Consider the following 112,460-nt stretch of genomic DNA (forward strand, 5'->3'; position numbering starts at 1 on the left):
CCAGCAGCGGGAAGCCGGCGCCGACGAACAGCTCGCGGGCCTCGGCCACCAGCGGGGTGTCGGTGAAGCCGGGGCAGACGGCGGAGATCCGGATCCGCTCCTTGGCCAGCGGCGGGGCGAGGGCGCGGACCAGGCCGACGACGGCGTGCTTGGTCATCGTGTAGATCGGGTCGCCGTCGTAGCCGACCAGGCCGGCCAGCGACGCGGTGACGACGATCGCGCCGCCGCCGGAGCGGCGCAGCAGCGGCAGGGCCGCGGCGACGCCGAAGACCACGCCGTCCACGTTCACCCCGACGGCCCTGCGGTACCGCGCCAGGTCGAAGGCGTTCATATCGACCCCGCCGGTGACGCCGGCGTTGAGGTGGACGAGGTCGAGCCGGCCGTACGTGCGCTCGGCCAGTTCGACGGCCCGCCTGGACGTCTCCTCGGCGCTCACGTCCCCGGCCAGGGCGACGCCGCCGACCTCCTCGGCCACTCGCCCGGCGCCGTCGCCGTCCAGGTCGAGCAGGACGCACTTGGCGCCGCCCGCCGACAGCCGGCGGGCCACCGCGGCGCCGATGCCGCTCGCCGCTCCGGTGATGAGTGCAACAGTGCTCATGACGCTCCCGGGGAGTGGTGGTGGGTGCGGATCTCGTACGCGGTCACGGTCGGTGATCGCGGGTCTCGTACGGCGGGACGGTGATCAGGGGTCGAGCATGCGGTGGGCGCGGGCGATCAGGACGGGGACGGCGTCGCCGATCCGGTCGAACCCCTCCCCCACGGTCTTACCCTGGCGGAAGCGGGCGTGGATGCCCTCCACGATGACCGCGAGCTTGAAGTGGCCGAGCGCGACGTAGAAGCCCAGCTCGCCGGTGTCGCGGCCGGAGACCTCGGCGTAGCGGGCGGCGAACCCGGCGGCGGTCAGGAACCCGGGCGCGGCCGTCACGTCCCCGGCCACCGGGATCCCGGCGCGCTCCTCGTCGCCCGCGTCCTGCCAGTACGTGAGCGTGAGCCCGAGGTCGGCGAGCGGGTCGCCGAGCGTGGACATCTCCCAGTCCACCACCGCGCGGATCTCCGGGTCGGGGCCGAGCCGGACCAGGGTGTTGTCCAGCCGGTAGTCGCCGTGCACGAGCGTGCCGGCCGAGCGTGCGGGCAGCCGTTCGCGCAGCCGCGCGGCGAGCCGGTCGAAGTCGGGCCGGTCGGCGGTCTTGGACCGCTCCCACTGCTTGCACCAGCGTTCGATCTGCCGCGTCAGATAGCCGTCGGGGCGGCCGAAGCCGTCGAGCCCGGCCTCGCGGTGGTCGACGGCGTGGATGGCGGCCAGCACCTCGGCCAGCCGCTCGCTGAGCCGTCTGGTCGGCTCCGGGCCCAGGTCTCCGAGGTCGCTCCGGCTGCGGACCGCGGCGCCCGCCACGTACTCCATGAGATAGAACGGCGCGCCGATGACGTCCTCGTCGGAGCAGAACGCGACCGGCCCGGGCACCGGGACGGGCGTCGGCGCGAGCGCGGAGATGACCCGCCACTCGCGTCCCATGTCGTGCGCGGTGGGCAGCACGTGGCCGAGCGGGGGGCGGCGCAGCACGACGCGGCGCTCGCGGGTCTCGACGAGGTAGGTCAGGTTCGACTTGCCGCCGGAGATGAGGGAGACGGACAGGGGTTCACCGGCGTCGGGCGCGTGGCGGCCCATCCAGGAGAAGAGCCGGGGCCGGTCGATCCCAGGTACGGTCATGGTCAGATAGTAGAACCACATTCGGTCCACGTCGCCACCCAACCGGTATCGTTCCACCCCTGCGGGGAACATTGACCGCACAGATCCATTAGGCTGGTCGTTCACATGTCTGCCCCCTAGAAGGCATGTCACCAGTAGGAGCCCCGTGCAGGTCAGCCTTGCTCATCCACGCGAACTAGGCGATGTCGAAGTCAGCCGCTGGCGAGCTCTGCAGGAGAGCGACACGGCGTTCGACAACCCGTTCCTGTCCCCCGAGTTCACTCTCGTCGTGGGAGCGCTCCGGGACCATGTGAGGGTCGCGGTGATCCACGACGGGCCGGAGGTCGTCGGGTTCTTCCCGTTCGAGCGCCACCCGCTGGGCATCGGCAAACCGGTGGCCGCCGGGCTCACCGACGCGCAGGGCATGGTCTTCGCCAAGGACCTCGAGATCGACCCGTCCTGGCTGCTGCGCAAGTGCGGGCTGAGCGTCTACGAGTTCGACCACCTGGTGGCGGGGCAGCCCCTGCTCGGCGGCCGTTACGAGACCTACCCGTCGCCGGTCATCGACCTGAGCGACGGCTACGAGCCCTACACCGAGTTCCTGCGGGCCAACTCCGGCAAGACCTACAAGTCGACGCTGGCCAAGGAGCGCAAGCTGGGGCGCGAGGCGGGCGAGGTGCGCCACGAGTTCGCGATCACCGACCTGACGCCGCTCCACACCCTGCTGGCCTGGAAGACCGACCAGTACCGCCGCACCGGCCGCACCGACCGCTTCTCCTACCGGTGGATCGTCGAGCTGGTGGAGCGGCTGCAGACGACCCGGGGCGAGAGCTTCGCCGGCGTCCTCGACATGGTGTACGTCGGAGACCGGCCGGTCGCCGGCCACTTCGGCCTGCGCACCCGCACCACCCTGGTCGGCTGGTTCCCCGCCTACGACACGGCCTTCGCCAAGTACTCCCCCGGCCTGATCCAGCACCTGTCGATGGCCGAGAAGGCCGCCGCCGCGGGCATCAAGCTGATCGACATGGGCCGCGGCGACAAGGAGTACAAGGAGAAGCTGAAGACCGGCGAGCTCTCCGTCGCCGAGGGCCGCCTCGCCAGGCCGGGCCCGTCGGCGGGCGTCCACTGGATGCTGCGGGTGCCGGCGCGCAAGGCCAGGGCCAAGGTGCTGGCCAACCCGGTGCTCCTCAAGACGGCCGACAAGGCGCTCAAGACCTACGGCAGGCTGCGGGCCGGCCGCGCCGGAGGATGAGACTCATCGAGGAGCGGACCGGCCGCCGCTGCCTGCTCCTCCCGTCCAACCGGCTCGGCCTCTACCTGGCGCTGCGCCACTGGTGCTCGCCCGGCCAGCGGCTGCTCATGTCGCCGATCTCCGCCGACGAGATCCTGTTCCTGGTGCTCGCCGCCGGTCTGCGCCCGGTGATCGCGCCGCTGTCGCCGCGCGACGGCAACATCGACGCCGCCCGCGCCGACCTGTCCGGCGTCGACGCGGTCCTGACGACCAACCTGTACGGGCTGCCCGACGACGTGACGGCGTTCTCCGGGAAGGTCGTCGTCGAGGACGTGGCCCACGCGATGGAGACCACGGTCGGCGGCCGGCCTCTCGGCACGTTCGGCCTGGCCGGGGTGTTCAGCCTGGGCAAGCACCCCGGCGCCGGCTCGGGCGGGGTGCTGGCCGTGGCCGAGGAGTCCGACCTGAAGGAGCTGGAACGGGCCCGCGACCTCCTGCTGCAGCCCGGCTCGCTCCGCGCCGACCTGGTCGCGGTGGCCACCTCGATGGCCCGGCAGGCGGCGCTCCGGCTCGACCTGGTGCGCCCGGCGCTCTGGCTGATGCGGGCGCTGGGCATGCAGGAGGAGCGCGAGGGCTACCGCATCGCGCTGATGGCGCGCGAGCTGGCCGAGGTGCTGCCACAGGCGCCGTCGCTGCCGCCGTTCGACCCGTGGGTCCGGGCCGACCTGCATGATTACCGCGCGGAGCGGGGCCGGGTGGCGCGGTGGTACCAGTCCAGGCGAGTGGCCAAGGTGCCCCGCGAACGCGAACGCCGGCTGGCCGGGATGGCGCTGCTGGCGGAGCTGCCGACCGTCGCGCCCGCCGTGCGCGACCACCTCGGCCAGCCGCTGTTCCGGGTGCCGCTGCTGGTGCGCGACCGCGACGCCGCCATCGCCGAGCTCGAACGGCGCGGCGTGGCCACCGGCTATCTCTACGATCCCCCGTACGACGACTACGCGCCGGGCTTCACCGAGCCCTCGCCCGACCCGGCGGCGGCCCGCTGGTGGGCCCGCCACGTGCTGCCGGTCGACCCGGTGTACGCCCGCCGGGCGCTGCCCCTGCTGCGCGACCTGGAGCCCGCCCCGGCGCTCAGCTGACCGCCTCGCCGATCAGCTCCGCCAGGATGCGGCAGCCCCGGCGCACCTGCGCGAGCGAGGCCGAACCGTACCCGATGACCAGCCCGTGCACCCGCTCGCGCCCGTGATGGTGGCGCTCGGCGGTGTCCAGCAGCACCCCCCGCTCGGCGGCGCGCTCCATGACGCGGGGGGCCAGCCCGGGCGGCAGCTCCGCCAGCACGTGCAGCCCCGCCGTGTCGCCGCGCAGGCGGCAGACCGGGCTCAGCACCTCCACCACCACGGCCCGCCGGCGCGCGTATTCCAGCCGCATCCGGCGCAGATGCCGGTCGAGGTCGCCGCCCTCCAGCAGGGTGGCCACCGCCTGCTGCACCGGCCCGCTGGTGCGGTCGGAGACGGCGCGGCGAATGGCGGCGATCCGGTCGAGCAGGTCGGGCGTGCCGACCAGCCAGCCGACGCCGACGTCCGGCGCGAGCGACTTCGACAGCGTGCCCAGCAGCACCACCCGCGCCGGATCCAGGCCGTAGAGCGCGGGCAGCGGGGCTACGTCGTAGCGGAACTCCGCGTCGTAGTCGTCCTCCACGATCATCGCGCCGGTGCGCCTGGCCCACGCCAGCAGCCGCTCGCGGCGCGGTATCGGCAGCCGCCCGCCCAGCGGGTACTGGTGGGCGGGCGTGGTGTAGAGCACGCTCAGCCCGTCCGGCAGCGCGTCGACGACCACCCCGTCCTCATCCACCGGGCACGGCACCACCTCCGCGCCCCGGCCGGCGAACACCGTGCGGGCCACGTGATAGCCGGGGTCCTCCACACCCGCGCGGGTGCCCGCGCCGAGCAGCGCCTGCGCGCACAGGTCGAGCCCGTTGCCGGTGCCGCGGGTGACCAGGATGTTCTCCGGGCCGACCGCCACCGCCCTGGCCCGGCGCAGATGCTCGGCGAGCAGCTCCCTGAGCCGCGGCAGCCCATAGGGGTCGGGATAGTCGCCGGGCGGCAGATCGGCGGCCCGGCGCCAGGCCCGCTTCCAGGCGGCCACGTCGTAGTCGCGCACCCAGGGATGACCGGGCGTGAGGTTGATCACGTCACTGCCGGGCACATCCCTGCGCGCCATCCTGGGCGCGGGCGCCCCGGCCGCAGCGGCGGCGCCGGGAGGCTCGTCCATCCGGGCCACGAACGTGCCGGACCCGTGCCGCCCCTCCAGCCACCCCTCGGCGTAGAGCTGCTGATAGGCCTCGGTCACCACCGTACGGCTGACCCCGAGCTGGGCGGCCAGCCCGCGCGAGGACGGCAGCCGCTCCCCGGTCGCCAGCGCCCCCGACAGCATCGCGTCACGCAGCCTGCCCGCGAGCTGCACGGTCAGCGGCACCGCCGACTCCCTGGACAACGAGATCGGCAGATCGACGAGGGCACGCAAGTGGTCTCCGGAAAGGGGGTGATAGTGGACCTCCAGAATAGGTCCACTTTCCGCCTACGGTCGACGCATGCTCTCCACCACCGCTCGCACCCGGCTGGGCCGTTCCAAGGAACGCGGCAGCGACGACAGGGAAGATCTGTACGAGGTGCTCGACACCGGGCTGATCTGCCATCTGGGTGTGGTGACCGACGGTTACCCGATGGTGGTGCCGACCGCGTATGGGCGGGTCGGCGACACCCTTTATCTGCACGGCTCGACGGGGGCGCGGTCGCTGCGGGCGGCGGCGGGGGCCGAGGTCTGCGTGACCGTGACCCATCTGGACGGGATCGTGCTGGCGCGGTCGGTCTTCCATCACTCGGCGAACTACCGGTCCGCCATCGTCTACGGGCGGGCCAGGCTGGTCACGGACGAGGAGGAGCGGATGGCCGCGCTGCGGGCGCTGACCGAGCAGCTGGCGCCGGGCCAGTGGGAGTACGCCCGGCCGCCGGACCGCAAGGAGCTGGCCGCCACCGCCGTGCTCGCGCTGCCGCTGGACGAGGCGTCCGTGAAGATCCGCCGGGGTGCGCCCAGTGACGAGGAGGACGACTACGCGCTGCCGCTGTGGGCGGGGGTGCTTCCTCTTGTCACCACCTGGGGGGAACCGGTGCCCGATCCGGCGCTTTCCGATGGAATCGGCATACCTGTTCACATTCGTAACAGAAAGTAGTTTCATGAACCGGGACGGAACTGGCAAACTCCTGGGCTAGATCACGCGTCTCAACTGGTGGGCCGACCCAGGTTAAAGAGGCGAACAGATGGAGTGGAGCGCACCCGGCTACACGGAGGTCAGGCAGCTCGGCGCGGGCGCCGGCGGCCGTGTCGTGCTGGCCGTGCATGACGAGACCGGCGTCAAGGTCGCGATCAAGTACCTCTCGGAGAGGTGGCTGAGCGACCCGGTCGCACTGGACAGGTTCCGCGCCGAGGCGCGGCTGCTGACCACGCTGCGCGATCCGAACGTGGCCACCCTGTGGGAGTACATCCAGGATCCCATGGGCGCCGCCATCGTCATGGAGCTGGTCAACGGCGTCCCGCTCCGGGCGCTGCTGCGCGAGAGCGGCCCCACCGGGCCCGAGGCGGCGCTGGTGGTGCTCAAGGGCTCGCTGCTCGGGCTGGCCAAGGCGCACGCGCTCGGGCTGGTCCACCGCGACTACAAGCCGGAGAACGTGATCGTCCGCGAGGACGGCCACAGCAAGCTGGTCGACTTCGGCATCGCCGTCCGGCACGGGGAGACGACCCGGGCCGAGGGCACGCCGCCGTACATGGCGCCCGAGCTGTGGTCCGGCGAGCCCGCCACCCCGGCGACCGACGTGTACGCGGCCACCGCGGTGTTCTTCGAGTGCCTGACGGGACACCGGCCCTACCGCTCGTCCGAGCCGACCGTGCTCGGCTACCAGCACCTGCACGCCCCGATCCCGGACGGCGACGCGCCCGAGCCGGTGCGCGGGCTCGTCCTGCGGGGGCTGGCCAAGGACCCCGCCGACCGGCCCGCGAGCGCGGACGCGTTCGTCGCCGAGCTGGAGGAGGTCGCCAGGGCGGCGTACGGCGAGGACTGGGAGGAGCGCGGCCGGCGGCGGCTGGCCGGGCTGGTGCTGCTGCTCGCGCTGCTGCTGCCCGAGCCCGCCGAGCCCGCCCCGCAGGTGACCACCACCCTGGCCCGGACGGTGTTCAGGAGCGGGCGCGGCAAGGCGATCCGGGTCGCGATGGCGGGCGGGCTGGCCGCCGTGGTGGCCGCCGGTGTGGTGGTCGTGGCCGTCAACAGGGAGACGCCGACGCGGCTGGAACCGGTGGCCGCCGCGCCCTCGGAGCCGCCGCCGTCGTCGGCGCCGTCGCCGTCGCCTGAGCCGACGCTGCCCGTGGCGGAGACGCCCTCGCCCGCCGACCCCACGGACGGTCCGGCGGTGGGCAGCGACACGGCGCTCGGCCGCCTGCCGCTCATCGGCGACCCGGGCCGGGACCCCTCCGGCACCACCCCGGGCCCGGTGGATCCGGCTGTCACCGGCGGCCCCGACTCGGTCAGCGCGACGGTCGCTCCCGGCCCCGAGAGCGACGGCACCTCCGCCCCGCCGACCTCGAATCCGCCGGAGACGAGTACGCCGACCGCGACACCCACGCCCACCCCCACACCGACCCCGACCCCGACGCCCACCCCCACTCCGACGCCGACGCCAACGCCAACACCGACGCCCACTCCGACGCCGACGCCGACACCCACTCCGACTCCAACGCCGACGCCCAGCGATACGCCGCCCGTGACCGCCGTGTCCTCCCTCACCGTGAGCGGGTTCGCGGTCAAGGGCACCGTCGCCACCGGCGCGTTCACCGTGGACGCCACCGGCACCGGCCGCATCAACGCCCGCGCCACCTGGCGCGTCGCCGGTAAGAACGTGCACACCGAGCGGATCCGGCTCAGCGACGCCCGCTCCTACACCCGTACCGTCTCGCACGACCTGGGCGAGCGCCCCTGCGGCGAGGACGTCACGCTCACCGTCGTCTCCGACCCGCCCGCGCGCGGCGGGAACGGGACGGCCACGGTGCGCGTGCCGCCCTGCCCGACCGAGGTGACCGGGCTGCGGGTGAGGCTGGCCATGGCGGGCGCGACCGCCAGAGCCACCGTGTCGATGCGTACGAGCGGCACCGGCGAGGTGCCGGTGGCGGCCGCCTTCGCGGTCAACGGGGATCAGGTCGCGGCCCGGTCGGCCACCGTGTCCGGGCGCACCTCGTACACCAGGACGTTCCAGCACGCGTTCCGGAGCCGCCCGTGCGGTTCGACCGTCACGGTGCGGGTGGCCGCGCTGGGCCGGACCGCCACGGGCCGCGCCGCCGTGGTCTGCCCCGTCGAGGTGAAGAGCGTGTCCGTCGTGCGGGCCGTCGCCGACCAGGGCGGGATGACCGCGACGGTGGCGGTGCGGACCGGTGACGAGCGGCCGGTCAGCCTGCTCGTGAGCTTCTCCCGGGGCGGCAAGCCCGCCGGGACGAGGCAGCTCACGCTGTCGGGCGCGACCTCGTACACCAGGACGGTCAGGTACGCGGTCGAGACGCCCTGCGGGTCGTCCTGGCTGGTACGGGCGAGCACCCGGCCAGGCGCTGGGAACGGCGCCGCCCAGCGGGGTGGGAAGCTGCCCGCGTGCGAGCCGGAGGTGAAGGAGACTCCGCAGCCGCAGATCGACTGAATCCGTCTTTTCGCTCTTTAGGTAGGAGACGCCCGTTAAGCTACGGTCCGTCTGTTGAGGGTGGGGGCCCGGAGAACCGTAGAAGGAGACCCCTTATGTTCGGCGATGAGCGTTGGGTGGTCCCCGGTTACACCGAGGTCCGCGAGCTGGGCAGCGGCGCCTCCGGCCGGGTGGTCCTGGCCACCGGCGATCACGACGGGACCGGGGTCGCCATCAAGTACCTGTCCGAGCGGCTCAGGGACGACGTGGGCTTCGTCGCCCGGTTCCGCCAGGAGGCCAGGCTGCTGAGCGCGATGCGCAGCCGCCACCACGCCCGGCTGATCGACTACATCGAGAGCGGGCGCGGCTCGGCCATCGTCATGGAGCTGGTCAACGGCGTCCCGCTGCGCGAGCTGCTCCGTTCGGAGGGCCCGACGGGGCCCGAGGCCGCGCTGACCGTGCTCAAGGGGTCGCTGCAGGGGCTCGCCGACGCGCACGCGATGGGGATCGTGCACCGCGACTACAAGCCGGAGAACGTCATCGTCGAGGGCGACGGCGCGACCAAGCTGGTCGACTTCGGCATCGCGGTGACGGCCGGCGCGGGGGCCGAGGCGGCGGGCACGCCCCCGTACATGGCACCGGAGCAGTGGTCGGACGAGCCCGCCACCCCGGCGACCGACGTGTACGCCGCCACCGTCGTCTTCTTCGAGTGCCTGACCGGCGCCCGGCCCTACCAGGCGACCAACCTGGCCGCGCTCGCCCGGCAGCACCTGGCCGCCCCGCCGCCCGTCGATCAGGTGCCGGAGGGGCTGCAGGGCCTGGTGGAGCGGGGCCTGGCCAAGAACCCCGCCGACCGGCCCGAGTCGGCCCAGGAGTTCCTGATCGAGCTGGAGACCGCCGCCCGCGACGCGTACGGGGCGGACTGGGAGGAGCGCGGCAGGCGGCGGCTCGCCGCGCTGGCCGCTCTGCTCCTGACGCTCTGGCCGGTGCCGCCGGAGAACCCGCCGGCGGAGGCGCACACCACGCTGGCCGAGACCCGTTTCGACGGTCCGGCGCGGCTGCTGGGCAAGGTGCCCGCCAAGGCCGTGATCACCACGGCCTGCGTCGGCGTGGCGATCACGCTGGCGGTCGTGGTGGTGAACCCGTGGAAGGGCGACCCCGAGCTGCGCGCCCAGGCCACCACCGGCAGCCCCACTCCGTCGCTCTCCATCCCGGAGCCGACGGAGATCGACGAGCTGGACCCGGTCGAGGCCGAGCCCTCCGAGGAGCCGGAGCCCACCCCGGAGGAGACGACGCCGCAGCCGTCCCAGACGGCCGCGCCGGTCACGCCGCCGACGACCGGCGCCCCCACGACCCCGTCCACGGCCCGCCCCTCCGCCCGTCCCACGGTCACCCCCACCAGGACCAGGAAGCCCACGCCCCGGCCGACCAGGACCAGCGTGCGGACCCCGACGCGCACGCCCGCCGAGACGCCGCCGACCCGGCTGTCCGGCAAGGCCGGCACCGGGGACCGGGCCACCACCAGTGCCACCCCGCGGCAGCCCTCCGCCACACCCACGCGGGAGGCCCCGACGCGGCGGCCGACGGCGCAGCCCACCCGGCCGCCGTCCACGCCGCCGTCCACCCCTTCGTCCACTCCGACCGAGACCCCGACCGACGACGAGACACCGCCCAGGCCTCCGACGACGCCGACGGTGATCATCGACTAGTGACGTCCGGCGCGGTTCCCGTCACACTGTCCGTGAGGCGACGCGTGTCGGGACGTCACCGCAGAGAGATCTGACGCTCCGGGGGGCAGGATGAACAGTCCGAGACACGGCATCGCCGGGTTCACGCTGACCGAGCACACCTGGATCACCGAGCTGGGCAACTGGATCGACGCGATCTCGCCCGACGGCCGCAGGGCCGGGGCACTGCTGTTCGACTCCACGGTCATCGGGCGGCCCGGGGTGCGCGACCGGGTGGTGGAGGCGGCGCTGACCGACCGGCGGCTCGTCATGGGCGGGCTGACCGGGCTCATCCCGGTCGCCGACGTGGTGGCCGCGGGCGACCAGGTGTGGCTGCTCACCGCGCAGGCGGTCACGCCCACCCTGTCGAGCCTGCTGGCGGCCGGCACGATCGAGGCGTCCGGCGCGGCGGCGGTTCTGGCCGACACCGCCCAGACCCTGCTGGCGCTGCACGCCGCGGGGGTGACGCACGGCTCGGTCCACCCGGGCACCGTGGTCGTCACCGCCGAGGGCGCCGCGCTGCTGTCGGAGCGGGGGCTGGGCGACGCCATCCGGGGCGAGAACGCGCAGCCCGTCCGCGACGTGTCCGGCTGGGCGGCGCTGGCGCGCGGGCTCGCCGCCGCCTGCCGCCGCGACACCCCGCAGGCCGCCGCGCTGTTCGAGCGGGCCGCCGCGGTGGCCACCACCCAGGGGCCGGCGGCGGCCAGGAGCGTCCTGCTCGCCGAGCCGCACGCGCTGCCGGGCGGGGCGATCACCCGGGACCGGCTGGCCCAGGCCGCCCGGGGTCAGTCGGCGTTCGCGCAGGCTCCCTCGTACCGACAGGAAGAGGAGCGCGACGAGGGGGACATCGTCACGCTGCTCCACGTCCCGCGGCGCGAGGGCGGCACCGCGCCGCGCGGCCAGGCGACCACCCACCCCAGCCCCGGCGGCGCGGAGGCGGTGCGCTTCGGCCCGGGGGTCGGCGCGGCCGAGCCGCAGTCGGCGGCCGAGCGGATCTGGCGCGAGGGCGTCCCCTCGGCCAAGGCGGCGCGGGCGCGGCGGCGCCGGGCGATCGGGTCGGCGCTGGTGTTCGCCGTCGTCATGGCCGGGGCCGCGGTGGCCTGGTTCCGGCTGACTGGTGACGATCCGCCCGTGGCGGTGGAGCAGGTGAGCGTGAGCGCGGCGGAGAAGACGCTGGGCTGCGACAGCGACGCGTTCATCAGCGGCACGATCGACACCAACGGCGGGGCCGGCGAGATCCGCTACGAGTGGCGGATGAACCTCGCCAAGGACGTCGAGAAGGGCACGCTGCGCGCCGTCGCCGGCACCACCTCCTACGACGTGGACCTGACGTGGCGGCTCCAGGGCAAGCGCACCACCAAGGCCACCGCCACGCTGCGGGTGACGTCGCCCGGCCCGGCACGCACCGCGAAGGCGACCTTTACCTACAAGTGCTGAATGCGCACCAAACCGGTTGTTTACTACGCTGACGTGCATGACCTCGCAGACCCCCGCGGGCTGGTACCCCGACCCGTACGGCTCTCCGCAACTGCGGTGGTGGGACGGCAACCAGTGGACCGACGCCACCCACCCGATGGAGCAGGGCCCCACCGATCAGGGGCCGGCGCCCCAGCAACCCTCCGGGCCCCAGCAGCAGTTCGGTAACCAGCAACCCGGCTGGCCACCGGCGGGGGCCAACCCGACGCTCGCCTACGGCCAGCCGCCCGTCCAGACCCCGCCGCCCCCGGCCGGGCCGTCCGGTCCTTATGGGGCGTACGGGGCGTACGGTCAGAGCGGCCCGCAGGACCAGCCGGGCGGGTACGGGCACGACCAGCCGGGCGGGTACGGGCAGCCCGGGCCCTACGGTCAGCCGCAGTGGGGCGGCCCCGGCTACGGCGAGCCGCGGAAGCGGACCAACCCGGTGCCGTGGATCATCGGCGGTGCGGCGGCGGTGGTCGTAGTGGCGGTGCTCGTGATCGCCGCCGTCGTCTTCGTCAACAACACCGCCGACCGGACCGCCATGCCGACACCGCCGCAGAGCACCACCGAGGCGCCCCCGGAGACCAGGACACCGGACCCGGCCCCGTCGACCGCCCCGCCGCCGCAGAGCACCGGCGAGTTCCCCCAGCCGGTGGACGGGCGCATCACCGACACCCAGCTCGGGATCTCGTACGAGGTGCCGGAGGGCTGGGAGGTGTCGCGGGCGTCGGAGGTGAACAACCCCGAGCCGGGCGCGCAGGTGTGGACCAGCGGGGTGCAGAAGCTCTCGCAGGCGGAGTTCGACGGCCGGGGCAACTGGATCGGCAACGTCTTCACCGGGCCGCTCGGCGAGGGCTACCCGTACGCGGGGCCCACCGGGCTCGGGCTGACGGCGAAGGTCGTGTACGCGGACTTCAACAGCAGGTTCTACTCCCTCCAGCACACCAGCAGGGTCGTCAAGGACGAGGCCTTCAAGATCGGTGACCGGGACGCGTGGCTGGTCCAGTACGAGCTGGACTTCACCCGGGTCTCCGAGGCGAACGGCTACGCGTGGAAGAAGGAGAACGGCGCGGTCGTGCTCATGGACATGGGCGAGAACCAGCGGCCCGCGCTCCTCTTCGCCTCGGTGCCCGACAACCTCGGCACCGACGTGCTGGACGCGGTGCTGAAGTCGCTCAGGCCCGCGTGACGCGGGGCACTAGGCTGGTGACATGGTAAGCGGGCGGATCAACTTCCGAGCCGCTGCGGCGAGGAGAACGCATGAGTGATTCGCTGGTCTGGATCGACTGCGAGATGACGGGTCTCGACCTCGGGCGCGACGCGCTCGTGGAGGTGGCGTGCATCGTCACCGACAGCGAGCTGAACCAGCTCGACGACGGCGTCGACGTGATCATCAAACCGCCGCCGGAGTCGCTGGAGCAGATGTCCGAGGTGGTCCGCGAGATGCACACCGCGTCGGGCCTGCTGCCGGAGCTGGCGACCGGGGTCACGCTGGCCGAGGCCGAGTCCCTGGTGCTCGACTACATCCGCCGCCACGTACCCGAGCCGAAGAAGGCGCCGCTCTGCGGCAACTCGATCGGCACCGACCGCACGTTCCTGGCGAGGGACATGCCCGGGGTCGACGCGTACCTCCACTACCGGATGGTCGACGTGTCCTCGATCAAGGAGCTGGCCCGGCGGTGGTATCCGCGGGTCTACTTCGCCGCGCCCGAGAAGCAGGGCGGACACCGGGCCCTGGCCGACATCCTGGAGAGCATCCGCGAGCTGCGTTACTATCGAGCAGCGGTGTTCGTCAGCCATCCCGGCCCGGACTCCGCGACGGCGCGCGCCCTCGCGGAACGCGTCAGCGGTTAACGGATGGCGTGACGACTCCAGAACACCGCTACAATTCTCATGTGCCGCCTGATCGGGCGGCGCGATGGTGGGTGTAGCTCAGTTGGCAGAGCGCCAGGTTGTGGTCCTGGATGTCGAGGGTTCAAGTCCCTTCACTCACCCCAGGTGCGATGGCCGGTCCTTCGGGGCCGGCCATCGGCGTTTTCTTCCGACAAGTCCCCAAAAACCTGTCAATGCGAGTTATGCTCGCTGTCTACCGCCAACGCCGGTTGCTCGGGGGGACTCGGCGATCTGACCGTCTGCCGCCCGGAGGCCGGATGAGAGTCGACGACGCAGCGTTCAACGGCGCTTTCACGTCTCTGAGCAAGCGTGAAGCCGAGGTCATGGATCTGATCGCGACAGGACAGTCCAACAGCCAGATCGCCCAGCGGCTGTTCCTCAGCGAGAAAACCGTCAAGAACCATGTGAACCGCATCTACGCCAAGCTGGGCGTGGACTCCCGCGTCCGCGCCATCGGCCTCTGGCGTTCCCGCTCAACCGAGTGACCTGCGCGCGCCCCCGCACTCAGGGGGCGCTCTCCAGGAGGCCGGAGAGAGCCGTGAGGCCGTGGTCGACGTCCGCCTCGGGGATGTTGAGCGCCGGGCGCAGCCGGACCGACCGGGGCCCGCAGGGCAGCACCAGCACGCCGGCCTCCTCCCGCAGGCGGGCGATCAGGGCGTCCCGGTCCGAGGGCGACGGCAGGTCGAAGGCGCACATGAGCCCGCGGCCCCGGACGCCCGACACGGTCCCGGGATGCTCGGCCTCCAGCTTGGCCAGCCGCTCCAGGATGGTCGCGCCGAGCGCGGCGGCCCGCGGAATGAGCCCGTCGCGCTCGATGATCTCCAGCATGGCGCGGCTGCGGACCATGTCGACCAGCCCGCCGCCCCAGGTGGAGTTGATGCGCCCGCTCTGCTGGAAGACGTTCCCGGGCACCTCGTCCACCCGCCGCCCGGCCATGATGCCGCCGACCTGCACCTTCTTGGCGAAGGCCACGATGTCCGGGGCGAGCCCGAGCTGCTGGTAGGCCCAGGGGGTGCCGGTGGTGCCGCCGCCCGTCTGCACCTCGTCGAGGACGAACAGCGCGTCGTACTCGTGGCACAGGGCCTGCATGGCCTGGAGGAACTCCGGCCGCATGTGGTTGTCGCCGCCCTCGCCCTGGATGGGTTCGGCGATGAAGCAGGCGATGTCGTGCGGGTGGCGCTCGAAGGCGGCGCGGGCCTGGGCCAGCGCGCGTTCCTCGGCCGCCTCGACGTCGCCGAAGTGGATGGCGGGCACGTCGACGCGCGGCCAGTCGAAGACGGGGAACCGGTCGGTCTTGACGGGGTCGGTGTTGGTGAGGCTCAGGGTGTAGCCGCTGCGGCCGTGGAAGGCCTTGGTGAGGTGGAGGACCCGGGTGCCGAGCTCGCGGGGGCGGCCGGCCTCCTCGTTGCGCCGGCTCTTCCAGTCGAACGCGGTCTTGAGGGCGTTCTCCACGGCCAGCGCGCCGCCCTCGACGAAGAACAGGCGGGGAAGCGCGGGGTCGCCGAGCACCCGGGTGAAGGTGTCGACGAAGTCGGCCAGGTGCTCGGTGTACATGTCGGGGTTGGCCGGTTTGTTACGGGCGACCTCGCCGAGCAGCCGCGTGACCTCGGGGTCGAAGGGCGGGTTCACGCCCAGCGGGGCGGAGGCGAAGAACGTGTAGAAGTCGAGGTAGCGGCGCCCGTCGCGGGCGTCGACCAGCCATGAGCCCTGGCTGCGTTCGAGATCGAGTACGAGTCGGTATCCGTCGACGAGCAGATGGCGGGCAAGGCGGGCGTGAACGTCCATGTCTCCTCCGCGATAGCCGGACACGCCATATATTCCCCACCATAGCCGCGATGTATCCACAATATTTACGGACAGACGCCGCTATGTCGTGACTTTTTTCAACCTGATCGACAGAGCGACCAGCGCGATCCCGTACAGAACAGCGAAGATCCCCAGCAGCCAGACGATGCTGAGCAGCCCCGCGGCGGGCCAGATCAGGAGCAGCACGCCGAAGACGACGGACAGGGCGCCGCCCAGGATGAGCGTCCACTCGTTCTCGATGACCTTGCGGAGCTGGATCCCGTCCACGATCTCCGCGAGGCCGGTGAGGATCGCCCAGAAGGCGACGACGTACAGCAGCGCCAGCGAGGTGATCCCCGGCCAGGTGAGCGCGGCGAAGCCGGCCAGGATCCCGATGACGCCGACCACCACGGCCCAGACCCGCGAGCGCGCCCCGTGCCGGAACGCGGAGAAGATCGAGAAGATGCCGTCCACGAGCACCCACGCGCCGAAGAACGTCACCAGGACCAGCAGGGTGATGGCCGGCCAGATCAGCGCCAGGATGCCGAAGAGGATGGCCACGATGCCCCGGACGAGCGGCAGCCACCAGGTGCGTGCGAGATGCTCCATTCCTCCCTGATGTCCGCGCGGCTCGCCGGGGCACCCCTCGGCACGGTCAAGAAATGGTGATCATTGGGAGTAGACCACGATCGAGACCGCGATGTACTGCACCAGGTAGGCGGCCAGGGTGAAGGCGTGGAACACCTCGTGATAGCCGAACCAGCGGGGCGACGGATCCGGCCTGCGCAGCCCGTACACGACGGCCCCGGCGCTGTAGAAGACGCCGCCGACGGCGACCAGCACCACCGCGGCCACCCCGGCGCCGTGCAGGAGCTGCGGCATCACGAAGATCGCCGTCCAGCCGAGCGCGAGGTAGAGCAGCGTGTAGAGCCAGCGCGGCGCGCCCATCCAGAGCACCCTGAACAGCACGCCCGCCAGCGCGCCGCCCCAGGTGACGCCGAGCACGGCGGCCCGCGCGACGCCGTCGAGCGCGAGCAGCGCGAACGGCGTGTAGGTGCCCGCGATGATCAGATAGATGTTGGCATGATCGAACCGGCGCAGCCAGTCGGCCAGCCGGGGGCCGAGCGTGCCGCGATGGTAGGTGGCCGAGATGCCGAAGAGCAGCCCCGAGGTGATCGCGTAGATCGCCGAGGCGAGCCGGGCCTGGAGGGTCGGGCCGAGCGCCACCAGCAGGATCCCCGCGATCAGCGTCACGGGCAACGCTCCCGCGTGCAACCACCCCCGCAATCTGGGCTTAACGGTGATCGTCGTCATGAAACCTACGGTACCGTAGGTTAGAGCCCGTTGAGGAAGCGCCGGGCGATCGGCAGAGCCCCCGTGCTGCCCGCCCCGCCGTGCTTGACGAAGACCGAGAAGGCCAGGTCACCGCGGTAGCCGATGAACCACGCATGCGGCGCCCCGCCCGGCACCTCGGCCGTTCCGGTCTTGCCGGACAGGTCCGCGGGCAGCCCCGCCCCCGCGGCCGTCCCGTGGTCCACGACCGCCCGCATCATCTGCCGCAGCCCCGCGACGACGCCCTGGTCCAGCTCCACCGGCCCGGACCCGGCGCCGTCGATGTCGGCCGCCGCCTCCGCCGGCACCAGCCGGGGCACCCGCCAGGTGCCGCTCTGCACCGCGGCGGCCACCGTGGCCATGCAGAGCGGGCTGGCCACGACCGAGCCCTGCCCGATGGCGTTCGCGCCGCGCAGGTCGGGGTCGTCGGTCTGCTCGACCGTGCCGCAGAACCCGCCCACACCGGTCGGCAGCGCGCGCCCGAACCCCCACCGCGCCGCCGTCTCCGGCAGGTCGGGCACGGCCAGCCGGTCGATCGACTCCTTGACGAAGGTGGTGTTGCAGGAGTACGCGAACGCGTCGAGGAAGGAGAGGGTCCCGCGCGCCACCTCGCCGTCGTTCCGGAAGGCGCGGTGGAAGGGGATCGTGTACGTGCCGGGACAGGCGACCTGGGCGGCCGGGTCCAGCCCGGCCCTCAACAGGGCCGCCGCCGTGACGACCTTGAAGGTGGAGCCGGGCGGGAAGGTGTCCTTGAAGGCGCTGTAGTTGTCCTTCAGCCGGTCGGCCACGGCCAGGATCTCGCCGGTGCTGGGCCGGATCGCCACGATGGCGGTGTCCGCCCTCCCGTCGAGCGCCCGCGCGGCGGCGGCCTGCACCGGGCGCGACAGCGTGGTCCGCTGCACGTCGCCGTCGGGCACGGCGCTCAGCAGCTCCTTCTCCGGCTCGCCCGGCGTCCTGAGGACCAGCGCGTACCCCGGCTCCGGCTCCTCCTGTAAGTCCCGCAGCGGCTGCAGGTAGGCCTCGGCGTAGTTGTTCTGCGGGATCTTGGCGCCCTCGCTCGTCACCAGCTCGGCCGGGGGCCGGAACACCTCGACCACGTGGAACGTGCGGCCGTCCGTCAGCAGCGGGTGCAGGGTGTCAGGCCGCCAGTCCACCTTCCAGCGCCGGTCGCGCACCACCAGCCGGAGCGTGGCGTCGAACGGCCACTCCCCCAGCTCCTCCAGCTCCCTGACCCCGTGGAACGGCACCTCGGCCGTCTCCTCGCCGGTGCTCCTGACCTTCCCCGGCTCCAGCCGCAGCCGCTCGACGCCGAGCGCCCCGCCCATCGCCTCGTGCCAGGCGCGGAAGTCTTCCGGCGGCCGGTCGACCAGGCGGGACATGGCGGCCACGTCGCCGTCCTCCCAGGAGCGGAAGTACGCGGTCGCGGTCTCGGCGGCGCTGCCCACCACGCCGCCCGCGGCCGACACCGCGAACGCGACCGCGGCGGCGACCGCCAGGACCGCCCCTAAGAGCACGAACAACCTTCTGCGTCGCATACGGTTTCTCCCAGGAGGAGATGAATCGTGGCACGTGGTCAGAGGGAACCGACGCCCGGCCATTACCAGGTGACCTTCGGCGAGGTGGAGCTGCTGCGGGATCTGGACAGGCAGGACGGCTGGATGCTGCTCAAGGATGGCGTACCGCAGTCCTATGTGGACCTGCAAGACCCGACATTTCTGGAATTCGAGTACGTCCGACTCATGGCGGACGTCATCGACCTGATCGACGAGGGTCCGCTCACCTGCGTGCACGTCGGCGGCGGCGCCTGCACGATCCCCCGCTACGTCGCGGCCACCCGCCCCGGTTCCCGCCACATCGTGATCGAGCCCGACGGCCTCCTGGTGAACCTGGTCCGCGAGCAGCTCGCCCTGCGCTCGGTGCCCAAGCTGAAAATGATCATCGCGGGCGGCCGGGAGGGCACGGCCAAGGTCTGGGACGACTCGGCCGACCTGGTGGTGCTGGACGCGTTCGTGGGCGCCAGCATGCCGGTGGAGCTGGCCACACAGGAGTATCTGGGCGACATCACCCGCATCCTGCGCCCCTCCGGCACGCTGCTGGTCAACCTCGCCGACGGCCAGGGCCTGGCCTTCGCCCGGCGCCTGCTCGCGGGGATCACCGGCGCCTTCCGGCACGTCGCCCTGATGGCCGAGCCGGGGGTGATGCGCGGCCGCCGCTTCGGCAACCTGATCGTCGCCGCCTCGCGCGAAGAGCTGCCGCTCCGCCTGCTCACCCGCCGCGCCGCGGGCGGCCTCACCCAGGCCAGATGCGTGTCCGGGAAGGAACTGGAGAACTTCATCGCCGGGGCCGCCCCGATCAAGGACGGCGACCCGGTGCTGGCCCCGGTGCCGCCCGCGGCGCTCTTCGACTAGGGCTTGAGGTAGGCGAGCACCGCGGCCACCCTGCGGTGCACGTCGCCGCTGTTCTCCAGGCCGAGCTTGGCGAAGATGGAGTTGACGTTCTTCTCCACCGACGACACCGACAGGTGCAGGGCCCGGGCGATGGCGCCGTTGGACCGGCCGCGGGCCATCTCGCGCAGCACGTCGCGCTCGCGCGGGGTGAGCGACTCCGGCCCGCCCCGCACGTGGTGCCGGGCCATCAGGCCCTCGACGACCTTGGGGTCGATGACCGAGCCGCCGGAGGCGACCGCCCTGATCGCGCCGAGCAGCTCGTCGAGATCGCCGACCCGGTCCTTCAGCAGGTAGGCGAAGCCCTCGGTGCCGTGCTTGAACAGCTCCAGCGCGAACAGCGCGTCACCGTACTGCGACAGCACCACGACCCCGACGCCCGGGTGCCCGGCGCGGACCGCGTGCGCGGCGTCGATGCCCTCGAAGCCCTGCCGCCAGGCCCCGCCGGGCATTCTGATGTCGGTGACCACCACGTCGGGCCGGAGCCTGCGCACGGCGTCGAGCAGTTCGTCCGCGTCGCCGACCGCGCTGACGACGGTGACCTCGCCGGACGTCTCCAGCAGCTGCCGGGCGCCCTCGCGCACCAGGTAGTGGTCGTCGGCCAGCACCGCCCTGATCGCCTCACCCATCGACCGGCACCCAGGCGTCCACCCGCGTCCCCTTTCCGCGCTCGCTCCCGATCCGCAGCCCGCCGCCCAGCGCGCCGAGGCGGTCGGCCAGCGTGGCGAGCACGCCGGGCCGCACCTCGAACCCCTTGCCGTCGTCGGAGACCGCGGCCCGCAACCGCCCGTCGCCGCTGGACAGCCGCACCTCGATCCTGGCCGCCCCCGCGTGCTTGAGCGCGTTGGCCACGGCCTCGCTCACCGTGAAGTACATCGCACCCTCGGCCCCGTCCGGGAACCGCTCGGCCCGCAGCTCCGGGACGGCGAACACCTGGACGGGCACCGGCAGCCCGGAGCAGCGCGCCTCGACGGCCTCCACCAGGCCGCCCTGGCTGAGCACGGCCGGATGGATGCCCGCCGCCAGGTCGCGCAGGTCGGCGAGGGTCTGGCGGGCCTGCTCGCGCAGGTGCCCGAGCGTCTCGGCGCCGCCCCCGGTGGCGCGGGCCAGCTCGATGCCCGCGATGAGGGCGACGAGCTGCTGCTGCACGCCGTCGTGGATGTTGCGCTCGATGCGCCGCCGCTCGGCCTCCTGCGCGTTGACCAGGCGGGTGGCCAGCGCGGCGCTCTGCAGGGCCAGCCCGGCGGGCACGGCCAGCGCCTCCAGGAAGCGCCGGTCCTCGCCCGACAGGCGGCCGGACGTCCGGGGGCCGCACTCGATGGCTCCCCGGCCCCCGGGCACGGGCACCGTGAGCGCCGCCGGGCCGTCCTCCTCACCGGACACCACCCGCCGGCCGTCGGCGGACGTGACGGCGGCCCAGCGGGTGTCCAGCCCGGTGCGGACAGCGGCGGCCAGCGCGCCGAGCTGCTCCCCCGGCTCGGCGCTGCCCTCCAGCTCGGGGGCGAGGCTGGACAGCACCTCCCCCACGGTCGGCCGTACGTCGAACACCAGCAGCAGCCGCGAGCCGCGCAGGCCGATCCTGATGTCGAGCAGGCGGTGCCGGACGACCGCCACCACGATCGCGCCGGGCAGCGCCACCAGCATGGCCAGCACCCCCACCAAGCCCACCCACTGCTGACCTGAACCGCCCAGCAGGACGGCGGACATCAGCAGGACCCCCGCCTGGCTGACGGCGGTCCCGGCCACCATCCAGCCGTACTGGGCCCGCTCCGGCGGCCGGCTGCGCCGCCAGCGCAGCACCAGCCCGCCGAGGACCACGTAGCCGAGGACCCAGACGGTGAGCTGGCCGATCCCGGATGGAACTGTCCGTCGACGGCGCGGGGCTGATCAGCGGGCTGCGGCTCTCCGAACCGCCCGCCCCGCGGCCCGCCCCGGCGAGCTGGAAGGAACTGGAGCGACGGCTGCGCGCGGCCGCGCCGCAGGCCGGGTTCGTCGCGGCGGAGGTCAAGGGCCGCACCTGCCGCACCGTGCGCGGCGTGGCGGCGAATGTGCGCCGCCCGCTCGCTTCGATGGTCAAGCTGTACGTGCTGGGCACCGTCGCCGAGCAGATCAGGAAGGGCGCGTACGGCTGGGACACCGAGCTGACGATCACGCCGGACGTCAAGAGCCTGCCGACCGGGCGGCTCCAGGACCGCCCCGACGGCAGCCGGGTGACCGTGCTGGAGGCCGCCGAGCTGATGATCTCGATCAGCGACAACACCGCCACCGACCTGCTGATCCGCAAGGCTGGACGCGAGGCGGTCGAGCGCACCGTACGTTCCTGGACCAAGGGGAACGACCGCCGCAACACGCCGCTGCTGACCACCAGGGAGCTGTTCGTCCTCAAGGGCGCCCGCTACCCCGAGCTGGCCGGGCGGTACCTGTCGAAGAACACCCGGGACAAGCGCGCCTACCTGGCGGGGACCGTGGCCGGGGTGCCGCTCTCGGACATCAGGCCCTGGCCGGAGCCGCGCGAGATCGACACCATCGAGTGGTTCGCCTCCCCCGCCGATGTCTGCCGCGCCTACGCCGAGCTGGCCCGGCTGGACGACGGGCGGGTCGGCGAGGTGATGTCCGCTAACGACGCCGGGCTCGGGCTGCCGCGCGACCGGTGGCGGCAGGTGTGGTTCAAGGGCGGCTCCGAGCCGGGCGTGTACGACCTGAGCTTCCGGGCGCGCACCACCGGCGGCCGGACGTACGTCGTGACCCTGATGGGCGTCGGCCCGGAGTCGCCGTTCGACGAGGGAAAGATGGGCCAGGAGTTCCTGGCGCTGGCGCGGGGCGGTTTCGCGCTGGCGGCTAGCTGATCGTCAGGCAGGCGATCCGGTCGCCGGCGTCGCCCGCGTGGGCACCGGTCTTCGTGGTCGGCTTGGCGTGCACGATCAGGGATCGGGGCGGCGAGGCGGGGTCGAAGCCCCACGGGTGGCGGGCGGTGGCCCGGCCCTCGCCGGAGGCGTTGGTCTCGAAGTCGAGCCAGATCTCGTTGTCGGGGCTGGCCGGGCCGTCCTTCCGGTGCCGGTAGTGCGGGCCCGCGTCGGCGCCCGACTTGCCGCACGGGTTCGTGTGCAGGTGGGCGCCGTAGGTGCGGCGCGGCAGGAAGCCCTCGACCACCAGCGAGGTGATCGTCTGGCCGCCGGAGGACTCGGCGGTCAGGCTCGCCTGGGCGCCTTTGGGCGCGAGCTTCCTGTCGTAAGCGATCGCCGAGGTGTCGTCGTCGGTGAACACGCCGCTGCCGCTCAGCGTCGTGGCCGACACCGGGCCGTCGGCCGGGTGGGCGAGCTGCGGCGGGCTGGCGCCGCAGCCGGTGGCGAGCAGGGCGATCAGGAGCGCGGGCAGGCGTCTGGGCATGCCCCCACTCTTATCAGTAACCGGCCCGCTACGTAACGTATTTGGCGGCGATCGTGTCGATCCGCGCCGCGAGCGTGAAGTCCAGCTCGGTGAGGCCGCCCTGGTCGTGGGTGGTCAGCGCCAGGTGGAGGGTGCGCCACCGGATGTCGATGTCGGGATGGTGGTTGAGCCTCTCGGCCTCGACCGCGATCTCGTCGACGATCCGGATGGCGCTCGGGAAGTCGGGGGCGGTGATCGTCCGCCGGATCTCGTCGCCCTCGCGCCGCCACTCCGGCAGCTCACGCAGCTTCTGCTCGACGTCCATGTCCCTACTGTAGAGATCCGAAGCTCAACCGAAGCGGGATCGGGTCTCGGCGAAGGCCTGGTCGGTGCCTTCCAGGGCGCGGGCGACGTCCTCCTCGGTGTGGGCCGCGGACATGAACCAGTTGTGCCACGGGTGCAGGTACACGCCGTGCCTGAGGCAGGCCTCGCTCCAGGACATCGCCACCGACAGGTCGGCGTCGCCGTCGAAGCTGAGCCAGGGGATGGTGACCGGGCCGGTCTGGTTGACGGTGAAGCCGTGCGCCTTGGCCTGCGCGTACAGGCCCTCCCGCAGCTGGGTGCCGGCGCGCTCCATGGCCGCGATGCCTTCGGTGTCGCGCAGCGTCTCGATGGTCGCCTTGGCCGCCGCCATCGCCACCGCGGAGAACCAGAACGAGCCGGTCGTGTAGAGCGTCTGGGCCGCGCCGCGCAGCGCGTCGACGCCGGTGAGCGCGGCGATCGGGTAACCGTTGGCCATGGCCTTGGACCAGGCCGTCAAGTCCGGGCGGACCCCGTACTGCTCCCAGGACCCGCGCAGGTCGATCCGGAACCCGGCGCGCACGTCGTCGATCACCAGCGCGGCGCCGAGCCGGTCGGCCAGCGCCCGCGCCCCCCGCGCGAAGGCGGGCTCGACCAGTTCCTGGTCCTCGAACGAGTCGTGCTTGAACGGCGTCACGATGATCGCCGCCACGTCGTCGCCGGCGCTCGCCGCGGCGGCCTCCAGCGACTCCAGCGAGTTGTAGTCGAACTCGATCAGGTCGGCCCGCTCGTTCGGGGTGGTCCCGGCGGTCGAGGGCGTGCACCACGGGTCGGCGCCGTGGTAGGCGCCGTGCGCGCGGAGCACCTTGGTGCGGCCGGTGGCGGCGCGGGCGACCATGAGCGCCTGGGTGGTGGCGTCGGTGCCGTTCTTGGAGAACATCGCCCAGTCGGCGCTGGGGATGGTGTCGACCAGCAGCTCGGCCAGCTCCACCATGATCGGGCCGGGGCCGTTGAGGCAGTCGCCGAGCGCGGCCTGCCGCGCCGCCGCCTCCTCGACCCGCGGGTGGCGGTGGCCCAGCACGACCGGCCCCCAGCTGCACATGAAGTCGATGTACGAGCGACCGTCGGCGTCCCATTGCCGGCATCCTTCGGCACGTTCGAAGAACTGGGGGTATCCGGGGGCGAAGATGGCCGCGTTGAGGTGTCCGTACATGCCGCCGGGGACGACCTTGGCGGCCCGGGCGCGGAGTTCGGCGTCTGACATGGGGGGCTCCTGTGGGTGGTCGGAGGGGCGCGCCTCAGCCGAGGAGGGCGCGTACGGCGTCGAGGTCGGTCAGCCCGGCGTCCGAGCCGAGCCCCGTGGCGACGAGGGAGGCGGCGGCGGTGCCCCAGCGGGCGGCGGCCGGCACGTCCTGCCCGTGCAGCAGCCCGGTGAGGAACCCGGCGCAGTACGCGTCGCCGCAGCCGGTGGTGTCGGCCACCTCGGTCTTGATCGCGGGCACCTGTTCGGCGCCGGAGGCGGTCACCACGAGGCTCCCTTCCTCGCCGAGGGTGACCAGCACGCCGCGCGGCCCGTCGGCCAGCAGCGTCTCGGCCGCCTCCCGTACGTCCTCGGCGCCCGCCATCAGCCGGGCCTGGCTGTCGTTCGGCAGCACGTAGTCGACGTGCGGCAGGAAGGCCCGGGCCGGGCCGAGCAGGTCGGGCATCTCCGACAGCAGGTCCATCGTGACCAGCGTGCCGGCGGCCCTGACCTCGTCGAGCAGCGCGAAGAACGCGGGGTCGGCGAGCGCGAAGGTCACGTCCATGCCGCCCAGGTGGATCGCCCGCGCCCGCCGCAGCAGCGCGGTGTCCAGGTCGGCGAGCGTGACGCCGAGGTTCGCGCCGGGGACGTGGAAGCTGGGCCGCCCGCCGTCGGGCCGGATCGGCAGGATCGAGGCGGCCGTGCGCTCCCCCGGCCTGCGGACCAGCCGGGAGACGTCCACCCCGCGCTTGGCGAGCACCGCGGCCAGGAAGTCGCCGAGCTCGTCGTCGCCGGCGACGCCCATCGTGACGACCTCGTTGCCCAGCTTGACCAGGTCGACGGCGGTGCCGGCGGCGGAGCCCGCGGCGGTGAGCCGGATCTCGTCGACGAGCACGGTGTCCTGCCCGTCGGGGATGCCGGAGACGGGCCTGGCGAGGATGTCGACGATGTGGACGCCGACTGTGACGACGGTCATGGTTTAAATAGACAGACGTCCGACTAAAAAGTCAATATGCTGGAGCGGGAAGAGGAGGTGCCGGATGCCGAAGATCGTGGACCACGACGAGCGCAGGGCCGAGGTGCTGTCAGCGGCCCGCCGGGTCATCGCCAGAGACGGCCTCGACGCCGCCACCACCCGCGCCATCGCCAAGGAGGCCGGCTACTCCAACGGCGTCCTGGCCCACTACTTCACCGACAAGGACGACATCCTGCTGTCGGCGCTGCGCCAGTCCCACCAGCGCATCCGCGAACGGCTGGCCCGCAAGGTCGAAGGCGTCACCGGCCTCGCGGCGCTCCGCGAACTGCTCCTCGACAACCTGCCCCTCGACGCCGAACGCACCCAGGAGACCCGCCTGGAAGTGAGCTTCTGGAGCCGCAGCCTCGCCTCCGAACGCCTCGCCGACGTCCAGCGCTCCGAGGCGGCCGAACTCCGCGCCGCCGTCCGCGACCTCCTCGCCCAGGCCAAGACGGCCGGCGAGCTCTCCACCGACCAGAACCTCGACGACGTCACCGAACACCTGCTCGCCCTCGTCGACGGCCTCAGCCTCCACCTCCTCCTCTACCCGGACCGCCTCCGCCGCGTCGACCTGGAACGCATCCTCCTCCAACACCTCGACAACCTCCGCTGACGACCCTGCTCACCGCCGGAGACCTCCCCCCGCGCTCAGCCCGCCTCCTCACCGGAACCCCCCGGACGCACTGAGACTGACGCGCCCACCCACCAGCTGTCGCGAGGGAGGGCCCGCCCCGCGGGCCTGGACGGACACCGTGACCTCGGTGCGCGCCCGCCCGTGCTGAAGACCCTCTCCTCTTCGGACGTGCCAGCCGGACTGTACGGCGGGAGCGCGAGGGTCGGTGGCCGACTCCCACGACGGCGGCGAGCAGATCGGCCAGCCCGCCGTGGAAGCTGAGCTGCGGAGTCATCGCCACGCCCGCCTTGCCGGAACCTTCGCCGCGCACGAGGCGCACCGCCGCCTTGCCGAGGCCGACGCACCTACCCACCGGATGTCACGATCCCGCGGACGCCGCACCCGCGCTCCCCCTTGATGACCACCGTGACCTCGGGTGCGCGGCCGCTCTTCCTGGCCGGTGAAGACCCTCTCCTTATCGAAGGTGCCCGCCGTGAGAGGGGGCTCGATCGTACGGCGGGAAGGTGTCACTACCCCCCGCCTGAGCGGTGCGCTGCGCGGCTGGTGAAGATCCCTCCGTGACGGTGCGAGGGGTTCACGTGCGTTGCTGCATTTCGGACGACCGACTACATTGCCGCCATGAGTCTCCGCGAGCAGCTGTGCGCGTATGGTCGGCGGGCCGTCGAGCTGGGCCTGGTGATCGGGACGTCGGGGAATCTGAGCGTGCGCGACGGCGAGCGGGTGGTGGTGACCCCGTCGGGGGTGGCGCTCGATCGGTTGACTCCTGAGCAGTGTCCCGTGGTGGATCTGGACGGGTATCTGCTGGAGGGCGATCTGCTGCCGTCGTCGGAGACGCCGATGCATCTGGCGATCTACCGCGCCACCGGGGCGCAGGCGGTGGTGCACACGCATTCGGTGTTCAGCACGGTGGTGGCGACGACGATGACCGAGCTGCCGCCGGTGCACTACAACGCGCTGCTGCTGGGCGGGGTGGTCAAGGTCGCCGAGTACGCCACGTACGGCACCGACGAGCTGGCCGCGAACGTGCGGGCCGCGCTGGAGGGCAAGCGGGCGGCGCTGATGGCCAACCACGGCGGGGTGACCGTCGGCGCCACGCTGGAGGAGGCGTTCGAGGCCACCCGGCTGCTGGAGTGGCTGTGCGAGGTGTACGTGCGCGGGCTGAGCGTGGGCACGCCCACCGTGCTGACCGAGGAGCAGCTGGCCGCCGTGGTGGAGCGGGCGGTCAACCCGCCGGAGTTCCCCCGCCGTTGAGCGCGGCTTCGGCGAGGCCGAGGGGCAGGCCGCCGGAGCCGGCGATCCGGTCGTGGAAGGACTTGAGCGAGCCCTCGTACGAGGCGCGGATCCGTTCGATCTCGATGGCGCCGGTGAGGTACGAGGGCGCCTGGGTGGGCCAGGCGCAGTAGCGGCTGACTTCGCCCTGGGCGGTGCCGGGCGACAGCGACGCCTTGGTGGCCATGAACGTCTCGGCCTCCTCGATCGTCATGTCGCCGCAGTGCAGCGCGGTGTCGACGACGATGCGGGCGGCCCGGAAGATCCGGAAGTCCAGGTGGGCCAGCTCGGTGGCGGGCGTGTCGAAGTAGCCCTGTTCGTGCAGGAGCTTCTCCACGTACAGGCCCCAGCCTTCGGTGAAGTACGGGGTGCGGAAGACCTTGCGGACCCGGCTCGGGTGCTCGGCGAGGGTGGCCAGGTGCCAGTGGTGCCCGGGGTAGGCCTCGTGGACCGCGATGGACGGCATCTGGGCGCGGCTGTTGGTGCGCAGCCGCTGCCGCACCTGCTCGGGCGTGAAGTGGTCGGGCGTGTAGGGGACGAAGAAGACGCCGGTGCGCGAGCTGCTGAGCGGCGGCGGCGCCAGGTAGTGGGCGACGGCGACGATCGGCCGGGTGTAGACGGCCGACGGCAGCACCAGGCACTCCTCGCCCTCGGGGAACGTCACCAGGTCCCGTTCGAGGACGAAGGCGCGGGCCCGGCGGGTCTCGGCGTCGTACTCGTCCCGCATCTGCTCCAGCGTGTCCGGGTGGTCGTCCATGAGGGTCTCCATCGCGGCCCGCCAGTCGGGCGAGCCGTTCACCCGTACGGCGACCTCGCGCATCCGCCCGTCCAGGTCGTCCCAGGCGGCGCGGCCCTTCTCGTGCAGCTCGCCGGCGCCGTACCCGAGGAGTTCGCGCTCGCGCAGCAGGCGCGAGTAGAGCCGCTCGCCCATCCGCCAGGTGCCGCCGCAGCGGAACTCCGACAGGAACGTGACCAGCTCGTCGAAGGCGGCGGCGGCCGGTTCGGCGGCCTCGGCGAGGCGGGCGCGCAGATCGGGGTCGCCGACCATGCCGGGGATGGTCTGGGTGAGGAAGCCGCGGCCGGTGCGCGCCTGCCCGAGGCCGCGTTCGACGAGCAGCGGCGCGGCGAGTTCGGGGTCGAGGTTGGCCTGGCAGGCGGCCAGCACGCCGGGCACCTCGGCCAGCCGGGAGATCGCGGCGTCGACCAGTTCGGGCTCGGGCTTGAGCCGGTGCTGGAACGGGGTGAACAGGGCGGCGAAGACCGCTGAGAGGTAGACGGCCGGGTCGCGCCGCCAGTCGGGCCACTCGGCCAGCGCGACCGCGCCGCGGAGCTGGGAGAGCACGAGCTCGCGGTCGATCGGGTCGCCGGAGGCGGAGGATTCCAGCCGGGCCAGCCAGGCGGCCTCCTCCCGCTCGCGCTCGGTGAACGCGGCGGCGGAGAAGTCGCCGAGGGTGTGGTCGTAGCCGTCGGCGCCCAGGGTGCTCGCCAGGACCGGTCGCCGGGAAAAGTACCACTTGAGAAACTCGTCCACCGACGCACCCTATCCTGGTCGAATGCCCCTTCAGATCACCGGCACGTTAGGCGATCCCGACCTCATCCGCCTCCCCTGGGACCAGCCGCTCGCCGAGTGGCCAGAGCATCACCTCGTCGACCTGCCCCGCGGCATCTCGCGGCACGTCGTCCGCTTCGCCCGGCTGGGCGGCAAGGTCTACGCGATCAAGGAGATCAGCGAGCGGTACGCCAGGCGCGAATACCAGCTGCTGTGGGACTTGGCCCGGCTGGACGCCCCCGCCGTGGAGCCCGTCGCCTACGTCACCGGCCGCGACGAGGGCCTGGACGCGGCGCTGATCACCCGTCATCTGCAGTTCTCGCTGCCGTACCGGGCCGTGATGTCCGGCACGCTGCGGCCCGAAACGCTCACCCGGCTGCTGGACGCACTGGTCGTGCTGCTGGTGCGGCTCCACCTGGCCGGGTTCTACTGGGGCGACTGCTCGCTGTCGAACACGCTGTTCCGGCGCGACGCCGGGGCGTTCGCCGCCTACCTGGTCGACGCCGAGACGGGCGAGATGCACCCGATGCTCAGCGACGGGCAGCGGCTGGCCGACATCGACACCGCGCACCTCAACATCTTCGGCGAGATGCTGGACCTGGAGGCGGGCGGCCTGCTGCACCCGTCGGTCGACCCGATGGAGACCGCCGAGGACATCGTCAACCGCTACCACCGGCTCTGGGCGGAGCTGACCCAGGACGAGATCATCGAGGAGGTCGACTGGCACCGGGTGGAGCAGCGGATCCGGCGGCTGAACCTGCTCGGCTTCGACGTGGCCGAGATGATGGTGCGGCGCAAGGTCGGCACCGGCCGGCTGATCGTCCGGCCCAAGGTCGTGGACTCCGGCCACCACCAGCGCCGCCTGCTCCGGCTGACCGGCCTGGACGCCGAGGAGAACCAGGCCCGGCGGCTGCTGAACGACCTCGACGGGTTCCGGGTGGCCCAGGGGCTGCGGCATGAGGACGAGGCGATCGTGGCGCACCGCTGGCTGGCCGAGGTGTTCCAGCCGACGATCGCGGCCATCCCGGCGCACCTGCGCGGCAAGCTGGAGGCGCCGCAGCTGTTCCACGAGATCCTCGATCACCGGTGGTACCTGTCGGAGGCCGCCGGGGCCGATGTGGGGCTGAGCGCGGCCGTGCAGTCGTACGTGGAGAACGTGCTGGTTTTCAAACCCGACGAGAAAGCGCTGCTGCCTGACGACGAAAACGTGAATAAAACTCCATAACGCCTCCGACATTTCTCGAAAACGGCGGAGATCTCCCTCCCCGGAGGGTTTTTCTCCGCCTCAGTCATAAACAACTTCATCTCGGTACGGCTCCCGTTATCACGGTCCATTTCCGCCTCTTCCGATTCTCCTAAGCTGTGCGACGTCCTCATGACGGCGAGGGAGGTCACCGTGCTCGCACTCGACAGCTGCCTGACCGAAGTCATGGCCATACCGGGAGCGCTTGACGCGATGCTGGTGGACCATACGAGCGGAATGGCGGTGTCCTTCAGCGGGCAGCCGAACGGCGTGGACGCCGACAAGGCCGCCGCCGCGCTGACCGAGATGCTGCGGGCCAGCATGGACGGGCTGGCCCGCACCTGCCCCGGCGACACCGTCCGGATCGGCGACCTGCTCATCAGCACCGATCAGGGACACCACCTGATCAGGGTGATGGACACGCTGTTCGAGGGGCCGCTGGTGATCTACGTCCGCCTCGACGCGGAACGGTCGAACATCGCGCTGGCCCGTCACCGGCTGCGCGCCATCTCCGAGCAGCTGCTGGCGTGACCGATGCCCTCGCTGGACACGCTCCTGTCCGGGCTCGCCAAGGAACGGGCCACCGGTGCGCTCAGGATCGGCCGTACCGGAACCGTCTATCTCGACGACGGGCGCATCACGTACATGACCTGCGCGCGAGTGCCCGGCGCGGAGCGGCTGCTCGCGGCGGCGGGCCGGGTGCCGGAGTCCGCGCTGCGCAGGATGCAGAGCGACGGCGGCACCGACCGGCTGCTGGAGGAGGGCCGGGTCACGCTCGGCGAGCTGCAGTACTGCGTGCTCGGCGCGGTGCTGGACGCGGCGTTCTTCCTGCTGCCGGCGACCGGCACCCGGCCCAAGTTCCGGCCCGGCGAGGGGCACTGGCTCGGCGGGCGGTGGTACTTCGACGTGCCCGGCCTGGTGCGCGAGTGCGCGCGCCGCCGCGCGCGGCTCGCCGAGACGTGGCCGCGGGCCGACGCGGACACCGCTCCGGTACGTCTCGCGCCGCGGCTGGCCGGGCAGAGCGTGACCCTCACCGACGTGCAGTGGGAGGTGGCGGTACGGGCCGACGGCGAGGCCACTCCCCTGGAGCTGGCCAAGCGGATGGGCCGGTCCGGGTACGCGGTCCTGCTGGCGGTGCGCCGGCTGGCGGCGGCGGGGCTGATCGTCACCGAGGAGGCGGCGCCCCTGCCCCAGCGGGTCAAGCGCCTGGACCTCAGCCGGCCCAGGACGGCCGCCCCCGCCGGCGGCGGCCCGCTCGGCCCGGCCGTCAACGGGGACCCCACGGACATCGAGCTGCTGCTGCGGCTCAGGAAGGCGCTGGAGGAGCTGTCGTGAGGTTCCCCTCACGTAGGAGGAGGCCATCGGTGGAACTGCGTCACGAAGTGTTCAAGGAGATGGTTCTCCTGCGCGAACGGACCCCCGACATCAAGGGGAGCGTCGCCTCCACGATCGACGGGCTGACGATCGCGTGCGACCTCGCGGAGGACACCAGCGAGCACGTGTCCGCGCTGGCGGCGGCGCTGCTGGCGATGAGCCGGCGCATGATGATCTTGGCTGGGCGGGGTGATCTGGAGGAGACGCTCGTCTCCGGCAGCGCGGGATACGCCGCGTTCTACGCCGCCGGGCCCACCGTCGTCCTCACAGTCCTGGCTGAGCCCGGCGCCAACCTCGGGCTGCTCCGGCTGGAGGGGCGCAAGACCGCCGCCGCGGTGGCGGCGGTGGCAGCAGGCAACAAGTGATCGTTTTCGAACGGAGGAAGAACATGGCCAGCATGGACATCTCTCTCAAGGAGATGATGGCGATCGACGGGTCCATCGGCGCCGCCATCGTGGACCACGGCAGCGGCATGGCGCTGGGCTCCCTCGGCGGCTCCAAGGACCTGGACCTCCAGGTCGCCGCGGCGGGCAACACCGAGGTCGTCAAGGCGAAGCTCCGCACGATGGACTCGCTGGGGCTCAACGACGCCATCGAGGACGTCCTCATCACGCTCGGCAGCCAGTACCACCTCATCCGGCCGATATCCGGCCGCGGCGGCAAGGGCCTGTTCCTCTACCTGGCGCTGGACCGCGGCCGGGCCAACCTGGCCCTGGCCAGGCACCACCTGAAAGGCATCGAGGAGCGGCTGGAGGTCTGACCCTCCGCCCCGAAGACCCGGCGGCGCGCGCCCGGGCGCGGCGGGCGCGTGCCGTCGCCGGGGCGCACCTCGTGAGGCAGCGAGCCTCCCGGCAGCTCGCGAGGTGCGCCCCTTCCACCCGTACGTTCCCGCGGGCCTTCTGGCTGGCCCGCGGGAACGTGCCGTCACTGGCCGGCGGTGAGCTTGGAGACGGCCTCGACGAGGTCGGGCCAGACGGGGGCGGGGAGGTCGTGCCCCATGCCGGGGAAGACCTTGAGCTCCGCGCCCGGGATCGCCGCCGCGGTGGCCTGGCCGCCGGAGAGCGGGATGAGCGGGTCGTCGGCGCCGTGCACGACCAGCGCGGGGACGTTGAGCCGGGTGAGCGCCTCGGTCCGGTCGGGCGAGGCCATGATGGCGGCGAGCTGCCGGGCCACGCCCGCCGGGTCGTGGCAGCGGTCGTACGCCTGCCCTGCCAGCCGCTCGATGTGCTCGCGGTCGAGCTCGTAGCCCGGGGAGCCGATCACCGACGAGGTCACCACCGCCTGCTTGACGGCTTCCTCCCGGGTGCTCACCGGCTTGGCGAAGAGGGCCTCGCGGGCGGCCTCGGTCGGCGGCGCCACGCCGAGGTCGGGGGTGGACATGATCGAGGTGAGGGTGAGCACGCGATCGGGGTGCTGGATGGCGAGCGTCTGGGCGATCATGCCGCCCATCGAGGCGCCCATCACGTGCGCGGCCTGCCAGCCGAGCGCGTCCATCAGCCCGGCCGTGTCCTCGGCCATGTCCTTCAGGAGGTAGGGCGCGGGCCCGCCGGGAGTGGGGGCGCCCGCGTCGTGGAGATGGGTCGACAGGCCCGCGTCGCGGTTGTCGAACCTGACGACGTGGTGCCCCTGCTCCGCGAGCTGTGCGCAGAGCCGGTCGTCCCAGTGGATGAGCTGGGCGCCCAGCCCCATGATCAGAAGGAGCGGGCGCCCGCCGGGAGAGCCGAAGCTCTCGTACGCGATGTCGATGCCGTTGGCCGATGCGATCGAGGTCACGGCCCTAGAATGTCATTCGGATCGGGCCGCCGCAAAGATCAGCGGCGCACCAGCCTGCGGATGCGCTCGCGGCCCAGCACCAGACCGCCGCCGAGCAGCGCCACTCCGCCGACCACGGCGGCGCCCGTCAGGCCGCTCCGCTCGGTGCCGGTGGCGGCGGCCTCGGTGGTCTCGGCGGGCTTCCGCTCGGCCACGGGCTGGGTGTGGGCGAAGCCGGCCTTCACCGGAGAGACCCGCACCGGGCCGGGCTTCCCGCCCTGGGCGAGGGACTTCTCGTCCTTCGCCTTCTTCTTCTCCTCGGCCTTCTCCTCGGCCTCGTCCTCCGCCAGGACGGTCGGGGGCGGGGTCGCGGGGTTGCGGTCCATGCGCTTGTACGCGCCGGTGGAGAAGGCGACCGGGTGGTTCTTCAGGCCCAGGCCGTCACCCCACTTGGTGATGACGTACTCGACCTTGATGTGGCCCTTGCCGCCGTTGCCGTCCACCATGAGCGTGCGCGGGTTGAACTTGCCGCCGGTCAGGTCGGCGAAGGTCTTGGCGTCCAAGTCGAGCATGATGCCCCGGTTGGAGGGGTTGCCCGGACCGCGGTCACCGACGAAGAACGGCGCCTTCTTGCCGTTGTAGATGACGTATCCCTCGGTCAGCAGCGGCCAGCTGGGGCTGGCGGCCATGCCCTTCTGCATGGGCTTCCCGCTGGCGGGCAGGCCCGTGTCGCCGGCGCGGCCGGAGCCGTCGTCCCAGAAATACGAGGCCGTGGTCTTGCCCTTGAGCAGGACCTTCTGGGTGGTCGTGGCCTTGGCGGTCTTCTTGGCGGAGTCGTCACCGGTGTCGGCGAGAACCGTGGCGCCGGAGCCGAGCGCGAGCGTGCCGGCGGTGGCGGCGAGCAGGGCGAAAGAACGCATGCTGAAGCGAGCAGACATGGAAAACAGAAGTCCTTCGTGAGGGAACAGGAAAGACAGCGCTCGTCAGAGGGCGTAGCCGGGCTCAGGCCATGCGGACGCTACGCGCGGAGCGCGATCAGATATGAGGAAGAATGTCGCCGCTCAGCCGGCGGTCGATGAGATCCCGCGGTGGGGGGAAGAACTGCGGTGATACATCAAAGAAACTGTCCTCTCCATCTCGCCTACCGGGTTAGCTGACGGGTTCGGACGTGGAGATGCCCTACCGGCCGCCTGGGCCGGATTCACCCCAGATGAGATGGGTCCCCGGTTCCCGCGCGGTGCGGGATTCGGCGCCGGGCAGTCGCCTCTTCCTGGTGAAGAGCCGAGCTCACTGCCCGGTTGATGCGGCCCAATCTAGCGAGCAAACCGGACATACGCAAAGGTATCCCCATGATTCGGGCGAAGATCTACCTAGAAAAAGGGGGTACGGCATGCCGTACCCCCTCGAACACCCAGCGTCAGCCGCCGCTCTTGCGCCTGAAAGATCGCTTGCCGGCGACCGGACCATGCTTTCCGTGGATCTTGGAATGGCCGGCTTCCCTGCCACCCCCGCCGGATCCGGCCTGCTGACCGCGCTTGCGCTCCAGCGCCTCACGGAACTTGCGCTTCATCTCGTCCTCGGGAGTCTCGCCGACTTCCGACTCCGGGGTTTCCGCCATGAGGACCTCCTGTGTGCGTACGAGGCCAGCTTGGCACGGCGGCCATGACAGCGCATAACCGGAAACCGTCATGGACGACTTGGTATTGCCTTGACCTGATCGAGGAAACACCAAGTGACATGCAGCTTCTCCCCCCGGAGCGGCGGCGGGTGAGTCCGCTCGGATTCCTCGGCCGGGACCTCGCGATCGACCTCGGCGCCGCCACCACGCAGATCTACGCCCGCGGCGCCGGCATCGTGCTCAACGAACCCTCGGCCGCCTTCCTCACCGACCCCGGCCCCTCCCTCGCCGCCTCCCACCGCAACGGCCAGGACACCCTCTACGGCGCCTCCGCGTACGTGGCCCAGCAGGACGTCGTCTTCGGCTCCCCACCCCCGGGCGTGCTCGGCTCCCCCGGCGGCGGCGTCCTCTTCGGCGCGGAAGCCGTACGGCAAGGCGACGGAGTCCCCCGCTGGCCGGTGCGCGAGGGCGGCGAGCTCGCCGGACGGCTGGTCAAGCACTTCCTGACCAAGGTGCACGGCCACCCCTTCGCCCGGCCCCGGCTGGTGATGGCGCTCCCCGGCGCCGGATCGCCGGTCCTGCGCGAGGCCGCCAAGAGCCTCGCCTACCGCGCGGACGCCAGGCGCGTGTACTTCGTCGACCACGCCGTCGCCGTGGCCCTCGGCGCGGGCCTGGCCGTCACCGAGCCCGCCGGGCGCATGGTGGTCGACATCGGCCCCCGCGTGACCAGGATCGCCATCCTCGCCTGCGGCGCCGTCATCGCCTCCCGGACCGTCCACACCGGCGGCGACGCCGTGAACGCCGCCATCGCCGCCCTGGTCGCCCGCGAACACGGCCTGCTGGTCGGCCCGGCCGAGGCGGAGGCGGCCAAACTCCGCGCCGGCTCATCCTGGAAACCGATCGACCGGCACGTCATCGTCCGCGGCCTCGACCCCGGCTCGCGGCGCCAGCGGGTGGCGTGGCTCCCCGTCCAGCAGCTGTACGAGGTCACGAGGGCCCCCGCCCAGGCCATCGCCCGCGCCGCCGCGTCGGCCCTGGAAGACTGCCCTGCCGAACTGGCCGGCGACATCGCCGCCCACGGCATGGTGCTGACCGGCGGCGGCGCCCTCCTGCGCGGCCTCCCCCGCCGCCTGCGCGCCGCCCTGGGCGTCCCGGTACGACGCGCGGACCGCCCCGTCGAGTCGGTCGCGCTCGGCCTCGGCCACTACGTAGACCGCCTCGGCCCCACCGGCCCCCGCGCCCTCTCGTAACGCCCTCTCCCTCGTAGAGATCCGCGACCCGTCCGAACTCCTCCCGCGAAGAGAGCCCCACCACGTCCAGCCCCGGCTTGCGTCAGAACGGGATCGAGCACGTGCCGCGCGCGACGTAGGCGAGCCCGTCGAAGTCGTCGCCGAGCACGGTCGGAGTGAAGGACATCTTGTACGAGAAACGCCCCACCACGGCTCCGTAGCCACGCACGTACTGCTCCTTGCCCAGCCACTCGTCCACAGCGTCAGGCCGGGGCCCGCCACGCAGGTCCACCACATGATCGCGAGGGCACGCGGCGGCCAGCCGGGATTCCACCATGTCGGCCCTGTCGACGGCGGGCACCGAGTTGCGCACCGGAGGTCTCCGCACATCGGGCCTGCCGAACCGGAGCCGCCTGGCACGGAACTCACCGCTCCCGAACAACAGGCCGAGCGCGTAATAACCGGAGCCGTGACGCTCACGCAGGTGATGCCCCATCGCCGGGATGCTGCGCCCCGCATAATGCCCGGTCGTCACATGACCGTTGTGCGCCCAGACGGCGACCTTCGCCCCCGGACGCTCCAGCAACCGGTCGACGTTCTCTGCCATGAACCGGTCGCGAGCCGCCCCCGCCGTGCGCGACCCGTCGGCATCACGCATGGGCCGCGTCACCAGCGCAGCGAACTGCCGCACGATCCTCGCATGCGCCTCCGCGTCCATAGTCGCTGTCGCCCCGCCCACACGGCCGGGCTCCGCGAACCGGTCGACGCGCGACCCGTTCGCGGTCACGTACTCCAAAAGTCTGCGGGCGGCCGTCTCGATCGCCGGGTCGAGCGGCTCCCCCACGCCCAGCCGCGTCTCTTCCAGCACCGACAGCGGCGCGAGCAGTTCACGCTCCCCCAGGTGATCGCGGAGCCACCGCAGCGACGCCGCGGGGAACTGCGGGTCGATCCCGGCGAAGCGCACCCTGCGCGAGGCGGTGCGGTTGTGCGCCCGCATCCACTCCACCACGGCCAGCATCTCCCGCGTCCGCCACGTCCAGAACCCGAGGTCGGCCAGCAGCCGCTCCGGCTCCCCAGCCCCGCCCTGGACATACACGTCCAGAGCCTCGGCCGCCGACACGCTGGCCTCCATCGCCAGCACGGTGAACCCCATCTCCTCCACGAGGAACCGCAGCAGCCGATGCTTGAGCAGGAAGAACTCCCGCGTGCCGTGGGTCGCCTCCCCCAGCCCCACCACCCGGACGCCGCCGAGGGCCGCCCGCAGCGGCTCCAGGTCGCCCACCGGCGCCCGGGGGTCGAGCCCGTCGAGCGGGACGACTCTGGACGCGAGCCAGCCGGTCACCGCCGTCACGAGTCCTCCTGGAGACGGACCAGGACGAGCACCACGCCGAGCGCACCCGCCACGAGATGCGCGACCGTCAGCGCCGTGCCGTCGAGCCAGCGGTGGAGCAGCCCGAAGTCGCTGTCGAAGAACTGGCGGGCGACGAACCCTCCGAAGCCCTGGATCATCAGAAGGACGCCCAGCAATCCCATGCTCACCAAGGTGCCATCGCCCTCGGGCCCACCGCATCCGACCAAAGTATGCCGACCCGCGACCTCGGCCCATCGACAACCCTCGCGGGACCTGTTCAAGCAGGCGCCTTCTTGGTCAAGACTGAGGCGGACGCTCAGAAAGATCCACAAAACGCGAAAAAGGCACTAGATTCGAGGCATGGCGCAGCTTCCGGGGCAGATTGATCCCACCGTGCCCAGTGTGGCCCGTATGTACGACTACTACCTGGGCGGCAAGGACAACTTCCCCGCCGACCGGGAAGCCGCCGAGCAGGTGATCGAGCTCGGCCGTCAGACCGGCTCCGACATCCGCGAGGTGGCCCTGGCCAACCGGGGCTTCCTCATCCGCAGCGTGCGGCACCTGGCCGAGTCGGGCATCCGGCAGTTCCTGGACATCGGCACGGGCCTGCCCACCCAGGACAACGTCCACCAGGTCGCCCAGCGGGTCGCGCGGGACTCCAGGATCGTGTACGTGGACAACGACCCGATCGTGCTCGCCCACGCCCGCGCCCTGCTCGCCGAGAACCAGGAAACCATCATCATCCAGGGCGACCTGGCCGAACCCGACGCCATCCTCACGGCGGCCGCCGACCACCTGGACTTCTCCCAGCCGGTGGCCGTGGTCGTGGCGGCCGTCTTCCACTTCTTCCACGACGACGCCCAGGTGGCCGAGATCGTCAAGACCCTCCGCCGTCCGCTGGTCCCCGGCAGCCATCTCGTCATCTCGCACGCGTACATCGAGCCGGGCGAGGGCGAGGAGAAGAAGGCCGACCAGGTCCGCGGCGTCTACCAGCGCAGCACCTCGGGCGGCATCGCCTGGCGCGGCCGGGAAGAGCTGCTGTCCCTCTTCGACGGACTGGACATCCTCCCGCCCGGCGTGGTCCCGGCCCAGAAATGGCGCAACGACGACGACACGTACCACTGGCCGGGCCTGGCCAAGGGCGGCGTCCTCGGCGCCGTCGGCCGCGTCCCCTAGATCAGTCGCGGACAGCCACGTCCCCTGGATCAAGCCCGGGCGGCGGTGCGGAGGGCGCGGTAGAGCAGCCGGGCGTCGCCCAGGTGGTGGCGGAGCAGTTTCTCCAGGCCGCCGATCGGCACCAGGTTCTGCGGGGCGCGCGGGTCCTTGTAGTCGACGCCCGCCAGCGGCGGCAGGGCCAGCGTCACGGTGTCGGCCAGCGCCGCCGCCTCCTCCGGCGCCAGGTCGGCGCTCGCCTCGCAGCGCACGATGCCCGCCCACGGGGTGAGCGACCGCACGGGCAGCCGCACGTACCAGGCGTGCCGCCGCCAGCTCGTGCCCATGAGGAACACCGGGGTCCGCTGCCCCGGCCCCAGCGACGACACCACCGCCGACTGGGCGGGCGGCAGGTAGGCGGTGTGGTGGGTCTTGATGTAGCCGATCGTGCGCGGCAGATGGCCGCGCCCGCGCAGCGGCCCGTCGACCAGCAGCAGGTCGTCGGCCTTGCTCCGATGGCGGACCGACAGCTCCACCTCCAGCTGGGTGACCTGCCGCTGCAACGCCAGCGACAGCTCCTCCACCGACGAGTCGGCCGCCCGCCCGGGCTGGTAGGTGGCGTGCGTGGTCTTCACCTCGGGCGCGCTCGCGGAGGCGCTGATGATCGAACGGCGCACCTCGACACCGGCCAGCCCCGCGCCGTCCGGGCCGCAGCGCACGATCCCGGCCGCGTACGAGGCGGCGATCCCCGGCAGCGGCATGGCCGTGTCGGGATCGTCCACCCAGACCCGGGCGTCGATCCGGCGCACCCCGTCGGCGACCAGCAGCGTCTCGGGCGCCCTGGCGTCGGGCCCGGGAGTGATCGGCTTCCAGTCGCCGGCCGGGCGCTCGATGTCCAGGATGAGTTCGGCGCTGGTGGCGCCCAGCTCGGAGAACGCCTCCGCCGCCATCGCGGCGGCGTAGCCGGGATCCCAGGGGTCGACGGAGAACGCCGTCACGGCCCCACCCGCCGTACGTGCGAGCCCTTGGCGTCGCGGCCGACCTCGAACCGCACCGGCACCCGCTCGGCCAGCGCCGGGACGTGGGTGACGACGCCGACCATGCGGTCCTGCCCGGCGGCGAGCCGTTCCAGGGTGGTGGCCACCGTGTCGAGGGTGGCGGGGTCGAGCGTGCCGAACCCTTCGTCCAGGAAGATCGAGTCGAGGCCGCGCGCGACCGCGTCGGACAGCGCCAGCGCCAGCGCGAGCGCCGCCTGGAAGGTCTCCCCGCCGGACAGGGTGCGGGCGCTGCGCCGCAGCCCGGCCTCGGCGTGGTCGATGACCTCGATCTCGGTACGGTCGCTCAGCGCGAGCTCGTACTGACCGTCGGACAGCTCCCTGAGCATGCCCGAGGCGGTGGTGACGAGGACGGCCAGCGCCTCGGCGCAGAGCCAGCGCTCGAAGGCGTTGGCGCGCAGCCGGAGGGCCAGCTCGTGCGCGACCTTGGCGGCGTGCTCCTTCTCGGCGACCTCCTCGGCCAGTTCGGCGGCGCGCTGACGGGCCTCCTTGACCCGTTCCAGCCGGGACTCGACGCGGGCGACCTCGCCGGCGACGGCCGCGCCGAGCTGGTCGGGGGTGCCCTCGCTGGGCAGCGGGACCTCGTGCTCGCGCAGCCGTTCGGCGAGCCTGGCGCGTTCGCGGGACAGACTCGCGGTGGCTTCGGCGAGCGCCTTGTCCCGCTCGGCCAGCGCCGCGGCGGCGGCGCGCGCGGCCCGGTCGCGCCAGGCGAGCAGGTCGGTCCAGGCGCGGTGCAGGTCGTCGCGGTCCAGCGGGGGCGGCGGGTCGTCGTGCGACCCGAGCGCGAGCAGCCGGTCGCGGGCCGTCTCCAGTGTCCGCCACGCGTCGGCGGCCCGCCGTTCGGCCCTTTCGGCCTCTGTCTGCGCCTGCCTCAACCGGGTACGGGCGGTCCTGGCAGCGGCGCGAGCCTCGGCTGCGACCGTCTCCGCCTTGGCGATCGCGGCCAGTCTCCCCTCGACCTCGGCCCGGTCCACCGCCGGAGGCAGCGCCGCCAGCTCCCCTTCCAGCTTGGCCACCTGCCCCGCGTACATCCCCGCCGACGTCTCGGCCTTCGCGTACGCGGTCCGCGCCCGCTCGGCTTCCTTCCGCGCGGCGGCCAGCACCCCTTCCGCCGCCTTGATCTCCTCGGCTCCAGGCCCCCGCCCAGAGCCACCCACCGAACCGGCGTGACTCCCCGAATGAGGATGACCCGCCGAAGAGGCAGCACCCACACGTGCGGAGGAGCCCGCCGAAGGACGCCCGCCCGCCTGTTCGGGGTGAGTCGTCGAACCGGCACCACCCGCGTGTCCGGGGGCGCCCGCCTGGCTCGCTGAAGCGTGGTCTTCACCATCGGCGGGGCGGGCGTCGACGGGGCGGAGGCAGACGGGGCACGGGGCGCCCGGGGTGAGGCGGGAGGCGAGGTCGGCGGCGGAGTGGGCGTCGCGGAGCCGGTCGCGGTGGCGCTCGGCCTCGGTTACGGCCCGGTCGGCTTCCTGGAGCGCGGACTTCAAGGGGGCGAGGGAGTCGGCTGCCGACTGGGCCTGGGCGCGGGCCGACTCCAGCTGGGCGGTGAGGCGGTCGCGGGCGTCGAGGGCGGCCAGGGCGGCCTGGGGCTGGTCGCGTCCGCCGAGGGCGGCCAGGGCTTCGTCGGCGGCGTGTTCGTCCGCTTCCAGCGCGGCGACCTCGTTCAGGAGCGCCGTCACCGCTTCGCCGGCCGTCCGGCGGGCCGTCGAGAGGGTCGCCACCCCGTCGGGCAGGCGCGGCGCCGCCAGCGCGGCCTGCCGCTCGGCGACGGCGGCGCGTTCGCGGGTGGCGTGCCGGATGTCGGCTTCGCGGTCGCGCAGCAGGTCGAGGTCGGTGTCGAGGGTCGCGGCCAGCCGCCGCAGCGCCGCGAGCCGCCCGGTCAGCTCCGCCTCCAGCTCGGCGGTCGCGCCCGACAGCTTGCCGAGCTGGTCGCGGGCCAGGGAGGCGGCGCTCCTGGCGGTCTCCTCCTCGCGGACCGCCCGCTGCCGGATCGCCTCGTACACGTCGGCGTCGAGCAGCTGGACGAGCAGGTCCTGCCGTTCGCGCGGCGCGGCGTGCAGGAACTCGGCGAAGCGCCCCTGCGGCAGCACCACGCACTGGGTGAAGAAGCGGTATTCCAGCCCGGTCACCCGCTGCACCTCGGGAGTGACCTGCTCGCCCTCGGCGAGCGGCTTGACCACGGCCTCCCACGCCTGATCGAGCGGCACCCCGGCGGCCAGCTCGTCGATCCGGGCCTCTTTGGTGCGGACCGTGCCCTTGCTGTCGCGGACGAGCGCGCGGACCACGCCGTAGCGGCGGCCGTCGCTCTCGAACAGCAGCGCCACCTTCCCGGCCGCGACGGACGGGGCCAGCGCATGGGCGATGACGTTCTCTCTCCCCCAGCGGGGCACGGTCCCGTACAGGGCGAAGCAGATCGCGTCGATGACCGTGCTCTTGCCCGCCCCGGTGGGCCCGGTCAGCGCGAAGTAGTCGACGTCGGAGAAGTCGATCTCGGCGGGCTCCCGGAAGCTGCCGAAGTGGTCGAGCCGGAGCAGCAGGGGACGCATCAGCCGGTCACCTCGTCGTAGAGCCGGTCGAAGAGGGTGGCCACCTGCTCGTCGGCGCGGCCGGTGGCGGTCAGGTATTCGCGGAACAGTTCGCGCGGGCTGCGGGCGGGGGCGCGCGACTCCCGTACGGCGGCGACGGGGCGGAAGCGTTCGTCGAGGGACACGTCGAGCGCGCCCGGCAGCAGCTCGCGCACCTGGTCGGCGAGGCCGACCCGGGGTTTCTCCTCCACGATCACGCGCAGCCAGTCGTCGCCCGCCTCCACGGTCTCCAGCTGCTCCAGCGTGCCGCGGACCGTGCGCAGCCGGCGCGGCGAGCGGAACACGACCTCCTCCACCACCGCGGGGCGGCCAGGTTCGACGTCGACCAGCAGGGCGCCGGGCTGGTTGGCCTCCTCGCCGAAGTCGACGGCGATGGGCGACCCGCTGTACCAGATCGGGCAGGGGCCGGGGAGCTGCTGGCGGCGGTGCAGGTGGCCGAGGGCGGCGTACTGGGTGGACGGCGGGAAGGCGGTGGGCTCGAAGTAGTACGAGAAGATCGACTGGGCTTCGCGTTCGCCGCCGCCGAACCGGCCGCCGGGGAGGGTGCCGTGCGTGGTGACCAGGTTGACCGTGTCGCTCCGGAAGTCGGCGGTGAGCGCGGCGATCAGCTCGGCGATGCGGGCGGCGTAGTCGCGGTTGTGCTCGGCGGCGGTGCCGGTCAGCACTTCGGCGGCGCGGACCACGTACCGGTGTGAGAGGAAGGGCAGCACGGCGAGCCGGACCGGCTCGCCGGAGCGGGCGGTGAAGGCGAGCGTGCCGCCCTGGTCGGGGCGGCGGAACGAGCCGACCACGTGCAGGCCCAGCTTGCCGAGCAGCGGCCGGTAGACCTCGAAGAGCTGGGGGTTGTCGTGGTTGCCGGCCAGCACGACCACGTCGCGGCCGCCCTCGCGCAGCGCCATCAGCGCGGGCAGGACGAGCTGCTGCGCCTCGGGGGTGGGCGCGGAGGTGTCGAACAGGTCGCCGGCCACGATCACCAGGTCGACGTCGCGCTCGCGGGCGGTGGCGACCAGTTCGCGCAGCACCTGGCGGTGCTCGTCGAGGCGGGAGCGCCCCTTGAGCACCTTGCCCACGTGCCAGTCGGCGGTGTGCAGGATCTTCACGGGTCGACCTCTCAGAACGGCGGGATGTCGTCTTCGGCGCCGGGCAGCCCCTGGAACGGGTCGGCCGTCGTCTCGGCCGGGGCGAGCGCCTCGGAGGGGCGGGTGGCCCAGGCGGGGAACGGGAAGGCGACGGCGAGCGGCACCGGGATCTCGGGCTGGGCCACGAACATGGTGCCCGGCCTGGCGATGGTGGCCCGGTCGCGGACGGCCGGGGGCAGCCACCCGTACTCGGACCTGGCGGCCTCGGCGGTGTCGAGGCGGCCGGCGACGCGGACGGCGCTGTTGGCGACGATGCGGCGCTCCACCTCCGACGCGGTCTGCTGGGCGCCGACGAGGATCACGCCGAGGCTGCGGCCCCGCTCGGCGACGTCGAGCAGGATCTCCTTGATCGGCGAGTCGCCCTCGCGCGGCGCGTACTTGTTGAGCTCGTCGAGCACCACGAAGAGCAGCGGCTTGGCGGTGCCGGAGGACTCCTTGCGGTGGAACTCGCCGCGCAGCACGACGCCGACCACGAACCGCTGCGCCCGCTCGGGCAGGTTGTGCAGGTCGACGATCGTCACCTGGGCACTGGAGGTGCTGACCGAGTGGTTGCGGTAGAACGGCAGGTCGCCGCGGACGATCGGGGACAGCGCGCGGACGGCGCTCCTGAGGCGTCGCAGGAAGGCGTTCACGGTGCCGAGCGGGGTCTGCGCGCCGGTCCACTGGTGGCGGCTGCCCTCGTCCTGGAGCTGGTCGGACAGCAGCTCGACCAGGTCGGAGAAGGTGCGGCAGGCGGTGCCCTGGATCATCACGGCGCCGCCGTCGCCGACCGGCTCCGCCCACGCCTTGAGCCGGGCCGCGACCTGGCCCACCAGCAGCGAGTAGCCCGCCCGCTCGTCGTCGGCGTCGGCGAACGCGAAACGCAGCAGCTCCTCCTGGCAGAACTCGACGAGCGTCCAGTAGAAGGAGCTGACACCGTGGGTGCGGGCGGAGACGTGCGGCACGCCGTTGGGGTCACCGGGCCGGGGCGGGGCGAACACGTGGACGCTGCCGAACGGCCTGGCGGGCAGCCCGAGCCGCGCGTAGACGGCCTTGGCCGCCTCGTCGAGACGGACGTTGTCCTGGTCGAGGAAGAGCAGGTCCTCCCCCTTGACGGAGAAGATCAGCGCCTTGGTGTTGGCCGCCTCGCCGCCCAGCACCCCCGAGTTGAAGATCGAGTAGAGCAGGAACGTGGCGAACGAGGTCTTGGTGGCCACGCCGGACACGCCCGAGATCGACACGTGCGCGCCGCGGGTGCCGTCGAGGAAGTCGAAGTTCACGTAGAGCGGCTGCCCGTCGCGGCCCACGCCGAGCGGCACCCGGCGGTCCATCACGTCGAAGTAGAGCGCCTGGTCGCGGTCGCCCGCCCCGGCGAGGTAGACCCGGGCGCCCGGCAGCGGCGGCACGAACACCTCGGGCTCGACCCGCGTGACCCGTACCTCCGCCACCTCCACCACGGCGGCGGGCAGCGCCCCGTCGGCGATCAGGAACACGTCGGAGTCGTAGGCGGCGCCCTCGTGACGCGCCTCGACCGCCGTCACCACCCCCGCCATCACCAGCGGGCCGTGGCCGGGCACCTCGCGCTTGGTCACCACCACGTCGTCGAGCTGCACCACCTTGCCCGGCTCGAGACCGATCCAGAACGACAGCGGCGAGGCGGCCTGCGTGCCGAGCACCCGGCCGACCGCGCCGGCGGCCACGGCGGCATCCGCGGCCACATCCGCGCTCGTCATCCCGTTGACCGTCACAGAACCCTCCACCCCCATCGACGCCTCCCTGCAGGGTAGTGCGCCGGTGCGACAGAAGTCCCCGGCCGCGCGTCACGGATCCTCGCTGATCAGCACTTTCACGGTGACGGTCTCCTCACCCGCCGGGCCGCTCAGGCGGATCGACAGGTCCCAGACGCCGGTCATGGTGAACAGCTCGCCCTCGGCGACGTAGTGGCCCGGTTCCCGCTCCTCGGCGGCCACCTCCGGCGTGGCGTGGCCCATGCTGGGCATCGCCGCCGACACCGCGACGGTGTCGGCGTCGCCCGAGGTGACCCGTACTTCGACGGCGGTGCGGCCGGTGGCGGGACGCTCGAGGTGGACGGCGGTGGTGTACCGGACGCCGGCGGCGGTGAGGTCGAGCGGGCCGGAGGTCAGGGCGGCGCCCGCGGCGAAGAGCGCCACCGCCGCCAGGATGAGCGCGGCCAGCGCGATCAGCCGTTTCATCGGGCCTCCGCGACGTCGACGGCGAACGGCCGGGTGACGATGTGATCTGTGGTGGCGTGCTGCGCCCAGGCCAGGTAGCGGCCGGCCCGGGGGAAGCTGAAGGTGAAGCGCAGCCGGGTGCCCGGGGCGCCCATCTCGTGGACGTGGCCCAGGAAGGATCCGTCCTGGCTGCGGACGATCAGGTGGCCGGACATGCCGAGCCACGGCCGGACCGGGCTGTCGGCGGCCACCTCGATCGTGGTGGGGCGGCCCGCGACCGGGACGGCGGGACGCAGGAGGGGCGAGCCGGCCGCGCCGGCGGTCCCGTCCGCGTCGCCCGGCTCGCCGCCGACGGTGAAGGCGCCGGCGAGCAGCTGACCGCCCGAGTCCTCGCGTTCGAGCTCGGCGTGGGCCAGGTAGCGGCCGGGCCGGTCGGCGCGGAGCCGGACCTCCAGCCGTCCCGGCGCGGTGCGCAGCGGGTGCACGTGGCGGAAGTAGCGGCCGTCCTCGCTGGTGACGATCAGGTGGGCGAGCGCCTCGTGGTGGGAGACGAGGTCGTCCACCGGCCGCCCGGTGGCCCCGTCCACCAGGTCGAGGGTCAGGGTGAACTCCTGTCCCGCTACCGGCTGCGCGGGCGCCGTGCCGAACCGGCCCTGGGCGTACGGGCGGCCGCCGGCGAGGAGAGTGTCCGCGGACGGGGCGGCGCCGTCGGGCGGGCCGGGCGGCACGAAAGGTTCGAAGACGACGACCATCGCGGCGACCGTCACTCCGGCCGCGGCGCCGGCGGCCAGCAGCATCGCCGGGCCGCGCCGCGCGACCGCACCGGTGAGCAGACCCCCGACCAGCAGCAGCCCCGCCGCGAACAGGCCGCCGTAGATCAGGAACTGTCCCGGCGAGCCCCGGTCCACCAGCACGCGGAAGGGCACCACGGAGGTCTCGCCCCCGGCGCGCACGGTGAGCTCGTGCGGGCCGGTCTCCTCGACCCTGAGCTCGGCGTACTCCGGCTCGGCGGCCGCCCGCGCCACACCCGTGGTCGTGCCGCCGCCGGTGAGCGAGCGGACCTCCAGGCGCACGGGCAGACCGGCGGCCCCGTCAAAGGCGGCCCCGTCGAAGGCGGCCACGCCGATCCGCAGCGGCCCCGGAACCCGTGGCGTGCCCTTGATCACCAGCGTGATCTCGGCGCCGCCGATCGTCTGCGCCAGCCGCAGATCAGCCCCGGCCGTCACGTTGTGGGCGGCGGCCGGGGCGGCGAGCGCCAGCAGCAGGACGGCGGCCAGGCAGAGAGCCCTGATCACTGGGATCCGGGTGCGGCGTCGGGCAGGAACAGCGCCCCGAGCAGGAGCCCGATCAGCCCGGCGACGATCGGCGCGCCGGTCCACAGCTCGGGCACCGAGGGCAGGCTCCCCGCGGTGGCGGAGGCGACGCCGATATACAGGGACCAGGTGGCGAACGCCGACAGGCCGGCGAACGCCCAATAGGCTCCGCGCCGCGCCGCCGACGGGCGCAGCCACCGGATCAGCAAGTCGCTCACCAGCCCCGCGGCGACGAAGGCCAGCAGGATCGGCAGGTTGCGGAAGGTCGTCTGGGCTCCCGGCATCAGGGCGACGATCGCGTACATGAGCGTCACGCTGCCGAACGGCGGCTGCCAGCGGCGCACCAGCAGCAGCACCGGCGCGAGCGTGATCACATTGGTGATGACCATGGCGGTGGCGAGCCAGACGGACCTGTCGAGGTCGGAGAACGCCGTCACCACGTCGTCCGCCCCTTGCTGCAGGGCGTCGCCGTACGACAGGAAGAGCGACACCAGCGTGGTCGCGAACGCGAGCCCGACGAGCGCGGGCAGCAGCCGCCAGAGCGAGGGCCTGACGCCCACGTCGGGGGCGTGCCAGGCGGAGCGGAGCGGCGTGGTGACGATGAGCATCATCGTGGCGACCAGCCCGAGGTGTGAGGGGCTGAACAGGATGTCGACGGACGTCTCGATGCCGAGAAAGGTGTGCCACATCATGTCGGCGAACCCGAACGCGGCGAACGCCGGAATCGCCACCAGTCCGGCCAGGTAGCCCATGGGCACCGCCGCGACCCCCTGGCGGCCGGTGCGGACGTTGCGCAGCACCTGCCAGATGATCCAGCCGGCGACCGCCGCGAACCCCGAGTAGAACACCGCGTGCCACGGAGTGAAGAACGTCTCCAGCTCGCTGGGCAGGTTGGTGTGCGCCCACGCGTCGATCATCAACCCGATGCCGAACCAGAGTCCGAGCAGTGCGGTGACCAGGTCCGTGCGCGGGGACACCCAGCCGCGGTCCTCTCCCGAGTCCGCCAGCAGTCGCCGTAAACCGGCGTCGGCCGTTGCCACGTCATTCCTCCCTGTGCCTTGCCGAGATCGCATCTGAACGTGTCCACGGTACGCGGATACGCTCAGGCACACTGGGCGGATGACCTTGATCGATCATGAGCCGGTCACGCCGTTCGAGGAGCGGCTGTGGGCGGCTCACCGTGACGGGCGGACGGCCCTCTGCCTGGCCATGCTCCGCGACGCCGACCTGGCCCTGCCGATCACCGCGGCCGCGGCGGACGGGACCGAGGCCCCCGCCTGGGCGACGGCCGCGGACGCCGAGCGGACCTGGGTGCTGGCGTACACCTCCGCGGAGGCGATGCGGACGGCCACCGGCGGCCGCGCCGCGCACTGGCGGGTGACCTCGCCCGTGGAGCTGGCGGCCGGCTGGCCCGACCCGCGCTGGGGGCTGGCGATCAATCCCGGGCTGGGCGCCTCCTTCCTGCTGGAGTCCGGCACGCTGGCCAGGCTGGCGGTGCCCACGCTGGCCCAGGATCTGATGATCGCCCCGAAGTCCGGGGTGCCGACGGTGCAGAAGCTGCTCTCCCCCGCCGACGTCCACGACCTGATCACCGGTGGGGTGCCGCGGATCTCCGGCTACTGCCATCACGCGCTGGACGTCTCGCACATCGCGACGCCCGCCGTGCTCGCCGACGCCCTGGGTCAGCCGGACATGCTGACCGGCGACGGCTCGTTGAACGTGCTGCGCTGGCGCCCCGCCGGGCTCGCCCTCTACCGCACCCCCTACGGCGGTACGGACGAGGAACGCAGGGACGCGGTGGCCGGGTGGGTGGTCGAGGAGCCGCCGTTCGTCGGGCTTGGCCTGGTGCCGAACGTGGACCAGGTCATCCGCGAGTACAAGGTGTACGGGGTCGTCCTGCCGCACGGCGCGGAGATCTGGGAGCTCACGGCCGAGGGGACCGAGCACCGGCGCGCGTTGTACCACGGTGACCTGCGGCGGTGGCTGCTGATCGGGGTGCGCGGATGACGATCCGGGCCTACTACCGCGCCCGCTGGCGTGGCGTGGACTACGAGGCGAGCCCCGAGTCGCACAGCCTGGAGCTCTGGGTACGGCTGCGCAGCCCCGATCCGGTGGACGGTTTCGAGGAGGTCGAACCGGGCTGCCACGTCCGCACGGTGCCGGCCGAGGAGTGCGAGGCCCTGCACTTCGTCACGGTGGTGTGCGGCTGGCGGGGCGAACGGTGCCACGTGCACGCCGAGCGCGACGGGTGGCTGCTGCTGGAGTACGCGGGCGGTTCCGCAAAGACGGCGCGGGAGCTGGGGATGGAGCGGATCGAGCGGGGCGTGTACCGGCTCTGGGTGCCGCGCGCGGAGGTGAACGATCTCGGCGAGGAGGCCGTACCCCTGAAAGGGGAGCCGGTTTGATCACCTCTTGCCTTTTGATGTTCATGTGACAGAAACTAACCAGTAATGTGGAAGTGTGACCCGGTTCACGAGTGACGGGGGTGTCTTGGAACCGCACGGTCCTCCCGACACGGCGGCGATGCGCGCCTACGCCGACGAACTGCGCGACCTGTTCCGGCAGATCCAGGACGCCAGTCTGGAGCTGCACGAGAAGGCGCGGGCGGTCCAGGTCACCGAGAAATCGCGCGACGGCCTGGTGTCGGTGACGGTCGGCGCCCGCGGCGAGCTGGTCAGGATCGATCTCGACCCTCGCATCTACCGGCGCCCCGACACGCGTCACCTCGCCGACACGATCACCGAGACGACCCACCGGGCGGTGGCCAAGGCCAGGGAACGGGTCACGGAGATCTTCGAGCCGGTGATCCCCCGCGCCGAGTTCGAGGCGCACCTCGACGGCGACATCGAGGCCGCGATGACGCTGCTCGCCGACCGGATGGAGGGCAGGATTTGAGGCTCTGGGACGGTACGGAGATCACCCGGCCGGTCGTCGACCGGGGCCTGACCCAGTGGGACACGATGGCCGGCGACCTCGACAAGCAGTTGTCGGAGCTGGCCGCCGAGGTCAAGGCGGCGCTGGCCGCCGCTCCCTGGGGCGCCGGGGCCGAAGGGCTGGCGTTCTGGCAGGCCCACTTCCAGGGCGACGGCCCGAACCTCCTGCTCGAACGGTGCGCCCTGCTCGCCGAGGAGATCAGCGGAGAGCCGGGCAGGGTGCGCGAGGCGGTCACCAACACGCTGGAAGTGGACGCCGCCATGAAGGAGGATCTCGGCGGCGTGATGTGGCAGGTCTGAGGCCCCCACGTGACCGTCAACGGCAGTACGCAGAACCCCACCAGCATCAACGGGGGCGGGCAGGCGACCGAATCGGCCCTGGTCCGCATCGACAGCGACATCCGGCCCGTCTGGGAGACGGAGGCGCTGCCCGACTGGGTGGTCACCTGGCTGATCCCCATGCTGTCGGCCGGCCAGAAGTGGCCGGAGGCCAGCGAGAGCGGGCTGTCGGATTTAGCCCAGAAGTACGCGGCCCTGGCCGCCGCGGCGGTCGGCGCCACTCCGGACGCCGGCGCCGCCGCCCGGACCGTCGTCACCGGCTGGTCCTCGCCCGCCACCGCCGAGTTCGTCTCCAGGGCGAAGGTCCTGTACGGCCACGAGGGCGGGCTCGCCGGGGTGTCGGCGAACGCGCACGCCTACGGCCAGCAGGCGAACGACTTCGCCGTCGAGACCCAGTACTCCAAGATCTCCATCAACGTCGCCTTCTGGGTGACGGTCGTCGCCATCGCCATCGCGCTCATCGCCGCGTTCTTCAGCGCCGGCACCAGCACCGCGATCATCGGGCCGTACGCGGCGGCGGCCCGCGCGGCCATCAGCCGGATCCTCGTCAGGCTGGCGACCCTGGGCGGCAGGTCCCTGACCGCCACCCGGCTGGCCCGGGTGACCACACTCAGCGGCGCCACCGGCCGGGGCGCCATCGCCCGCCTGCTCGCCAGCCCGCTCGGCCGCGAGCTCATCGAGGAGATCGGCGAGGAGTTCTTCATCGACGCCGCCTCCCAGTACCAGCAGATCCGGATGGGCACCCGGCAGGAGTGGGACTGGAAGAAGTCCCAGGCGGCGATCGTCGGCGCGGGCGCCGGAGCCGTGATCGGCACGCGGCTGGCCGGGCCGGTGTCCCAGGTCACCAGCGCCGTGCCGGGCTTCGCGGGGCGTGCGCTGACCACCGGCGCGACGAACATGATCGCCTCCCCGGTGGGCAGCTTCGTCGCCAACGGCGCCGTCTACGGCCAGTGGCAGAACCCGTTCACGGCGGATGCGCTCATGGGCGGGTTCCTCGGCGGCGCGGGACGGACCGGGACGATCAGCCCGTTCAACCCCGACGTCTACTCCGCGCTGGCCAGCCCGGTGTCCACGCTGGCGTCCGCGTACGACGCCGCCGCCCGCACCGACGCCATGCGCGCCTCCGGCGATCCCGGCCAGGGCGCGGGCGGCAACCCGACGAGCGGCGGCCCCACCGGCGGACCGGACGGCGGACCGGTCCGTACGGGCGACGCCGCGCGGACCGGCAGCCCTTCGGCCCACGGGAGTTCCACGAGGGCGAGCGGCTCCGCTACGGCTCCGGACGCCGACCCCACCCGGCGCCGCACCCCGCCGACGCCGGAGCCCGGCGACCAGGCGGACGGGCGGCCCGGGCGCTCCTCCAGAACCGCCCCCGACCCCGCCACCCGCGAGCCGTCCGCCGATCCGGAGCGGAACCGCACCGAGTCCAGCCGTACGAACGAGCCCGCGCAGCGGCAGGACCCCGCCGCCGCGCAGAGCCCGCAGACCACGAGCGCCCCCCAGAGCAACACCACCCCGGCGGCCCAGAACGAGAACACCCCGACCTCCGAGAACGCCGACCCGGCACCACACAACAGCGGCACCGCCGACTCATCCCCGCAGAACAGCAACCCCACCGACCCGGCGCCACAGACCGACCAGCGGGGGCAGACCGCCAGTACGGCCGAGCAGCCGGCGCCGGGCGACGTCCGCGCCGACGCGGAGCCCACCGCCCGGGCGGACGCCACCCCCGACCCCGCCGCCCCGGCGACGCCGCAGAACCCGGAGCACCGCACGGAGACCGCCGACAGCGCGACGGCCACCAGCCAGGCTGCCGCCCCGGCCTCCGCCACCACCCACGGCCAGCCTTCCGCCCCCGCCCCTGCCGCCACCCCCGGGCAGCCTTCCGGCCCCGAGACCGCCGTCGTCTACACGAGCAGGCCCGGGACGGTCACGTCGAGACCCGTCCCCGGCACCAGGTATGTGACCGACGGCCGCCAAGGCCCCGACCTCACCGTCGACGAGGTGCGCGCGGCCACCGACGAGCTGCTCGCCTCGTACTTCCTCGACGGGACCGTGACGGACTGGACCTGGTCTCAGGACGGAAGCACGCTGCTGGTGCGCACCACGGACGGGACCCGGCACTTCCGCCCCGTCATCGGCGGCGTCAACCCCGACCTGATGGCGGAGACCCTCCTCAACGAGAAGAAGGGCACCGAGAAGGGGGGCACCGCGGAGAACCCGTATGTGGTCCGCTTCAACCCGCGCGTCGCCTCCGACCAGCTGGCCAGGGTCTGGCTGCACGAGATCACCGACGCGCTGCAGGCGGCGCAGCCGGATCACGGCCGGGGCGTCCTGCGCCGCCGCAGGGCCGAGAGGACGCAGGACCACTGCGTGACCGCCAAGCTCAACGAGCTGGCGATGCTGGCGGACAAGTGGGACCAGGCCCAGAGCATGCCGGAGAAGCGGCTCATCGCGGTGGACCTCGACGGCCTGGCCCGCGAGCTGAACGCCCGGGGACAGTCCGCGTCCGAGCCGCCGTGGGCCGCCTCGCAAGCGGTCCGGCAGCCGCACGCGCCGCCCCTGCCGGGCCCGCGACCGTCCCAGTCGGAGATCCAGGCGATCGTCGACGCCCTGATCCGCTCGGAGCAGCACATCGTCCAGCAGATCGAGGCGAAGAAGGAGAGCGCGAGACAGGCTCACAAGGAGGCCGCCAAGGCCCGCAAGAAGGCGCGCCGGGCGAAGGCCAAGCACGACCAGGGCCGTTTCGAGCGGGCCAGGAAGGCCCGGCGGGAGCAGCAGAATCACTTCGCCGCGCGGGCGCGGTACCTCAGGATCGCCGAGGCGTACGGCCCCGCGCTGAAGCAGGCCCAAGAGACCAGGGAAGCGTACGAGCGGGTCCTGTACGCGATGAGGCAGAGCGGCCTGCCGACCCAGCCGGGAGCGGTCAGCATGACCGACGTCGCCGGCTGGCTCACGACCCAGGCGGCCGAGCAGCACCGGGAGTACCTGAAGGCGCTGGAAGCGGCGCTGCCGCGGATCGACGCCCTGCCCACGGTCATGCCGACGGACGGGCTGGCCCACCGGTCCGCCCTGACCACCGCCGTCAACGAGATGCTGGAGCGCAACGGCGCGGAATTCCGGTACACCTCCGACGGGCTGGAACGCGCCCTGCGGGCCGACTTCCACAAGGTCGTCTCCCCCGACGGCGTCGTGCTGCGCGTGGGCCACGGCGACACGGCGGCGGAGCTGCGGTTCCGGCTCACCCTCAGCGACCTGGCCGAAGTCCTCGACCCCGGCGTGACGGCGTCGGAGATGATGGTGGGCCACTTCTTCCAGGCGGCCCGGACGATCAGCGCCACCGAGGCGAGCAGCGGCGGCATGTCCGGCGGCTTCGACACCCGGGTGCTGGCCAAGGCCATGCCGGAGGGCGAGTGGTACCGGACCGTGACCGAGATTCTGGGGGTCAGCGTCGGGGTTTCCTCCGGCCGCCAGCGCTCGGCGACGGGCGGCGCGGGCATGTACGCGCAGGGCGGTTCCGTCGCGGACAACCGGAGCGAGTCGCTGATGTTCGACGCCGCCGCGTCGTGGACGGTGGAGATCCGCACCGGGGAGCCGGAGGGCTGGCGGGACACCACCGTGGTGAACTCGGGTGCTCCCGGGGATCCCGGCGGCCAGCGCATCTGGGTCTCGCACTCGTACACCGACCAGCCGCCCCGCAAGCTGACCTGGATCAGCGACCAGCAGCGCGACAGCAGGCTCCCCAACCACGTGGTCCACCACATGTCGCACCTGGGCGACACGTTCGACACGATCGCGGCCCGGCTCGGCGGCGACTACGCCAAGGTCGGCACCGTCGCCCGGCAGCAGCTGCACGCGTTCATCGCCGACGAGCTGCCGCACCGCCTGCGGGACGCCCAGAACGGTCTCGAACGGGTCTTCATGAAGGACGGCCGGCCGCACGCGAGGGTGCGCGCCGAGACCAAAGTCGTGCTTGTGCTGAGCGAGCCGCTGGGCGGGGCGACCGCCGAGCAGTGGGAGGAAGAGGTCCTCGTCGACTTCGTCGCCGCGCCTGGCGGGACGTCGTCAGGGGGGAGCCTTGAGGCGAAAGCCTCGGTCGGCATCAAACACCCCGTCCTGGAGGACGTCAACGGCCCCTTCGATTACAGCCCTGACATCGGCCCCAGCCTGACGGGGTCGAGGTCGGCGGCGCGGACGTACTCGGCCACCGCCGGCATGCAGGCGATCCACCCGAGCGTGCACAGGAAGACCAGCCCCATGCAGGCGTATCGGCTGGCTCTGGAGACCACGTTCGTGGTGGAGGAGTTCGGCAAACCGCCCGTCACGCTGCCGACGGTCTTCGGCAGGGCGACCGTGAGCATGCGGGAGTCGGCCGCCTACCGTTTCGGCCTGCCCGTCGGCAGCGACGCCCTGGTGTACCGGGACGGTCAGCCGGTCGTCGACGCGGACGGCAACCAGGTGCTGCGCGGCGATCCGCGGCCCGAGCCGATCCCGGGCCGCAAGCCCGAACTGCCCGAGTGGCTCGGCGAAGGCCCGAACCGGATGCGCGGCGCGGGCCCCGCTCTGGTCCAGGACATCGAAGGGCTGGACCAGTTCCGGGCCCAGGTTCTGGAGCAGCTCGCGAAGCGAGGTCTCATCCCGGAGATGGTGAACGGGGAGCCGCAGTACGCCAGGTCCAAGCTCGCCCGCGCCACCCAGATCCTCAACCTCCAGGAGGTCACCGAGCAACTGTCGGAGCACCGGATCCGGAGCGCGTACGACTCGCTGGCGCAGGACGGCATCCTCCTCGACCTGGTACGGCACCGCGTCAACAGCGCACCCGAGCACTTCGTCATGCGCATCTCGCTGGAACAGAGCCTGGGCAGGTCCGATTACCTCGGCCACACCGAAACGGAGACGGTGGTCAACCTGGACATCGGCTCCGACACCGCGGCCCGGGCCATCAGCCGGTCCAGGACCTACGCTGGGGACGGGTCCGCCTCCCTGAGCGACGGCCCCGCAGAGGGCCAGGAGGGGTTCTCCCACGGGGTCAAGTCCGGCGGCGGCGGCCGGCACACCCGTACGGTGGGATCCAGCGCCGGCGGCACGGTCAACGTGGTGACGCTCCAGGAGAACGGCGGCCACACCGCGATCTTCTCGGTGCCTCACCGGCTGAAGGCCGAGATGCTGTCCGACGGGGCGCCGACCCTCCTCGCGACCGGCCCGGGGAGCGCGAGGCTGCTCTTCTCCGCGGACCTCCTGCCCCCGTCCGACGCCACCCCGCCGGCGCCTCTCGGCGAGGTCTCCGACCGGCTGCGGTCCAGGCTGAAGCTGCTGCACATGGACGTGCCGTACGTGCTGATGGCTGCCAGGCAGGTGCTGCCGCAGGGCATGCGTGAGGACTCGGTCGCCTTCCAGAAGATCGCGTCGGTGCTCAACGTGCGGAACCTGGTCTCCCACGCCAAGCTGCTGACCCGGCCGATCGTCACGAACCTCGCGGTGCGCGCCCAGGGCGTGCCCGTCCGGTCGTCGCTCTCGGTCTCGGGGAAGATCCGCGACGCCTCCGTGGTGGGAGTCGTGGACCAGGTGAACGGCGACATTCTGTTCGGGCTCGGCAGCGCGGGCGTGTCCTGGGGCGGGTCCACCGGCACCTCCGTCGGCGGCTCCAGGACGTTCGGCGACGTCGACGTCGACGAAGACAACGGGACGACGAGTGACAGCGGCACGATCTCGGGACCGGCCAGCTCCCGGGGCACCTCCGAGTCGACCTCGATCCTCGACATCTGGGGGAGGGAAGAGCTCACGATCGAGTTCGGCCGCCAGTACATCGTCCGAGCCGCGGTGGACCTCACCCTGACCGGCTCCGAGAGCGTGGCGGAAGGCACGCCGACCGAGGACCGGATCCCTATCGGCAGGGAGAAGACGGACAACGCGAAGGGCAGCGCGCTGTTCTCGCTCCCCGAGCACGACGCGCTGCTCATGTACGGGGACGGCGAGCTCGACCTGCCGGGAACCCTGGTGAGGGACGCGATCGAGCGCATGCTCAACGGCAGCCTGACCCTGGACCAGAGCGTCGCCGTGCCCCTCGTCCAGCAGTACGTCAAGGATGTGGCCGAGGCGAGAGCGGCCGGAGAGGACGTGTCCTACGCCGACGCGCACACTCCGGAAAGGCTGTCGGCCAAACTCATGGAGCTGACCGGGCTCCGCAAGGCCAAGGGCACATCCCCGCACGCGACTGCCGAGGAGCGGTTCGGCCGGACGCTGAGCAGGGCGAACGAGGCGCTCGAACGCGCCAAGGACGTGGTGCTGGGACCGGCGTTCGAGAGTTCGGTCGGCGTGGGCGCGACCGAGTCCCTCACTCTGACCGACGCGGACGGCGGCCGGGTCGAGATCCTGGACGCCGTGCTGGGGGCCCTGCGCGACGCGGCCCCCGGGGCCCTGGACGGCAGCCCCAACGTGGCGGAAGAGGTGCGCGTCGACTTCTCCTCGGACGCCGCGCGGATCCACGTCAACGACATGTGGTCGCGGAACGGCTACGAGAAGAGCTATCACGTGCAGTCCGGCCCGCATGTCGCGCAGGCCGAGGAGGTGACGGTCAAGGTCCGGCTGGAGTACGACGACGACGGCGACTCCCGCAAGGCCGAATTCCTCTCGCGCACGCATGAAGCCGGCGTCATCAACCAGCTCTACAGCTACCTCGACGGATCCCATGCGGAGTCGTGGAACGGCTCCTACTCCGCGGGACTGGATTACGGCGACGGCAACAACGGCGACGGCCAGGGAGTGGGGCTGTCGACCGACCGGGGCCGCGGCTACTCGGCCTCGACCAATCAGCAGGCAACACGGCTGCAACGGCAGGGCCTGTTCCTCGGGCTCGACCGGGTGCGGCAGGACATGAAGCTGGTCATCGAGGTCACCCGCAGGCCGGTGCATCCGGGCGCGGTGCGGCGCACGCTTACGGACGGGCCCAGGCGCGGGCCCAGAACCAGCCCTCCCGTCACCTACCGAGCCTCCCTGGTGCGGCGCATCCCGACCGGCATGACACGGCCCGCCCACGAGGATCCGGGGCAGGTCGGCATGGTGTCCGACCCGCGCCAGGCCGAGCTGCGGCCCGGTTTCTATACGGAGACTCTGCGGGAGGACCCTAACGGGCCGACGCTCTTCGAGGTCGTCCACGATCAGCTGACGAAGATGATCGGCCGCAACGCCGTGGAGGAGCGCCGGTACGAGCTGGCCAAGCGGCTGTCGCTATCCGCCTCGCAGACCGCCTTCGAGCAGCGGACGGGCCCCGTCGGCCAGGTCCTGCGGGTGTCCAGGCTGGGCTTCAAGAACCAGGGCGTCAAGGTCACGATCCGGGCCCGCCTGTCGGACCTCACCATCGTCGCCGGGCCGTTCGACGGGGAGAAGGGGGAGGTCGACAGGAAGGCCGACGGCCAGAACGTCACCGTCTCCCGGAGCCGCGTGCGGCCTCTCGGGGTGAGCGCCGGCTGGGACGACGCCGGATCCGGGCTCAGCGGCGGCGTGCGGGCCCGAGAGCAGTCCGCGGAGAGCGTGACCGACCACCACGCGGCCCGCCGCGAGCGCAGCGAGTTCACCGACGGGGACCCCCTCTACACCGTCCGGCTCAGGGTGGACTACGACGTCATCTTCGAGTTCGTGGCCTTGCTGCGGGGCCGTGACGAGAGCGTCGTCGGCGATCCCGTGCTCCGGCCCGGCGCCGCGCAGGGCACGGTGGACGTGACGCTCTCCGCGCGGGAGCTCCAGGAGCTGACGGACCGGATGGAGCGCGACGTGCGGCTCGCGCCCCCCGTCGATCCGGGATCGCGGGTGGACGACATCAGCCCGGCCCCCGGCCGCGAGAGCCTGGCCGAGGCGGTGTGGGACGCGCGTCTCGAGGCGCGCGAACGCGGCAGGCCCGTGCGCGTGGAGGTCCAGGAGGGGGACGTGGTCCACCGGTACGTGGCCGCGCCCGACGGCAGCGTGCACAGCGAGGAACCGGACGGGGGGTTCGCCGAGGCGCTGGCGTCCCTGTCCCCCGCCGCGCTGGACGCGGCCGTCCAGGCCGGCCTCGACCTGCGCCATGTCTTCATGAACTCCACGGTGACCGGCACCTTCACCCAGCAGGTCCTGGCCGAGCTCGGCGTCGAGGAGCTCAGTCAGGGCGAACCGGCCTGGCCCGCCGCGCGGGCGGAGTCGCAGACCGGGGTGGGCGGAACCACCGCCCAGGGGTTCGCCGGCGGCGGCTCGCCCTCCCCCGCCTTGGAGGGCACGATCTTCGACAGGGCGGGGCGGCCCGGCGGGGACCCGGACCTGACCTTGGCCGAGGTGCGCGGGCTGGAGCTGCTCGCGGGCGACCTGGGCGAGGCCGTGCACGTGTCCTGGACCTCCGGCGACCTGCTGACCGTCCAGTCCCCGGCCGCGCCCGACCAGCACGTCCGGGTGCTGATCGAAGACCCGGGAGCGGGGCTCAACGGCACCACGGAGGCACGCGCGGGCACACCCGAGGACCCGCACCTCGTACGCCTCTGGCAGCGGATCCACCCGGACGTGGTGTCGTCGGTCCTGGTGCACGAGCTCTCACACGTCATGCAGGAGGCCGCCGCAGTCGAGGCCGGCGCGCCGCAGGGAGTGATCAGGGAGTCCTCGTCCCCTCGGGAAGGCGACGACCTGTGCCTGGTCCCCCGCCAGAACGAGCACGCCCACCTGGCGCGCAAATGGCTCGCGGCCACCGCCCCGGATGTCCGGGAGACCTTGGCCGACGCGATCGACGCCATCGCGGCCGACCTCGAACGGCGGGGTCACCCGCCGCCCCCGCCTCCCTGGGGCACGGGCTCACGCACCGCCGTCCCGGTGTCGCTGAACAGGATCGACGCCCTGCTCAACGACGGGGCGACGGCCGTGGCGAGCAGCCGCCCGCAGCCGCTCCCCGAGGCGGCCGCGACCGCCGCCGTCGAGCGGACCGCCGCCCTCATGGGCGCCCGCGCCGAGCCGCGCGGGCCGGGCGTCCTGGACATCGTCCTCCCCGGCCGCCCGCCCATCCCCGTCCATGTCCGTCCTCCCGTGGCCACCGCACCCGGCCACACCTCCGTCCCCGAACAGCGCCGCACGCCCGGCCAGGGCGACACGCCGGGACAGCACGACACGCCGGGACAGCGCGACGCCCTGGGGCAGGGCGGCACACCCGGCCAAGGCGACACGCCTGGACAGCACGACACCCTGGGACAGCGCGACACGCCGGGGCAGGGCGACGCGCCGGAGCGGGGGGCGCTCACGTTCCACGTGGACGGGCGGCTCACGATCGGCGCGAACGAGCGCGCCGCCGCCGCGGCGGCCGCGGGGGCGATCGCGCGGGCCCGCGGCGAAGCGGCGGCGGACCAGGCGGCGCTGGCGGAGCTGCACGAGGCTGTCCGGCAGGTGCGGGCGGCCACCGAGGCACAGCGCGCCGGGCGGCTGGGCGTGCTGTACGACCTGGTGACCTCCGCCCGGCCGGAGGTGCTGCGGCTCCTCCCCGAGCCAGTGGCGGCCGAGCTCGCCGTCCTCGCGGACGGGCCCCGTCCCGTCGACCGGGCCGCGCTCCTGCGCAGGCTCAGGACGCTCGCGAACACCACCGGCTGGTACCCGCCCGAAGAGCCGTGCCGCTGCCCGGAGGGCGCTCCGTGCGTCTGCGGCCACGCCGCGGCACCAGACGGACCTCAGGAGGCGGAGACGACCAGCGCAGCACCGAACGGGCCACGGGAGGCGACCGGTGCGGTGCGGGCGTGAGCGGGGCCACCGGGCTCCGGCATGATGGGAACCCCCGAGGGAGAGGACGGCGATGGCGTTCGCGGTGGCGAGGACTAGAGACGAGGCGCACCTCTACCTCGATCTGCACCCGTGTGCCTGCGGGTCGGCGGAGACCACCTGGAGCAGCGGGCTGGTCAGTGTGGAGGGTGAGCTGGTCAACCTCTACTCCGGCAGCTGCGAGGAGTGCGCCGCCCCCAGGGAGTACCTGTTCGGGCTGCCGGAACGCCCGGTGATGCCGGCCGGCTACCCGACGTTCGGCGGGCCCGAGCCGTCGGAGCTGCTGGACGCGGGCGAGTGGATGTGGGTGGCCGACCTGTCGGCGGGCAATGTGCCGGTCGACGACCCGGCCGAGGCCGAGCGGGCGCTGCGGGTCGCGACCGCGGCCGTGGCGGAGGTGGTCAAGTTCGTGCCGGCCGGCGCGGACGCCGTGCCCGACGACGGGTTCTGGTCCGAGCGGGGGCGGCAGGTGCGCGCGGCCGAGCCCGGCCGGTTCGCGCTCGACCGGCTGCTGGTCGTCAAGGACACCTACCAGGAGCTGGCGGTCCGTCATGCCTGAGCCGGGTCTCGCGCGCACGCTCGTGGAGGCGTTCGTCTACCTCGATCTGGGCGGCGGGTCCCAGGACGCGGTGACCGAGGAGGTAGAGGACGGCTGGATGGTGCGCCTGGGCGACGTCGAGGTGCTCGTGCCGCGCGAGTCCGAGGCGTGGGCCAGGGAGCAGGACCTGATCTTCGGCGCGGGCCTGTCGGAGCTGATCGACCCCGGCCAGTGGGTGCTCGTGGCGACCACGTACGCGAGGCGGGCCCTGGAGGGCGCGCTCTACTTCGCGGCCGACCCGTCGAGTGCCGAAAGGTTCGACGAGGTCGCCTCCGGCTGGCGGTTCGCCGCCGAGGCCGTCGCCGAGGCGCTGAAGTTCTTCCCCGGCGGTGAGGACGAACTGGTCCCGGACGACTTCTGGACTCCGGCGGGCAGGTCGCTGCGCGAATCGGAGCCCCACCGGCTCACCAGGCGGAAGCTGGAAAAGGATCTGGCCTTCTACCGTGAGAGCCTGGCCGACTTCCGTCGCCGGCACGGCCGCTGACCGGGAACCGGCCGCGCGGCGCGCTCGTTGGACTGATCAAGACAAACGACTGCGGGAGCGGCCACGTGGCGATCACCGGAATCATCTCAGCACTCATCATCGGCGCGATCATCGGTGTTCTCGGGCGGCTCGTCCTGCCCGGACGCCAGCATCTGCCCGTCTGGCTGACCATCGTCGTGGGCATCGTGGCCGCGCTGATCGGCACCGCCCTGGCCGGTGTGCTGGGGGTGGCGGACACCCGGGGCATCGACTGGATCGAGATCGGCATCCAGGTCGCGCTGGCCGCCGTGGGCGTGTCCGTGGCCGAGGGGTGGTACGGGAAGCGCAAGTCCTGAGGTCACACCGTACGGCGGCCCGCGAGAGGCGGGCCGCCGGTGTGAAACAGAGAACCCCAGCTCAGCGATGCCGAACTGGGGTCTGTCAGGTACGCCGCCAGGGACTCGAACCCCGGACCCGCTGATTAAGAGTCAGCTGCTCTGACCAACTGAGCTAGCGGCGCCTGCGGGAATGAATATACCGGCAGATCGCATGCTGGTCGAATCGGAAAGAGCGGGACGTCACCGGCTAGAATAAAGTTCGGCCACCTGACAGGAGCATCGATGTTCGCATCCCCCGCCGACGTGTCCGAGCGGCTCACCGCCGTCGAATATCTCTCCGACGACGCCATCTCGACCTCGGTGTTCCTGGCCGCCGCGCTCGGCAAGCCGCTGCTGGCGGAGGGGCCCGCGGGCGTCGGCAAGACCGAGCTGGCCAAGGCCGTCGCGCGGGCCACCGGGTCCGAGCTGATCAGGTTGCAGTGCTACGAGGGCCTGGACGAGGCGCGGGCGCTGTACGAGTGGAACTACAAGAAGCAGCTGCTGCGCATTCAGGCGACCAGCGCCGACGACGACATCTTCACCGAGGAGTTCCTGCTGGAGCGGCCGCTGCTCAAGGCCATCCGGGCCGAGGAGCCGGTCGTGCTGCTCATCGACGAGATGGACAAGGCCGACGTCGAGGTCGAGGGCCTGCTGCTGGAGCTGCTCTCCGACTTCCAGGTGACGATCCCGGAACTGGGCACGATCACCGCGAAGCGCCGCCCGTACGTGGTGCTGACCTCGAACGCCACCCGCGAGCTGTCGGAGGCGCTCAAGCGGCGCTGCCTCTACCTGCACATCGAGTACCCGACGCCGGAGCGGGAGCGCGACATCGTGCTCGCGCGGGTGCCGGGGCTGCCGGCGGACCTCGCCGAGCAGCTCGCCCGGACGGTGGCGACGCTGCGGGCGCTGGAGCTGAAGAAGGCGCCGTCGGTGGCCGAGACCGTCGACTGGGCGCACACGCTGCTCGCGCTGGGGCGGGACGACCTGGACGAGGAGACGGTGGCGGGGACGCTGGGCGTGGTGCTCAAGCACAACTCCGACCACGCGCGCGCCGTCAAGGAACTCGGGCTGGCCTGATGTCGCTCGTCGACAGGCACATCGGGTTCGTGCACGCGCTGCGGGAGGCGGGGCTGCCCGTGTCGCCGGCCGAGGGGCTGGACGCGGCGCGGGCGCTGCGGGTGATCGATCTGGCCGAGCGGGAGTCGCTGCGCGAGGCGTACGCGGCGACGCTGGTGAAGAAGCCGGCCTACCGGCCCGGGTTCGACGTGCTGTTCGACCTCTGGTTCCCGCCGGCGATCAGCGGCCTGCGGCGGCGCGGGGAGGTGGACGCGGACGAGGCCCCGGTCGCCGAGCTGCGCGAGCACCTGGCCGGGCTGCTGACGGACGGCGGCGAGGCCGAGCTGCGCGCGTTCGCGCGGGCGATGGTGGAGCGCTTCGGCAGGCATGAGGCGGGGCCCGGGCGGCAGAACTGGTTCTCCTACAGCGTGCTGCGCGCCCTGTCGCCGGAGACGCTCATGGCCGGGATCCTGCGCGAGGTGCTGGCCGGGCAGGAGCGCGGCGGGCTGGCGGAGAAGACCGTGCGGCAGCGGGTGAACGCGGGCATCCGGCGGTTCGAGGACGCGGTCGCCGCCGACGTGCGCCGCCGCATCGCCGAGGACTCCGGCATCGAGAAGATCGCCCGTTCGGCCGTGCGGCCGCCGCTGGACCAGATCGACTTCCTCCGCGCCACCCGGGCCGACCTGGCCCGGCTGCGCCGCGAGGTCCATCCGCTGGCGCGCAGGCTGGCCGCCCGGCTGACGATCAAGCACCGGAAGGGCCGGCGCGGGCGGCTGGACTTCCGCCGCACCGTGCGGGCGTCGCTGCAGAGCGGCGGCGTGCCGCTGGACACCCGGTTCCGGCCGCCCCGGCCGCACCGGCCCGAGCTGGTGATCCTCTGCGACACCAGCGACTCGGTGTCGTCGTTCGCGCATTTCACGCTGCTGCTCACGTACGCGCTGCGGGAGCAGTTCGCCAAGGTGCGGGCGTTCGGGTTCGTGGACACGGTGGACGAGATCACCCGGTTCTTCGAGCCGGGCGCGGACGTGGTGGACGCGATGACCCGGCTGGTGAACGAGGCCGACATGGTGCGTTTCGGCCGCACCAACTACGGCCACGCGCTGGAGACCTTCGCCGAGCGCTACGGCGACGCGATCGGCCCGAAGACCTCGCTGCTCATCCTGGGCGACGCGCGCTCCAACTACCAGCCGCCCGCCCTGGAGGTGCTGAGGTCGCTGACGCGTGGGGCGCGGCACGCGTACTGGCTGAACCCCGAGCCGCGCCCGCAGTGGGACACCGGCGACTCGATCGCCACCGAGTACGGCTCGGTGGTGCCGATGTACGAGTGCAGGAACGCGGCCCAGCTGGCCGCCTTCGTCGAGGAGATCGCCTGACGGTCAGACGCGCTGCAGCTCGCGGGCGGCGGTGCGGGCCAGCAGCTCGATCTGCGCGTCGTCCAGCCGGGCGGTCTGGTGGGCCCGGATGTGCCTGGCCACCAGGCGTGGCTTGAGGAACGTGACGCCCTCGGCCGTCAGCGAGCCGCCGCGCGGCAGCATGCCGCAGTGGACGGCCATCAGCGGCCTGATCTCGACCTCGACGCCGGTCTCCCGGGACAGCAGCTCGGCGAAGGCCATCGCGGCCTCGCAGAGCGGCTTGGCGGTGCTCTTGCCGTACTTCTCGCCGAAGAACAGCTTTCCGCCGTACGAGGCGATCTCGGTGTCGGGGCTCCACGACTCGTTGTCGACGATCCACACCCCGCCCGGCCCGATCACCAGGTGGTCGATGGAGGCCTGGTCACGGATGGCGCGGCCGTCGAGCACGCGGTAGCCCTGCCTGCCGAGCGAGCGCCGCAGCAGCCGGCCCGTGATGACCTCGCCGCGCCGTTTGCCGCGCCAGACCGCGGTGGCCCGGAAGGAGCGCCAGTCGAGCCACCAGTCGACGGCCGCCACGATGCCGCCGGCCGCCAGGCCCCACAGGACGGTCCCGGGCAAGCTGTGCCAGAGCGCGAACCCCAGGCCCGCGACGGCCCCCACCGCCGCCTTGATCATCCGAGAGCGGCGCCTGCTCTGCGCCCCCTCCCGGTAGAACTTCTCGTACCACCATTGCGGTGACGACCCCGTGAACTTCTCGTCCTGCTGCACGTAGATAGAGCCACCGGGCACGGCAAACTCCCCGAATGAGATGTCGTCAACCACAGGATCTGCCACGCCGAAGATCCCTCGCCGAAACAAGAGATACCCCATGCGGAAGGAAGGTGAGCCTAAGGTGACGTAATTGGTACCTCCAGGGCCACAATCACGACACACAACCGACCAGTCGGTATGCTTACCCCGTGACAGATGAACCGGTACGCCAGCGACTCCTCACCGAGGCCACCAGGCTCTTCGCCGAGCAGGGCTTCGAGAGTACCTCCGTGCAGGAGATCGTCGCCGCGGCGGGCGTCACCAAGGGCGCCATGTACCACTACTTCGACTCCAAGGACGACCTGCTGCGCGAGATCTACGCCAGGGTCCTGCGCATGCAGATGGAGCGCCTGACGGAGATCGCCGACAGCGACGGCCCGGTCGTCGAGCGGCTGCACCGGGCGGCGGCCGACGTGGTGGCGACCACGGCGGCCAACCTCGACGACTCCAAGATCTTCTTCCGCTCGATGCACCTGCTCGCCCCCGAGACCCGCAAGACGGTACGGGCCGAGCGCCGCCGCTACCACGAGCGCTTCCGCGACCTGGTGCTGGAGGGCCAGCGCGAAGGGGTGTTCGACGACCGGGTCCCGGCCGACCTGGTCGTCGACTACTTCTTCGGCTCGGTGCACCACCTGGGCACCTGGTTCCACGCGGACGGACCGCTGACCGGCGCCCAGGTGGGCGAGCACTTCGCCGACCTGCTGCTCAGGTCACTCGGGGCCGGGCACCCCGGCGAGTGACGCCAGCGCCTCCCGGTGGTCGCCGGGCGTGCCGAGCGCGACCTCGGCCGACTTGGCGCGCTTGAGATACAGGTGCAGCGGGTGCTCCCACGTCATGCCGATCCCGCCGTGCAGCTGGAGCGCCTCCTCGGCGGCGCGTACGGCCACGCCCGCGTTCCAGGCCTGGGCCACGGCGGCGGCGATGGGCGAGTCCTCGGTCACCGCGTTGCGGGCGGCGGCCCGGGCGCGCACCACGTCCAGCCAGAGGTCGGCCAGCCGGTGCTTGATCGCCTGGAAGGAGCCGACCGGCCGGGCGAACTGGTGACGCTCCTTGACGTAGGCGAGCGTGGTGTCCAGGCACCACTGCGCGACCCCGTACTGCTCGGAGGCGAGCAGCCCCGCGCCGAACCGCAGCACGCCCGCCAGGTCCACGTCGCCCAGGCGGATGGCGTCCGCGCCGTCGAGCGTGACGGCGGCGACCGGCCGGGTGAGGTCGAACGAGGTCGTCACCCGTACCTCGGCCCCCTCCACGTGGTAGAGCCCGCCCTCGGCCGGCACCAGCAGCACGTCCGCGACGTCCGCCCCGGCGACGCCGGTGACCGTCCCGGTCAGCGTCCCGCCGTCGGTCACCCGTACCGACGAGCCGTGTTCAGGACGGTACGGGGAGGCCGCGAACGACACCGCCAGCGCGGCCGTCGCGCGCCCGTCGGCCAGCCGCTCCAGCAGCTCGCCCGCGCCCGCCTGGACGAGCGCCCGGGTGGCCAGCACCGAGCTGGTGAAGAACGGCACCGGCGCGATCCCCCGGCCCAGCTCCTCCAGCACCACGGCCGCCTCGCGGGCGGACGCGCCCGCGCCGCCGTGCCGCTCCGGGACGAGCAGCCCCGCCACGCCGATCTCCCCGGCCAGCGTCTTCCACAGATCCGGGTCGTACGGGCGCGACTCGGCGCGCTTGAGCACCGCGGCCGGCGGGCAGCGGTCGGCGAGCAGGTCGCGCACGGCGGCCCGCAGCTCCTCCTCGACCTCGGAATACAGCAGGCTCATCGCGGCAGGTCCTTCCAGGGCACGTCCTTGTCGATACGGGGCTCCGAGGGCAGGCCGAGCACCCGCTCGGAGACGATGTTGCGCAGGATCTCCGAGGTGCCGCCCTCGATCGAGTTGCCCTTGGCCCGCAGGTAGCGGTAGCCGGGGCCGCGGCCGTAGAAGTCGATGCTCTCGGAGCGGCGGAAGGTGTAGTCGTCGTAGCCGAGGTCGCGCAGGAACTCCATCTCCAGCCCGGAGATCGCCTGGTTGAGCTTGGCGAACGACAGCTTCATGCCGGATCCCTCCGGCCCCGGCTGGCCGGCGGCGAGCTGCTCGCGCAGCCGCGCGCCCGACAGGCGGGTCACCTCGGCCTCCACCCAGAGTTCGAGGAGCCGCTGGTGCAGGTCGTGAGTGCGCAGCTCGGGGTGCTCGTGCCAGGAGCGCAGCAGGGCGCCGAACATGCCCGCGCCGCGTCCTCCTCCCCCGCCGCCGCCGATGGCCACCCGCTCGTTCATCAGCGTCGTCTGGGCGACCCGCCAGCCGTCGCCGACCGCGCCGAGCCGCAGGTCGTCGCCGAGCCGGACGCCGGTCAGGAACACCTCGTTGAACTCGGCCTCGCCGGTGATCTGCCGCAGCGGCCGGACCTCGACGCCGGGCGCGTGCATGTCGCAGACGAAGTACGTCAGGCCGCGGTGCTTGGGGACGTCCGGGTCGGTGCGGGCGACCAGGATGGCCCAGCGGGAGTGGTGGGCGCCGGACGTCCACACCTTCTGGCCGTCGACCACCCACTCGTCGCCGTCCCGGACCGCCCGGGTGGCGAGCGTGGCCAGGTCGGAGCCGGCGCCGGGCTCGCTGAAGAGCTGGCACCAGATCTCCTCGCCGGTCCACAGCGGGCGCAGGAAGCGCTTCTTCTGCTCTTCGGTGCCGAAGGCCAGGATGGTCGGCGCGGCCATGCCCATGCCGATGCCCTGCACGCCGCCGTCGATCTGCGGGGTGCCGGCCAGCTCCCGCTCCACGACCGCCTGAAGGTCGCGCGAGAGCCCCAGGCCGCCGAGCCCTTCGGGGTACCAGACCCAGGCCAGTCCGGCGTCGAACCTGGCGCGCAGGAATTCCAGCCGGTCGCCGTCCGGGTCGTTCTCGCTCAGGAACGCGGCGACGCGCTCCTTGAGCCGTGCTTCGTCCACTCCAGCTCCTGTCGTCGTGTGGCCGGGGGTCACATGTACTGCTTGAGCTCGCGGTAGGCCAGCGACCGCTTGTGCACCTCGTCGGGCCCGTCGGCCAGGCGCAGCGAGCGGGCCGCCGCCCAGAGCCCGGCCAGCGGGAAGTCCTGGGAGACCCCGCCCGCGCCGTGCACCTGGATGGCCTTGTCGAGGATCCACTCCACGGTGATCGGAGTGGAGATCTTGATGGCCTGGATCTCGGTGTGCGCGCCCTGGTTGCCGACGGTGTCCATGAGCCAGGCGGTCTTGAGCACCAGCAGGCGCAGCTGCTCGATCCTGATGCGGGACTCGGCGATCCAGTCCTGCACCACGCCCTGCCGGGCGACCGGCTTGCCGAAGGTCGTCCTGGCCAGCGCCCGGCGGCACATCAGCTCGACGGCCCGCTCGGCCATGCCGATCAGGCGCATGCAGTGGTGGATGCGGCCGGGGCCGAGCCGGGCCTGGGCGATGGCGAAGCCGCCGCCCTCCTCGCCGATCAGGTTCTCCGCCGGGACGCGGACGTCCTCGAAGACGATCTCGGCGTGGCCGCCGTGGTCGGCGTCGTCGTAGCCGAAGACGTGCATGCCGCGCTTGATGTGCAGGCCGGGGGTGTCACGGGGCACCAGGATCATGCTCTGCTGGCGGTGCTTGGGCGCCTCGGGATCGGTCTTGCCCATCACGATGAAGATCTTGCAGTTGGGGTTCATCGCGCCGGAGATGAACCACTTGCGGCCGTTGATCACGTACTCGCCGCCGTCGCGGACGATCGAGGTCGCGATGTTGGTGGCGTCGGAGGAGGCCACGTCGGGCTCGGTCATCGCGAACGCCGAGCGGATCTCGCCGTCGAGCAGCGGGCGCAGCCACTCCTCGCGCTGCCACGCGCTGCCGAACATGGAGAGGACCTCCATGTTGCCGGTGTCGGGGGCGGCGCAGTTGGTCACGACGGGCGCCAGCCTCGGGCTGCGGCCCATGATCTCGGCGAGCGGCGCGTACTGGAGGTTGGTCAGCCCGGCGCCGTGCTCGCCGGGCAGGAACAGGTTCCACAGGCCACGCGTCCTGGCCTCGTCCTTCAGGTCCTCGACGAGCGGCGGGGTGCTCCAGCCGCCGGTCTCGACCTGCTCCGCGAAGGCGGGCTCGGCCGGGTAGACGCATTCATCCATGAACCGCAGCAATCGCTGACGCAGGTCCTCGGTGACGCTGTCGAAGGCGAACTCCATGACCGGAGCCTACCGACCGGACGGTATGGCTGTCGACAGTGGTCTTCGCGAAAACCCGCCGAATGGATCTCTCTTGTACGGGTCGCGCCCCCGTAACGTCACCGCCATGACCGCGAACCTCCCCTCCCCCGTCGTGCTCGAGAACGACGTCGTCCGCCTGGAACCGCTCACGCCCGCCCACGTGCCCGACCTGTTCGCCGCGGGCGGCGGCGACGACGAGGTGTGGCGGTGGATGCCGATCCCCACCCCGCGCACCGAGCAGGACCTGGCGGCTCCGGCGCGGTCGCTGATCGAGGACGACAAGCACGTGCCCCTGGCCGTCCTGCTCAAGGAGACCGGGCGGGCGATCGGCTGGACCACCTACGGCGACGTGCCCGGGTTCGACGAGAGCGTCGAGATCGGCTGGACCTGGTACGGGCGCGCCTACTGGCGTTCGGCGGTGAACACCGCCTGCAAGCTCCTGCTCATCGACCACGCCTTCGACAAGCTCGGCCACAACCGGGTGCTGCTCAAGACCGACTCCCTCAACGTCCGCTCGCAGACGGCCATCAAGCGGATCGGCGGCGTCCACGAAGGCACCCTGCGCCGCCACCGCAGGCGGCCGGACGGCACCTGGCGCGACACGGCCTGCTTCGGCATCCTCGCCGAGGAGTGGCCCGCCCACCGCACCCGGCTGACCCGCACACCTTGACGCGCCGGCCCGGAGCGCCCGCCGTTTCCTCAACCACCGTCCGGCCGGGGGCCGGTGAGCATGCCTGCCAGGATCTCGCGTACGCCCGCGATCAGGTCGTCCGGCGACGGCTCCTCACCCGCGCCCACGATCGCGTCGAACATGACGCCCTCGGCGAACGCCACGAGCTGGCGGGCGTGCCGTACCGGGTCGCGCGAGCCGGCGGCGGCGAGGACGGCGACGGCGGGGTCGCGGAAGCGGCGGCCCGCCCGGTCGTAGATCACCCGCAGCTCGGGCCGCCGGGTGGCCTCCAGCGCCAGCTCGTAGCGGGCAAGCGTGCGCCGGCGGTCGCGGAGCTGGACCATCAGCACCCTCGCCAGCAGCTCGGCCAGGTCGAAGCCCGGCGGCCCGCCGTCCGGCATCGCCTCGGCGAACACCCGCTCCTCCAGCTCGGTGAGCCGGGACAGCGTGAGCTCCAGCAGCGCGGCGCGGGTGCGGGCCACGTTGGAGGTGGACCCCGGGGGCAGCCCGGCGGCCTCGTCGACGGCCCGGTGGGTCAGCCCGCGCATGCCCCGCTCGGCCAGCAGCGTGATCGCCGCCTCCGCCACCGCGTCCGATCGCTTCACGGGCACCGATACTACAGTTGTAGTCCGTACTACAGGAGTAGTAACTTGGCACTACAGAAGTAGTGGAGGGACGCGTATGAGGACGATCGTCATCGGCGGCGGCATCGGCGGGCTGACCGCCGCCATCGCCCTGAGCCGGAAAGGCTGGGACGTCACCGTCCTGGAGCAGGCGCCCAGGCTCGAACCGGTCGGCTCCGGCCTGGCCATCGCCGTCAACGGGCTGCGCGCCCTCGACGTCATCGGCCTCGGCGACCCCGTGCGGGCGCTCTCCCGCATCCAGGGCCAGGTCGGGATCCGCAGGCCCGACGGCCGCTGGCTCACCCACACCAGCGGCGACGCCGCCGACGAGCGCTACGGCGACCGGGCGGCCGTGATGCTGCTCCGCTCCCACCTGGTGGACCTGCTCGCCGACGCGCTCGGCCCGGATCGCCTGCGCCTCGGCACCAGGGTCACCGGCGTGGACGCCACCACCGGCACCGTCCGCACAGACGCTGGCGACCTCACCGCGGACCTGGTCGTCGCCGCCGACGGCATCCACTCCCCCACCCGCCGGGCCCTCTTCCCGCGTCACCCGGATCCCGTCTACTCAGGAGTGACCGCCTGGCGCGGCCTGGCCCCCAAACCGGACACCCCGCTCCGCAACAGCGAGACCTGGGGCCGTGGCCTGGTCTTCGGCGCCCACCCCCTGGACGACGAGACGGTCTACTTCTACGCCACCGACCTCGCACCCCCTGGAGAGGTCGCTGAGGACGAGAAGGGTGCGTTGCTACGCAGATTCCAGGGGTGGCACGATCCGATCCCCGAGTTGCTGAACGCCGCGGACCCCGGCGCGATCATCCGCAACGACCTCTACTACCTGAAGAAACCGCTGCCCGCCATGCACCGGGGACGGGTGGCGCTGGTAGGAGACGCGGCCCATCCGATGACGCCCAACCTGGGCCAGGGCGCCTGCCAGGCGATCGAGGACGCGATCGTCCTGGCCCACCTGGCCGGGGGCGACCTGGCCGCCTACACCGAGGCCAGGCTGAGCCGCACCGCCTCGGTCGTGCGCCAGTCGATGAACGTCTGCCGGATGACCAAGCTGCGCAGCCCGCTCGCCGTGGCCCTGCGCGACACGGCGATGTCGCTGGCCACGCGGTTCATGCCCGATCTGATGCTGCGGCGAGCGGACGGGATTCTGCGGTGGCGGCCACCGCGGCGGGCCGGGTGTGATCGGGTGCGAGACGGCCGAGGGTGATCGTGCCGGCGATGGTCAGCGCCGCCGCGAAAACGGCCGGGACGGCGGTGGCCGGGCTGGTCGGCAGCGGCTCGCCGAGCAGCAGCACCCCGGCCATGACCGAGGTGATCGGGTCGACCACCTGCACGCCCGCGTAGGCGATGCCGAAGTAGCCGACCGCGTAGGAGCGCTGCAGCAGCACCACGGCGAAGACCAGCAGCACCGGCACAGCCAGGGTGAACCAGTGGAGCAGCCGCCCGAGGTCGCCCTCCATACCGCCGCCCACCACCCGGACGAACGTCGAGACGCTGGCCGTGACGACTCCCGCCCCGACGGCCAGCAGCATCGCCTTGGCGGGCCCGCGCACCCGGGCGGCGGCGACCTGGGCGGCCAGCGCGATGAGCGCGATCACGCCGATGAAGCCGAGCGCCGCCCCGTCGCCGAGCCGGGGCGTGACGTCGCGGTGCGGCACCAGCAGCATCAGCCAGAGCAGGCCCACCGCCACCGCGATCGAGCCGAAGATCTCTGCTTTGTACGGTTTTCGCCCGTACATGAAGGCGGCCAGCGGGACCGCGAACACCAGCGTGGCCACGCTGATCGGCTGCACCGCCACCAGCGGCGCGAAGCTCAGCGCGACCGCGTGCAGGCACGCGCCGGTGAATCCGATGGCGCCGCCGATCCACCAGCGCGGGCGCCGCATCAGCTTGAGCGAGGCGCCTTCCGCCACGGCCTCGTACTGCTGGAGCGCCGCTCCCAGCGCGTAGCCGAGGGCGCCCGCCAGCGCGATGAGCACGCCGATCCAGGTCATGGGCGCCCGCGCAGGGGCAGAGATCCTTGGAGCATTGCCCCAGCTTAGAGCGTGCGCGCCAGGGCGGAATCACCCTTTAGGCCATTCTTCCCCTTAAGGGGGCGCGACCTGCTGCTCAGGGTCAGGACGCTTCGGGGCAGACGCAGAACGCGTGACCCTCGGGATCCAGCAGCACGACCCAGCCCACGCCCTCGCCGGTGACGCCCGGCTGGAAGTCCGGTTTGGTGGCGCCCAGCCCGACGTACTCCTCGACGGCCTTGTCCACGTCGGGGACCCGGAAGTCGAGGTGGAACTGCTTGGCGGAGCTGGGCCACGGGACCGGCTCGCGGTCGGGCACCCGGCCGAAGTAGATGCTCGTGGTGCCGTCGCCGACGGCGGCGTAGTCGTCCTCCGCGTAGGTGACGGGCAGGCCGGTCACCGCGTGGTAGAACTCGGCCAGCTTCTTCGGGTCGGCGCAGTCGATGGTGACGGCCAGAAGTGTCGCTTTCGTGGTCATGCCCGGCAGCCTTCCAGCCGTACCTGCCATCTGCTGTCAGGTACGGCCGGAACCGCCCTTGACCCGCTTGAGAATGCGGTCCCAGTCGCTGCCGAACGGGTTGTCCTGCACGAGGTAGGTCCAGGTCGCCTCGGGCCGCTTCAGGTCGGGCGCGGGGGCCTCGAATGCCGCCCGGGAGCGCCGCTCGATCTCCGCCTGCAGCGCCTTGTACTCGGCCACCGCCTCCCGCTGGAACTCGTCGATGGGGCTCATCCGGCCCAGCGCCCGCAGGTGGATGCCCTCGCGCAGGTCGTGCAGGAACGCCAGGTGCTCGGTCCAGCAGGTGTCGATGGCGTGCAGCACGATCTGCCGGGCCGTCTCCTCGCGGGTGTCCTCCGGCTCCGACGCCCACCGCTCCGGGTCGGCCTCGGCGCGGGCGCGGGCCGCCGCGTCGGTGTGGAGCACCTTGTCGCGCCACTCCAGGATGAGCTCCCGCTGGTGTTCGAGCAGCCGGGTGTAGCGCCAGGTGTCGCGGTGCATCTGCAGGTTGATGCCCTCGGCCACGCGCTGGGCGTGGCCGACGATGTAGGCGGCGCGGCGGTTGCGGACCAGGCCGTCGGGGTCGGCGGCGGGCAGCCGCTCGTCGGGCGCGAACTGGGTGATCAGCTCGTCTTCCAGGCTGACGAAGAACACCGAGCCGCCCGGGTCGCCCTGCCGCCCGGCCCGGCCGCGGAGCTGGTCGTCCAAGCGGCTGCTGGCGTGGCGGCCGCAGCCGATCACGTACAGGCCGCCCAGCTCGGCGACGCCCTCGCCGAGGCGGATGTCGGTGCCGCGGCCGGCCATCTGGGTGGAGACGGTGATCGCGCCGCGCTCGCCGGCGCGGGCGATGATGGAGGCCTCCTCGGCGTCGTTCTTGGCGTTGAGCACCACCGGCTCCAGGCCGCGGCGGCGCAGCAGCGCGGCCAGGCTCTCCGACTCGGCCACGTCGAGCGTGCCGATGAGGATGGGCCGGCCGGTGGCGTGCACCCGCTCGACCTCCTCGATCAGCGCCGCCTCCTTGTCGGGCACCGTCGGGTAGATCCGGTCGGGCTCGTCGACCCTGACGCACGGCCGGTTGGACGGGACCACGGCGACCTTCAGCCCGTAGAACTCGCCGAGCTGCTCGCTCACCGCGACGGCGGTGCCGGTCATGCCGCAGACCCGGGGATAGCGCTTGATCAGGCCCTGGACGGTGATCGAGTCGAGGATCTCGCCCTTGTCGCTGGCGGGCAGCGCCTCCTTGGCCTCGACGGCCGCCTGCAGCCCGTCCGGCCAGCGCTGCAGCAGCGCCACCCGGCCGCGCGAGGGGTTGATGAGCTGCACCTTGCCGTCGCGCACGATGTAGTCGACGTCGCGGGTGAGCAGGGCGTGGGCGTGCAGGGCCAGGTTGAGCTCGATCAGGGTGCCGGGCTCGTGCTCGTCGTAGAGCTGGACGTCGAGCCGCTTCTCGACGGTCTCGGCGCCCTTGGGGGTCAGGTAGACGCTGCGCGCCTGGTCGTCGATCTCGTAGTGGTAGCCCCTCACCAGCGTGCGGACCAGCGCCGCCATCTCGGGCACGGTGCTGCCGGGGTCGGACGAGCCGGCCATCACCAGCGGCACCCGGGCCTCGTCGACCAGCACGGAGTCGGCCTCGTCGACCAGCGCCACCTCCGGCTCCGGCACGATCAGCTCGCTCGCGTCGGTGCGCAGCCGGTCGCGCAGCACGTCGAAGCCGATCTCGCTGACCGGCCCGTAGGTGATGTCCCTGCTGTACGCCTCGCGCCGCTCCTCGGGCGTGGAGTTCTGGTCGAGCCAGCCGACCGTGACGCCCAGGGCCTCGTAGAAGGGGCCCATCCACTCGGCGTCGCGCCTGGCCAGGTAGTCGTTGACGGAGATGACGTGCACCCGCTTGCCCTGCAGGGCGTAGCCCGCGGCGGCCATCGCGCCGGAGAGCGTCTTGCCCTCGCCGGTGGCCATCTCCGCGACCTTGCCGTCGAGCAGGGCCAGCGTGCCGATCAGCTGCACGTCGTACGGTCTGAGCCCGAGCGTGCGGTCGGCCGCCTCCCTGGCGACGGCGCAGAACCCGGCGAGGTCGCTCATGTCGGGCCGGGGCAGCTCGTCGAGCTTTCTCAGGCGGTCGGCGCGGTCGGCGGCGGCCTTCACGACCTTCCGGTACGGGCTGAGGTTCACCCCGCCGGGACGGTCCAGAAGGTTCCTGACGATTCCTTTGATCGAGGCCACAGTTCCTCCAACGCGCGCTTCGCCGGCACCGTTCCCTCGCGCCAGGGCGGAGCGGTCCGCCGTACGGACCCTAACCCATCGGGCCTACCGCACCCGCACCCCGCCGGGGCCGGACGCGGGCACAAGAAAAGGCCGCGCCGACGACGCGACCAGCGGTGTTCCCCGGCTCACCCGGCTCACGGCCAGGAGGGGCCACCCGCGGGCTCGACGGGCTTGCCGATCACACCGAGCCGTTCCAGCAGGGTCAGGAACGTGGCCGCGTACGGCGAGGAGGCGATGACTGCGGCCACCCGGTCCCAGTCCACCTGCTCCCGCAACGCCCTGACCTGCGGCAGCAGCGCGCCGTAGTCGCAGGCGTGCTCCGACAGCGGCATCAGCCACGAGATCACCAGGTCCGTGGCCTCCAGCACAGGCACGATCACCGCCGACGCCTTCATCGGCTCGGCCCGGTCCAGCAGCGTCTCGGTCACCGCCCGGTCGGAGACCTTGAAGATCAGATCCACCAGGTTGCCGTTGTCGTACGCCTTGACCAGCCAGTCTTCCGGTGGTTTGGCCGTCTTGAACCCGATGCCGCGCAGCGCCTCCAGCGCCGCGGGCACGTCATGCTCGGTGATCACGAAGTCCACGTCGTGCAGGGACGGCGCCGCGCCCCGCGCGTACGCCGCGCACCCTCCCGCCAGCGCGAACTTCACCCCGGCGTCCTTCAATCCGGCGGTCGCCCGTTTCAGGGTGTCGAGGATCGCGTCGGTGACCTCATGAGTGTGGCTGCTCATGTGACCGGGCTACCCTCACGATCCCCGAGTAGGCCTGCGATGGCGCATAGAACGGCGGCCTGTGGGTAGCGCCCCGGCCCATGACGGAGTTCCTGGAGAAGACCGGGCAGGAGTACGAGGGCGACCATGATCGTCCGCTGGCCGCCTACGCCCGCGTCATCGGCGTCTACGGCGCCGCGGTGACGGCGGCGGCCGTGGCGGCCAAGCTCACCGGAAAGCGTCCCCCGGAGCGGATCGGGCCGATGGACCTGACCCTGATGGCGGCGTGCACGCACAAGCTGGCGCGGCTGCTCGCCAAGGACCCGGTCACCAGCCCGATCAGGGCGCCGTTCACCCGCTATCAGGGCGTGAGCGGGCCGTCGGAGCTGAAGGAGGAGCCCCGCAACACCATCGGCGAGCTGCTGAGCTGCCCGTTCTGCATCGCGCAGTGGGTGGCCACCGGGTACGCCGTCGGCCTGGTGTTCGCGCCGCGGGCGACCAGGCTCGCGGGCGCGGCGATGACGGCGGTGGCCGCCTCCGACTGGCTGCGGCTCGCGTACGCCAAACTCATGAAATCCGTTGAATAGCCGGCGGAGAAACATGTTAAAGACTTCGCCACCCGGGCAGTTGCAGACCCATGGCTACATTGCTCTGGATCATCGCAGTCGTTCTCGTCATCGCCGGCATCTACGTGATACTGGCCCGTCGCGATCTCCTCTGGGGGATCGTCCTGATCGTTCTCGGGTTCCTGGTCGGCCCCGGTGGGGTCAGCATCTTCAATGTTTAGCGGGGCGTCGCCTGACGCCCCGCCCGCCCGTTCATCGGGCCGGTGGTTATCCGCCGGCCCGGTGAATTGACATAGCTAAAGAAATGGTTTGCTCACGTCGAAGCCCTTCCCGAGCCGGGAAGGGCTTCCGCTATTCGCCCGACAGCCAGTAGACCGCGTACGCCCGGCCGAGCACCGGCAGGGCGACGTTACGCACCCGGATGCCGCCGGAGGTCATGCCCTTCTCGGTGCCCTTGTGCGCGTGCCCGTGCACGATGAGGTCGGCGCCCGCCGTGTCGACCGCCTCGGCCAGCAGGTAGCTGCCGAGGAAGGGGTAGATCTCCAGCGGCTCGCCCTCCAGCGTCTCCTTGATCGGCGAGTAGTGCGAGAGCACCACCCGGCGGTCGGCCTCGATCTCCTTCAGCGCCTTCTGCCAGGATTCGGCGATCAGCCGGGTATGGCGGACGAAGTTCTTGGTCTCGCGCTCGCCGAACTCGCTCGCGCACTTGCCGGCGAACCCGCCGCCGAAGCCCTTGCCGCCGACCACCCCGAGCCGCGTGCCGTCGCACTCGACGACCACGCCGTCGTCGTTGAGCACCATCACGCCCGCGTCGCGCAGCTCGCTGGCGATCTCGTGCTGCAGGTCGGAGTGGTAGTCGTGGTTGCCGAGCACGGCCACCACCGGGATCGGCAGGTCGCGCAGCTCGTCGGCGACCACCCGGCCCTCCTCCAGCGTGCCGTGCCGGGTGAGGTCGCCCGCCACCAGGAGGACGTCGGCGCGCTCCTCGATCCCGTCCAGGTTCTTGCGGTACTGGCCGCGCACGTCCTCACTCTGGTGGATGTCTCCCACGGCCGCGATGCGCAGGTCAGTCAAGATGCTCATCCTCCAACGGCCTGTTGACCTCGACGACGTTGACCTCGTTGTGCACGTGCAGGCCGGGAGCGGCCTCGCGGGCCACCTGGCCGAGCCGTTCGCGCTGCTCGGCCCCGCTCACCTGGCCGCGCAGGAAGAGCTGGTCGCCTCTGACGTCGACGCGGATGCCGAGCTCGTGCGTCCGTCCGTCCTCGGCCAGCGCCGCCTGGACGCGGGCCGCGACGTACTGCGGAGCTTCCATCGCTTGCCTCCTCGCTCCATGCCGCGCATGCCCGGCAAAGAACCGCTCAAACGGTACGAAGGAGCTCGATGACCGCCCGTTCCACTTCCCCGTGGGTGGCGAGCTTGCCCGGGTCCACGCCCGCTCCCAGCTCGGTCAGGGCGTGACCGATCGTCCTGCCCGTCTCGTACGCGCCGATCACCCGCGGATCCACGTACGAGGCCCGCGCCACGGCGGGGGTGTTGCCCAGATATTCGGAGACCTCCCGCATGACCCGGGAGATCGCCCGCTTCCTGGCCGTGTCGGTCTCGGCCATACGCGAGACGGCCAGCCCGACGGCGGCCAGCACGGTGGCGTGCCAGGTGCGGAAGTCCTTGGCGGTGAACTCGCCGATGGTCTCGCGCAGGTAGCCGTTGATGTCCTCGCTGCGCACGTCCACCCAGCCGTTCTCGCCCCGGTAGCGCAGCAGGTCGCCGTCGGCGCGCAGCGACTTCAGCGACCTGACGACCCGGCAGGCGGCCGGGTCGGTCACCTCGATCTCGCGCGGCACCTCGCCCTTGGCCGGGTAGGCGCAGGTGATCGTGCCGCCGGAGCAGGTGACGTGCTCCATCCGCAGCGTGGCCAGGCCGTAGGTGTCGTAGTTCTCGCCGCCGACGCGGAAGAAGCCGATGTCGAGCAGGCGCGCCGCCGCGGCCAGCACCCGGTCCCGGGTCAGCCCGCGCCCCCTGAGCTGCTCGTCCACGGTCTTCCTGAACGCGGGCAGCCGCTCGGCCAGCTCCAGCACCCGGTCGAACTTGGCCTCGTCCTGCTGCTGCCGCCACAGGTCGTGGTACCGGTACTGGCGGCGCCCGGCCGCGTCGGTGCCGACCGCCTGGAGGTGCCCGTGCGGCGAGGCGCAGATCCACACGTCGGTCCAGGCCGGCGGGATGGTCAGCGCCCGGATCCTGGCCAGCGTCGCGGGGTCGCGCACGACCTCGCCGCCGGGACCGTGGTAGCTGAATCCGCGGCCGCGCCGCCGCCGGGTGATCCCCGGCTCGTTCTGATCGCTGGGATGGAGCTCGGGCACGCCTGCCGCGCTACCCCGCACGTTAGAGGGCAAACGGCACGGGCAGGTGGGCCACATGAGTGATGAGAAGGATTGGGTCGAGACCCGGGACAAGAAGGGCCATGCGATGGTCCGGGCCACCCCTCGCGACGTGGTCCACATCAGGGTCGGCTCGTTCGTGCTGGTGCTCCTGTTCGCGCTGGCGGTGCTCAGCGCCATCGCCAAGGCGTGGGTCATGACCGGCATCGTCGTGGTCGTGGCGATCCTGGTGGTGCTCAACATGTGGCGGGCGGTGCGCAAGCAGAAGGACCGCGACGTCGGAGAGGCGGGCTGAACACCCCCATGGCACCCCACATCCTCCAGGACCGGGTGGTCGTCGTCACGGGCGCGAGCGGCGGAGTGGGCCGGGCGATCGCCCGCGAGCTGGGGGTCAAAGGCGCCAAGGTGGCGCTCGTCGCCCGCGGCGCGGCGGGCCTGGGCGCGGCGGCGGTGGACGTCGGCACCGCCGGTGGCATCGGCCAGGTGTACGAGGCGGACGTCGCCGACCACGACCAGGTGCGGCAGGCGGCTCAGCGGATCGAGGCCGAGCTGGGCCCCGTCGACGTCTGGATCAACTGCGCGTTCTCCTCGGTGTTCGCCTGGTTCTCCGACCTCTCCCCCGAGGAGTACGAGCGCGCGACCGCGGTCACCTACCTGGGCTACGTCTGGGGCACCAGGGCCGCCCTGGACCTGATGCGGCCCCGGAACCGGGGCACGATCGTGCAGGTCGGCTCGGCGCTCGCCTACCGCGGCATCCCCCTGCAGTCGGCCTACTGCGGCGCCAAGCACGCCATCAAGGGCTTCACCGAGTCGCTCCGCACCGAGCTGCTGGCCCGGCGGAGCGGCATCCGGGTGACGATGGTCCAGCTCCCGGCGGTGAACACGCCGCAGTTCGGCTGGGTGCTGTCCAAGCTGCGCCGCCATCCCCGGCCGGTGCCGCCGATCTACCAGCCGGAGGTGGCCGCGCGGGCGATCGTGTACGCGGCGGCCCACCCGGAGCGCAAGGAGTACTGGGCCGGCGCCTCCACCGCGGCCGTCATCCTGGCCCAGCGTCTCGCCCCCGCGCTCGTGGACCGCTACCTCGCCAGAACGGGCGTACGGTCCCAGCAGACCGACGAGCTGCCGCCCACCCCCACCGCGAACCTGTGGGAGCCCGCCGACGAGGACCGCGACCACGGCGCCCACGGCGACTTCGACCCCCGCAGCCACGCGCGCAGCCCCCAGCTCTGGCTCTCCCAGCACCGCCGCCCCGTCCTGCTCGCGCTGGCGGGCGTCGCGGCGCTGGGCGCGGCCGTCAGGCTCGCCCGCTGACACCCCTCCGACTCCGATGAGTTTCCCCGGATTCGCCGGGTAGGCGGGGCGAAACGATCGGAGGAAGAACGATGGCTGAACGACATACCCGGTTCCTCGGCGAGCTGGCCGCCCAGCTCCGCGTCGACACCGTGCGGGCCGCCGCCGCGGCGGGCTCCGGCCACCCCACGTCGTCGATGTCCGCCGCCGAGCTGATGGCGGTGCTGTTCGCCCGCCACCTCCGCTACGACTTCGGCGACCCGGGCAACCCGGCCAACGACCACCTCGTCTTCTCCAAGGGCCACGCCTCACCCCTGCTGTACTCGCTGTTCAAGGCGGCGGGCGCGATCACCGACGAGGAACTGCTGACGTTCCGGAAGCGCGGCAGCCGCCTGGAGGGCCATCCGACGCCCCGGCTGCCTTGGGTGGACGTGGCCACCGGCTCGCTCGGCCAGGGCCTGCCGGTCGGGGTCGGCGTGGCGATGGCGGGCAGGCTGGAACGCCTGCCCTACCGCGTCTGGGTGCTCTGCGGCGACAGCGAACTGGCCGAGGGCTCGATCTGGGAGGCGGCCGAGCACGCCGGCCACACCGGCCTGGACAACCTGGTCGCGATCGTGGACGTCAACCGTCTCGGCCAGCACGGCCCCACCCGGCACGGCTGGGACACCGGCGCGTACGCGCGCAGGTTCGGCGCGTTCGGCTGGCACCCGATCGAGGTCGACGGCCACGACCCGGACCGCATCGACGAGGCGTACCAGGAGGCGCTCGCCACCCGGGGACGGCCCGTCGTCATCCTGGCCAGGACCCGCAAGGGCGCGGGCGTGCGGGCCGTGGAGGACCGCGAGGGAGCGCACGGCAAACCGCTGAAGGAGCCGGAGGTCGCCATCGCCGAGCTGGGCGGGCCGCGCGACCTGCGGGTACGGCTCCGGCCGCCGGAGTACGCGGGCGAGCCGTACCGGTTCGAGAGCGGCGGCCCGCTGACGCTGCCGGAGTACAAGGTCGGCGACAAGGTGGCGACCAGGAGCGCGTACGGCGAGGCCCTGGCGGCGCTGGGCGCCGCCCGCGGCGACGTGGTGGCGCTGGACGGCGAGGTGGCCGACTCGACCAAGGCCGAGGAGTTCGCGCGGGCGTTCCCCGAGCGGTTCTTCGAGATGTACATCGCCGAGCAGCAGCTCGTCGCCGCCGCGATGGGCCTGGGCGTGCGGGGATGGGTCCCGTACGCGGCCACCTTCGCCGCCTTCCTGACCAGGGCGTACGACTTCATCCGGATGGCCGGGGTGAGCGGGTCGCCGATCCGGCTGGTCGGCTCGCACGCCGGGGTGTCGATCGGCGAGGACGGCCCGTCCCAGATGGGTCTGGAGGACCTGGCCATGATGCGGGCCGTCTACGGCAGCACCGTGCTCTACCCGTGCGACGCCAACCAGGCGGCTGCCCTGACCGCGGAGATGGCGGACCTGGGCGGGGTGTCCTACCTGCGCACCACGCGCGGCGCGACCCCGGTCGTCCACCAGCCGGGCGAGCGCTTCCCCGTGGGCGGCTCGTGCGTGCTGCGCCGCTCGCCGTCGGACCGGGCCACGATCGTGGCGGCCGGGATCACCGTGCACGAGGCGCTGGCCGCCGCCGAGACCCTGGCGGCCGAGGGCGTCCAGGTCGGCGTGCTGGACATGTACTCGGTCAAGCCGATCGACACGGCCGTGCTGGTGGAGGCGGCGACCACGACCGGCAACCTCATCACCGTAGAGGACCACCGGCCGGAGGGCGGGCTGGGCGACGCCGTCCTGGACGCGGTCCGCGAGCTGGGGCCGCGGGTGGTGAAGCTGGCCGTGCACGGCATGCCCGGCTCGGCCACGCCGGAGGAGCAGCTCGCCGACGCGCGCATCGACCGCCACGCCATCGTCGCGGCGGTCAAGCGGCTGATCCAGGGCTGACACGGCGGACGGGCGGACCGGCCTCCCTCTCAGGGGGCCGGACCCGCCCGTCCCGGGGTCAGCGGCGCGCCTTGGCGGTCGCCTTCCTGTTGGCCTTCTTGATGGCGTCCACCAGCTCCTGCTTGTTCATCTTCGAACGGCCGCTGATATCCAGGTCGGCGGCCACCTGCCGCAGGTGCTCCTTGCTGGCGTTGGCGTCCACGCCCTCGGCCGTACGGCCCGAACGGTCCGTCGCGCCCTTGTCCGACGGGCCCTTCTCCGCCTTCGGCTCCCAGTGGTCGCCCACCTTCTCGAAGGAGTGCTTCAGCGCGGCGAAGGCCGTCATGTGGGCACGCCTGCCCTCCCCGTACGTCTCGACGGCCGAATCGTGCGCCTTCGACCACGTGTCCTGGGCCTTCTTGGGAGAACGGCGGATGGTGGACGGCAGTTCCTCTCTGGCCGGCATGTCCGGCTCACCTCCTAGAGCGGCGGCTCGTCGTAGTGACGACGCTCCTCGTACACGGTCGTCCTGCGAGCCTCGGGCTCCTCGTAGATCTCGTGCCGGTGGACGGGCTCCTCCACGGGGCCGACCGCCCGCCGCGTGACCTGAATGCGGTAAAGGGCGAACAGCAGCCCGGCCAGTCCGCCGAGCATGACGATGACGCCGACGACATTGATATCGACCCCCGCGAGGTCGAATTCGACGGCCCACGTGAGGATCGCGCCGAGCATGATGAGGATGATGCTTCCGGCGATGGTCATATGGTTTACCTCCTTGACAAGAGGAACCTCTATCCCCATGAAGAAAAACAAACCAATCGTGGTAATAGGGCTGATGGGCAGCGGTAAAACGACGTCCGGACGCCTCATCGCCGAAGCCCTCGGAATGCCGTTAAGCGACAGCGACCCCTATCTCCGGAAGAAGTACGGAGCCAGCGCCGCCGAGATCGCGGCCCGCGAAGGGGTCGATGTGCTGCACGAGCGGGAGGCCGATCACGTGATCGAGGCGCTCGCCGGGGAGCCCGAGGTGGTCGCCGCCGCGGCCAGCACGGTCGACAGCCCGCGGGCGCGCGAGGCCATGCGCGGAGCGCTGGTGATCTGGCTGGACGCGGACGACGCGGTGCTCGCCGAACGGATGCGCTCCGCCTCCCACCGGCCCGACTTCCCGCCGGCGGTCATGCGGGCCCAGCGGGAGCCGCACTTCCGCGAGCTCGCCGACCTCCGGTACGACGTCGGCGTGCTCACGCCCGAGCAGGTGCGGGCGGCGGTGCTGCGCGATTTCGGCTTGCCCCCGGCCGACCAGGGCTGATAACCAGAGGCGGTGTTCTCCGACAAGCCCACCCTGACCGGCCGGCGGGTGACGCTGCGGCCGGTCGGGCCCGAGCACGCCGACGGCCTGCTCGCGCTGGTCTCCGACCCCGAAGTGCGGCGGCTCACCGGCTCGCACGCCGCCTTCGAGCCCGAGGCGTGCCGCCGCTGGTGCGCCACCCGGGCCGACCAGTCCGACCGGCTCGACCTGGCCATCGAGGCCGGCGGCGAGTACGTCGGCGAGGTGGTGCTCAACGACCTCGACCCGGCCAACCTGTCGTGCAACCTGCGCATCGCGCTCCGCGTGCCCGGCAAGGGCTACGGCTCCGAGGCGATCGAGCTGACCCTCGGCCACGCCTTCCGCACCACACCGCTGCACCGGGTGAGCCTGGAGGTGTACGCGTACAACGAGCGCGCCCGCCACGTCTACAAGAAACTCGGCTTCGTCGAGGAGGGCCGGCTCCGCGACGCGCTGCGCTGGGACGGCGAGTGGCACGACGCCGTGGTCATGTCGGTGCTCCGGCCCCACTGGCAGGCAAGATCCGAAACCCTGACATAATGATCATTACCCACGGGCTCCCCGAGGCGCGCGGGGGGCCTGTGGTGTTTCCGGGGGGCCTGCGCAACCAATGGGCGGCAGGGTGCGTCTAAACCTTCTGATGATGCGCTCGGTCCCAGGTGATCCCGAGAGGCTCGGCGGCTACTGGCTGGCGGGCCGGCTCGGCGCTGGCCGGCACGGCGTGGTCTACGACGCCTACGACGACAAAGGGCGCCGGTTCGCGGTCAGAGTCCCGCGCGGCCCGGCCCCCCGGCTCCGGCCCGTCACCCACCCGCACCTGGCCGGCGTGCTCGAAGTCCGGCCCGGCTACGTGGTGAGCGAGTTCGCCGCCGGGCCGTCCCTGCGGGAGGCCCTCGCCCGGCGCGGCCCGTACGCGGGCGAAGAGCTGATCGCGCTGGCCACGGCGGTGGCCTCGGCGCTCGCCTGCCTGCACGCGGCCGGGCTCGTCCACGGCGACCTGCGGCCCGGCAAAGTGCTCCTGGCCGACGGCGGCCCCAAAGTGATCTGTCCCGGCGGCTCCGGCTCGATCGGCGCGACCCGTACCTACCTCGCCCCCGAAGCCGTCACCGGGCGGCAGGCCGACGCGCCCGGCGACGTGTTCGCCTGGGGCGGGCTGGTGCTCTTCGCCGCCACCGGCGAGGACCCGTTCCGGGGCGACTCCCTGGGCGAGGTCATGCACCGGCTCCTCTCCTGCGACCCCGACCTCACGGTGCTCCCGCCGCCCCTGCGCGACCTCGTCGCCAGCGCCCTCTCCAAAGACCCCGCCGCCCGCCCCTCGGCCGCCGCCCTGCTCCTCCCGACCGACGCCCAGGTTCCCGCCCTGCCGGGACCACCCACCCTCGGCGAGGTGGCGGAGGACCTGTACACCTCCCTGACCCCCGCCGAGCAGCACCGCCTCAGAGACCTCCTGATCGACCTGGCCCCCGGCCAGAACTCTTCCGCGAGCCCTCCCCCTCGCTCTTCCACGAGCCCTGCTCAACCTGCCGCGAACCCTCCCGCGAACCCTCGCCCTCAGCCTTCCGCGGGCCTTCCCGCTCACTTCTCCGCGAGCCTTCCTCAAGACGGGCACGACCGGCAGGGCGGCTCACTCACGGGGGTGCATGAGGACGAGGCGGTACTGGCCAGGCTGCTGGAGACCGGGCTGCTCGTCCGGCCCAGCGTGGCCGTACCGCCCGTACGGACCGAGGTCGGCACGCTCGTGGCCGTCACCGGCGACCGGCTCGCACCCGCCACCGCCGCGCTCTTCCACGCCTGGCCGCGCCTGCGAGGCTGGCTCGACCGGCCGCGCGAGGAGACCCGCTCCTGGGCACGGGCCTGCCTGCCACAGCCCAGGGCCAGACGGCGCCGGTTGCCCGCGGTGGCGCTGGTCGCCGCCTTCGCGCTGGCCATCAGCGTGGTCACCGTCGCCAGGGACACCCGCCGCACCATGCAGTGGCTCGGCGAGACCACCTCCCGGGTCGCCCCCATCCTCGCCCCCGACCCTCCCCCGACCCGCCGCTGAAGCACACCGAGCCGTTCACCTGATGGGGTTCCTAGGCCGTTAACCCGAATGGGGGTCCGAGGCCGCGCCCACCCAAGATGTTCCATGGCCGATCACCGAGCGGGGTCCCGAGGCCGATCACCCGAACGGTTCCGAGGCCATTCACCCGAATGCGGTGCCGAGGCCGTCCACCAGTTCCGAGCCGACGCTGAGCCCGTGCGGAATCGCGGCCCGGAACCGGCCGCGATGGTTCCTAGCGTGAGCGCATGGATCCCGTTCTCTCCCCCAGGGCGCTCAACCGGGCCACACTCGGCCGCCAGTTCCTGCTGGACCGCGTGAACCTGCCGGTGCCCGACGTGGTCGAGCACGTCGGCGGGCTGCAGGCGCAGACCCCGCACACCTGGTACACCGGCCTGTGGGACCGGATCGCCGGATTCCGCCCGGAGACGGCCTCGGCGCTGCTGGAGCAGCGTGTCCTGGTCCGGATCGCGCTGCAGCGCTCCACCATCCACCTGGTCACGGGCCGCGACGCGCTGGCGATGCGGCCGCTGCTGCAGCCGGTGACGGAGCGGATGACCAGGTCCACGTTCGTGCGGAAGCTGCGCGGGGTGGACCTGGGCGAGCTGGCGGAGGCGGGCAGGGCGCTGGTGGAGCGGGCGCCGATGACGTTCTCGGATCTGGGCCGGGAGCTGGCCGCGAGATGGCCGGGCAACGACGCGCACGCCCTGAGCCAGGTGGTGCGCTGGCTGGTGCGCCGCTACCTGGCCGCGTTCGGCCCCGCCACGGTGATGGACGTGCAGACCTGGTCCGGGCTGACCCGGCTGGGCGAGGTGGTGGAGCCGATGGATCTGCGGCGGTACCGGGACGAGCGCGGGCGCACCCTCTACGACCTGCCGGAGCTGGACCGCCCCTCCCCCGACGTCCCGGCCCCGGTGAGGCTCATGTACGACTTCGACAACGTGTTCCTGTCGCACGCCGACCGCTCCCGGGTGCTGGGCGAGAAGGCGGAGACCCTGATGAAGGGGTTCATGCGCGCCAATGTGCAGCCCCGCATCATCCTGGTCGACGGCTTCCCGGCGGGAGACTGGACGGTCACCAGGGCCGGCGGCGTCAGCACGCTGAACCTGCACCGGTGGGGGCCGATCGCGGATCTGGACGCGGTGGGCGAGGAGGGCGGGCGGCTGCTGGAGTTCCTCGCCCCCGGTGACGAGCACGCGGTCTCGGTGCTCGACGGCCCTTCCAGGGCCTGACGTTTTGGTGTACGAACGAACGCCGCATAGGTTCTCAGCCGTGTCCGCACTCAATTCGACAGACCTGGTGACCTTCGGCGAGACGATGGCCCTGTTCGCGGCCCGCCGTACCGGCCCGTTGCGCTTCGCCCGCGACTTCGACCTGGGGTTCGGCGGCGCCGAGTCGAACGTGGCGATCGGGGTGACCCGGCTGGGCCGCACGGCCTGCTGGATCGGGCGGGTGGGCGCGGACGAGTTCGGCGACCTGATCCGTTCGGCCCTCCTGGGGGAGGGGGTGGACGTCCGCGCGATCCCCGATCCGGGGGCGCCCACCGGGCTGATGATCAAGGGCAGGCGGACGGCCGACCACATCGACGTGCGCTACTACCGCAGCGGCAGCGCCGGTTCTCGCATCCGGCCCGAGGACCTGGACCCCGGGCTGATCAGGGGCGCGCGGGTGCTGCACGTCTCCGCGATCACCCCGGCCCTGTCGGAGTCCGCCCGCGCGGCCGTCCGGCACGCCGTGGAGGAGGCGCGGGACGCGGGGGTGCCGGTCTCGCTGGACGTCAACTACCGCAAGGCGCTGTGGAGCCCGGCCGAGGCGGGCGCCTGGCTGCGGGAAATGGCAGGGCTGGTGGACGTGGTGTTCGCCACGGTCGCGGAGGCCGGGCTGATCACCGCGGACGGCGGGGACGATCCGGTGGCGGCGGCGAAGGCGGTGGCGGCGCTGGGGCCCCGGCACGTGCTGGTCAAGCTGGGTTCCGAGGGCGCGGTCGAGCTGTCCGACGGCGAAGCGCGCCGGGCCCCGGCCTACCGGGTGACCGAGGTGGACCCGGTGGGGGCGGGTGACGCGTTCGCCGCCGGGTGGCTGGCGGACTGGCTGGAGGGTGCCGACCCCGACCGGCGGCTGCGTACCGCCTGCGCGGCGGGGGCGTTCGCGGTCACTTCCCAGGGCGATTGGGAGAGCCTGCCCCGCCGTGGCGACCTGGCCCTCCTCGACAGCACCGCCGACGGGGTCAGCCGATGACGGCCGCTCGCTCGTACAGAAGCCTCTCTCTCGCACGAAAGCCGCGAAGCCCACGGAGCCCCCTGCCAAAACGCCAAAGCCCCTTTCCCCTACCAAAGCTCAATATCAAGGGCGTAGCCGACTGTCCTAGGGTGGTGACATGGCCGAGATCGCGCTAGCCGACGGGGTGTGGACGTTCGACGGCGAGGTCCTGCGGGTGGTGCCCGGCAGCGGGCGTGACGTGCACGAGGTCCGCAAGGTGCTCGGCGAGCTGGTCATCCCGCTGGAGGCGATCGCGGGCGTCACGTTCGAGCCCGCGCGCAAGGGCGGCCATCTGCGGCTGCGGCTGCGGAAGGGGGCCGACCCGCTGACCGAGGCGGTGGCGGGGTCGCTCACCGCGCCCGCCGACCCGTACCGGCTGCAGATCCCGAAGGACCGCGTGGGCGCGGCCGAGTACTTCGCCGACGAGATCCGCGACAGCCTCACGGTGTGGCAGACCGCGACGGGGCCGTTCGAGGAGTTCCTGCTGCCGGGCCCGGAGGTGCCGATCACGACGACCGCGGGCGACGGCACGGTGAGCTTCGACGGCGAGACCGTCCGCATCGAGTGGACGGCGTTCGCGTCGTCGGCCAAGGAGGAGGCGGGCCCGCAGGAGTGGGCGGTGACCGACCTGGCGAGCGTGGAGTGGAAGCCGCAGAGCGGCATGGGCTACGGCGTGCTGCGCTTCCACCCCAAGGGCGAGGGCCCGCTCCGGCCGCCGCAGAAGGACCCGCGCTGCGTGTCGTGGGGCGTGCAGCGGTTCGGCGGGACGACCTGCCTGGTCGCGGCGGCCGTCCAGGCCCGCATCCCGCGCCGGGCGGCCGAGCTGCCGCCGCCGCCGAGCTCGGCCGCGGAGACGCAGACGATCCTCGGGCAGCTGTCGGAGCTCGGCGAGCTGCATCGGCAGGGCGTGCTGACGGACGAGGAGTTCAGTGCGGCGAAGCAGGCGCTGCTCCGCCGCCTGGGGTGACTACCGTTCGGCGTGCGCGACGCGCTCGTTCGGCACGCAGTGCGTCATCTTGAGTCCGTTCACGTCGCGCGGCCCGTTCCTGCCGAGGTTGGCCAGGCGCTCCTGCTCCTCCTTGGTGAGGTCCTGGGTGGCGAGCGGCTTGAGGTTCCTCACGTCGTCCGGCGTGATGCCCAGGCCCTCGCCGACGCGCAGGCCGAAGTCGTCCTCGGCCATGAGGCAGTGCCAGACCATGCGCTCGGCGATGCGGCGGTCGCACTGCTTGAGGTTGGTGACGAAGTTGTTCACCAGGTCGTCGCGCTCCCAGTCCTCCATCAGCAGGTAGCGCTGCCCGGCCTGCTTGTAGTCGTTGGTCCTGGGGATGCGCTTGCGGGTCAGCCGCCCGACGATGACCGGGCCTTCCTCGTCCACGGTCGGGTACTCGGCCTCGCGCAGCCCGTCCAGGAGCGACGGCTCGTAGTTGATGTGCGGCGACTCGCCGGCCGTGTCGACGAAGTACGTCATCTGGCCGTCGCGCTGGTTGGTGTTGATCTCGGCGTTCCTCGCCTGGTTGACCGGGAGCTGCAGGTAGTTCGGGCCGACCCGGTAGCGCTGGGTGTCGCTGTAGGAGAACGTCCGGCCGACGAGCATCTTGTCGTCGGAGAAGTCCAGGCCGTCGACCAGCACGCCGGTGCCGAACGAGATCTGCTCGTTCTCGGCGAAGTTGTTGTCGACGTTGCGGTTGAGCACCAGCCGCCCGACCGGCCTGGCGGGGAACTCGTTCTCCGGCCACACCTTGGTGTCGTCGAGCGGGTCGAAGTCCAGCTCGGGGTGCTCGTCGTCGCTCATCATCTGCACGAGCAGCTCCCACTCGGGGTAGTCGCCCCGGTCGATCGCCTCGTGCAGGTCCCTGGTCGCGTGCCCGAGGTCCTGCGCCTGGACGACGGCGGCGTCCAGCTCGGTCATGCTGCGCACGCCCTGCTTGGGCATCCAGTGGTACTTGACCAGCACGGTCTCGCCCTGCTGGTTGGTCCACTTGTAGGTGTTGACGCCGAAGCCCTGCATGTGCCGGTAGTCGGCCGGGATGCCGCGCGGGCTGAACAGGTTGACCAGCATGTGCAGCGACTCGGGCGTCTGCGACATGAAGTCGAAGATCCGGTTCGGCTCCTGCCGGAACGTCACCGGGTCGGGCTTGAGCGCGTGGATCACGTCGGGGAACTTGATCGCGTCCCTGATGAAGAAGACGGCCAGGTTGTTGCCGACCAGGTCCCAGTTGCCGTCCTCGGTGTAGAACTTGACCGCGAAGCCGCGCGGGTCGCGGGCCGTCTCGGCGGAGTCGCGCCCGCCGATGACGGTGGAGAAGCGCACCGCCACGTCGGTCCGCTTGCCCGGCTCCTGGAACAGCTTGGCGCGGGTGTAGCGGTTGATCGGCTCGTCGCCGATCTTCCCGTACGCCTCGAAGAAGCCGTACGAGGTCACACCGCGGGCGTGCACCACCCGCTCGGGGATGCGTTCCCGGTCGAAGTGGCTGATCTTCTCCAGGAACTGGTAGTTCTCCAGCGTGGCGGGGCCGCGGGCTCCGACGGTGCGCTGGTTCTGGTTGTCGTATACGGGGTGTCCCTGGCGGTTCGTCAGGATCCGCCGCTGGTCACCGGCGCCGGACCCCTGGCCGGAAACGTCTGTCATGTCACCGTTCCTCTCCTCCGATGAGCCTCTTCCCCCCATGCCCTCAACGGGCGATACGTCACGGGCAAAAAGTCATCTTCGGGGGCAGAACCGGGAGAGAATGAAAAAACCCCAGCTCTACTGAGCTGGGGTTTTGTGCTGTACGCCGCCAGGGACTCGAACCCCGGACCCGCTGATTAAGAGTCAGCTGCTCTGACCAACTGAGCTAGCGGCGCCCGCAACAGGGATAACTGTAGCAGCCGCCAAACCCTTCCCGCACCATGTCAGCCGAGCCGCTCCGCGAGCCTCCCGTACGCGTCCAGCAGCGTGTCCCAGAACCGGCCGACCTCCAGGCGGGTGCCCACCAGCGCGTTGGGAACCTCTTCGCCCACCCGGAAGTCCACCACGGTCATGCCCCGCGTGTACTGGCCCCGGGTCTCCACCCGCACCACCGCCGGCGTCATGGTGACCAGGCCCGGGTCCAGCGCGTACGCCACCGCGCAGGCGTCATGGATGGCCGGCCCGCCGTCGGCGGTGACCATGCCGTAGCAGGTGGCGGCGGGGATCAGCAGGTCGTCGGCGAGGCGGCCGAGCGGGCGCATGCGGTCCAGCACCTGCTCGGTGACGACGGCGGTGAGGGTCACGTCGAGGCCGAGCATCTTCACCGTCCAGCCGGACTCGAAGACGATCGCGGCGGCCTCCGGGTCGGCGAGCATGTTGAACTCGGCGGCCGGGTTGTGGTTGCCGCGGGTGTAGGAGCCGCCCATGATGACGAGGTCGCGGGCCCACGCCACGACGCGCGGCTCCTTCCGTACGGCCAGCGCGACGTTGGTGAGCGGCCCGATCGCGATGAGCGTGACCTCGCCGGGGGCGGCACGCAGGGTGTCGATGATGAGGTCCACGGCGTGCCCGTCGGAGGCGGCCCGGACCGGTTCGGGGAGCACGGCGTCGCCCAGGCCGGTGGGGCCGTGCACGTGCCCGGCGCGGACCACCGGGTGGAGCAGGGCGCCGGGGCTGCCGGGGGCGATCGGGACGTCGCCCAGGTCCAGGAACTCGCGGAGCGCCAGCGCGTTCCTCGTGGTCACGGCCAGGTCGGCGTTGCCGCCCACGGTGGTGATGGCGACGACCTCCAGGCTAGGGGCGCCGACGGCGAGGGCGAGGGCCATGGCGTCGTCGATGCCGGGGTCGCAGTCGATGAGGACCTTTGTCACGAATCCGTACGATACGCAAGATTCAGGCGATCAATGCCACCGCAGACATGAGAAACGGGGCCGGCACGGCTGCTCGGCCCCGTCTACGCATAAGAATCGGGGCCGGGCAGTTCCCCCAAATCTGCCCGACCCCGATCCGGTGGCGGTCCAGGCCGGGTGCTTTCCCCCAAAAGCCCCGGCGGTCCCGCGCGCAGACGAGCGGTCCCCCTCCGCCGTCTGCTTTTCGGTGTAGGTCTGTCGGCCGGTCACCGTGCCTTCGCACTGCTTCCGTCCTGTCTCCGACGCTACCGGCGCCTATGCAACGACCGCGTCATAACGCAGTCGAATATCCGTTTAATCGCGGCTAGGGATCTCCAAACGGACCTCTGTGCCTTCTTCGAGCGTTCGGCCCACCGTGCAGTACTTCTCGTGGACGCGCTGCGCCACCGCCCGGAACACCTCGCCGGCCTCCTCCGAGGGAAGCTCGACGTCGTAGCGGACGGTGAGGGGCCCCAGCAGGTCAGGCTGGACCTTGCTGCCGGAGACCTCCATGGCCAGGCGCACCAGCCGGTGGCCGCGCTTGGCGGTCAGCGGCTCGACGGTGACGATGTGACACCCGCCGAGCGCCGCCAGCAGCAGCTCCACGGGGGTGAACACGCCCTCCTCGGCGCCGCCCATCCGCACCTGCGCGCCCCGGGCGTTGGTCGCCACGAATCCGCCGTCCTCGGTCCGCTCTACCCGAACGTTAGCCATGCTTCAGACCCTACTCAGCCGTTTCTCATCTTCGAGTTACAGGGTGCAAGCATGGCTATCGAGCGGAAATTCCTCGGACTCCTGCTCTTTCTCCTGGGCGCCGCCGCGACGCTGGCCGCCTACCGGTTCGGCTGCTCCACTCCGGTCACGGGCCTGGCGCTCACGGTGCCCGCGACGGCCGCGGTGCTCGTCGTACGCGGCCCCCGGCCCCGCACGAAGGGCACCTTGCTCGTAGCCGCCGAGCTGGAGCCGGACGCGCTGGGGCGGCTGCTGGCCCGCCAGGAGCCGGACACCCTGGCCCTCTACCGCACCGAGCAGGTCACCGCCGAACTGCTCGAACTGCAGGACCGGTACGGCCTGGTGCTGGTGGTCGGCAGGGAGCACGATCCGCGTACCAAGGAACGGCTGAGCGCCTCCGGCCTGAGCAGGCAGGTGCCGGACATCGCCGAGCGCGCGGTGATTCTGGCCGGCCCGAAACACTTCCGGAAGTACGTGCGCGGCGCGCTGACCAGGCTCTCCGTCCCCGGCTCCCATGTGCGGACGGCAAGGAACCGGTAAAGCGGTGGCAAAGTAAGGACGTAGCCTTAGCCTGACATTACGGATGTTATGACAGTGTTACTGGGGAAAAGGAGGCGAAGGTGACGACTTTCCCCGGAACAGCCCGTGTCGGCGACTTCATGGGTTCGAAGGTCAGCGTCGACATCCGCACCGCGCTGCCCGCGCGGGAGCTGGCTCCCGTGCTCGACCACGCGTTCAGGTGGCTGCGATGGGTCGAGGACACGTTCGACCCCGACAACGAGGACAGCCAGATCGTCCGCCTCAACCGCGGCCAGACCCTGCGGCAGGTGCCGGAGCTCATCGAGGTGCTGCACCGATGCGGCGAGATGAGCGAGGCCACCGACGGCTGGTTCGACGCCCGCAGGAGCGGCCGGGTCGACCCGTCCGGCTACATCAAAGGGTGGGCGCTGGAGCGGCTCTCCCGCGCGCTGACCCAGGCCGGCGCGATCGACCACCTCATCGTCGCCGGCGGCGACATCCGGGCGCGCGGCTCGCTCTCCCCGGGCGAGCCCTGGCGGATCGCCGTCCGCGACCCGCAGACCGGCGCGGTGCGCAGGGTCCTGTTCGCCCACGACCTCGCCGTCGCGACCTCCGGCCGCGCCAAGATCGTCAACCCTCGTACGGACGAGCCGCAGCAGGCGATGTCGTCCGTCACCGTGCTCGGCCCCGACCTGGGCGTGGCGGACGCCTACGCCACCGCCATGTACGCGATGGGGCCGGTCCTCGCCCGGCAGTTCGCCGTCAGCCTGGCCGCCGAGGGGGCGTACCAGAGCCTGATCGTCGCCCGTGACGGCCAGGAGTTCGGCACCCCGGGCCTGGCCGCCCACTGCGGCGCGGGCGCCCTGCTGGCCGGCTAGGCGTCGGGGTGCTCGCGCAGGTACTCCAGGTAGACCGGGCGGAGCGCCGCCCCCAGGTCGCCCTCGCCCGCGATCATGGCGTCGCTCAGCAGCGCGGACACGTGGCTGAGGTCGGCGGTGCTCTCGCCGTGGTGACCGGTGGCGGCCTCGGCCGCGGGGATCACCTTGAGCAGGTTCCAGAGGAATCCGAGGTCCCCGTGGCGCACCGCGTAGCGCACGGCGCGTTCGTGTAGTTCGGCGTCCGACAGCGTTTCGAGTCCGGTGGTGTCCATCTCACTCCTCCCCCGGGGCACCCCCTGCCCCAGGGGAGCGGGGCGGTAACGCACCGGAATGACTGATGGCCTATCCGTGCGGCGGACTCGGTGGGAGGATCAAGCAGCGTGAGATTCATCATCAGAACCCTCGCCGCCGCGGTCGCCCTCTGGGTGGCCGTCCAGCTCCTCGACGGCATCGAAGTGACGGCGCCGGAGAACTCGGCGACCTACTGGGGCACGCTCCTGATCGTCGCGCTGATCTTCGGCCTCATCAACGCCATCGTCAAGCCCATCGTGAAAGCCCTGGGATGCGCGCTGATCGTGCTCACCCTGGGACTGTTCCTCCTGGTCATCAACGCCGCCATGCTCCTGCTGACGAGCTGGGTGGCCGGTCAGCTCAGCATCGACTTCCATGTGGCCAGCTTCTGGCCGGACGCTTTCCTCGGCGCGATCATCATCAGCGTGGTCAGCTGGGTGCTCGGCCTGTTCATCCCCGACGGCGACTGAGGTCCGCCACCGAATCACGCTCGCGGAGGGTGGGGCGCTGGACGACGCGCCGGCGCTCACCCCGCCCGTCCGCCGCGTCGGCCATGAGGCGGACGGCGGCCCCGACGATGTTGCCGATGTTCCAGTCGACGGTGGCCAGCCCCGGGGTCAGCAGCCCCGACATCGGATGGTCGTCGTAGCCCATCACCGAGACCTCGTCCGGGACCGACAGCCCCAGCTCGCGGGCGGCGGCGTAGACGCCGTAGGCGATCGAGTCGGCGAAGCAGAAGACGGCGCTGGGCCGGGCGCCGGTCAGCAGGTCGCGGGCGGCCCGGTGGGCGGCGGCCGGGCCGTGCTCGGCGCTGGCCATCTCGACGTCGAGGCCGAGCCGCGCGGCCTCGGCCATGACGTGCACGTCGGCGGGCCGGTCGGGGGTGCTCGGCCGGGTGGGCGTGAGCACGCCGATGCGGCGGTGGCCGAGCGCCCGCAGGTGCTCCAGCGCGAGCGTGACGCCGCGCCGGTTGTCGAAGACGACCTCGGCGGCGGTGCCGCGGAGCGAGTCGCCGATCGCGACCACCGGCAGCGACGCGCACAGCTCACGCCAGAACGCGGCGGCGGGGTCGAGCGGCTGCACGATCAGGCCGTCGACGCGCTGGTCGCGGAGCTGGAGCGCGAGGTCGCGCTCGCGGTCCGGGTCGCCCACGGCGTCGAGGATGAGCGCGTAGCGGCCGTGCTCGCGCAGGCCCCGGCTGATGCCGACGGCCAGCGACTGCTGCCAGAAGTCCTCCAGCGAGCCGCAGAGCAGCCCGATCATGCCAGTGCGCCCGCTGGCCAGGGCCCGGGCGATCGGGTCGGCCTCGTAACCCAGCTCGGCGGCGGCGGCCCGGACCCGCTCGACCGTCTCGGGCGCGACCTGCACCCCGCGCAGCGCGTAGGAGACGGCGGCCTGGGACAGGCCGGTCACCCGGGCCACCTCACGGATCGTCGCTCGCTTGCGGGCCATGCCGCCACCATAAACGGGGCCGCCGACAATCCGGTGACCACCTGGTCACGCCACGGTCACGCCCCGCCGCCCGGCCGCAGCACGCAGCAGCTCGGGCACGCCTCCACGTCCGGCAGCGTCAGCCACAGGCAGCACGTCAGGCGGAAGTAGCCGTCGCCGGCGGGTTCGATCAGCCCGTCCACCGGCCGGCCGATCTGCCGGAGCAGCTCCATGTAGTCGCCGGGCACGATCGAGGTGAGCGGGTGCGCGAACGCCTCGGCCGTCGAGCCCCAGAGCGTCCGCGGGCCCACCCTGGCCATCGAGCTGAGCGCCTCGACCAGCGGAAGCTGCGACTCGGCCAGCGCCCCGGCGATCGCGTCCGCGCCCTGCGTCCAGCTCACGCGGGTGGCCGCGACCGTCACCCCCGCCTCCGACCGCTTCACGTAGGTGTCGGCCAGCTTCATGATCGGCACGCGCCCGTCCAGCGCCCAGCCGAGCGCCATCGGCATCGTGTGCCAGTAGCCGTAGGTCTTCCAGAACAGCGCCGCGCCGACGTGGCGGGGCGCGTTCCAGCGCGCCGCCGTCTCGTCGACCAGCTCGCCCAGCTGCGTGTACGGCTCACGTACCAGATCGGCGACGGCCGTCCAGGTCTGGTCGGGCTCGATGACCAGGCCCGGCTCCACTCCCAGCACGCCACCGCGCTCGGCGGCGGCGCGTTCGAGCACCTCGGTCAGCATCCCGGCCCCTTCGTCGCTACAGGTTAGCCTTACCTAAGGTAGCAGGGCGTCCGGCGAACCAGCCGGTGACCAGTTGCAGGCCCACCACCCCCAGCCCGGCCAGCAGCGGCACCGTCCAGCCGCCCGACACCTCGCCCAGGTACCCGAAGAGCAGCGGACCCAACGCCGCGATCACGTACCCGACGGTCTGAGCCACCGCGGAGAGCGCGGTCACGGCGGCCGGGTCGGCCGGGCGGAGCGCGATGATCAGCAGCGCCAGCGCGAACGACGCGCCCTGCCCGATGCCCAGCACGATCATCCACACCCAGGGCACGGTCGTCGGCGCCACCAGCACCGCCAGATAGGCGGCGCCGGTCAGCACGCCCGCCGCCATCACGTACGGGACCTGCGACGGCCGCCGCCCGGCCAGGACCGGCACCCCGAGGGTGGCCGCCACCTGGACCAGCGCGCTCAGCCCGAGCAGGTAACCGGCCTGGTCGGCGGGGAGCCCGGCGTCCAGGAAGATCTTCGGCAGCCACGTCAGCATGATGTAGAAGCTCGCCGACTGCAGCCCCATCCAGGCCGTCACCTGCCAGGTCACCCGGCTGCGCAGGATCGCCCGGAAAGGCCGCGGCCCCTGCTGCGGCACCGCCTGCCTGCCGAACGCCTGGGGCAGCCAGAGCAGGGCCGCCGCCAGCGCGGGCACGGCCATCAGCGCCGACACGCCCCGCCAGTCGTACCCGGTGACGTGCTCCAGCGGGATGACCAGGGCCGAACCCGCGGCCGCGCCGCCCACGATCGCCGAGGAGTAGACGCCGGTGAGCAGGTTGACCCGGTGCGGGAAATGCTGCTTGACGATCCCGGGCATGATCACGTTCATCACCGCGATGGCCGTCGCCGCGACGGCCGATCCCACGTACAGGGCAGGAGCCCCGTCGAGGACCCGCAGCACCACACCGAGGCCCAGCACCAGCAGACCGGCCAGGAGCGTGCGGTCCAGCCCGATCCGGCGGGCGAGCAGCGGCGCGACCGGCCCGAACACGCCCAGGCAGATCACCATCACCGTGGCGATGGCGCCGCCGCCCGAGGGGGTGAGACCGACGTCCTTCATGATCTCGTCGAGGAGCGGCGCGACACCCGCGATGGCGGGGCGCAGGTTCAGCGCGGCGAGTACCATGCCGGCGACGAGCAGGGCGGATCTTAACGACATGGGGCTCATCCTGTCGCACCGGGCGTTGACAACGTTGTCCTCGACGGCGAGGTGCGACAGGATCCTAAGCGTGAGACCGACGATGAAGGACGTCGCCTCGGCCGCGGGCGTCGCGCTCAAGACCGTGTCGCGCGTGGTCAACGGGGAGCCGGGCGTCCACCCGGCGACCGCCAACCGGGTGCGGGCCGCCATCGACCGCCTCGGCTACAGCCGCAACGAGAGCGCCCGCGTGCTGCGCCGCGGCCGGACCGCCACCGTCGGGCTGGTCATCGAGGACGTGGGCGACCCCTTCTACGCCGGGCTGGGCCGGGCCGTGGAGACCGTGGCCACCGCCCACGGACACCTGCTGCTCAGCGGCTCGTCCAGCGAGGACCCGGCCCGGGAACGCGAACTCGTCCTCACGTTCTGCGCGCGGCGGGTGGACGGGCTGATCGTGGTGCCCGCCGGCCGCGACCACTCCTACCTGCGGCCCGAACTGGACGCGGGCACCCCTGCCGTCTTCGCGGACCGCCCACCCGGCCCGGGACTCGACGTCGACACCGTGCTGGCCGACAACGCGGGCGGCGCCGCCCTGGCCACCCGTCACCTCCTCGCGCACGGGCACACCAGGATCGCGTTCCTCGGCGACGACCCGGCCATCTTCACCGCCGCGCGGCGGCTCCACGGCTACCGGACCGCCCTCGGCAGCCTCTACGACGAGCGGCTGGTGTGGATGGGCACGCCCTCGCCCGAGCCGGTACGGGCCGCGCTCGACCACATGCTGGCCCTGGACCGCCCGCCCACAGCGCTGTTCACCGGCAACGGCCGGCTCACGGTGACGGCGCTCAGGGCCCTCGCGGGCCGCCGTCTGGCACTGGTCGGCTTCGACGACTTCGAACTGTCGGACCTGCTCCGCCCCGCGGTGACGGTGATCGCCCAGGACCCGGCACGCATGGGCAGGGTGGCCGCCGAACTCCTGTTCCGCAGACTCTCCGGCGACACCGGCCCCGCCCAGAACCCGATCCTCCCCGTAAGCCTCATCCCCCGCGGCTCCGGCGAGATCTCCCCATAGCCCGGCACCCGGACCTCCCGGCGACCCCCCCACCTAACGGTCCAGCACCCCGAACTTCCCCGTGAGCCTCATCTCCGCGGTTCCTCAGAGATCTCCCCGCAGCCCAGGCTCACCTCACGGCCCAGCACCCGAGCCTCCCTATGAGCCTCCTGAGACCCGTAGCCAGGCTCACCTGACGGTCTGGGAGGCCGGTTGCGGGGCGGCGGCGGGTTCCGGACGGAGCGGGCGGGCGAGGACGAGTGCCGCGACCACCCCCGCCGCCCCCGCCACCACGATGCCGAGCCGCGGGCTCAACAACTCGCCCACGACCCCGATCAGCGCCGCGCCCACCGCCTGCCCGGTCATCAGCCCGGTGGACAGCAGGCCGAACGCCTGCCCGCGCGCCTCCTCCGGCACCGCGTCGACGAACCGGCGCTGCAACCCGAGCTGGTACGCCAGACCACCCGCCGCGAGAGCGGACAGCACGGCGGCCCACCCGACGCCGGGCGCGGCCAGGAACCCCAGCCACGGCAGCCCGAGCAGCACCGCCAGCGGCAGCGAAAGCCGTTCGCGCATCCCCGGCGGCGCGAACCGCCCGACCGCGAACTCCCCCACCGCCATCCCGGCAGCCGCCGCGGCCAGCACCACCCCGGCCCGGCCCTCCCCGCCCAGATACGGCACGATCATCGCCTCGGCCCCGGCCAGGAAAAGCGGCGGCACCCACGACGCCAGCAGCAGCCCCCGCACCCGCCGGTCAGCGAGCAACCGCCTGTTCACCCGCAACGTGCCCCGGACCGCCCCTTCAGAGGACACCCTCCGGGCGGGATCGGGATCGGAGGACGCCCATCGGGCGGGAGTGCGCGGAAGGCCGAGCCGGAGGACGAGGGCGCCGAAGGCGGCGAGGGCGGCGGTGGCGGCGAGTGCTCCCCGGGGACCGGCGGCGGCCAGGAAGGCACCGCCGACGGCGAGCCCGGCGATCTGTGCCCCGGCCGAGGTGACGCCCAGCAGCGAGCGCCCGAGCACGAACGCGTCGCCGGGCAGCACGTCGGGCAGCATCGCGCTGCGCGCCGCCCCGAAGACCGGCGAGAACAGCCCGGTGGCCAGCACCAGCGCCAGCATCGCCCAGACCGGCAGCCCCGCGTAGGCCAGCAGCAGGCAGACCACGACCCGGACCAGCTCGCCCGCCACCATGAGCCCCCGCGCGGGCAGCCGGTCGGCGAGCGACAGCAGGAAGACGCCGCCGACGATGTACGGCAGCCATCCGGCCATGTAGGCGGCCGCGGCCAGGCCGGGCGACCCGCTCTCCGCGTAGACCAGCACCGACAGCGCCAGCATCTTGATCGAGTCGCCGGACACCAGCAGCGCGAAGCTGCCGAACAGCACCCGGAACTCGCGGACGGCGAACACCTCGCCGAAGGTGGCCCCGCGTTCGGTTGACACGGCGGATCTCCTCACAGGGGATGGTCGGCCCGGAGGGAGGGGCCAGGTCCGGTCTCTCCTCACAGGGGATGGACGCCCCCCGAGGGAGGGGCCAGGTCTCGTCTCTCCTCACAGGGGATGGACGGCCCCGGAGGGGGCCAGGTCTTGTCCGATGGTCGGCCGGGTTCCCGACCCCAGGCGAATTTTTCGGATATAACCGAAAGGTGGTGTTCAGGGTCGAGGTCACCCCGCAGGACGTGGCCGCCAGCCGGTTCGCGATCTCCCCGCTGATCGAGACCATGCACGCCCAGTGGCTGCTCGACGGCCGCGGGCCCGCGGGCGTGCACCGGCAGTGGGCGGAGCGGTGGCGCCCCGTCTACCGGGAGCTGGCGCGCCGCCATCCGGGGCTGCGCGCGGTGGCCGCGGTCTCCGGCAACAGGGGCGACGCGAACGTGGACTTCATCGCGCCCCCGCCCACCGGCGTGCGGGTGCCGTTCGAGGCGGAGCTGGCCGCCGTCCGGGAAACGCCGGTCGAGCGGGCGCACGACGAGATCGCCCGGGTGCTGGCCCGCCGCCCGCCCGCGCCCGCCGCCGTCAGGGACCTGCTGCTGGGCCCGGACGTGGTACGCCTGATCGCCGACGGGTACGAGGCGCTCTGGACGGAGATCGTGTCCAAGACCTGGCCGCGCCTCCGGGCGATCCTGGAGCGGGACGTGGCGCAGCGGGCCGGGCTGCTGGCGGCGTACGGCTGGGCGGCGGCGCTCGGCGGCCTCAGCGACCGGGTGCGCTGGCACGGCGACGGCCACATCGAGATCGGCATCGGCGAGCGGGAGGAGCGGCTCCGGCTGGGCGGCAGGGGGCTGCTGTTCCTGCCGTCGGCGTTCATCCCCGCCCTGGGCGCCTATCTGGAGGAGGCGTGGCCGTACGCGCTGGTCTATCCGGCGCGCGGGATCGCGGCGAGCCCGCCGCGGCCGGAGCCCGGGCTGGCGAGACTGCTCGGGCGGAGCCGCGCCCGGATCCTGGAGGAACTGGCCGTGCCCGCGACGACCAGCCAGCTCGCCGCGCTGCACGGGCAGAGCGTCGGCACCACGGGCGGCCACCTGGCGGCGCTGCGCGGCGCGGGCCTGGTGAGCGGCACCCGGACGGGCCGGAGCGTCCTGTACGCGCGCACCCCGCTCGGCGACGCCCTGGCCGCGGGCGCACTCCCCTCGTGACCTCGCCTCCCCTATCCGGCGCGGCCTCGCTAGCCTTTCCTCGGGATGACGCGAAGGTATAGTCGAGCACATCCCTTCAGCACACTTGTTCAGATTCAGGGAGCGCGTGCATGAACGCCGACGCCGCACAGGAAGCCCGCTTCCCTCAGGAGCTGATGTACGCGGCGGCGTCGCAGTACTACCTCCACGACGCCACCCAGGCCGACATCGCCAAGCGCCTCGGCGTCAGCAGGGCGACCGTGAGCCGGCTGCTCACCGAGGCGCGCCGGCAGGGCATCGTCGAGATCAAGGTGCACCGGCCGGAGCGGACGGCGGGCGGCCACCTGGCGAGCGAGGTCGCCGACGCGCTGAACCTGGAGCGCGTCCACCTGGTGCCCAAGGTCAGCGGCCCGGCGCTGGGCCCCTGGCTGGCCCCGGGCCTGGCCAAGGCGCTGGCGGCGGTGGGGCTGGAGTCGGGCGACGTGATCCTGGTCTCGTCGGGCAGCACCGTGTACGAGTGCGCGCGAGAGAACCTCGGCCGTTTCCCCGGCGTGCGGATCGCCCCGGCGGTCGGCGGGCAGCAGGACCCGCAGCCCTGGTTCCAGACCAACGAGACCACCCGTCTCCTGGCCGAGCAGGTCGGCGGCGTGCCCCACTACCTGTACGCGCCAGCCCTGCCGGGTCCGGAGCTGTTCTACTCGCTCCAGCACGAGCCGTCGGTCCGCCGGGTGATGGACCTGTGGGCGCAGGCCAGGTGCGCGGTCGTGGGTGTCGGCTCGCCGCCGCTGATGCGCCAGGTGGTGCCCGCGTTCGTGCCGCGCGACGAGCCCAGCCTGCGCCGGGCCGTGGGCGACGTGTGCTCGCGCTTCTACGACCGCGATGGCGAGCCGGTCGGCTATCCGGGCAGCGAGCGCCTGGTCGCCACCGGCCTGGAGGAGCTGCGCCGGATCCCGCACTCGATCGCGGTGGCGGTGGGCGCGGAGAAGGTGGTCTCGATCATCGCCGGGGCCAGGGGCGGCTACTTCAACCGGCTGGTCACCGACTCGCTCACCGCCGAGAGCATCCTCGCCGCCGCCCGCTGAGCCCGGCCCCGAAGGTGAACGGCAGGTCACCTCTGCGCCAACTGTGTGAACAGTCGTGCTGGACAAATGTTCCGACCTCGGGCTAGCGTGAGCGCACCACAGGGCGCGACCTCAGGTGAGGCGCGTCCTCGGTCGCACTCGGGGGACGCGACGCATACGAGATCGTCCGCCTGGACGTAGCGAGTGAGGAAAGAACCCGTGAAGAGAATCAAGATGCGGACGTCCGCCTTCGCCGCCGTGGCCATCCTCGCGACCTCCGCGCTGGCCGGGTGCGGCGCCGACGCCGCCGGCGGTGACGGAGACACCGGCGGCGCCGCGGACGCCAAGGTGGCCTTCCTCATGCCCGACCTCGCCTCGACCCGATACGAGCAGCAGGACAAGCCGCTGTTCGAGGCCAAGATGAAGGAGCTCTGCCCCGGCTGCTCCGTCATCTACCAGAACGCCGACTCCGACGCCGCCAAACAGCAGCAGCAGGCGAGCTCCGCGCTGGCCCAGGGCGTCAAGGCCATCGTGATCGACCCCGTCGACTCCACCGCCGCCGCCACCATCGTCCGCGACGCGCAGTCGCAGGGCGTGCCGATCATCGCCTACGACCGGCCGATCCCCGCCACCCCGGCCGACTACTACATCTCCTTCGACAACGAGAAGATCGGCTCGATGATCGGCCAGTCGCTCGTCGACCATCTCAAGGCCGAAAAGGCCGAGGGCGGCATCCTCCAGGTGAACGGCTCCCCGACGGACGCCGCGGCCGGTCTGATCAAGCAGGGCATCCACAGCGCCGTGGACGACAGCGGCTTCAAGCTGCTGGCCGAGTACGACACCCCCGACTGGAGCCCCGAGAAGGCGCAGACCTGGGTCAGCGGCCAGATCACCCAGTTCGGCGACGACATCGTGGGCGTGGTCGCCGCCAACGACGGCACCGCCAGCGGCACCATCGCCGCCTTCAAGGCCGCGGGCAAGGACGTGCCGCCCGTCACCGGCAACGACGCCGAGATCGCCGCCGCCCAGCGCATCATCAAGGGCGACCAGTACAACACGATCTCCAAGCCCATCAAGATCGTCGCCGAGGCCGCAGCCGAGGTGGCGTACCAGTTCATGCAGGGCGAGAAGCCCGAAGGCAAGGACACCCTGTACGACACGCCCTCCGAGCTGTTCGTCCCCACGGTCGTGACCAAGGAGAACATCAAGGAGGTGCTGTTCGACAGCGGCATCATGACGGCCGGCGAGGTGTGCACCGGCGACTACGCCGAGGGCTGCGCCGAGCTCGGCATCCAGTAGGGGGTCCCCGTGCCGTCCACTCAGCAGCAGAACCCCGTCCTGTCCCTGCGCGGCGTCAGCAAGACCTTCGGGGCCGTCGCCGCGCTCACCGACATCGACCTCGACGTGGCGGCCCACCAGGTCGTCGCGCTCGTCGGGGACAACGGCGCGGGCAAGTCCACACTGGTCAAGATCCTCTCCGGGGTGCACCCGCCGGACTCGGGGACGATCACGTTCGGCGGCCGGGCGGTCGACATCCCCGACCCGGCGGCGGCGCACCGGCTCGGCATCGCCACCGTCTTCCAGGACCTGGCGCTCTGCGAGAACCTCAACGTGATCCAGAACCTGTTCCTGGGCCAGGAGATCCGCCCGCTGCGGCTCAACGACGTGGCGATGGAGACCCGCTCCTGGGAGCTGCTCCGGCAGCTCTCCGCGAAGATCCCCAGCGTGCGGGTCCCGGTGGCGGCACTGTCCGGGGGCCAGCGCCAGACGGTGGCGATCGCCCGGTCGCTGCTCGGCGACCCGAAGGTCATCATCCTGGACGAGCCGACGGCCGCGCTGGGCGTCGCCCAGACCGCCGAGGTGCTCAACCTGGTGGAGCGGCTGCGCGAGAACGGCCTGGGCGTGATCATGATCAGCCACAACATGGCCGACGTGAAGGCCGTGGCCGACAAGGTCGCGGTGCTCAGGCTGGGCCGCAACAACGGCTTCTTCGACGTCGGCGACGTCTCCACCGAAGACATCATCGCCGCGATCACCGGCGCCACCGACAACGCGGTGGCCCGGCGGGCGGCCCGGCATCAGGAGGGGCTCCCGTCATGAACACCACCCTGGCCACCGACCGCCAGGACGAACGGCTCCAGCGGCGCGAGGGCCTGCGCGGCGCCCTCGGCGAGGTGGTGGAGCGGGCGCGCGGCGGCGACCTCGGGGTCATCCCCGTCGTCGTCGGGCTGATCGTCATCTGGAGCGTGCTGCAGGCACTCAACCCGATCTTCCTGTCCAGCCAGAACCTGGTGAACCTCACGATGGAGTCGGCCGCGGTCGGCATCATCGCGCTCGGCATCGTCTGCGTGCTGCTGGTCGGCCAGATCGACCTGTCCGTCGGCTCGGTCAGCGGCCTGTCGGGCGCCGTGCTCGCGGTGCTCTTCGTCGACCAGGGGCTGCCGGTCTGGGTGGCGATCTCGGCCGCGGTCATCTTGGGCGCCGTCATCGGCTGGGTGTACGCGCAGCTCTACAACCGGTTCGGCGTGCCCAGCTTCGTCATCACGCTGGCCGGCCTGCTCGGCTTCCTCGGCCTGCAGCTGTACGTGCTCGGCACCAAAGGCGCGATCAACCTGCCGTTCGACTCGGGGCTGGTGAACTTCGCCCAGCTCGCCTTCATGCCCGCCTGGCTCTCGTACACGCTCGCCGTGATCGCGGCCGGATGGCTGTTCGCCAGCGGCTACCTGCACGCCCGCGAGCGGCGCGCGGCCGGGCTGTCGTCCAGGAGCACCTCCCTGCTGGTCGCACGGAGTGCCGCGCTCCTCGTCGCGCTGCTGTTCGTGGTCTGGTACCTGGGGCAGACGCGCGGCGTCGGCTGGATGTTCGCGTTCTTCGTGGCGCTGGTGCTGGTCATGCACTACCTGCTCACGCGGACGCAGTGGGGCAGGTCCGTGTACGCGGTCGGCGGCAACGAGGAGGCGGCCAGGCGCGCGGGCATCAACGTCAGGCGCGTCTACACCTCGGTGTTCGTGCTCTGCTCGTCGTTCGCCGCGGTCGGCGGCATCCTGGCCGCGGCCCGGCTGGCGGCGGCCAACCAGAGCAGCGGCGGCGGCGACGTCAACCTCAACGCCATCGCCGCGGCGGTGATCGGCGGCACGAGCCTGTTCGGCGGGCGCGGCACCGCGTTCGGCGCGCTGCTCGGCATCATCGTCATCCAGTCGATCTCCAGCGGCCTGACGCTGCTGAACCTCGACTCGTCCATCCGTTTCATGGTCACCGGGGCCGTCCTGCTCCTGGCGGTGGTCGTCGACTCCGTCTCGCGCCGGTCCAGGACCTCCCACGGCAGGGCATGATGGCGGCCATCTGCGTCGACGCGGGCACCACGGTCATCAAGGCGGTCGGCTACGACGGCGACGGCGCCGAGTCGGCGGTCGCCCGGCGGCCCACGACCGTCTCCAGGCCCGCGCCCGGCCACGCCGAGCAGGACATGACCGCCGTCTGGGACGCCGTCGCCGCCGCCGTCCGCGAAGTGGCCGCCGCGCTCCGCGAACCGGTCGGCTTCGTCGCCGTGACCGCGCAGGGCGACGGCTGCTGGCTGGTGGACTCTTCCGGCGAGCCGACCGGCCCGGCCATCCTCTGGAACGACGGCCGCGCCGCCGGGATCGTGGACGGCTGGACCCGCTCCGGGCTGGCCGGGCGGGCGTTCCGGGTCAACGGCTCCTCGGCCGCGTCCGGGCTGCCGCACGCGATCCTGACCTGGCTGTACGAGCACGACCCGGACCGGCTGGCCCGCTCGGCCGCCAACCTCACCTGCGGCGGCTGGATCTTCGCCCGGATGACCGGTGAGTTCGCCGCCGACGAGTCGGACGCCTCCGCCCCGTTCATGGACCTGCGCGCCCGCCGGTACGCCCCCGAGCTGCTGGAGCTGTTCGGGCTGGAATGGGCCGGGCGGCTGCTGCCGGAGATCCGCGACGACACCCGGCGCACGGCCGGCCTGTCCAGACGGGCCGCCGGCCAGCTCGGCCTGCCCGAGGGCACCCCCGTGGTGCTCGCCCCGTACGACATCGTGACGACCGCGCTCGGCGCGGGCGTGGTGCGGCCGGGGCAGGCGTGCGGCATCCTCGGCACCACCCTCTGCGTGGAGACCCTGGTCGAACGGCCCGACCTGGACGGCGACCCGGTCGGCATCACGATCGCCGCGCCGGGCGGATACCTGCGGGCCTTCCCCACCTTCGCCGGGACCGAGGTCATCCAGTGGGCCTGCCGGCTCCTCGGGCTGGACAACCCCGCCGACCTGGGCGAGCTGGCCGCCCTCAGCGAGCCCGGGGCGCACGGCCTGGCGTTCCTGCCGTACCTCTCCCCCGCCGGCGAGCGGGCGCCGTTCTCCGACCCCCTCGCCCGAGGCGCGTTCCTCGGCATGTCCGTCGAACACGGGCGCGAGCACGTGGCCCGCGCCGTCCTGGAAGGACTCACGCTCGTCGTCCAGGACTGCCTGGCCGCCACCGGCGCGGCCCCGAGCGAGCTGCGGGTCTGCGGCGGCGGCTCGTCCAGCGCCCTCTGGCTGCGCCTCATCGCCGCCGTCACCGGCCTCCCCGTCCGCCGCCCCGCGGACGCCGAAGTCGGCGCCCGAGGCGCCTACCTCACCGGCCTCGCCGCCACCGGCGCCACCTCCATCCAGGACGCCGCTGTCCGCCACGTCCGCCTCGGCGCCCCCGCCGACCCCGAACCCGGCCCGTACGAGACCGCGTACGAGCACTTCCTGACCCTCCGCGACCACACCTCCCACACCTGGCCCCTCCTCGCCCACCTCCGGAGCCGGCCATGACCCGACACCTCTTGCCCGATCTGACGACGGGGCCGCCCATGCGCACGCACCGAGACTCACGTGAGCACGCGGTCTCCACCAGATCCCCGCTCTGTCAGACGACGCGGCTGGTCGTGAGCGCGTGCCGAGATTTCCTCACCCCCCACCAGCGGACGGCCCCCTCCAGAGACCGGCTCGCCCAGACTGCGGGGCCGGTCGTGAGGGCGTGCCCGGGCTTTCCCGCTCGATCCGGGGTGAGCTGGGCATGAGCGCGTGGGTCGGGATCGATCTCGGGACCCAGAGTGTGCGGGCGATGGCGGTGGACCCCGAGGGGCGGGTGCTCGGGGCGGCTGTCCGGCCGCTGACCAGCCGCCGGGACGGGGTGCGGCACGAGCAGGACCCCGAAGAGTGGTGGGAGGCGCTGGCAGCCGCGGCCCAGGAGGCGCTGCGAGAGGTCCCCGCCGGGCGGATCGAGGGGGTCGCGGTCGATGCGACCTCTGGAACGATCCTGCTGACCGCGCCGGACGGGACGCCGCTGACGCCCGCGCTGATGTACGACGATCGCCGGGCCGCCGAGCTGGTGGACCGGGTGAACACGGTGGGCGGGCCGGTGTGGGAGCGGCTGGGGTACCGGCGGATGCAGGCCAACTGGGCACTGCCCAAGCTGCTGTGGCTGCTCCGGGACACCCCGGCAGGGGTCCGGGCGGCTCACCAGAGCGACTTCATCAACCGGCGACTGACCGGGCGCGAGGTGGCGACGGACCTGAGCAACGCGCTCAAGACCGGGGTGGACCTGATCGAGGAGCGCTGGCCGTCGGACGTGCTGTCCGAGCTCGGGGTGCCCGCCGAAGCGCTGCCCAGCGTGGTCCGGCCCGGCACCCGCATCGGGACGGTCTGCGCGGCGGCGGCCCGGGAGACCGGCATCCCGCAGGGCACCCCGGTGATCGCGGGAACGACGGACGGGTGCGCCGCCCAGCTCGGCGCGGGCGCCCTCACCCCCGGCAGCTGGAACTCGGTCCTGGGCACCACGCTCGTGCTCAAGGGCGTCACCCGGGAGCTGGTGCACGACCCGCTCGGGGTCGTCTACTCGCACCGCGCCCCGGACGGCTCCTGGCTCCCGGGCGGCGCGTCGAGCACCGGCGCCGGCGTCCTCTCCCGCGACCTCCCGGGCCGTGACCTGGACGCACTCTCCGCCGCCGCCACCGCCCGCTACGGCGCCAAAAAGGACGACACGCTGCCGACCACGTACCCGCTGGTGTCGCGGGGCGAGCGGTTCCCGTTCGCGGCCCCGGACGCGGAGGCGTTCACGCTCGGGAAGCCCGCCGACGACGTGGAGCGGTACGTCGCCATCCTGCGCGGCGCGGCGTTCGTCGAGCGGCTCTGCTTCGACTACCTCGACCTGCTCGGCGCCCCCGTGGACGGTGAGATCGTCCTCACCGGCGGCGCCACCCGCAGCGCCTACTGGAACCGGCTCCGCGCCGACGTGCTCGGACGCCCCGTCACCTTGCGCGAGAACGCCGAACCGGCCCTCGGCACGGCCGTCCTCGCGGCCGGGGAAGCGTCCGCGGGCATGATCCGTACCCGCGAGATCGTCGAGCCGTCCGGCGCCGACCTGCGCGAACCGTACCTGCGCTTCGTCGCAGCCCTGGAAGAACGCGGCTGGCTGCCCGAGCCCGCCGCCGCCCACGCCCGCGAAAGGAGCGACCGATGACCACGACGCTGGTGCTGGTGCGGCACGGCGAGACCGTCTGGCACGCCGAGAACCGGTACGCCGGGATCAGCGACATCGAGCTGACCCCGCGCGGCCACGAACAGGCCGGACAGCTCGCCGCCTGGGCCGCCGGTGCGGGCCTCACAGCCGTGTGGGCGTCCACGCTGAGCCGCGCCCGGATCACCGCCGCCGGCGCCGCCGAGGCGGCCGGGCTGGAGGTACGCGTGGACGGGCGGCTGCGGGAGCTCGGCTTCGGCGAGGCCGAGGGGCTGACGGCGGCGGAGATGCGGGAGCGCTTCCCCGAGGCCCGCGCCGCCTTCGAGGCCGACCCCGGCAGGCACCCGCTGCCCGGCGGCGAGGACCCGGCCGCCGCCGCCGACCGGTTCACGGCCGCGCTGCGCGACATCGCCGCCGCCTCCCCCGGCGGCCGGGTGCTGGTGGTCGCGCACACCACCGCCATCAGGATCGCGCTCTGCAGGCTGATCGGCGTGCCGCTCGGCGCGTACCGGCGGCTGTTCCCGCGCCTGGACAACTGCGCGCTGACGGAGCTGCGCCTGTACGGGGACCCCGCCGATCCACGGGCCGCGATCCTGCAGTACAACTCCCCGATTGGAGCCGTTCGTTGACCATCCGAGTGCTTGCCGCCGGCGATCACTTCGTCCGCAACGACCTGCTGGCCGGCGCGCTGCGCCGCGAGGTCCCCGGTGACCTGGCCATCAGCGAGCTGACGCTGCCGTGGCCGGTCGTCCCGTTCGGGCGGGTGGGCGAGGTCGAGGAGGCCTCGGACGTGGAGGACGAGCTGATCGCCGCGCTGCGGGGGGTGGAGGTGTGCGTGACCCAGATGGCCCCGCTCACCCGGCGGGTCCTCGACGCCTGCCCCGAGCTGCGGCTCTTCTGCGTCAGCCGGGGCGGCCCGGTCAACGCCAACCTGGCGGCGGCCACGGAGGCGGGGGTGGCGGTCACGTTCGCGCCCGGCCGCAACGCGGTGGCGACCGCCGAGCACACGATGGCGATGCTGCTGGCCGCGACCCGGCGGATCCCAGGCACGCACGCCGACCTGGCCGGCGGGGTCTGGCGCGGCGACTACTACACCTTCGACAGCGTCGGCCCGGAGCTGGAGGGCAGCACGGTCGGCCTGGTCGGCTACGGCGCGATCGGCCGCCGGGTGGCCGCGATGGTGGCGGGGTTCGGGGCCGAGGTGCTCGTGTACGACCCGTACGTGGACGTGCCGGGGCGGGTGGAGCTGGACGAGCTGCTGCGCCGCTCGCGGTTCGTGTCCCTGCACGCGCGCGCCACGCCGGAGACCACCGGCATGATCGGCGCCGAGCAGCTGGCACTCATGCCGCGCGGGTCGGTGCTGGTGAACTGCGCGCGCGGCGCGCTGCTCGACTACGACGCGCTCTGCGACGCGCTGGAGTCGGGCCATCTGTTCGGCGCGGCCGTGGACGTGTTCCCGGAGGAGCCGATCCCGGCGGGGTCGCGGCTGCTCGCGGCCCCGAACCTGGTGATGACCCCGCACCTGGCCGGGGCCAGTCAGGAGACGGCCATGAAGGCCGCCTCCATCGTGGCCGCCGACGTGGCCAGGTACGTCCGGGGCGAGCCGCTGGCGCACTGCGCCAACCCGGAGGTCAGCCCTTCAGTGCGCCGGCCATCAGGCCGCGCATGAAGAACCGGCCCAGCAGCACGTAGATGACCATGGTTGGGATCGACGCCAGGATCGCCGCGGCCATCTGCTGGCTGTAGGGGGTGGCCTGGGCGCCCGCGATGTTGTTCAGCATCACCGTGGCCGGCCAGCTCTGCGGGCCGGTGAGGAAGACGGCGAACAGGAAGTCGTTCCAGAGCGAGGTGAACTGCCAGATGATCACCACCGCGATGGCCGGGCCCGACACCGGCAGCACCACCGACCAGTACGTGCGCAGCATCCCGGCGCCGTCCACCCGGGACGCCTCGATCAGCTCGTCCGGGATCGTCACGTAGTAGTTGCGGAAGATCAGCGTGCTGATCGGGATTCCGTACACCACGTGGGCCAGCACCAGCCCGGGGATGCCGCCGTACCAGACGCCCTGCATGCCGGTCAGCTCGTTCAGCCCGACGAGGAGCTGCACCAGCGGGATCATGACGCCCTGGTACGGGATGAACATGCCGAACAGGAACAGCGTGAACAGCACGTCCGCGCCGGGGAAGCGCCACTTCGAGAGCACGTACCCGTTCATCGAGCCGAGCGCGCACGACAGGATCGAGCCGGGGACGGCGAGCAGCACGCTGTTCCAGAGGCCGGGCGCGAGCTTCTCCCAGGCCACCCGCCACGCCTCGACCGTCCAGGTCTGGGGCAGGTTCCAGGCCTGGCCGGGGTCCGCCTCGGTGAGCGGTTTGAAGCTGGTGACCAGCAGCACGTAGATGGGGATCAGGAAGATCACCACGAACGCGAGCAGGATCGTCAGCTTCGCGAGCGAGAAGGCCCGGCGCCTGCGCTGGGCCACCGCCACCGCCGTCATGACCGCCTCTCCTTACGTACGGACCAGATCAGGTACGGGATCACGAAGACGGCCACGCTGAGCACGATGTAGGAGGCGATGGTCGCCCCCTTGGCCGGGTCGTGGGAGTCGAAGACCGCCACCCACATGAACACCGCCGGCACGTCGGTGATGATCTGCTTGCCGGACACGGCCACGATCAGGTCGAACACCTTGAGCGAGATGTGGCCGAGGATGATCAGGGCGGAGAGCGTGACCGGGCGGAGCAGGGGCAGCACCACGTGCCGGTAGACGCCCCACTCGGTGCAGCCGTCCACCCGGGCGGCCTCCCGCAGCTCCTCGGGGACGCCGCGGAACCCCGCCAGGAACAACGCCATGACATATCCGGACATCTGCCAGATGGCGGGGAGGGCCATCGCCGCCATCCCCCAGTCCGGATCCCGGAACCACTGCCACTGCGGCAGCCCGAGCCAGTCGAACAGCCGGTTCAGCCCGACCGCCCGCTCGCCCGTGCCCGAGTTCATCAGCCACCGCCACACGATGCCGGTGGCGACGAACGACACGGCCATCGGGAACAGGTAGATCGCCCGGAACGTGCCCTCGCCCCGGACGCCCTTCTCCATCAGGAACGCCAGGAACCAGCCGAGCACCAGCGCCCCGGCCACGAACGCGATGGTGAACACGATCGCGTGCTGGACCGAGAGGTGCCATCGGGCCTCGTCCCAGATGTCGATGAAGTTGGTCAGCCCGACGAACTCCCCCTCGGACACCTCGTCGTGCTTGTCCGTCATGGCCAGCTGGAAGTTCCATCCCAGCATCCCGTACACGAACACGCCGATCGCCACGATCGACGGCGCGACGAGGAGCAGTCCCGGGAGCCAGGTGCGCACCCGCCTCACAAACCACTCCCTCCTCAACAGGAACGGCAGGCGCGGAGCCGCGCCTGCCGTGCCCGTCGTCCTACTGGACGTGGGCCGCGGCGGCGTCCGCCAGGCCCTTCTGCAGCGCGGCCACGTCCTGCGTGCCGAGGAAGAGGCCCACCTGGGTGTTGATCTCGGCGAGCCACGGCTGGTTGACCGCGACGCCGTGCTGGATGGAGCCGGCGAGCTTGTCGCTGGACCAGTCCTTCAGCGCGTCGGCCAGGTAGTCGGTGTAGAGCGACTGGTCGGCGTCCTTGCGGGCGGGGATGGAGCCCTTCTTCGGGTTGAACGCGTCCTGGCCCTCCTTGCTGGCGGCGACCTTCAGCCAGGCGATGGCGCCGTCACGGTTCTTGGCGCCCTTGGGGAGGGTGAAGCTGTCCGACAGCCACAGGTACGTGCCCTCGGTGCCGGGCGACGGCGCCCAGTCGAAGTCCTTCTTCGACTCCTTGCCGAGCCCGCCGTCGGGCGGGTTGTGGAAGTAGCCGTACGCCCAGTCGCCCATGATGTTGAACGCGGCCTCGCCGTCGGCCACCTGCTTGGCGGCGGGCTGCCAGTCGTCCTGCGGGTCTCCCGCGTACGACATGATCGTCTTGAAGTTCTCCAGCGCCTGGGTCACCTCGGCGCTGTTCCAGTCGGCGCCCGGCTGGAACAGGGCGTTGTAGGCGTCGGTGCCGAGCGAGCCGAGCAGCACGCTCTCCAGCAGGTGGACCGCGGTCCACTCCGAGCCGATGGAGATCGGGATCTTGCCGGTGGCCTTGACCTTCTCCAGCGCGGCGACGAACTCCTCGATCGTCTTCGGCGCGCCGTCGACGCCGGCTTCCTGGAGGACGGACGGGTTGAACCACAGGACGTTCGACCTGTGGATGTTGACCGGCACCGAGTAGATCTTGCCGTCCACGCTGATCTGCTCGATGAGCTGAGCGGGGAAGACGTCCTGCAGTTTCAGCTCGTCATAGAGGAAGTTCAGCTCCTCCAGGTCGCCCGCCTTGATATAGCCCTGCAACTCGGCGCCCGCGTGGCCCTGGAACGTGTCCGGCGGGGTGTCGGCCTGCAGCTTGGAGGCGAGCAGCGCCTTGGCCTTGTCGCCCGAGCCGCCCGCGACGGCGGCGTCGAAGAACGACTGGCCGGGGTTCTGCTGCTCGAAGAGCTCCCGCATGGCTTGCAGGCCGTCGGCCTCGCCCGGGCCGGTCCACCACGAGAAGACCTCGACCTGCTGTTT

The 112,460-nt window shown here is 72.3% G+C and carries 108 protein-coding genes, 3 tRNA genes and 1 riboswitch (2 of these 112 cut by a window edge); of the genes, 58 read left to right on the forward strand and 53 right to left on the reverse strand.

The genetic code is table 11. The features are described from left to right. Together AB0J42_RS01340 and AB0J42_RS01345 are read right to left on the reverse strand one after the other, a co-directional pair. A protein-coding gene (locus AB0J42_RS01340; RefSeq protein ID WP_364287099.1) for an SDR family oxidoreductase crosses the window boundary here: on the reverse strand, positions 1-598 show its 5' portion. It extends 152 nt beyond the left edge of the window; the window shows 598 of its 750 coding nt (coding positions 1-598); its start codon is at positions 596-598; its stop codon lies off the left edge, out of view. Between the two features lie 84 nt (positions 599-682). Beyond that, a complete protein-coding gene (locus AB0J42_RS01345; protein WP_364287102.1) occupies positions 683-1,708 on the reverse strand; it encodes a phosphotransferase family protein in 1,026 nt (341 codons plus the stop codon). 145 nt (positions 1,709-1,853) lie between these two features. Between AB0J42_RS01345 and AB0J42_RS01350 the strand changes: the two genes are divergently transcribed. After that, the gene (locus AB0J42_RS01350) at positions 1,854-2,939 is read left to right on the forward strand and encodes a GNAT family N-acetyltransferase (RefSeq protein ID WP_364287105.1); all 1,086 of its coding nucleotides are present in this window, start codon (positions 1,854-1,856) and stop codon (positions 2,937-2,939) included. Then, positions 2,936-4,054, forward strand: coding sequence for a DegT/DnrJ/EryC1/StrS family aminotransferase (locus AB0J42_RS01355; protein WP_364287108.1), 1,119 nt, complete (start codon positions 2,936-2,938; stop codon positions 4,052-4,054). The genes AB0J42_RS01350 and AB0J42_RS01355 overlap by 4 nt, the downstream gene beginning before the upstream one ends. Here AB0J42_RS01355 and AB0J42_RS01360 read toward each other — a convergent pair. Beyond that, positions 4,047-5,438 (reverse strand): PLP-dependent aminotransferase family protein, encoded by a 1,392-nt coding sequence (locus AB0J42_RS01360; protein ID WP_364287110.1) that lies wholly within the window; start codon positions 5,436-5,438, stop codon positions 4,047-4,049. The two genes, AB0J42_RS01355 and AB0J42_RS01360, sit on opposite strands and share 8 nt — an antisense overlap. A 67-nt stretch (positions 5,439-5,505) precedes the next feature. Between AB0J42_RS01360 and AB0J42_RS01365 the strand changes: the two genes are divergently transcribed. The 8 genes from AB0J42_RS01365 to AB0J42_RS01400 all read left to right on the forward strand — a co-directional run bounded on the left by AB0J42_RS01365 (position 5,506) and on the right by AB0J42_RS01400 (position 14,189). Continuing rightward, the gene (locus AB0J42_RS01365; protein ID WP_364287113.1) at positions 5,506-6,144 is read left to right on the forward strand and encodes a pyridoxamine 5'-phosphate oxidase family protein; all 639 of its coding nucleotides are present in this window, start codon (positions 5,506-5,508) and stop codon (positions 6,142-6,144) included. Between the two features lie 88 nt (positions 6,145-6,232). Further along, positions 6,233-8,647, forward strand: a complete 2,415-nt coding sequence (locus AB0J42_RS01370) for a serine/threonine-protein kinase (protein WP_364287116.1) — start codon at positions 6,233-6,235, stop codon at positions 8,645-8,647. Between the two features lie 95 nt (positions 8,648-8,742). Further along, the gene (locus AB0J42_RS01375; protein ID WP_364287119.1) at positions 8,743-10,335 is read left to right on the forward strand and encodes a protein kinase; all 1,593 of its coding nucleotides are present in this window, start codon (positions 8,743-8,745) and stop codon (positions 10,333-10,335) included. A 90-nt stretch (positions 10,336-10,425) separates the two neighbouring features. Then, positions 10,426-11,790, forward strand: a complete 1,365-nt coding sequence (locus tag AB0J42_RS01380) for a hypothetical protein (protein ID WP_364287122.1) — start codon at positions 10,426-10,428, stop codon at positions 11,788-11,790. 37 nt (positions 11,791-11,827) lie between these two features. Next, positions 11,828-13,000 (forward strand): DUF2510 domain-containing protein, encoded by a 1,173-nt coding sequence (locus AB0J42_RS01385; RefSeq protein ID WP_364287124.1) that lies wholly within the window; start codon positions 11,828-11,830, stop codon positions 12,998-13,000. Positions 13,001-13,071: 71 nt separating this feature from the next. Further along, positions 13,072-13,665: an oligoribonuclease gene (gene orn / locus AB0J42_RS01390; RefSeq protein WP_364287127.1), complete on the forward strand. Its 594-nt coding sequence runs from the start codon at positions 13,072-13,074 to the stop codon at positions 13,663-13,665. 67 nt (positions 13,666-13,732) lie between these two features. Further along, positions 13,733-13,808 (forward strand) — tRNA-His (locus tag AB0J42_RS01395). Between the two features lie 153 nt (positions 13,809-13,961). Continuing rightward, positions 13,962-14,189, forward strand: coding sequence for a response regulator transcription factor (locus AB0J42_RS01400; protein WP_364287129.1), 228 nt, complete (start codon positions 13,962-13,964; stop codon positions 14,187-14,189). Between the two features lie 19 nt (positions 14,190-14,208). Here AB0J42_RS01400 and lat read toward each other — a convergent pair whose 3' ends face one another. The 4 genes from lat to AB0J42_RS01420 form a co-directional block, all read right to left on the reverse strand. Further along, entirely contained in the window at positions 14,209-15,489 is a 1,281-nt protein-coding gene (gene lat / locus AB0J42_RS01405) for an L-lysine 6-transaminase (protein WP_364287132.1), read from the reverse strand. A gap of 81 nt (positions 15,490-15,570) precedes the next feature. After that, positions 15,571-16,098: an HdeD family acid-resistance protein gene (locus AB0J42_RS01410; RefSeq protein WP_364287134.1), complete on the reverse strand. Its 528-nt coding sequence runs from the start codon at positions 16,096-16,098 to the stop codon at positions 15,571-15,573. Positions 16,099-16,158: 60 nt separating this feature from the next. Then, positions 16,159-16,803 (reverse strand): hemolysin III family protein, encoded by a 645-nt coding sequence (locus AB0J42_RS01415; protein WP_364287137.1) that lies wholly within the window; start codon positions 16,801-16,803, stop codon positions 16,159-16,161. A 20-nt stretch (positions 16,804-16,823) separates the two neighbouring features. Continuing rightward, positions 16,824-18,356, reverse strand: coding sequence for a penicillin-binding transpeptidase domain-containing protein (locus AB0J42_RS01420; protein WP_364287140.1), 1,533 nt, complete (start codon positions 18,354-18,356; stop codon positions 16,824-16,826). 27 nt (positions 18,357-18,383) lie between these two features. Here AB0J42_RS01420 and AB0J42_RS01425 point away from each other — a divergent pair, with 27 nt between their 5' ends. Continuing rightward, positions 18,384-19,229, forward strand: coding sequence for a fused MFS/spermidine synthase (locus tag AB0J42_RS01425; protein WP_364287143.1), 846 nt, complete (start codon positions 18,384-18,386; stop codon positions 19,227-19,229). Here the strand turns inward: AB0J42_RS01425 and AB0J42_RS01430 are convergent. Both AB0J42_RS01430 and AB0J42_RS01435 read right to left on the reverse strand, forming a co-directional pair. Beyond that, positions 19,226-19,894: a response regulator transcription factor gene (locus AB0J42_RS01430; protein WP_364287146.1), complete on the reverse strand. Its 669-nt coding sequence runs from the start codon at positions 19,892-19,894 to the stop codon at positions 19,226-19,228. The genes AB0J42_RS01425 and AB0J42_RS01430 overlap by 4 nt on opposite strands. Next, the gene (locus tag AB0J42_RS01435; protein WP_364287149.1) at positions 19,887-21,083 is read right to left on the reverse strand and encodes a histidine kinase; all 1,197 of its coding nucleotides are present in this window, start codon (positions 21,081-21,083) and stop codon (positions 19,887-19,889) included. Before AB0J42_RS01435 ends, AB0J42_RS01430 begins: the two co-directional genes overlap by 8 nt. Positions 21,084-21,121: 38 nt before the next feature. Here AB0J42_RS01435 and AB0J42_RS01440 point away from each other — a divergent pair, with 38 nt between their 5' ends. Beyond that, positions 21,122-22,111: a serine hydrolase gene (locus AB0J42_RS01440; protein WP_364287152.1), complete on the forward strand. Its 990-nt coding sequence runs from the start codon at positions 21,122-21,124 to the stop codon at positions 22,109-22,111. Here AB0J42_RS01440 and AB0J42_RS01445 read toward each other — a convergent pair. From AB0J42_RS01445 to AB0J42_RS01460, 4 genes are read right to left on the reverse strand one after another with little or no spacing between them, the layout of a single operon-like run. Continuing rightward, positions 22,104-22,652, reverse strand: a complete 549-nt coding sequence (locus AB0J42_RS01445; protein ID WP_364287155.1) for a superoxide dismutase family protein — start codon at positions 22,650-22,652, stop codon at positions 22,104-22,106. The genes AB0J42_RS01440 and AB0J42_RS01445 overlap by 8 nt on opposite strands. A 28-nt stretch (positions 22,653-22,680) precedes the next feature. Then, positions 22,681-22,956 (reverse strand): 4a-hydroxytetrahydrobiopterin dehydratase, encoded by a 276-nt coding sequence (locus AB0J42_RS01450; RefSeq protein WP_364287158.1) that lies wholly within the window; start codon positions 22,954-22,956, stop codon positions 22,681-22,683. Between the two features lie 24 nt (positions 22,957-22,980). Next, positions 22,981-24,195 carry an aminotransferase class III-fold pyridoxal phosphate-dependent enzyme gene (locus tag AB0J42_RS01455; protein ID WP_364287161.1) on the reverse strand — a complete coding sequence of 405 codons (1,215 nt, stop codon included), beginning with the start codon at positions 24,193-24,195 and terminating at the stop codon, positions 22,981-22,983. Positions 24,196-24,229: 34 nt separating this feature from the next. Then, a complete protein-coding gene (locus tag AB0J42_RS01460) occupies positions 24,230-25,147 on the reverse strand; it encodes a carbohydrate kinase family protein (protein ID WP_364287164.1) in 918 nt (305 codons plus the stop codon). Positions 25,148-25,211: 64 nt separating this feature from the next. Here AB0J42_RS01460 and AB0J42_RS01465 point away from each other — a divergent pair, with 64 nt between their 5' ends. Together AB0J42_RS01465 and AB0J42_RS01470 are read left to right on the forward strand one after the other, a co-directional pair. After that, positions 25,212-25,799, forward strand: coding sequence for a TetR/AcrR family transcriptional regulator (locus tag AB0J42_RS01465; protein ID WP_364287167.1), 588 nt, complete (start codon positions 25,212-25,214; stop codon positions 25,797-25,799). Between the two features lie 639 nt (positions 25,800-26,438). Continuing rightward, on the forward strand, positions 26,439-27,071 hold the full coding sequence (locus tag AB0J42_RS01470) for a class II aldolase/adducin family protein (RefSeq protein WP_364287170.1): 633 nt from the start codon (positions 26,439-26,441) through the stop codon (positions 27,069-27,071). On the opposite strand, the gene AB0J42_RS01475 is transcribed toward AB0J42_RS01470, so the two are convergent. Next, on the reverse strand, positions 27,043-28,620 hold the full coding sequence (locus AB0J42_RS01475) for a DUF885 domain-containing protein (protein WP_364287173.1): 1,578 nt from the start codon (positions 28,618-28,620) through the stop codon (positions 27,043-27,045). The genes AB0J42_RS01470 and AB0J42_RS01475 overlap by 29 nt on opposite strands. Positions 28,621-28,642: 22 nt before the next feature. Between AB0J42_RS01475 and AB0J42_RS01480 the strand changes: the two genes are divergently transcribed. From AB0J42_RS01480 to AB0J42_RS01500, 5 genes are all read left to right on the forward strand, one after another. After that, the gene (locus tag AB0J42_RS01480) at positions 28,643-29,863 is read left to right on the forward strand and encodes a DUF4032 domain-containing protein (RefSeq protein WP_364287176.1); all 1,221 of its coding nucleotides are present in this window, start codon (positions 28,643-28,645) and stop codon (positions 29,861-29,863) included. A 171-nt stretch (positions 29,864-30,034) separates the two neighbouring features. Next, the gene (locus AB0J42_RS01485) at positions 30,035-30,412 is read left to right on the forward strand and encodes a roadblock/LC7 domain-containing protein (RefSeq protein ID WP_364287179.1); all 378 of its coding nucleotides are present in this window, start codon (positions 30,035-30,037) and stop codon (positions 30,410-30,412) included. Between the two features lie 3 nt (positions 30,413-30,415). Further along, positions 30,416-31,216, forward strand: a complete 801-nt coding sequence (locus AB0J42_RS01490) for a hypothetical protein (RefSeq protein WP_364287182.1) — start codon at positions 30,416-30,418, stop codon at positions 31,214-31,216. A gap of 29 nt (positions 31,217-31,245) precedes the next feature. Beyond that, a complete protein-coding gene (locus AB0J42_RS01495; RefSeq protein ID WP_364287185.1) occupies positions 31,246-31,620 on the forward strand; it encodes a roadblock/LC7 domain-containing protein in 375 nt (124 codons plus the stop codon). 23 nt (positions 31,621-31,643) lie between these two features. Continuing rightward, on the forward strand, positions 31,644-32,015 hold the full coding sequence (locus tag AB0J42_RS01500; protein ID WP_364287188.1) for a hypothetical protein: 372 nt from the start codon (positions 31,644-31,646) through the stop codon (positions 32,013-32,015). A gap of 164 nt (positions 32,016-32,179) precedes the next feature. Here AB0J42_RS01500 and AB0J42_RS01505 read toward each other — a convergent pair whose 3' ends face one another. From AB0J42_RS01505 to AB0J42_RS01515, 3 genes are all read right to left on the reverse strand, one after another. Beyond that, positions 32,180-33,028: an alpha/beta hydrolase gene (locus AB0J42_RS01505; protein WP_364287191.1), complete on the reverse strand. Its 849-nt coding sequence runs from the start codon at positions 33,026-33,028 to the stop codon at positions 32,180-32,182. 38 nt (positions 33,029-33,066) lie between these two features. Beyond that, positions 33,067-33,927, reverse strand: a complete 861-nt coding sequence (locus AB0J42_RS01510) for a hypothetical protein (RefSeq protein WP_364287194.1) — start codon at positions 33,925-33,927, stop codon at positions 33,067-33,069. Positions 33,928-34,130: 203 nt separating this feature from the next. Then, positions 34,131-34,269: riboswitch (cyclic di-AMP (ydaO/yuaA leader) on the reverse strand. Positions 34,270-34,424: 155 nt separating this feature from the next. Then, positions 34,425-34,625 (reverse strand): DUF5302 domain-containing protein, encoded by a 201-nt coding sequence (locus tag AB0J42_RS01515; RefSeq protein WP_364287197.1) that lies wholly within the window; start codon positions 34,623-34,625, stop codon positions 34,425-34,427. A gap of 119 nt (positions 34,626-34,744) precedes the next feature. Here AB0J42_RS01515 and AB0J42_RS01520 point away from each other — a divergent pair, with 119 nt between their 5' ends. After that, positions 34,745-35,875 (forward strand): rod shape-determining protein, encoded by a 1,131-nt coding sequence (locus AB0J42_RS01520; protein WP_364287200.1) that lies wholly within the window; start codon positions 34,745-34,747, stop codon positions 35,873-35,875. An 82-nt stretch (positions 35,876-35,957) separates the two neighbouring features. Here AB0J42_RS01520 and AB0J42_RS01525 read toward each other — a convergent pair whose 3' ends face one another. Continuing rightward, positions 35,958-37,205 (reverse strand): erythromycin esterase family protein, encoded by a 1,248-nt coding sequence (locus tag AB0J42_RS01525; protein WP_364287203.1) that lies wholly within the window; start codon positions 37,203-37,205, stop codon positions 35,958-35,960. Next, positions 37,202-37,387: a hypothetical protein gene (locus tag AB0J42_RS01530; RefSeq protein ID WP_364287206.1), complete on the reverse strand. Its 186-nt coding sequence runs from the start codon at positions 37,385-37,387 to the stop codon at positions 37,202-37,204. The genes AB0J42_RS01525 and AB0J42_RS01530 overlap by 4 nt, the downstream gene beginning before the upstream one ends. A gap of 178 nt (positions 37,388-37,565) precedes the next feature. Here AB0J42_RS01530 and AB0J42_RS01535 point away from each other — a divergent pair, with 178 nt between their 5' ends. After that, the gene (locus tag AB0J42_RS01535) at positions 37,566-38,381 is read left to right on the forward strand and encodes an SAM-dependent methyltransferase (protein ID WP_364287208.1); all 816 of its coding nucleotides are present in this window, start codon (positions 37,566-37,568) and stop codon (positions 38,379-38,381) included. A gap of 29 nt (positions 38,382-38,410) precedes the next feature. On the opposite strand, the gene AB0J42_RS01540 is transcribed toward AB0J42_RS01535, so the two are convergent. From AB0J42_RS01540 to AB0J42_RS01570, 7 genes are all read right to left on the reverse strand, one after another. Then, on the reverse strand, positions 38,411-39,355 hold the full coding sequence (locus AB0J42_RS01540) for a hypothetical protein (protein ID WP_364287210.1): 945 nt from the start codon (positions 39,353-39,355) through the stop codon (positions 38,411-38,413). Further along, on the reverse strand, positions 39,352-41,961 hold the full coding sequence (locus AB0J42_RS01545) for an SMC family ATPase (RefSeq protein ID WP_364287213.1): 2,610 nt from the start codon (positions 41,959-41,961) through the stop codon (positions 39,352-39,354). Before AB0J42_RS01545 ends, AB0J42_RS01540 begins: the two co-directional genes overlap by 4 nt. Beyond that, a complete protein-coding gene (locus tag AB0J42_RS01550; RefSeq protein WP_364287216.1) occupies positions 41,961-43,100 on the reverse strand; it encodes an exonuclease SbcCD subunit D in 1,140 nt (379 codons plus the stop codon). The genes AB0J42_RS01545 and AB0J42_RS01550 overlap by 1 nt, the downstream gene beginning before the upstream one ends. A gap of 11 nt (positions 43,101-43,111) precedes the next feature. Further along, positions 43,112-44,866 carry an ATP-binding protein gene (locus AB0J42_RS01555; RefSeq protein WP_364287219.1) on the reverse strand — a complete coding sequence of 585 codons (1,755 nt, stop codon included), beginning with the start codon at positions 44,864-44,866 and terminating at the stop codon, positions 43,112-43,114. Between the two features lie 72 nt (positions 44,867-44,938). Then, complete coding sequence (locus AB0J42_RS01560) at positions 44,939-45,331, reverse strand: FixH family protein (RefSeq protein ID WP_364287222.1); 393 nt, start codon at positions 45,329-45,331, stop codon at positions 44,939-44,941. After that, a complete protein-coding gene (locus AB0J42_RS01565) occupies positions 45,328-46,605 on the reverse strand; it encodes a hypothetical protein (RefSeq protein WP_364287225.1) in 1,278 nt (425 codons plus the stop codon). The genes AB0J42_RS01560 and AB0J42_RS01565 overlap by 4 nt, the downstream gene beginning before the upstream one ends. Beyond that, positions 46,602-47,663, reverse strand: a complete 1,062-nt coding sequence (locus tag AB0J42_RS01570) for a hypothetical protein (protein ID WP_364287228.1) — start codon at positions 47,661-47,663, stop codon at positions 46,602-46,604. Before AB0J42_RS01570 ends, AB0J42_RS01565 begins: the two co-directional genes overlap by 4 nt. Before the next feature lie 79 nt (positions 47,664-47,742). Between AB0J42_RS01570 and AB0J42_RS01575 the strand changes: the two genes are divergently transcribed. The 8 genes from AB0J42_RS01575 to AB0J42_RS01610 all read left to right on the forward strand — a co-directional run bounded on the left by AB0J42_RS01575 (position 47,743) and on the right by AB0J42_RS01610 (position 61,071). Beyond that, entirely contained in the window at positions 47,743-48,630 is an 888-nt protein-coding gene (locus tag AB0J42_RS01575) for an SseB family protein (protein WP_364287231.1), read from the forward strand. Then, positions 48,627-49,028 (forward strand): hypothetical protein, encoded by a 402-nt coding sequence (locus AB0J42_RS01580; RefSeq protein ID WP_364287234.1) that lies wholly within the window; start codon positions 48,627-48,629, stop codon positions 49,026-49,028. Before AB0J42_RS01575 ends, AB0J42_RS01580 begins: the two co-directional genes overlap by 4 nt. Before the next feature lie 85 nt (positions 49,029-49,113). Beyond that, entirely contained in the window at positions 49,114-49,518 is a 405-nt protein-coding gene (locus tag AB0J42_RS01585; RefSeq protein WP_364287237.1) for a YbaB/EbfC family nucleoid-associated protein, read from the forward strand. Beyond that, the gene (locus AB0J42_RS01590; protein WP_364287240.1) at positions 49,515-49,856 is read left to right on the forward strand and encodes a hypothetical protein; all 342 of its coding nucleotides are present in this window, start codon (positions 49,515-49,517) and stop codon (positions 49,854-49,856) included. Before AB0J42_RS01585 ends, AB0J42_RS01590 begins: the two co-directional genes overlap by 4 nt. Positions 49,857-49,865: 9 nt before the next feature. Further along, on the forward strand, positions 49,866-59,636 hold the full coding sequence (locus AB0J42_RS01595; protein ID WP_364287243.1) for a hypothetical protein: 9,771 nt from the start codon (positions 49,866-49,868) through the stop codon (positions 59,634-59,636). A 52-nt stretch (positions 59,637-59,688) separates the two neighbouring features. Next, the gene (locus tag AB0J42_RS01600) at positions 59,689-60,213 is read left to right on the forward strand and encodes a hypothetical protein (protein WP_364287246.1); all 525 of its coding nucleotides are present in this window, start codon (positions 59,689-59,691) and stop codon (positions 60,211-60,213) included. Continuing rightward, positions 60,206-60,736 carry a hypothetical protein gene (locus AB0J42_RS01605; RefSeq protein WP_364287249.1) on the forward strand — a complete coding sequence of 177 codons (531 nt, stop codon included), beginning with the start codon at positions 60,206-60,208 and terminating at the stop codon, positions 60,734-60,736. Before AB0J42_RS01600 ends, AB0J42_RS01605 begins: the two co-directional genes overlap by 8 nt. Before the next feature lie 65 nt (positions 60,737-60,801). Next, complete coding sequence (locus AB0J42_RS01610) at positions 60,802-61,071, forward strand: GlsB/YeaQ/YmgE family stress response membrane protein (protein WP_364287251.1); 270 nt, start codon at positions 60,802-60,804, stop codon at positions 61,069-61,071. Positions 61,072-61,161: 90 nt separating this feature from the next. On the opposite strand, the gene AB0J42_RS01615 is transcribed toward AB0J42_RS01610, so the two are convergent. Beyond that, positions 61,162-61,235, reverse strand: a tRNA-Lys gene (locus AB0J42_RS01615). Positions 61,236-61,335: 100 nt separating this feature from the next. On the opposite strand from AB0J42_RS01615, the gene AB0J42_RS01620 reads away from it, so the two are divergent. Both AB0J42_RS01620 and AB0J42_RS01625 read left to right on the forward strand, forming a co-directional pair. Next, a complete protein-coding gene (locus tag AB0J42_RS01620; protein WP_364287254.1) occupies positions 61,336-62,169 on the forward strand; it encodes a MoxR family ATPase in 834 nt (277 codons plus the stop codon). Beyond that, complete coding sequence (locus AB0J42_RS01625) at positions 62,169-63,521, forward strand: VWA domain-containing protein (protein WP_364287258.1); 1,353 nt, start codon at positions 62,169-62,171, stop codon at positions 63,519-63,521. The genes AB0J42_RS01620 and AB0J42_RS01625 overlap by 1 nt, the downstream gene beginning before the upstream one ends. 3 nt (positions 63,522-63,524) lie before the next feature. Here the strand turns inward: AB0J42_RS01625 and AB0J42_RS01630 are convergent, their stop codons facing one another. Next, positions 63,525-64,289, reverse strand: a complete 765-nt coding sequence (locus AB0J42_RS01630) for an NERD domain-containing protein (protein WP_364287261.1) — start codon at positions 64,287-64,289, stop codon at positions 63,525-63,527. 170 nt (positions 64,290-64,459) lie between these two features. On the opposite strand from AB0J42_RS01630, the gene AB0J42_RS01635 reads away from it, so the two are divergent. Beyond that, on the forward strand, positions 64,460-65,050 hold the full coding sequence (locus AB0J42_RS01635; protein ID WP_364287263.1) for a TetR/AcrR family transcriptional regulator: 591 nt from the start codon (positions 64,460-64,462) through the stop codon (positions 65,048-65,050). Here the strand turns inward: AB0J42_RS01635 and AB0J42_RS01640 are convergent. Genes AB0J42_RS01640 through AB0J42_RS01650 form a run of 3 tightly spaced genes read right to left on the reverse strand, consistent with a single transcriptional unit; the run spans position 65,021 to position 68,465 of the window. Beyond that, positions 65,021-66,070, reverse strand: a complete 1,050-nt coding sequence (locus AB0J42_RS01640) for an acyl-CoA dehydrogenase family protein (RefSeq protein ID WP_364287266.1) — start codon at positions 66,068-66,070, stop codon at positions 65,021-65,023. The genes AB0J42_RS01635 and AB0J42_RS01640 overlap by 30 nt on opposite strands. Then, the gene (locus AB0J42_RS01645; protein WP_364287269.1) at positions 66,067-67,233 is read right to left on the reverse strand and encodes an acyl-CoA dehydrogenase family protein; all 1,167 of its coding nucleotides are present in this window, start codon (positions 67,231-67,233) and stop codon (positions 66,067-66,069) included. The genes AB0J42_RS01640 and AB0J42_RS01645 overlap by 4 nt, the downstream gene beginning before the upstream one ends. Positions 67,234-67,262: 29 nt before the next feature. Continuing rightward, positions 67,263-68,465 carry an acyl-CoA dehydrogenase family protein gene (locus AB0J42_RS01650; RefSeq protein ID WP_364287272.1) on the reverse strand — a complete coding sequence of 401 codons (1,203 nt, stop codon included), beginning with the start codon at positions 68,463-68,465 and terminating at the stop codon, positions 67,263-67,265. Between the two features lie 106 nt (positions 68,466-68,571). Between AB0J42_RS01650 and AB0J42_RS01655 the strand changes: the two genes are divergently transcribed. Then, on the forward strand, positions 68,572-69,156 hold the full coding sequence (locus AB0J42_RS01655; protein WP_364287275.1) for a GNAT family protein: 585 nt from the start codon (positions 68,572-68,574) through the stop codon (positions 69,154-69,156). A gap of 29 nt (positions 69,157-69,185) precedes the next feature. Here AB0J42_RS01655 and AB0J42_RS01660 read toward each other — a convergent pair whose 3' ends face one another. After that, positions 69,186-69,761 carry a TetR family transcriptional regulator C-terminal domain-containing protein gene (locus tag AB0J42_RS01660; protein ID WP_364287278.1) on the reverse strand — a complete coding sequence of 192 codons (576 nt, stop codon included), beginning with the start codon at positions 69,759-69,761 and terminating at the stop codon, positions 69,186-69,188. A 76-nt stretch (positions 69,762-69,837) separates the two neighbouring features. Here AB0J42_RS01660 and AB0J42_RS01665 point away from each other — a divergent pair, with 76 nt between their 5' ends. Then, positions 69,838-70,998: an FAD-dependent oxidoreductase gene (locus AB0J42_RS01665; RefSeq protein WP_364287281.1), complete on the forward strand. Its 1,161-nt coding sequence runs from the start codon at positions 69,838-69,840 to the stop codon at positions 70,996-70,998. Here the strand turns inward: AB0J42_RS01665 and AB0J42_RS01670 are convergent. From AB0J42_RS01670 to AB0J42_RS01685, 4 genes are all read right to left on the reverse strand, one after another. Further along, complete coding sequence (locus AB0J42_RS01670; RefSeq protein WP_364287284.1) at positions 70,901-71,785, reverse strand: DMT family transporter; 885 nt, start codon at positions 71,783-71,785, stop codon at positions 70,901-70,903. The two genes, AB0J42_RS01665 and AB0J42_RS01670, sit on opposite strands and share 98 nt — an antisense overlap. A gap of 121 nt (positions 71,786-71,906) precedes the next feature. Continuing rightward, entirely contained in the window at positions 71,907-72,281 is a 375-nt protein-coding gene (locus AB0J42_RS01675; protein WP_364287287.1) for a VOC family protein, read from the reverse strand. Positions 72,282-72,317: 36 nt separating this feature from the next. Then, the gene (gene secA2, locus AB0J42_RS01680; RefSeq protein WP_364288168.1) at positions 72,318-74,510 is read right to left on the reverse strand and encodes an accessory Sec system translocase SecA2; all 2,193 of its coding nucleotides are present in this window, start codon (positions 74,508-74,510) and stop codon (positions 72,318-72,320) included. A 185-nt stretch (positions 74,511-74,695) separates the two neighbouring features. After that, positions 74,696-75,292 carry a nucleotidyltransferase gene (locus tag AB0J42_RS01685; protein WP_364287290.1) on the reverse strand — a complete coding sequence of 199 codons (597 nt, stop codon included), beginning with the start codon at positions 75,290-75,292 and terminating at the stop codon, positions 74,696-74,698. A gap of 80 nt (positions 75,293-75,372) precedes the next feature. Between AB0J42_RS01685 and AB0J42_RS01690 the strand changes: the two genes are divergently transcribed. Further along, positions 75,373-75,858: a DUF1360 domain-containing protein gene (locus AB0J42_RS01690; protein ID WP_364287293.1), complete on the forward strand. Its 486-nt coding sequence runs from the start codon at positions 75,373-75,375 to the stop codon at positions 75,856-75,858. A gap of 50 nt (positions 75,859-75,908) precedes the next feature. Next, entirely contained in the window at positions 75,909-76,058 is a 150-nt protein-coding gene (locus AB0J42_RS01695) for a GPGG-motif small membrane protein (RefSeq protein ID WP_175593845.1), read from the forward strand. 130 nt (positions 76,059-76,188) lie between these two features. Here AB0J42_RS01695 and AB0J42_RS01700 read toward each other — a convergent pair whose 3' ends face one another. The 3 genes from AB0J42_RS01700 to AB0J42_RS01710 are packed head-to-tail and all read right to left on the reverse strand — an operon-like array spanning position 76,189 to position 78,197. Further along, positions 76,189-76,911, reverse strand: coding sequence for a metallophosphoesterase (locus AB0J42_RS01700; protein WP_364287296.1), 723 nt, complete (start codon positions 76,909-76,911; stop codon positions 76,189-76,191). Then, positions 76,904-77,152: a BON domain-containing protein gene (locus AB0J42_RS01705; protein ID WP_364287299.1), complete on the reverse strand. Its 249-nt coding sequence runs from the start codon at positions 77,150-77,152 to the stop codon at positions 76,904-76,906. The genes AB0J42_RS01700 and AB0J42_RS01705 overlap by 8 nt, the downstream gene beginning before the upstream one ends. A 46-nt stretch (positions 77,153-77,198) precedes the next feature. Continuing rightward, positions 77,199-78,197, reverse strand: a complete 999-nt coding sequence (locus AB0J42_RS01710; protein WP_364287302.1) for a DNA topoisomerase IB — start codon at positions 78,195-78,197, stop codon at positions 77,199-77,201. 55 nt (positions 78,198-78,252) lie between these two features. On the opposite strand from AB0J42_RS01710, the gene AB0J42_RS01715 reads away from it, so the two are divergent. From AB0J42_RS01715 to AB0J42_RS01725, 3 genes are all read left to right on the forward strand, one after another. After that, positions 78,253-78,510, forward strand: coding sequence for a hypothetical protein (locus AB0J42_RS01715; RefSeq protein ID WP_364287305.1), 258 nt, complete (start codon positions 78,253-78,255; stop codon positions 78,508-78,510). Positions 78,511-78,518: 8 nt separating this feature from the next. After that, on the forward strand, positions 78,519-79,526 hold the full coding sequence (locus AB0J42_RS01720) for an SDR family oxidoreductase (RefSeq protein ID WP_364287308.1): 1,008 nt from the start codon (positions 78,519-78,521) through the stop codon (positions 79,524-79,526). Between the two features lie 71 nt (positions 79,527-79,597). Beyond that, complete coding sequence (locus AB0J42_RS01725) at positions 79,598-81,433, forward strand: transketolase (RefSeq protein WP_364287311.1); 1,836 nt, start codon at positions 79,598-79,600, stop codon at positions 81,431-81,433. A 58-nt stretch (positions 81,434-81,491) separates the two neighbouring features. On the opposite strand, the gene AB0J42_RS01730 is transcribed toward AB0J42_RS01725, so the two are convergent. Together AB0J42_RS01730 and AB0J42_RS01735 are read right to left on the reverse strand one after the other, a co-directional pair. After that, entirely contained in the window at positions 81,492-81,878 is a 387-nt protein-coding gene (locus AB0J42_RS01730; RefSeq protein WP_364287314.1) for a ChaB family protein, read from the reverse strand. Between the two features lie 14 nt (positions 81,879-81,892). After that, positions 81,893-82,174, reverse strand: coding sequence for a DUF6458 family protein (locus tag AB0J42_RS01735; protein ID WP_364287317.1), 282 nt, complete (start codon positions 82,172-82,174; stop codon positions 81,893-81,895). Positions 82,175-82,211: 37 nt separating this feature from the next. On the opposite strand from AB0J42_RS01735, the gene AB0J42_RS01740 reads away from it, so the two are divergent. From AB0J42_RS01740 to AB0J42_RS01765, 6 genes are all read left to right on the forward strand, one after another. Continuing rightward, on the forward strand, positions 82,212-82,721 hold the full coding sequence (locus tag AB0J42_RS01740; RefSeq protein ID WP_364287320.1) for a shikimate kinase: 510 nt from the start codon (positions 82,212-82,214) through the stop codon (positions 82,719-82,721). Between the two features lie 12 nt (positions 82,722-82,733). Continuing rightward, positions 82,734-83,279, forward strand: coding sequence for a GNAT family protein (locus AB0J42_RS01745; protein ID WP_364287323.1), 546 nt, complete (start codon positions 82,734-82,736; stop codon positions 83,277-83,279). Positions 83,280-83,379: 100 nt separating this feature from the next. Next, positions 83,380-84,780 (forward strand): serine/threonine-protein kinase, encoded by a 1,401-nt coding sequence (locus tag AB0J42_RS01750; protein ID WP_364287326.1) that lies wholly within the window; start codon positions 83,380-83,382, stop codon positions 84,778-84,780. 245 nt (positions 84,781-85,025) lie between these two features. Then, on the forward strand, positions 85,026-86,009 hold the full coding sequence (locus AB0J42_RS01755) for a winged helix DNA-binding domain-containing protein (protein ID WP_364287329.1): 984 nt from the start codon (positions 85,026-85,028) through the stop codon (positions 86,007-86,009). A gap of 40 nt (positions 86,010-86,049) precedes the next feature. Beyond that, positions 86,050-87,015, forward strand: a complete 966-nt coding sequence (locus AB0J42_RS01760; protein ID WP_364287332.1) for a sugar kinase — start codon at positions 86,050-86,052, stop codon at positions 87,013-87,015. 139 nt (positions 87,016-87,154) lie between these two features. Beyond that, positions 87,155-88,003, forward strand: a complete 849-nt coding sequence (locus tag AB0J42_RS01765) for a DUF4429 domain-containing protein (protein ID WP_364287335.1) — start codon at positions 87,155-87,157, stop codon at positions 88,001-88,003. Here AB0J42_RS01765 and AB0J42_RS01770 read toward each other — a convergent pair whose 3' ends face one another. The 4 genes from AB0J42_RS01770 to AB0J42_RS01785 form a co-directional block, all read right to left on the reverse strand. Next, positions 88,004-89,665: a catalase gene (locus tag AB0J42_RS01770; protein ID WP_364287338.1), complete on the reverse strand. Its 1,662-nt coding sequence runs from the start codon at positions 89,663-89,665 to the stop codon at positions 88,004-88,006. 141 nt (positions 89,666-89,806) lie between these two features. Beyond that, positions 89,807-89,880 (reverse strand) — tRNA-Lys (locus tag AB0J42_RS01775). Positions 89,881-89,928: 48 nt separating this feature from the next. Further along, the gene (locus AB0J42_RS01780) at positions 89,929-90,855 is read right to left on the reverse strand and encodes a nucleoside hydrolase (RefSeq protein ID WP_364287341.1); all 927 of its coding nucleotides are present in this window, start codon (positions 90,853-90,855) and stop codon (positions 89,929-89,931) included. A 333-nt stretch (positions 90,856-91,188) separates the two neighbouring features. Next, positions 91,189-91,587, reverse strand: coding sequence for an OsmC family protein (locus tag AB0J42_RS01785; RefSeq protein WP_364287344.1), 399 nt, complete (start codon positions 91,585-91,587; stop codon positions 91,189-91,191). A 51-nt stretch (positions 91,588-91,638) separates the two neighbouring features. On the opposite strand from AB0J42_RS01785, the gene AB0J42_RS01790 reads away from it, so the two are divergent. Together AB0J42_RS01790 and AB0J42_RS01795 are read left to right on the forward strand one after the other, a co-directional pair. After that, positions 91,639-92,145 (forward strand): hypothetical protein, encoded by a 507-nt coding sequence (locus AB0J42_RS01790; RefSeq protein ID WP_364287347.1) that lies wholly within the window; start codon positions 91,639-91,641, stop codon positions 92,143-92,145. Positions 92,146-92,225: 80 nt separating this feature from the next. Then, on the forward strand, positions 92,226-93,002 hold the full coding sequence (locus AB0J42_RS01795; RefSeq protein ID WP_364287350.1) for an FAD:protein FMN transferase: 777 nt from the start codon (positions 92,226-92,228) through the stop codon (positions 93,000-93,002). Here AB0J42_RS01795 and AB0J42_RS01800 read toward each other — a convergent pair. Continuing rightward, positions 92,999-93,274 carry a hypothetical protein gene (locus AB0J42_RS01800; protein ID WP_364287353.1) on the reverse strand — a complete coding sequence of 92 codons (276 nt, stop codon included), beginning with the start codon at positions 93,272-93,274 and terminating at the stop codon, positions 92,999-93,001. The genes AB0J42_RS01795 and AB0J42_RS01800 overlap by 4 nt on opposite strands. Before the next feature lie 108 nt (positions 93,275-93,382). Between AB0J42_RS01800 and AB0J42_RS01805 the strand changes: the two genes are divergently transcribed. Next, a complete protein-coding gene (locus AB0J42_RS01805) occupies positions 93,383-93,763 on the forward strand; it encodes a phage holin family protein (protein ID WP_364287356.1) in 381 nt (126 codons plus the stop codon). Here the strand turns inward: AB0J42_RS01805 and AB0J42_RS01810 are convergent. From AB0J42_RS01810 to AB0J42_RS01820, 3 genes are read right to left on the reverse strand one after another with little or no spacing between them, the layout of a single operon-like run. Next, entirely contained in the window at positions 93,744-94,745 is a 1,002-nt protein-coding gene (locus AB0J42_RS01810) for a LacI family DNA-binding transcriptional regulator (protein ID WP_364287359.1), read from the reverse strand. The genes AB0J42_RS01805 and AB0J42_RS01810 overlap by 20 nt on opposite strands. 56 nt (positions 94,746-94,801) lie before the next feature. Then, on the reverse strand, positions 94,802-95,461 hold the full coding sequence (locus AB0J42_RS01815) for a hypothetical protein (protein WP_364287362.1): 660 nt from the start codon (positions 95,459-95,461) through the stop codon (positions 94,802-94,804). 16 nt (positions 95,462-95,477) lie between these two features. Next, positions 95,478-96,650: an MFS transporter gene (locus AB0J42_RS01820; RefSeq protein ID WP_364287365.1), complete on the reverse strand. Its 1,173-nt coding sequence runs from the start codon at positions 96,648-96,650 to the stop codon at positions 95,478-95,480. Positions 96,651-96,732: 82 nt separating this feature from the next. Here AB0J42_RS01820 and AB0J42_RS01825 point away from each other — a divergent pair, with 82 nt between their 5' ends. Then, complete coding sequence (locus tag AB0J42_RS01825; RefSeq protein WP_364288171.1) at positions 96,733-97,701, forward strand: LacI family DNA-binding transcriptional regulator; 969 nt, start codon at positions 96,733-96,735, stop codon at positions 97,699-97,701. A 168-nt stretch (positions 97,702-97,869) separates the two neighbouring features. Here the strand turns inward: AB0J42_RS01825 and AB0J42_RS01830 are convergent, their stop codons facing one another. Next, the gene (locus AB0J42_RS01830) at positions 97,870-99,120 is read right to left on the reverse strand and encodes an MFS transporter (RefSeq protein ID WP_364287368.1); all 1,251 of its coding nucleotides are present in this window, start codon (positions 99,118-99,120) and stop codon (positions 97,870-97,872) included. Positions 99,121-99,323: 203 nt separating this feature from the next. Here AB0J42_RS01830 and AB0J42_RS01835 point away from each other — a divergent pair, with 203 nt between their 5' ends. The 9 genes from AB0J42_RS01835 (at position 99,324) to AB0J42_RS01875 (ending at position 109,513) form a co-directional block, all read left to right on the forward strand. Beyond that, positions 99,324-100,313: a winged helix-turn-helix domain-containing protein gene (locus tag AB0J42_RS01835; RefSeq protein WP_364287371.1), complete on the forward strand. Its 990-nt coding sequence runs from the start codon at positions 99,324-99,326 to the stop codon at positions 100,311-100,313. 110 nt (positions 100,314-100,423) lie between these two features. Continuing rightward, on the forward strand, positions 100,424-101,374 hold the full coding sequence (locus AB0J42_RS01840) for a sugar-binding domain-containing protein (RefSeq protein ID WP_364287374.1): 951 nt from the start codon (positions 100,424-100,426) through the stop codon (positions 101,372-101,374). Positions 101,375-101,572: 198 nt separating this feature from the next. Continuing rightward, positions 101,573-102,652, forward strand: a complete 1,080-nt coding sequence (locus AB0J42_RS01845; protein WP_364287377.1) for a sugar ABC transporter substrate-binding protein — start codon at positions 101,573-101,575, stop codon at positions 102,650-102,652. A gap of 9 nt (positions 102,653-102,661) precedes the next feature. Next, the gene (locus tag AB0J42_RS01850; RefSeq protein WP_364287380.1) at positions 102,662-103,453 is read left to right on the forward strand and encodes an ATP-binding cassette domain-containing protein; all 792 of its coding nucleotides are present in this window, start codon (positions 102,662-102,664) and stop codon (positions 103,451-103,453) included. After that, on the forward strand, positions 103,450-104,685 hold the full coding sequence (locus AB0J42_RS01855) for a sugar ABC transporter permease (RefSeq protein WP_364287383.1): 1,236 nt from the start codon (positions 103,450-103,452) through the stop codon (positions 104,683-104,685). Before AB0J42_RS01850 ends, AB0J42_RS01855 begins: the two co-directional genes overlap by 4 nt. Further along, positions 104,682-106,157: an FGGY-family carbohydrate kinase gene (locus tag AB0J42_RS01860; RefSeq protein WP_364287386.1), complete on the forward strand. Its 1,476-nt coding sequence runs from the start codon at positions 104,682-104,684 to the stop codon at positions 106,155-106,157. Before AB0J42_RS01855 ends, AB0J42_RS01860 begins: the two co-directional genes overlap by 4 nt. 244 nt (positions 106,158-106,401) lie before the next feature. Further along, a complete protein-coding gene (locus tag AB0J42_RS01865) occupies positions 106,402-107,847 on the forward strand; it encodes an FGGY family carbohydrate kinase (protein WP_364287389.1) in 1,446 nt (481 codons plus the stop codon). Beyond that, entirely contained in the window at positions 107,844-108,473 is a 630-nt protein-coding gene (locus AB0J42_RS01870; RefSeq protein WP_364287392.1) for a histidine phosphatase family protein, read from the forward strand. Before AB0J42_RS01865 ends, AB0J42_RS01870 begins: the two co-directional genes overlap by 4 nt. Positions 108,474-108,475: 2 nt before the next feature. Then, positions 108,476-109,513 carry a 2-hydroxyacid dehydrogenase gene (locus tag AB0J42_RS01875; protein ID WP_364288174.1) on the forward strand — a complete coding sequence of 346 codons (1,038 nt, stop codon included), beginning with the start codon at positions 108,476-108,478 and terminating at the stop codon, positions 109,511-109,513. On the opposite strand, the gene AB0J42_RS01880 is transcribed toward AB0J42_RS01875, so the two are convergent. The 3 genes from AB0J42_RS01880 to AB0J42_RS01890 all read right to left on the reverse strand — a co-directional run. After that, entirely contained in the window at positions 109,476-110,342 is an 867-nt protein-coding gene (locus AB0J42_RS01880) for a carbohydrate ABC transporter permease (RefSeq protein ID WP_364287395.1), read from the reverse strand. The genes AB0J42_RS01875 and AB0J42_RS01880 overlap by 38 nt on opposite strands. Further along, entirely contained in the window at positions 110,339-111,220 is an 882-nt protein-coding gene (locus AB0J42_RS01885; RefSeq protein WP_364287398.1) for a sugar ABC transporter permease, read from the reverse strand. Before AB0J42_RS01885 ends, AB0J42_RS01880 begins: the two co-directional genes overlap by 4 nt. 61 nt (positions 111,221-111,281) lie before the next feature. Beyond that, positions 111,282-112,460, reverse strand: the 3' portion of a protein-coding gene (locus tag AB0J42_RS01890; protein WP_364287401.1) for an ABC transporter substrate-binding protein. Its footprint extends 117 nt past the window's final position; only the last 1,179 of its 1,296 coding nucleotides appear in the window; its start codon lies beyond the right edge, outside the window; its stop codon occupies positions 111,282-111,284.

This window comes from Nonomuraea sp. NPDC049649 (genome assembly GCF_040675175.1).
Lineage (GTDB): Bacteria > Actinomycetota > Actinomycetes > Streptosporangiales > Streptosporangiaceae > Nonomuraea.

Coding starts and splice junctions, on each gene's coding strand:
- AB0J42_RS01370 (WP_364287116.1), top strand. CDS start 6,233: ATGGAGTGGAGCGCACCCGGCTACACGGAGGTCAGGCAGCTCGGCGCG.
- AB0J42_RS01575 (WP_364287231.1), top strand. CDS start 47,743: ATGACCTTGATCGATCATGAGCCGGTCACGCCGTTCGAGGAGCGGCTG.
- AB0J42_RS01750 (WP_364287326.1), top strand. CDS start 83,380: ATGATGCGCTCGGTCCCAGGTGATCCCGAGAGGCTCGGCGGCTACTGG.
- AB0J42_RS01670 (WP_364287284.1), bottom strand. CDS start 71,785: ATGACCTGGATCGGCGTGCTCATCGCGCTGGCGGGCGCCCTCGGCTAC.
- AB0J42_RS01530 (WP_364287206.1), bottom strand. CDS start 37,387: ATGGGATTGCTGGGCGTCCTTCTGATGATCCAGGGCTTCGGAGGGTTC.
- AB0J42_RS01535 (WP_364287208.1), top strand. CDS start 37,566: ATGGCGCAGCTTCCGGGGCAGATTGATCCCACCGTGCCCAGTGTGGCC.
- AB0J42_RS01675 (WP_364287287.1), bottom strand. CDS start 72,281: ATGACCACGAAAGCGACACTTCTGGCCGTCACCATCGACTGCGCCGAC.
- AB0J42_RS01490 (WP_364287182.1), top strand. CDS start 30,416: ATGCCCTCGCTGGACACGCTCCTGTCCGGGCTCGCCAAGGAACGGGCC.
- AB0J42_RS01365 (WP_364287113.1), top strand. CDS start 5,506: ATGCTCTCCACCACCGCTCGCACCCGGCTGGGCCGTTCCAAGGAACGC.
- AB0J42_RS01380 (WP_364287122.1), top strand. CDS start 10,426: ATGAACAGTCCGAGACACGGCATCGCCGGGTTCACGCTGACCGAGCAC.
- AB0J42_RS01825 (WP_364288171.1), top strand. CDS start 96,733: ATGAAGGACGTCGCCTCGGCCGCGGGCGTCGCGCTCAAGACCGTGTCG.
- AB0J42_RS01625 (WP_364287258.1), top strand. CDS start 62,169: ATGTCGCTCGTCGACAGGCACATCGGGTTCGTGCACGCGCTGCGGGAG.
- AB0J42_RS01440 (WP_364287152.1), top strand. CDS start 21,122: ATGGAACTGTCCGTCGACGGCGCGGGGCTGATCAGCGGGCTGCGGCTC.
- AB0J42_RS01665 (WP_364287281.1), top strand. CDS start 69,838: ATGAGGACGATCGTCATCGGCGGCGGCATCGGCGGGCTGACCGCCGCC.
- AB0J42_RS01430 (WP_364287146.1), bottom strand. CDS start 19,894: ATGGGTGAGGCGATCAGGGCGGTGCTGGCCGACGACCACTACCTGGTG.
- AB0J42_RS01450 (WP_364287158.1), bottom strand. CDS start 22,956: ATGGACGTCGAGCAGAAGCTGCGTGAGCTGCCGGAGTGGCGGCGCGAG.
- AB0J42_RS01620 (WP_364287254.1), top strand. CDS start 61,336: ATGTTCGCATCCCCCGCCGACGTGTCCGAGCGGCTCACCGCCGTCGAA.
- AB0J42_RS01705 (WP_364287299.1), bottom strand. CDS start 77,152: ATGGAAGCTCCGCAGTACGTCGCGGCCCGCGTCCAGGCGGCGCTGGCC.
- AB0J42_RS01690 (WP_364287293.1), top strand. CDS start 75,373: ATGACGGAGTTCCTGGAGAAGACCGGGCAGGAGTACGAGGGCGACCAT.
- AB0J42_RS01800 (WP_364287353.1), bottom strand. CDS start 93,274: ATGGACACCACCGGACTCGAAACGCTGTCGGACGCCGAACTACACGAA.
- AB0J42_RS01605 (WP_364287249.1), top strand. CDS start 60,206: ATGCCTGAGCCGGGTCTCGCGCGCACGCTCGTGGAGGCGTTCGTCTAC.
- lat (WP_364287132.1), bottom strand. CDS start 15,489: ATGGACGTTCACGCCCGCCTTGCCCGCCATCTGCTCGTCGACGGATAC.
- AB0J42_RS01455 (WP_364287161.1), bottom strand. CDS start 24,195: ATGTCAGACGCCGAACTCCGCGCCCGGGCCGCCAAGGTCGTCCCCGGC.
- AB0J42_RS01725 (WP_364287311.1), top strand. CDS start 79,598: ATGGCTGAACGACATACCCGGTTCCTCGGCGAGCTGGCCGCCCAGCTC.
- AB0J42_RS01465 (WP_364287167.1), top strand. CDS start 25,212: ATGCCGAAGATCGTGGACCACGACGAGCGCAGGGCCGAGGTGCTGTCA.
- AB0J42_RS01685 (WP_364287290.1), bottom strand. CDS start 75,292: ATGAGCAGCCACACTCATGAGGTCACCGACGCGATCCTCGACACCCTG.
- AB0J42_RS01470 (WP_364287170.1), top strand. CDS start 26,439: ATGAGTCTCCGCGAGCAGCTGTGCGCGTATGGTCGGCGGGCCGTCGAG.
- AB0J42_RS01345 (WP_364287102.1), bottom strand. CDS start 1,708: ATGACCGTACCTGGGATCGACCGGCCCCGGCTCTTCTCCTGGATGGGC.
- AB0J42_RS01730 (WP_364287314.1), bottom strand. CDS start 81,878: ATGCCGGCCAGAGAGGAACTGCCGTCCACCATCCGCCGTTCTCCCAAG.
- AB0J42_RS01870 (WP_364287392.1), top strand. CDS start 107,844: ATGACCACGACGCTGGTGCTGGTGCGGCACGGCGAGACCGTCTGGCAC.
- AB0J42_RS01785 (WP_364287344.1), bottom strand. CDS start 91,587: ATGGCTAACGTTCGGGTAGAGCGGACCGAGGACGGCGGATTCGTGGCG.
- AB0J42_RS01400 (WP_364287129.1), top strand. CDS start 13,962: ATGAGAGTCGACGACGCAGCGTTCAACGGCGCTTTCACGTCTCTGAGC.
- AB0J42_RS01790 (WP_364287347.1), top strand. CDS start 91,639: ATGGCTATCGAGCGGAAATTCCTCGGACTCCTGCTCTTTCTCCTGGGC.
- AB0J42_RS01860 (WP_364287386.1), top strand. CDS start 104,682: ATGATGGCGGCCATCTGCGTCGACGCGGGCACCACGGTCATCAAGGCG.
- AB0J42_RS01715 (WP_364287305.1), top strand. CDS start 78,253: ATGAGTGATGAGAAGGATTGGGTCGAGACCCGGGACAAGAAGGGCCAT.
- AB0J42_RS01855 (WP_364287383.1), top strand. CDS start 103,450: ATGAACACCACCCTGGCCACCGACCGCCAGGACGAACGGCTCCAGCGG.
- AB0J42_RS01820 (WP_364287365.1), bottom strand. CDS start 96,650: ATGTCGTTAAGATCCGCCCTGCTCGTCGCCGGCATGGTACTCGCCGCG.
- AB0J42_RS01720 (WP_364287308.1), top strand. CDS start 78,519: ATGGCACCCCACATCCTCCAGGACCGGGTGGTCGTCGTCACGGGCGCG.
- AB0J42_RS01865 (WP_364287389.1), top strand. CDS start 106,402: ATGAGCGCGTGGGTCGGGATCGATCTCGGGACCCAGAGTGTGCGGGCG.
- AB0J42_RS01500 (WP_364287188.1), top strand. CDS start 31,644: ATGGCCAGCATGGACATCTCTCTCAAGGAGATGATGGCGATCGACGGG.
- AB0J42_RS01410 (WP_364287134.1), bottom strand. CDS start 16,098: ATGGAGCATCTCGCACGCACCTGGTGGCTGCCGCTCGTCCGGGGCATC.
- AB0J42_RS01765 (WP_364287335.1), top strand. CDS start 87,155: ATGGCCGAGATCGCGCTAGCCGACGGGGTGTGGACGTTCGACGGCGAG.
- AB0J42_RS01755 (WP_364287329.1), top strand. CDS start 85,026: ATGGATCCCGTTCTCTCCCCCAGGGCGCTCAACCGGGCCACACTCGGC.
- AB0J42_RS01840 (WP_364287374.1), top strand. CDS start 100,424: ATGAACGCCGACGCCGCACAGGAAGCCCGCTTCCCTCAGGAGCTGATG.
- AB0J42_RS01385 (WP_364287124.1), top strand. CDS start 11,828: ATGACCTCGCAGACCCCCGCGGGCTGGTACCCCGACCCGTACGGCTCT.
- AB0J42_RS01810 (WP_364287359.1), bottom strand. CDS start 94,745: ATGGCCCGCAAGCGAGCGACGATCCGTGAGGTGGCCCGGGTGACCGGC.
- AB0J42_RS01880 (WP_364287395.1), bottom strand. CDS start 110,342: ATGACGGCGGTGGCGGTGGCCCAGCGCAGGCGCCGGGCCTTCTCGCTC.
- AB0J42_RS01480 (WP_364287176.1), top strand. CDS start 28,643: ATGCCCCTTCAGATCACCGGCACGTTAGGCGATCCCGACCTCATCCGC.
- AB0J42_RS01375 (WP_364287119.1), top strand. CDS start 8,743: ATGTTCGGCGATGAGCGTTGGGTGGTCCCCGGTTACACCGAGGTCCGC.
- AB0J42_RS01640 (WP_364287266.1), bottom strand. CDS start 66,070: ATGAGCCTGCTGTATTCCGAGGTCGAGGAGGAGCTGCGGGCCGCCGTG.
- AB0J42_RS01740 (WP_364287320.1), top strand. CDS start 82,212: ATGAAGAAAAACAAACCAATCGTGGTAATAGGGCTGATGGGCAGCGGT.
- AB0J42_RS01515 (WP_364287197.1), bottom strand. CDS start 34,625: ATGGCGGAAACCCCGGAGTCGGAAGTCGGCGAGACTCCCGAGGACGAG.
- AB0J42_RS01735 (WP_364287317.1), bottom strand. CDS start 82,174: ATGACCATCGCCGGAAGCATCATCCTCATCATGCTCGGCGCGATCCTC.
- AB0J42_RS01650 (WP_364287272.1), bottom strand. CDS start 68,465: ATGGAGTTCGCCTTCGACAGCGTCACCGAGGACCTGCGTCAGCGATTG.
- AB0J42_RS01770 (WP_364287338.1), bottom strand. CDS start 89,665: ATGACAGACGTTTCCGGCCAGGGGTCCGGCGCCGGTGACCAGCGGCGG.
- AB0J42_RS01580 (WP_364287234.1), top strand. CDS start 48,627: ATGACGATCCGGGCCTACTACCGCGCCCGCTGGCGTGGCGTGGACTAC.
- AB0J42_RS01655 (WP_364287275.1), top strand. CDS start 68,572: ATGACCGCGAACCTCCCCTCCCCCGTCGTGCTCGAGAACGACGTCGTC.
- AB0J42_RS01815 (WP_364287362.1), bottom strand. CDS start 95,461: ATGCTGACCGAGGTGCTCGAACGCGCCGCCGCCGAGCGCGGTGGCGTG.
- AB0J42_RS01520 (WP_364287200.1), top strand. CDS start 34,745: ATGCAGCTTCTCCCCCCGGAGCGGCGGCGGGTGAGTCCGCTCGGATTC.
- AB0J42_RS01355 (WP_364287108.1), top strand. CDS start 2,936: ATGAGACTCATCGAGGAGCGGACCGGCCGCCGCTGCCTGCTCCTCCCG.
- AB0J42_RS01560 (WP_364287222.1), bottom strand. CDS start 45,331: ATGAAACGGCTGATCGCGCTGGCCGCGCTCATCCTGGCGGCGGTGGCG.
- AB0J42_RS01460 (WP_364287164.1), bottom strand. CDS start 25,147: ATGACCGTCGTCACAGTCGGCGTCCACATCGTCGACATCCTCGCCAGG.
- AB0J42_RS01600 (WP_364287246.1), top strand. CDS start 59,689: ATGGCGTTCGCGGTGGCGAGGACTAGAGACGAGGCGCACCTCTACCTC.
- orn (WP_364287127.1), top strand. CDS start 13,072: ATGAGTGATTCGCTGGTCTGGATCGACTGCGAGATGACGGGTCTCGAC.
- AB0J42_RS01545 (WP_364287213.1), bottom strand. CDS start 41,961: ATGCGTCCCCTGCTGCTCCGGCTCGACCACTTCGGCAGCTTCCGGGAG.
- AB0J42_RS01415 (WP_364287137.1), bottom strand. CDS start 16,803: ATGACGACGATCACCGTTAAGCCCAGATTGCGGGGGTGGTTGCACGCG.
- AB0J42_RS01510 (WP_364287194.1), bottom strand. CDS start 33,927: ATGCGTTCTTTCGCCCTGCTCGCCGCCACCGCCGGCACGCTCGCGCTC.
- AB0J42_RS01695 (WP_175593845.1), top strand. CDS start 75,909: ATGGCTACATTGCTCTGGATCATCGCAGTCGTTCTCGTCATCGCCGGC.
- AB0J42_RS01420 (WP_364287140.1), bottom strand. CDS start 18,356: ATGCGACGCAGAAGGTTGTTCGTGCTCTTAGGGGCGGTCCTGGCGGTC.
- AB0J42_RS01445 (WP_364287155.1), bottom strand. CDS start 22,652: ATGCCCAGACGCCTGCCCGCGCTCCTGATCGCCCTGCTCGCCACCGGC.